The sequence below is a fragment of the Microbacterium oryzae genome, from assembly GCF_009735645.1.
GTDB classification, from domain to species: domain Bacteria; phylum Actinomycetota; class Actinomycetes; order Actinomycetales; family Microbacteriaceae; genus Microbacterium; species Microbacterium oryzae.
Window position 1 is genome coordinate 1,640,436 of sequence record NZ_CP032550.1, and the last position, 113,104, is coordinate 1,753,539.

The window sequence follows — 113,104 nt, forward strand, 5'->3', positions numbered from 1 at the left end:
GACGTCGATGTGGGCGGGGGTCTGGACTGCCATCACTGCTCCTTGCGTGGGGAAAAGCGCCGAATACAAAAAAGCGCCGCCGAAGCGACGCACTGCTGGCCCGGAGGAACCCGTATCGGCCTCTCGTGCTCCCACCATAGCGAGCCGTGCAGAAAAGGCAAGTTTCCGCCGTTATAAGGAAATACCACCTCACGGCGGCCGGCCCGGTTGCTTTAAATCCGCTGCTCGCTATGGTGAAGGCATGGCAACCGTTTCAATTCCTCGTGTCGACGTCTCGGCGCTTTCGGTTGCCCGATTCCTGTCGGCTGTGGTATTTCCACCCGGACCGGGTCTGCGATTTCTTCATATTCGACGAGCTCCCCCGTGAAACGGGAGTGCCCTGCTCGGGAGAACGCGTCGCATACCTGTGCGGCGCGTTCTTTTTCGTATCCGGAGAAAGGATGGAAGACCATGGACGATTTCCCTGCAGCGCGTGTGGGCGAGGCAGCAGACGCCCGAATCGCTGCCCTGCGAGATGAGTTGCAGAAGTACCGACGGCAGCACGAGGACGCTCTGACCGCGCTGCCGCCCCGATCAGAGGATCCCGTCTTGCACGCTCTGGCGGCGCCGTCGCGCGAGGTCCTCCACCAGGTCAACGCGGCGCTCAGGAGGCTCGCGGAGGGGCGCTACGGGCGGTGCATCTCCTGCCAGCGCCCGATCCCCGCGAAGCAGCTGAAGCCGCGACCCTACCTCCTCGAGTGCCTCGCCTGTTCCATACCGCCTGGGCCGCTGGCGAAGGGCAGTTGAGATGGCCACCACAGAGAGGATGGCCAGCACACCCGGCAGCATCGCCGTCCACGGCGATCCGCTGCGCACCCTCGACGGCATCTGCCACGCAGACCCGCTGCAGTTGCGGGGCGTGGATCTCCTGGTCATCGGCGTGGATGCGCGCAGGGCCCGCACCAAGGCGGACTTCGTGGCGGAGCTGGACGAATTGGGGCGAACCGCTCGCGACTTCCCCGTGTCGGTGCCGCAGATCATCGCGGTGATCGAGCACGCCGGTCGCCGCGAACCGTGGACGTACACGATGCTGCGACGTTGGGCATTGTCGATTCATCGCCGCTTCCAGCAAGTGCGCGGAACCGACACCGTCGTCACGGTCCTTCTCGTGGACTCGAGCACGAGCCCCGCGCTCGTCGCGAAGAGGATCGGAGAGCTCGCTCAGCGGCCGCCCGGAGTGAACGTCGCGGCGGTGCTTTCTGCGCAGGAGATACACAATCAGACCATCACGGAGGCATCGACCAACGACTTCATCTGAAATTCCGACACCGTAATCGATCTGTTCGCATTCGATGGAAGGGCTCACAATGGGAACTCTGCACTATGGCCTCGAAGGCGCACCTATTCACATGCCGGATCGCACGCTCGCGCATCTGCGCACGGTGATCGCCACGAAATTGCGCCGACATGAGAGCTTCACGATCACATGGCGGCATCGCACCGATCAGGAACAAGGGCGGAGCACGATATGGATGCATGAATCCATTCCGCTGCGGTTCGTCTTCAGCAGCCCGACACCCGTCGAGATGGATCCCCGGTGGCTCGGCGACCTCGCCGATGCAGCCGGCTCCAGCACCGGCATCATCCTCTCCGACGCGGACACTGCTCCTGCTGCTGCCCTGACGCCGGTGCCCGTGCGCCGAGCTGCTTGACGACATCGGGCAGCTGCGCGACAGGCCCATCATCGACGGGCTGCCCGGAGCTCACCGGCCGCGGCGTCGCTACCGCAGCAGCGCGCGCCTGACCGGCCCCGGCAGCTCGAACACCACGCGCGCGGGTGTGCGCACGACCAGCTCGAACACGCCGATGCTCAGGAAGGCGATGGCCGCGGTGACGAGGAGCGGCGCGACGCTGCGCACGCCGGCCCGGTCGATGACGCTCCCCCAGTGCGGCACGTACGCCAGCGTCTCGAGCAGCAGCCCATGCAGCACGTAGATCGGCAGGGTGCGCCGACCGACCCATCCCAGCACCGCGCCGATCGCGCGCACCCGGCACAGCACCGACATGAGCAGAAGCAGCAGGATGGCCGCGGCCGCGTCGCGAGGGACGGACAGCACCACGTACACATGCGGATTTCCCTGGGCGATGATCCCGCCGGCGCCGAGGTACACGGCGAGCGCGGCTACGGCGAACGGCGCGTGGCGCGCATGCACCCGCTCGCGCAGCCAACTCGACCCGTAGACGCCGATCGCGAAGAACACGGCGTAGCGCATGAGGTTGCGGTACTGATCGTTGTTGTCCGCCACCGGCACGTAGTGGCTGCAGATCGACAGGATGGCGAGCGCCACCAGGATGAGCGCAGGGTCGACGCGGCGGAGTGTGGCGAGGAGCGCAGACCACACCGCGAGCGCGAAGACGTACCAGAGGATGGTCCGCGGCAGGACGAGCTGGTCGAGGTAGGCGTCCAGGCGGAATCCCTCCCCCATGCCGATGGGTCCCGTCCACACGTACGAGCCGATGAGGCCGGCGAAGAGGGCGAACGCGAGCAGCCAGACGGCGTAGAGCCAGGACGACGAGGCGACGGAGACGCGAACGGTGCGATCCGACCATCCGGTGCGGACGCGCCTCGCGAGCAGGAGGCCGGAGAGCATGGCGAGCCCGGGCATCCGGAACGGCGTCATCGCGTCGATGAACCACGACCAGAAGCCGGTGGATGTGCCGGGCTGCAGGTAGCCGAGGTACGCGGAGAGGGTCGTGTGCATGAGCACGACCGCAAGGACGCAGACGCCGCGGGCGGCGTCGATCCAGACGATCCGCTCGGTTTGTGGCACGCGCTCGATCCTACGAGGCCCGGTCGCCGCGGCCGGACGTTGAGCGAGGGAGCGCCAGCGACCGAGACGAAACGCGGTGAGCCGATGTCGAGAGCCGGGTTGCGGCGTTTCGTCTCGCTTCGCTCGCTCAACGTCCAAACAGCTCTACTTTCTCGCGCTCCCGCTGACCGCTTCCGTCGTGGTGTCCGTCTCCGGGATCAGCACCCGGTACGTCTGACCGGCACCGCTCTTGTGCGTGAACGAGGCCGAGCCGTTCACGAGCTTGCTCGTCTCGACCGACTTCCAGCCCTTGTCGCCCTTCACCTGCAGCACGGCCTTGTCCGCCGAGAAGGTCACGTGCTCGGGCTCCGCGTAGGGTTTGAAGCGGGTCGCGGTCGCCCGCACCGTCGCGTACTCGCCGGAGCGCGTGATGGACGAGATGCTCGCCTTCGCCTCGGCTCGCGCGTAGAACGACCCCTTCGTCGTATCCACTCCGCTCCGGAACGACGAGGGGTAGTCGACCCACCACTCGGTGGAGCCGAGCGTGAACTCGCCCAGGCCATCCGAGGGGCAGTACTGGAGCCGCTTCTCGTCCGGATTGCGGTCGGAGTAGAACGCCACCCACGTGACGAGGCGCGACCCGCGCGCAACGTCGACCCGCGCGTGCCAGCTCTCCACGCCCTCGCCGATCTCGCTCTCGAGGGCGACCGTGACGTACCGGCAGCCGTCCTCATCCGGCCCGACGACGACGTCCTTCGCCGACAGCCCGGTCGCATCGAAGTGCGGAGACTGAGCGGATGCCGCGGGCTCGATGTCGACGATGACGGCGTCATCCGTGTCGGCCGCGGCGGGCAGAGCGAGGCCGAGCGCCAGGGCGGCGCCGGCGACGAGGCCGGCCACTCGCGTGGTCAGGGTGCGCATGGATGTCTTCCGTTCGGGTGAAAGAGCATCCGGATGGCCCCCCTTTCGGATACCCGCCGACTCTAGCGGGACGTTGATCGCCGGATCAACACGCGTGGCGCGCGACGAACCTCTCGATCTCGCGCGCGAACACGTCTTCCCCGAAGTCCGCCGCCCGCACGCGGCACGCGTCTGACGACGACCCGAGCGCCTTCGAGACCGCCGCCTCCAGCTCCGCTGGGGACTCCCAGTCGTGCACGTGCGCGCCGGTGACGCCGTCGAGCACCGACTCCACCGCTCCCCCGACGGCGTTGGCCAGCACAGGGGTCCCCGCCGCCATTGCCTCGACCGGGATGATCCCGAAGTCCTCGATCGGCGCGAACACCAGCGCGGATGCCCGCTGCAGGATGGCTGTGAGCAGCGGCGTCGACGGATGGTGCACGAACGTCACCGCGCCCGGGTACGTCTCCTCGGCGATGGCGCGCAGGCGCTCCTCGTCCGGGCCGGATCCCGCGAGTACGACCGGCAGCCCTGACGCGCGGCCCGCCGCGATCGCCGCGTCGAGCCGCTTGTACGGCACGAAGCGCGAGAACCCCAGGATGAACGACTCCGGCAGCGCGTCGAGCCGATCCTGCTCGGCGGCGGTGAGCTCCGGCTCCTGGCCGAACCCGGCGACGGCGACCGGCGGGTAGATGACCTCGGCCTTGCGCTCCCATGCGTCCGCGACGCGCTCGGCGATGAACCGGCTGTTCGCGGCGATCGCGACGGGCTCCTGGGCCCGCTTGCGGTCGAGGGGTTTCAGGGCCATCGAGAGCGCACGGGCCGGCAGGCTGTCGCCACGGCCATCCAGCTCGGGAACCCAGATGTACCGGGCCGGCGTGTGCGTGTAGACGACCTTCGGCGCATCCCGCGCCGGACCCGCGAAGCGCGCGTGATGCGCGAACAGGTGCGAGCTCGTCAGAACCCAGTCGGCATCGCGCTCGGGCAGGTGCCGCCAAACCGTCGGCATGAACGGCAGCGCGACGGCCTTCCGCCCCCGGAGCGGCGTTTGCGCGAGCAGCGTCTCGTGCACGGGCTGGAAGCGCTCGCCGGCCTCGTTCCAGAGGCACCAGCGCTCGGCGTCGGGGAAGACCCGCGCGATCGCCTCGAACACGTTCTCGGAACCGCCGGCGGGCGAGAGCCACTCGTGCACGATCAGACCGCTCAACGCCATCTCCTCCGGTGAAGCTGTGCCTCGATCCTATGGCGGCGTTTCTGAGAGATCGGGCGGCTCCTACTCCTCGTACGCCTTCGCGGGAACCTGCGTCGCGAGCTTCCCGCCGCTCACATCGAGAAGGGTCCCTGTGATGTACCGGGACGCGTCACTCGCGAGGAACAGCAGCAGGTCGGCGACCTCATCCGCCGAGCCCCAGCGACGCAGCGTGAGCGTGTCGAGCAGCCGATCCTGCGCGGGCTGCGGCATCTCCGCGAAGCCGTTCATCGCGGTCGGGATCATCCCCGGCGCGTAGGCGTTAACGGTGACGCCGTGCGGACCCAGCTCCCCCGCGAGCACGCGTGTGAGCTGCACGACCGCCGCCTTCGAGGCCGCATACGCCGCGCTGCCAACGCTTGGCACGATCGCCGCGAACGACGCCGCATTGATGATCCGCCCGTATTGGCTCTCGGTCACGTACGGGATGGCTGCCTGACAGACCCGGAAGACGCCCGCCACGTTCACATCGAAGCAGCGCTGCCACGCCTCCTCCTCGAGGTCGGCGACGCGCCCCTCGACGTTGATGCCGGCGTTGTTCACCACGACATCGATCCCACCGAAGCGCTCGGCGACGCCTGCGAGCGCCGTCCGCACCGAAGCCGTGTCGGTGACGTCAGCGACGAGCCCGAGAGCGCTCTGCCCTCGGCCGTCTGCAGTCGAGGCGAACTCCTCCACGCCCTCCGCGACGACATCCAGCGCCGCCACGTGGGCTCCCGCCTGCGCGAAGGCCTCTGCGATCGCCCGACCGATCCCTCGTCCGGCGCCGGTGACGACGACCACGCGTCCTGCGATCCCGAAGTCCATGCGTACCTCTCTCCCGTCGTCGTAGCTCGCGCCATCCGCTGTGCCTAGTCTGGGCTCATCCGCCGACATCGCCGATCACGAAGGAGCCCCGTCATGACGAAGCGCAGAGTCCTGTGGGTGACCGGGGCCGGCAGCGGCATGGGCCGTGCGGCAGCGATTGCGGCCGGCACGAGCGGATGGCGCGTGGCCGTGAGCGGACGCCGTGCGGATGCGCTCGCCGAGACCGCCGCGCAGGTGCGCGCCGCCGGCGGGGAAGCGTTCGAGGTGCCCGTCGATGTACGGGACGCCGCGGCGCTCGCGGACGCGCACGCGCGGATCGCGCAGTCGTGCGGACCGGTGGACGCGCTCGTGCTCGCGGCGGGCCTCAACGCTCCGCGCCGCAACTGGGCGAATCAGTCGCTGGAGGAGTTCGCCGCCATCGTCGACACCAACCTCACGAGCATCGCGCGCGCGGTCGACCTCGTGCTGCCTGGGATGCGCCAGCGCGAGCGCGGAGACATCGTCGTCATCTCCTCTCGGGCAGGATGGCGCTTCTCACCCGACTCGGGCGTCGCCTACTCCGCGAGCAAGACCGCGCTCTCGCCGCTCGTCTCCTCGATCAACGATCAGGAGGGCCGGCACGACATCGAGGCCTGCCATCTCTGCCCCGGCGAGGTCGACACGGACTTCCTCGACCTGCGCCCGAACGTGCCGGGTGCCGAGCAGCGCGCGACGATGCTCACCGCCGACGACGTCGGGCGGGCCGTGCAGTTCGTGCTGGAGTCTCCCCCACACGTCCGCATCGACGAGCTCGTGATCTCACCCGCGAGCCAGCGGTAGCGCCGGGCGCTCAGCCGCAATCCGGCTGAGTCACCTCCGTCGGCACCTTCTTGACGAGCGGGGTGTGCACCACGTCGAGGGGCCCGTACTCCTCCCCCGCGACGCCCGCGAAGGTCACCTTGAACGTGTGCGACGTCGACGGCTCGTTGAACACGCGGATGCGCACCGCAGGTCGCCCTTCGTCGGTCGTTCCGACGTCGGGCTGCTCAGCCTCGCCGTCGACCTCCGCAGAGACGTAGGTACCGCCGACAGGTCCGTAGAACACCATGTCGGTGGCCTTATTGCCCTTCGCGAAGTGGTTTGCAGTCGAGATGTAGTACGGCAGCGTTGCGACGTCAGCAGGGTCGAGCGTGTAGTTGTAGGTCGCCTCAGTCGTGAATGTCGGGGCCTCGTCCGCCTGGCAGGCGTTGCTCGTAGCCGACACGCTCATATCTGCGTAGTAGTCGAGCTTTCCCTCGGTGGTGTCGTTCACGAACACACCGAGAGCCGTCTCCTTCTGGTTGTCCTCGGGAAGCGGACCGGCCAGCGACGTTCCCTCGACCGCGCGCGCTTCAATCGGATCCGTCGAGGAGAAGAGGATGCGGCCTTCGCCAGAGGCCTTACCGATGGCCTGCGCGAGCTTGACTATGTCAGCGGAGCCACCAGTGATCTTCTCGAAGACACCGCCGGCGGCCGCCGCGAAGAACGCGTCCTGGGCTTTCTTCTCGGATTCAGTGTCGCCGGGATACTTGAAGTAGACCCCGTTCAGCAGCAGATCGACCGCATTGGAGGAATTCAGCTCCTGCCCGCTGGGCAGGCCGACGCCTCCCGTCGCTTCGAGCATGTAACCGAGCGCGACGGGGTCGAGCGACAAAACTCCCGCGCCAGGATCTCCATACGTCTCCTGCCAGAAAGCCCGGACGAGGTTGGCTGTCTCGCTGAACTTCGGGGTCATCGTAGAGTCCTGGATCCAACGCCCGACACGGTCGCCGTACAGGGTCTCTGTGCCTTCGTCGAGCGGGATGATCGGCGTCTCTCGCGCGTTGTTGAAGTCAGTCGAAGCAGCCTGCTTGGTAATGGCGATGCGACCCTGATCAGCAGTGAGCATCATGATCGAGGCTGGATTCCCACCAGTGGTTCGCGCTTCGGCGTTGTTCTGCACAATTGTGATGTAGTTACGCGGCCCGTCCGCACCGAGCATCGACGGCAGGTGAGGCATGAGCTCGTCAAGGCGCACGAGTGAGGGCCAGAGGTCGCTCACCGTGCCAGTGAGCTGTCCGACCGCGTCGCCGACGGGTGCGACGAGCGTCGAGGTGTCGATCGCGGAGAGATCGATCTGCACCTCCTCTGTCGCGATGGCAGCCTGCGAAACGGGCTCGGCCATAGAGCGCACGACATCGAGGTTGATGGCGCCGTCCGTCGGCCCCAAAGCCTTGATTTCCACACCAGCGAAGGGCTTGAGCGCATCGCGCACGAGATCGTCTGCGGCCGCGGTCGCCAGCCGCACCGATTGAACGTCGTCGCCAATGAATGGCAGCCACTCAACGCCGCGCCAGAGAACGTGACCAGTCGCCATGCGAGCAGTGCGGGTCTTGTCGGCCGCCTCATCGACGGATGCCTGAGCACCGGCGGAGTCGCCCGAAGCGATCTGTTCCTGGACATCGCCGGCGACAGGAACCACGTCACGCAGGGCGCTGTAGGCAATGAAGGCGCTCACCCCGAGCACGGCGACCCAGGCGAGCAGGAGGATCGGAATCCCCCAGCCGAGCCAGCGACGCAGCTTCCTACGCCGTGTGCTGGCACTGTCAGAGGGTGCACCGTTCCTGTGCCCCGCTGCTCCCTCTCCGGTCATGTCGCCAACTCCCGCAGTCCAGCCGCCATGCGTAGCCCTTCGAGTAACGTCCGGCCGGCGTCACGGCCAACCTACTTGCGATCCCGTCAATCATAGGCGGGCGGTCAAAGCGCCCCTGCTGAGCGTCGTCTGCCCTCGAATGTGGATCCCGAAGGGCATTCAGAGCAGTTCGATAGCATGTGCCGACCCGCAGCCGATCGGCCTGTGGCAACTCGGAGCAACGCCAGATGATGAACCACAGGCAAGCAGCAGCACTGCGATCCGGAAGGAATTCCATCCCGGACGCCCTCCGGGGTATCTCCTGGAGTGCACGGTTCTTGTGGCTCGCGATCGCGGTCTTGCCATTCCAGCAGGCCCTGACCTTGGATCTGGGATTTCCGCTCAAGGCGACCGAAGTACTCGCTTTCGTCGGGATCATCCTCTTCGTCGTTGAGAGGCGAACGGACTTCTTCAAGAGAACAGGACCGTTGTTCTCGACGTGGGCGGCACGCCTCGTTGTCGCCCTCGCGCTGGTGGTCATCGTCTCGAGCTGCTGGGCGCTGGTCGCGAAGGCGCCCGCGCCGCGAGCCGAAGCCTACCCGCGCGGCATTGTCTTTGATCTCGGGCTCTATACCTGTTACGCCGGGTTCGCCCTCGCCCTGTTCATCGCGCTCATCAACTCCATGGATTGGTCCCTGCTGGCGCGTGCCGTAGGTGTCGCGGTGCGGCTGGCCGCGGTCTATAGCGTGATCCAGATCGTCACCTGGGCGTTGGATTCGGGCTGGCTCGAAGCCGTCAACGGCAACATCCAGATCGGAACTCTGTACGGTACGGGTCTGCCCAGGAATGGTCCATTCCTGGAGGGCAACTACCTCGGATTCTTCGCAGCCTGCGCGCTCCTCCTGCTCGCCCGCTCGCGTGATGTGGTGGGCGTCGTCGTCGCAGTGACGCTCATCGCTTACTCGGCATCGACGGGCGCGATCGTGGCGATTGCTGTGGGTGTGCTCTTGATGATCATCCTGCGACCGTCGCGTCGCTCTGTGCTAGCCACCCTCGGAGTCGTGGCTGCGGCAGCGACCCTCTTCATGGTCGTGCCCCCACTCAATCGCTTCGCGACGGCCCAGCTGACGAAGTTGGGCCTGGTCGAGAACCGCTTGGGCGACTCCTACGGATACTCCTTGCGGTCGCGAACTGCCAACGCCGACACCGGCTTCTCGATTGCCCTAGACAATCCGCTGCTCGGGGTCGGCCAGGGCCGATACGCGCTCCATTATTGGGATCATCTCGATCGCACGGGTCTCGCGCGTCGCTTCGGCGAGGGAACCGCGCGTCCGATCGCGAACAACGTGTACGCACAGTTGGCTGCGGAGACGGGACTGATCGCGCTCGCGATCTTCGCCTCCTTGCTCGTCCTGCTCCTGATCACTGGGCGACGCGAGGCGCGAAGCGTGGTGGGCCTCGTGGGCGCTATCGGGGTAGGCCTTGTTGCCTATCCTGCTTGGACAAGCCTTGTCGTGTGGGTGATGCTTGCGGCCGCAGCGGCACCATCCGTGGCATCAGCGAGCGTCGAGAGCAGCGCTCTGCTTCGAAGCGACCAACGACGGGAGCCTTGGGTCCTCTCCGCCTGGGGATGACCACCGTCCCTCCCGCGCCGCTCACGAGCGGCCTCGGCACCGCAGTGTCATGCACCCTCCGCAGGCCAACAGGAAGAATCAGCAGTGGTTGATATCGGTCGGATCTCACGAGCGCTGCGACGTCGCGCCCGGCGCGTAGTCGTCTGGTTCTGGGTCAGGAAGCTCGGCGTCCTTTCACGCGCGTCGCACGAGCCGCTCACACACCCGGGCGTCGGGCCCGTCGTCTCCCTCACCTCGTACGGCACGCGCATCCAGACCACGCACCTTATAATCGAGAGCATCGGACGAGGTCGATTGAAGCCCTCTCGCCTCATCCTCTGGCTCGATGAGGAGGAAGCTCTGGCGAACTTGCCGAAGTCTCTTCAGCGGCAGAGGAAACGCGGGCTCGAGGTGCTGCGTACCGAGAACTACGGTCCGCACAAGAAGTACTTCCCCTACGTGAGCTCACTGTCGGAACACTCGGATCCGCTAGTGACCGCCGACGACGACGTGCTGTACCCGACCGACTGGTTGGAGGTTCTCGAGCGACGAGCGCAGAGCAACCCACAGGACGTCACTGCGTACCGGGCCAGGCGCGTGAGCTTCGATGAGAGCGGTCTGGCGCCTTACGAAGCGTGGCCCTTCAGCTCGGACGGTTCGCCGTCTGTGCTCAATTTCGCGACCGGCCATTCAGGTGTCCACTACCCGCCTTCGATGTTGGACCGATTGCGCGAACTCGGCACAGACTTCCTGAACAAGTGCCCGCGCGCCGACGATATCTGGCTCCATTGGACCGCGCTTCGCACCGGACGGCGCGTGCAATTGGTGCACGAGCAGTCGTCCGAGTTCGACACGTTGGCGGGCACCCAGGCCGGGGGTCTTCGGCACCTCAACATTACGGACGGCGAGAACGACCGACAGATCCGAGCGACCTACTCGGCTGAGGATCTGAGGGACCTTGCCGCCGCGCACCTAGCATCGGGCACCGATGGCCAGCGGTAGGGGCAGCTCACGCAACATCGCCGTCGTCACGCTGGGGAATCTGTCAGCGCCAGCGGTTGCTCTCATCACCGCACCGATCCTTGCCAACGGGCTCGGCGCTGTCGGGCGCGGAGAGGTCGCTGCGGCGACGGCGCCGCTGATGCTCTGTGTCGCTGGCCTGACCGTCGGCATGCCGGAAGCTCTGACCTACTTCGTGGCTCGTATGCGGGCGATATCGACGGGAACAGTAATCCGCGCTCTGATCGTGAGTGCGGTCGCCGGCGGCTTCGGTTCCCTAGCCATTGCGCTACTCGCGATGGTGCTGGCCGACGGCGACAGGCAGCTAGCGACATTGATCTCGCTGTGCGCTCTCGGTGTCGTTCCCGCGCTGATTACTGGGTGCTGCAGAGGCATCGCGCGAGGTCGCCAGAAGTGGCGGCTCGTGGTCGCCGAGCAACTGGTGGGCGCGGCTACCCGCCTCATCGGTCTCGCCGGGCTGCTCACTCTCGACATGCTCACGCCCGCCACAGCCGCGGCCGTGCTGACGCTCGGCACCTTCACCGGCGTGCTCCCATACTTGGCGCTGCTCAAGAGGGAGAATACAGAGCCGACGCGGGTACCCTCGGGTGAACTGGTGCGATTCGGTCTCACGATCTGGCCTGGTGCTGTGGCAGGCGTGCTCCTCTCGCGCATAGATCAGGCGCTGTTTCTACCTTTGTCCACAGCAGCGGCACTGGGCGTGTACGCCGTCGCCGTCAGCCTTTCGGACGTCTCACGTGTCTTCAACGCCGCGGTCCGAGACGTCATCTTCGCGCGCGAGTCTGCCGCGACCGACGACACGAGCCTTGGAACGGCATCGCGATTGTCCACGTTGATCACGGCATTCATGTCGATAGTGGTCGCGATCGGAGTGGCGGTCTTGGCGGTGCCCCTTTTCGGTCAGGACTTCGCCGAGGTGCCGCTCGTCGTCGTGATCCTCCTAGCGGGAGTCATCGTCGGTAACCCCGGGTCGGTGGTCGGAGCCGGGGTGGCTGCGCGCGGACGGGCGTTGCTTCGCAGCCTTGCCATATGCATCGGCGTCGTGCTCAACGTCGTCCTCCTCTTGATCCTGGCTCCTCCTTATGGAGCGGTGGGTGCAGCCTGCGCAGCCGCGATAGCGAACGCGGTAACCGGTCAGACTGTGCTGTTGCTCTCTCGCCGCGTGATCCGAGTGCCCGCGCGCGATCTCCTCTTTCCGCGCCGGGGAGACCTCAGTCTCCTGGTGACCATGGCAAGAGGGCTACTGAGACGAGGGCGCTAGGTCTGGGCGCTCGATCTCGTTCATAGCCTCCGGTTCCAGGGCCAGCGGATTCCCATCGTTCTCGAACGCACGTCGTCTGGCTCCCTTGTAGGCTCGGCCGATGCCTACGAAAGCCCGATTAGCCTGGGTCGACGCTGCGCGTGCGTTCTCGATCGTGGCCATAGTGCTTGTCCATATCCATCTCTGGCTGCTTCCTCCCATCGAAGCCGCTTACCCCGAGACCGGAATCTGGGGACGACTGATATCCATCACCGGAGCTTTTCGTCTTCCGGTGCTGTTTGCTCTGTCCGGTTTCCTCGTCGCGGAGAGGGTCCGCTCCGGCTGGCGCGAGCGCCGCAACCTCACGAGGATCTTGAACTCCGCGTACCTGTACGTCATCTGGCTGGCCATCTACGCGCTCTTGTCGACGAAGATGCCGGGTAGCCAGCCGGTCGGGGTGCCGTGGGAGGCTTTCCTTCAGCAGCTCACCCTCCCACAGACGCCGCTGTGGTTCGTAATGTTCCTGGCGATTCACATGGCGGTGATAACCACATGCGCACGGCTCCATCCGGCCGTCGTGCTGACTGCCACGGCAATTCTCGCCTGGTTCTCGATCGTGGCGACGTTCCCTCCATATTTCGAAATGGTTCAGCGCGGTCTCTACTACCTCTTCTTCTTCGCGCTGGGCGTCTACAGCAAGGAGCTGCTCACCAAGTTCGCATCTCGCCGCGGGCTGCTCATGCGCCTCGTTTTCGCGATGACGACAAACGTGCTGACGACGGTCGCGATGGAGGGGCTGGCGATCGGTCCTGCATATCTGTTCCTGATTCTCCTGAGGGACGTCAGCGCGGTTCTGAGCATCGCTGCCGTGATGTCCCTCGTGTGCCAGTTCACACCGGCCTCACGAGTCCTCGGATTCATCGGTAAGCGCACCCTTCCGGTCTACGTCATGCACGTTCCCATGATCTGGGCCCTCATGACGCTCCGAGACCCAGTAACTCCTGCTCTTGAGGCGCCGCTCTTCAGGATGGCTGCGCCACTCATCGCGCTCGCCTTGATCCTCGGGACGAGCATCGCCCTGCACGCCGCTCTAAGACGACTGCCACTCGGCAGCATCTTCTTCGAGCTACCACGTGCCCTAACCACGCGAATTGCTCCAAGGGAGCCCGCTCCTCGGGCGTAGCTGTGGCGGGTCGACCTCCTCCGCGTACTCACGGTTACGGTCCTCGTCTTGTGGCACACGTGGCCGGTGCCGAAGGGGGAACCGCAGCTGTTGCTCGCAACGGGTCACGATCCCCTTTTTTTCCCGACCGGATGACTCTGGCGAACGAAGAAGCGCTCGATCGCAAAGGAGCTCCGTTCACGTTCGTTAATCCTCAACGGGCCCTAAGTCGCTTGCCTCGCTGTGATCTACTTCGGGTATGCCGGCTGGAAGCTGGCCGTTCAGGGAACGCATGTCTCCCTCGAGACCCTCGCTCGACCTCTGCTCGGTGGAAGCTGGGCCGGCCGTCCGTTCTCCGCAGTCCCCCACCCGCTAGGGAGACCTCGGCGCCGATCTCAGTGCTCTTCGTGCGGCAGCGGGCAAGTCGGGACAAGGACGCGCGAGGTCTGCAGCGCCGCACCCTCGGCATGGTTGGGCGGGGCTGCCTCCCTTCAGTCGAGAAGCTCAGCGAGCTGCGAGCCGAGTGGAATGAATACCAAGCCCGCCTAAACGCCTTCGTCGAACCCTGCACCGAGGGGCGGCGACCTCAGAGCGTGAAGCGCAGCACGTTGCGCGCGATCATTTTCCAGCTGTGCTCGGAGGCTACTGCGCGACCTCCCACATTTCGGCCTGATCTCGCGCTGTCCAGCGCTATCGAAACCGATTCGAGCGCCTCGTTCGAATCCTCGTAGAGCCAAACCCCGGGGGCATCTCGCGCGCGTAGGGTAGGAGACGCCCTCGCGACGACATAGAGCCCCGCGGCCAGGTACTCGTAGTACTTCATCGGGCTGCGCCCTTGATTACCTGGGTCGTTGGAGAACGGCAATAGACCGATCGAGACGCCCGCGAGCGCCGCTGGCACCTGCTCGTACGGAACAGCCCCGAGGAGATCGACGTTGTCAGGAAGCGAAAGCGGAACCGAGGCGTTCTCCGGACCGAGGATGCGGACGCGCGACCGAGGAAAGCGAGCGGCGATCTGCGCGATCAGTTCCCAGTCGAGACGCTTGTCCAGAGCCCCGAGGTAAACCATGTCCTCGTTCGGCGGGACGTTCACCGAAGCCGAGAACCGCTCGAAGTCCACCCCGTTCTCGAAGTGAGTAGTGCGCGGCACCGACTTAACCCCGCTCAGCACCTCCTCCAGCACTCGAGGGGACATCGCGATGACGGCGTCGGAACGGGCGATAAGGTGCAACTCCGCTGAGCGGGAAGCAGAGTCGTAGTGCGCGTCGGTGGGTCGATAGATCAGTCTGCTCGGGTGAAGGACGGAGGCCATGGGCTCCAAGAGCGGCTGATCGACGAAGACGATGTCGGGGTGACTCCATCGCTTCCGGAGGCTGTTCTTCAACCAGCCTGAGGCCAACCAGAGAGCGATACGGCGCGCTGATTCGCCCATCCGGGGCAGCGGAAAGAGAACGAGCGGCACGACATGCGTGACGCCGTCAGCGTCAGGACGACGGCGAGAGAACGCGGTGCGCAGTCGAGCGCGAGTGTCCTGGTCCCGCCTGAGGATCGCGTGAAGCAGGCTCACGGGGGTCGAGACGTGACAGACGTCCGCTCCCATCCGCGCCATTTCCCTCGAGAGGTGGTGGCTGCCCACTCGGAAGACGCTCGAGGCGGCGGTATGACTGAGGAAAACGATCTTCAGTCGGCGCGCTTCGTCCTCGACCGAAGCGTCCTCAGACAACACTCGCCCGCAGCCGTTCTACGAGGTTCTGACGAGCATTCGATATTCGAACGGCCGCTTCGGAGATGCGCTCGTCATATGCTGCACGGACCTCGGCATCGTTCAGGAGCAGCCGCGCCTGGTCCGCCACCTCCGCCGGGTCGAATGAGTTGACGGAGTGCACCCACGGCCTGATCCCCAGGTCATCGAAGGCGCCGAATCCCTTGCGCTCATATGCGAGATGGACGACATAATGTCCAGCGGCGAGTGCCATCAGCGCCGCATGCAGACGCACTGCGACGACCACCCGCGGAGCGCCTCCGGGGGTCATCAGCTCCGCGCGCGGCACGGTCCGCCGCGGATGCAACGTCTGAGCTGCGGGACGATCGTCATTCCCGCCGACCGTGCTCTGTATGTAACCGTCATACGGCCGGAGCGTTTCGGCCAGAACGTAGATGTCCGGATTGATCTTGCCGTGCACCTTGCGGATAGAGAGCACCGGAACGGCATCTACGTCCGCCCCCGGTCGACGGCCTCCAGCCACGGCCGCTGTAGCAAGGTCAGGCTGACGCTCAACAGTCGGGCCTCCAATCTCCGCGATGGTCCTGTCATCGCGCGCCATCACAACATCCACTCGGCTCAGCGCCCGTTGCGTCCACCGCCGCGTGCCGAACCGGGCGGGGCCGATGCTCTGCGGAAGGTAGAGGGTGGGGGTCGTCGCTCGTGCAGCGGCACGCAGCTGTGGCACATGGACGAGAGCCGTCTTGAGAGTCTCAAGGGGCGTTCCGGCTCGAAGGTATCCGCCGCCCACGGCGACGACGAGGTCGAAATCGTCGATTCCCCTGAGGACAGCGCGTGTCTGCCGGTCCCAGCCTCGACGCGACGGAACCGTCGGCAGTGCACGCACGCCGAGGTCTGCGAACGTATCCGGGCGGGACGCGAGCAGCGTGACGTCGGCGTTCTCGCCGACTGCCTCGCGAATCAGATCGAGGGTTTCGCGTACGAGGAGTCCGTCTCCAGCGTTGTCGGCCGAGTAGCCGTGCAGCACGAGGACCTTCGTCATCAGCTTGACACCTTCCGATACACCTCGATGTGGCGCTCTACGCTCGCGTCCCAGGTGTAGCGTGACGCCCACGCCCGCCCCTGCTCGCGACACTGCTTGCGCGCGGATTCGTCCTCGAAAGCTCGTGCGAGACCGTGTGCGATGGCCTCTTCGTCGACTGACTCTAGGCGCAGTGCCGGCCCGGCAACCTCCTCAAGGGAGCCCTTGTTGGAAGTGAGCACCACGGCGCCAGCAGCGAGAGCCTCGAGAACAGGGAATCCAAAGCCCTCGTAGAGGCTGGGGAAGACAAACACATCGCAGTTCTGCATGAGAGCGGTTCTGTCGTCGTCGGAGACGAAGCCCAGCCGGATCACATCGGGTGAACGATCCATGACCGCGAGCGACTCCTCAGCATTCCAGGCCGGTTTCCCGGCGACCACGAGCTTCACGCCCAGGGCTCTGACCTCAGGTGCCGCAAAGGCTTTGACAAGCGCCACGAGGTTCTTCCGGGGCTCGATGTTCCCGAGATAGAGTGCGAAACGCTCGGGCAGCTGAGCCCGCACCTCCTTAGACAACTCGGTTGCAGTGGTGAAGCGCTGCACGTCTATACCGTGCTCGATGGTGGTGAGCCGCTCCGGTTCGACGCCGAAGATCTCTTGCACGTCGTTCGCGCTGGAGTTCGAAACGGTAACGACATGAGTGGTCGAATCGATCGCGCGCTGAACACGAGTGCGCCAGACTTTCTCCTGCCGCGCCGTGCGCGCCGAGGAAATCCACCGGCTCGCTACGCCATGGACGGTGATGACGGACGGCCGACGAGTGCGCATGAGCGGCCCCGTATCGGCTACGTAGTGCAGGACGTCACCTGCCTGCCCCCTAGCAAGACCTGTCAAAGTCTCCTGAAGCATGGTGATCGACGGGTGGCGGCCCGCAGGAATCCGCGCCACTTCGATCCCTCGTTGCGAGAGGCCGGTGGCCACGTGCCTGGCGTAGGTCGTGTTTCCGCCCGTATGCCTGTCAAGGATCCGGCTCGGCATGAGTACGCGCATAAGGTCTCCTAAACCGAGGTGTACAGCTGACGCAGAGCCGTACGCTGCGCGTCACGGTTCATGGTCATGTTCAAGTGCTCCGCCGCTGCTACTGCGCGGGCGCGAGCGGGGCCGCCGTCAAGGATCTCGAGAACGAGCCTGGCTGCCTGTGCCGGCGTTCGAGCGTCCGGGAGGTCGAGGCCGTCGAAGGTGGGAATCTGTCTGACAGCGAGTGGGTGCTCGAAGGCGGCTGCGTCGAGGAGGCTCAACGGAAAGCCCTCGTAATGGGCGGAGTGGAAGTACAGTCCGGGCCGCGCCAATTCTGCCGCGAGCGCATCACCGTTCAGCCACCCGAGAACCCGCACCCCCGCGGTCTCCAACTGCTGTTGCATTCGAGCACCGCGACCGTCGTCCTCGCCGTCGATGCCACCGATCCAACGAAAGCTGATGGACGGGTCGATGGCGTGGACTTCCTCAGCCACGGCCGCAAAGTAGCGCGGATCCTTCTGCCCAGTGAGACGGCCGATCATGAACACGTCGCGCGGGAGTTGGAACCCCGTGGCGGGGTGTTCCAGGCTCGGCGCGATGGTCGCGACGTTCGGCAGGAGATAGGTGCTTGCCTCCGCGTCCAGAGATTTCGCCAGACGCTCCTCATGGGGTGACAGCACCACGGTCGCCTTCGACCGCTTCGCGAGCCCCTTCTCCACAAGACGGTAGATCCCTCGTAGAACAACAGGTTGCTGGCCGTCGTCGAACTTGTAGCAGTGGGGCTCGTAGAAGACAGGAGCCTCGATCCGAGCCAGGCGAGCGTAGACCCCTCCAAAGCTTGAGTGAGCGTGGACGATATCCGGCCGCACAAGCGCCGCCACTTCCTGAACTCGCCGCACCGACGCCGCCATCCGGCGGGGAGACTGCGGCATCGAATGCACAGTCGCGAAAGGCAGCGAGTCGTCCGGCTCTTCATTACCAGCCCAGAGGAGGTGATGCTCGACTTCAGGAGTCAGTTCGACGAGAGAGCGGATGGCGCGACTGATGCCGCCCGCGTACACCTGCGTTACGTGTAGAACACGCTTCGCTGTCATTTCCGACCAATCCAAGATTCCCGGCGCGCAACGGAACTGCGGCAACCTCTTTGAAGGTTAGCAAACCCGGCATCGGCGCCTCTCGTGGCCTCGCCCGTCGCGACGCGACCGCGCAGTGAAAGGTGAACGCGCGCCAGTGAGAGGGCGACCGAGTGCGAGCATCCGACCCCGGCGGCCCCTGGTCCCGACATTCCCTCTCACGGTCGAGCGCCTCATTCTCCACCGGCACGAGCTCAAGGACACAGGCCCGGCCTAAGGCGGCGAGAAGGGTCCGCTAGCTTCCCTGGCACGTACGCGGCCGCGAGGGGATCCGCGCGGCGCTGAAGAAGAAAGCTCGACCAGTGCCAGGACCGCCGGCCGAGACTGGATCGTTCTCGCAATCGAGGAACGAGCCGACCGCGGGGGACGTCCGCCGATACCTGCGCCGGGCGCGGATTTGCGGCGGAGCTCCTTCGAACGAATGACTTACGTCGCGGTGCGCCCCTGCCGACCTGACGACGCCGCGGCCAGCCTCAAGATCTTGTGACCGCCATCCTCGGGGGCGCGGGAGCGGTACAAAGAAAGGAGGCTCGCCGATGAGCCGCTCGCGCCGCGCTGGCACGAGGGGCGGACGGAGGCCCGTACCGCGGTTGCCGAGATCGCCGACGTCGTCGTCGGTCCTCGGACCTCCGCCCCCAACCTCTACGTCGACGGCCTGTTCGCTCATCACAGGGCGACGCGTCACGGAGTGCGCCTCACTGCTGCGCCGCGTCACTGCTCTCGCGACGGCCGAGGGCATTCCCTGCTCCGCGCACACCAGCGCGGTCGCGCGGCCAGTTCTCGAGCGGGCGAGATTCGTCGTCGACCACACTCCGAGACGCGCGGAGCGGGCCGGCGTCATGCCGGAGCGCTTCGCGATACACCGCGTTACGGAGCCACCTGACAGCGCCCGTCAATGGAGGTCATTTCGTGCAAACTCCGCGGACGACTGATATCCCTTGGAACGTCAAATCGTGTCTCTGAGCATCCCTGGTGCGGGATCTCCGCAACTCGGGACGCACCGGGGCCCCATGGGACACGAGCAAGTTGGTGAGTGAACGATGGGGCCGCGGAGCGGCCTTCACGGAAGCGAAGATCCCCCACGCGCCACGGTGGAGGATCCGGGATCAGCGCCCGCAGTTGCGCCGGGGACACGCACGTGCGCTTCCGCAGGAAGGGCAACGTCGCGTCCTGATACGTCTAATCACGCAGCTCGTCCGCGCGAGAACGTGTCGCGTCTGGCCCATGGCCCCAACCCCACGACACCGTGCTCTCAAGCCACCGTCGGAACACCAGCTCGTCATAGAGGACAGAGCGATCGCTGCACACCCACGTCGGCGGGCTCGCATCGTTTCATCTGTCCGCCATACGTCTGCACCGGCAGGGTCACCGCCCGAAGCTGCGCGAGCGCCTTCTCGATCGACGAGTCCGACGGCGGTCTGCTGCTACCCACCCGGGGAGGCTACGGGCAACCCCCGACATGCGGTTCGCCTATAGACCGTGCCGGTCGCAGAACTCACCCTCACCCATCGACCACATGTCGTCCGCGATCATCTGCTCCGTCGCGATGTCCTTCGACTTCCGCGCGAATCCCACCCATTCGGCAGTCAGGGGCGGCTCCTCGTGCTGTCCGGAGACAACGCCAGAGCCTCCCCGGTCGCACGATACCCATCCGGCACCTCGTCGAATACCCGTCCGTCGTACGGCCCGCCCTGCATCCGGTAATCAGTCATGCCGAGGATGGTAAACCCGAACGCCGTTGCAGCGGGTTCACCGACCGAGGTACCGGGTGCGAAAGGCTTCTACGCGATCTCGATACGCGGCCCAATCCGAGTCAAGCTGCGCGGCTTCCTCGTTGGCTGATTTCGCCCCGTGCGGGAATCGCAGAGACCTGGTCCGTGAGGCGAGATCGTCGGCTGTGGAACGGAGGAGAGTCAACTGGGCCTCGAGGTCAGTTGGCTTCACATCGACGACGTCGCGCGGTTTGTCCGCTGCCTTCTTCTGGTCCTGTCCGAGGAACCAGGGAGCCAGCGGGGAGCGCTGAAGGATGAGGGCGAGCGCCCACGTGCCGACGAGCGCAGCGGGGAAGATCCACCACGCGGCGTTCTCGGTGGGCGCGCGGAGCACCCGCAGTACGGCCGTGTGCGTGAGAACGACCACGATAGCGACCGATGCGAGGGAGGCGAGTGTGGGTGCGACCGCGTGGGAAAGGGCAGGGAGGGCGACGAACAGCCGATCGAGGAGCACGATCGCGGACCAGATCAGCGCCACGGAGACGGCCATGCTCAGGAAGGGTGTGCCGAAGATGCCCGCCTTCACGTCAAGCCACCCGAGCGGCGACACCGACGCGACGAAAGACAGCACGAACACGACGGCGACCACGCCAAGGGTGCTCTCTAGATGCGGCCCATTGGCGGAGCAGGTAGCCAGCGACAGCGAATGCCAGGCACGGGATCGCGAGTCCGATGCTCAGCGGGATGCGGTCGAGCTTCTGGCCGAGGAGCGCACCGACACCGGCGAGGAGGACCGCGAGCGCCACCAGGTGAGGCCGGGGTAGCTTCTCGACCGCGCGCATCATGATCGCGACGAAGAAGAGTGCCGAGATGAACCAGAACGTGGAGAACGGCCGGCCGGCGTAGCTGCCGCCGAGCAGAGGCCGGATGAGCGTTTCGATCGTGTCTCGGGTGATGTCCCCCTTGATGGTGGATGCCGCGAACTCGATGAAGATGAGCGCCAGCCAGGTGACGTACGGCCTGCCGAGGGTCAGCCAGCGCATCTTCGTCTCGTCGCGGATGGTGCGCTTCCCGGTGCGCCACAGCCAGCCGGTCAGGAAGAAGAAGAACGGGACGGTGATCGTCGCGAGCAGCATCTGCGGCTCGCCCTTGGGGACCGGCCACGTGTGCCGCCAGACGATCACAATGACCGTAAGCACGCGGAGGAGGTCGATGGAAGGGAGTCTGGCCACCAAGGAACTGTAGCCGTTGGCTCGCGGGCAGCCTTCATATCGGCATCTCCCGAACTTGCGGTCAACCTGGCCGCTGGCAGACTATGCAGGTGACGACAACCCTGCGCCCGGCCACACGCACGCGCCTCGACACCCTCACTTCGCTGCGATTCTTCGCCGCGCTGTACGTAGTGTTGCATCACACGTTCGGCCCCGACGACATCCCGCTCCTCCACTTCGGGTACCTCGGCGTGACGTTCTTTTTCGTCCTGTCCGGGTTCGTCCTCACCTGGTCGAACAGCACCCGCGATGGAGCCGTCGCCTTCTACCGGAACAGGTGGGCGAGAGTCTGGCCGCTGCAGATCGTCACCCTGATCATCGCCGCGCTCCTTCCGTACGCGAAAAACGACAACCTAGTCACGTTCATGCAAAACGTCACCCTGACCCAGGCATGGACGCACGAGGCAGTGCGCTCCTTCAACTGGGTCAGCTGGTCGATCTCGAACGAGGCGTTCTTCTACCTGCTGTTTCCGATCGCTCTCGCGGTCATCGCGCGGCTTCACGGGCCCACACTCGTGATGACGGGAGTGGCCACTGCCATGGCGCAGGTGGTTTTCGTCGGGCTCGTGCAACGCTCCGGTATCGAGCACGTCCTGTTTCTGACGTACGACTTCCCGGCCTACCGGCTCGGCGAGTTCATCATCGGCATCTGCCTAGCCCGGTGGATGCAGACCAGGGGTGACCAGCCGGATCGTGGTGCTCACATGTTCTGGGTGCTCGCTCTGTTCTGCACGGCAGCGATCCTCGCGCTCGGTGAGTACGAGGACCAGGGGCGCGCGCTGACCTCCGTCGCCATCCTCCCCGGAGCCGTCGCCCTCATCCACTGGGCCGTGACGCTCGAGAAGAACGGTGGATTGGAGTGGCTTCGCGCCCGCCCGCTCGTGAAGCTCGGCGAATGGTCCTTCGCGCTCTACCTCGTGCACATGCTCGTGCTGCGACCCATCGCCGCAGCGATCGGACTCGAACGTGCCGCTTACTTCCCCGTCGCCTGGGGGATCGTAGCTGTCGTCCTGTGCGTCGCGGCGTCCGCGCTCGCATCCGAACTCGTCGAGAAGCCACTCGAGCGCGTGCTCCGCAGCCCTCGGCGGCCGATCGAACCGCGCGCTGTCACCGCTGATCCCATGTAGCAGGGACGACGAAACGCTCATCTCGAGGAGCCGACAAAGGCTCGCCCAGAGGGGCGGTGTCAGGGGCAGGCGTCAGCCCTTGCGTATGTTGAGGTTGTCGACTCCTAGACCGAAGCCCGACCGGAAGATGGCTCAGCCCGCGAGCGCGGGAACCGTCAACGGGGAGATGTTGAACAGCTCCGAAGCGCCGTCGATGGCCGTGGCCGCAGCGAGGAGCAGTGTGCCGACGTCCAGCACCGTCTCGCCTTCCGCGAAGAGCTTGCGTCGGTCACGGGAACGGCGCTCGTGTCGGGCGATGTCACCGAGACAGCTTAGTCAGCAGGCATCGCCGGCTTCACGCGCGCTGCCGCCTCGCGAACTCGACCACTCCGCGTCGTGCCTCCCCTCCCCCGCGTAGCGCCCCCAACGCGAGTCCGCGACCGTAAGCCCCGGGCAGCCGCACCTCCACCGTGAGGCCCCGTCGGCCATCCGCCCGCTTCGCGCGACGCACCAGGTCGACGAGACGCTCGTCCCTCGGGCCGACGAGATCCGTCACGCGTCCGCTCGGCCCCGCTTCCGCCGTGTCGACCAGCGCCGCGGCCACCTCGCGCGCGGCGACAGGACGCATCAGTATCTTCGGCACGGTCGTGAGCGACCCGAACGACAGGCGTTCGATCATCTGCTCGGCGAACTCGTGGAACTGAGCGGCGCGCAGCAGCGACCACGGCACATCCCCCGCCGCGACCTCGCGCTCCTGCGCGAGCTTGCCCGCGTAATAGGAAGCGTCGATGCCGTCGATCCCCACGATCGAGAGCGCGGCGTGATGCCCCACCCCGACGCGCTTCTCCGCGGCCAGCAGGTTGCGGGTCGCGGTCTGGAAGAACGCGACCGCCTTGCGTGCGGACATCGTGGTCACGTTCGAGACGTCGATGACGGCGTCCACCGCGGCGAGCGCCTCGTCGAGCCCCGTGCCGGTCACCACGTCCTGACCCGTGGCGCGCGACAGCGGGACGACCTCGTGCCCGCGCTCCTTCGCGACGGCGACGATGTGCCGGCCGACGACTCCCGTGGCTCCTGCGACGGCGATTCTCATGTGCGGTCCCTCCTCCACTTCGAGCGCGGTGTCGCGCCTCTCTTCATAGACGACGCAACAACCGGGAATGTGAGGTGTCGACCGTCGACGAGTGCCAAGCTGATCGCATGACGGACACCGCGGCCGACGTCGCCGCCGAGCACCCCCGCCTCGTCTCCCTCGCGTACCGCCTGCTCGGCACGCTCGCCGACGCGGAGGATGCGGCGCAGGAGGCGTTCACCCGCTGGTATCGACTGACAGAGAGCGAGCGCGCGGCCGTCCGCAATCCGCAGGCGTGGCTCACCCGCGTCGTCGGACGCGTCGGGCTCGACATGCTCGGGTCGGCTCGCGCCCGCCGCGAGCAGTACGTCGGCGAGTGGCTCCCCGAGCCGCTGCCATCCGATCATCTCGTCGTGGCCAGCGCCGACCCGGCAGGCGACGCGGAGCAGGGCGAGGCCGTCAGCACCGCTCTCCTCCTCATGCTCGAACGGCTGACGCCGGCCGAACGCGTGGCCTTCGTCCTCCACGACGTCTTCGCCGTGCCGTTCGACGAGATCGCGACCCTGCTCGATCGCACACCGGCCGCGGCACGACAGCTCGCGGCATCCGCTCGACGTCGGGCCAAGGGCGAGACGGGGCATCCCGTTGCGCGCGCCGACCACGATGCCGTCGTGACGGCGTTCGGCCGCGCCTGCCGCGACGGCGACATGCACGCGCTTCTCGAGGTGCTCGGGCGCGACGTCGTGCTGCGCTCGGATGGCGGCGGAGTCGTCAGCGCCGCGCGCCGGCCGGTGCAGGGAGCCGACAACGTCGCGCGCTTCCTCCTCGGAATCCTCGGGAAGTACCCGACGGCGACCGTCGAAGACGTGCAGACGACGGATGGCGCGGGCTTCCTCGTCAGGGATGGCGGCGCCGTTCTCGGGGTTGTCAACCTCGGCGTGACGGAAGGGGTCGCAAGCGACGTGTGGGTCGTGATGAACCCGGCGAAGCTCGGGGCGTGGCAGTAGGGCGCCGCCCGCTCAGCTCTTCCTGGCGGCGAGCCACGCCTCCACGCGCTCGGCGAACCACTCCGGCCGCTGCAGGGGGAGGCCATGGCCGGCACGCTCCACCACCTCGAGCTCGCTGCCCGGCAGCGCGCGGTGGATCAGCTCAGCGGAGTCGCGCATCACGCGACGCTCGCGACTGCCCACCAGGACCAGCGCGGGGCCGCGGTACTCGGACCATCCGCTCGGCAGCTCGAACGCGAGGTTGCCCCCGACCGTCGCCAGCAGCACGTCTTCGGTGATGCCGGCGCTCGTCTGCACGTACGCGTCGCGGAGATGCCGAGGGATGAAGAGCGCCCTCGCCTGCAGACGCGCGAACCACGGCTTGCGTACGAGACCGGCGGTCGCCTTCACCAGCCGCAGCGCGAGATCGCTCCGCGGCATCGCCGTGGCCTGCGCACTAACGACCACGACCCCGGCGACCATGTGGGGGAACGTCGCGGCGAACTGGATCGCGAGCTGCGCGCCGAGCGAGAAGCCGACGAGATCCACGCGGCGCCCGGGGAACCGCGCGGCCAGCTGCGCCGCGAGCTTGCGCACGGTCTCCTCATGAGAGACCCATGGCTCATCCAAGCTCTGCCCGTGCCCGGGCAGGTCGACGGCGTACACGCGACGAGTGGCCTCGAGACGCGCACGGAGATCGGTCCACATCCATCCGGCCACTCCCCCGCCGTGGAGGAGGACGACGGGACCGCCCGTCGCGGGCCCGGAGAAGGATGCGCGCACAGGAGCCAGAGTAGGGCTGTGAGCACTCGGGTCCTACCCTCGGAAGATGACTTCCTCTGACGACGGCCTGCGTCCCTCCCTCGACCATGCGGAGGATCAGATGCAGGCGGCCATGCTCGCCGGCGACGTCGACGCACTCGACCGGCTGATCGCGGACGATCTGCAGTTCATCGCGCCTGACGGGGCGACAGTCTCCAAGGCGCAGGACCTGGAATCGCACCGGACCGGACAGACCCGCTTCGACAGCATCGCGGAGGTCAGCCGGCGCACCGCCGTCTCCGGCGATATCGGCACGACGGATGTCGTCTGTGACGTCGTCATCCTCGACGGAGGCCAGCGCACGGAGGCGACGGTGGCCTGGTCTCGCCGGTGGCTGCTGCAGAGCGGGCGCTGGCAGGTGACCCACGGGTCGGCGACCCTGCTCGCCCCGCACGAATAGCACGCGTCCGATCCGCCGAGAAGCGGCCAGCGCTTCGGCAGCTTGCGAAGCGACGGGTCTTCATGAACTCCGCGGTCGCAACTGCAAGCGCTGCTCTGTCGCTCTCCTCAGCTCCCGACTCCGACGGTTGTCGGCCCACGTTCGGGCCGCCCGTCTCCTGGATGGGCGGCCCGAGCGCCGTGAGACGGCCCTACGCGAGGAGCGCTACCGCCGCGTAGGCGGCGAGCGCGAGAAGGCCCGCGCCCGTGACGATCTGCACCCGTCGGTCCACGACGCACATCGCCGAGAGGAATCCGGGCATCGTGCCCCCCGCTCGAGTGTGGATGATCGCCGCGAGGCTGGGCAGGCAGCGGCCGAGGGCGACGACGCCGAACAGGGCCGCGCCGAGCACCGGGTTACCCTGCAGCGCGAGTCCGAGCACGAGCAGGTAGTACGCGCTCGAGCGGATGAAGATGAGGAAGCCGGGGCCGATGATCGCGCCGAAGAGAAACGACACGCGTCGCGGCGCCATGGTGCGACGCAGGTGGCGAGGAAGCTGTCGGCGTCGCATCGGCGTCCACATCCTGATGACGCCGAGCTCGTGAAGCCCGTACAGCGCCGCGAGCACGGCCCACACGCCGAGCGCCCACGCGAGCCCGACTGTGGAGCCGATGAGCGAGCCGACCGCGCCGATGAGCGCGCCGGTGGGCAGCGCAGTGAGCAGTGAGCCCGCCGCGTGCCACCCGAGCCGCCGTGCCGGCGTGGAAGCGCCCCGACGACCCGGCTGCTTCGGCGCCGCCACGACGGCGGCGACCGACATCCCGCAGGTCGACCAGTTGGCGGCGAGCGCCGTGAGCAGCCCCGCGCCGATCACGGCCGTCGTCAGGGGAGCATCTCCGGCGGGAGCGGCCAATCCGGCGGCGGCTCCGACGAGGAGCGCGCCGGTCGTGAGCCCCGCGCGAACACGCGAGGATGAGGTCTGCCCGACCTCCGGGCGCAGCTGCGGAGCGTCTGCCTCGAGGGGCGGATGCGCGAGATGCGTGCGGATGGGGGCGTCGATCGCTGTCATGGTTCCTCCAATGCTTCTGACCTCGGCGAGGTCTTGTGTGCGGATGGTCTCGCTCAGCCTTCGACCGTGACGGTGCCGACCATCATCGGGTGGGGCGTGCAGTGATAGGTGAAGGTGCCGGCTTCGTCGAAGGTGAAGGTGTAGCTGCCCTCGGTCATGAGCTCGCTCTGCAGCTCGCCTTCGAGAGCTCCCTCTCCGGTGACGTCGTGCGGCAGGCCGCCGTCGTCGAACACCCACTCCACGGTGTCGCCGGGCTGGATGGTGACGTCGGCCGGCTGGTACGACATGTCGGTCACGGTGATCGTCACGTCGGGCTCGCCGTCGGCTGCCGCCGCGGTGGTCTCGCCGGGGCTGCACGCGGCGAGCGCGACTGAGGCGCCGAGAAGGGCGAGTACGGCGACGCTCTTGAGGGTCTTCATGGTCGGTCCTCTCAACGGATGTACCGCAGGTTCGCGGTCATCCCGGCTTCGAAGTGATAGGCGTTGTGGCAGTGGAACATCCACTCGCCGGGGTTGTCGGCGTCGAACTCGATCGCGAGCTCGCTGCCGGGCAGGGAGATGACGGTGTCGCGCCGGAGCCCGCCGTAGGACGGGACGGCGAACGTGTGCCCGTGCGTATGCATCGGGTGCCACATGCTGGTCGTGTTGGCCATCGTGATGCGCACCCGCTCTCCCTGCTTCATCACAAGCCGCCCCACGTCATCCCCGGACATGCCCCAGACGTAGCGGTCGCCGGCCTGGATGAGCTCGATGCGGTAGTCGCGGTCGGGTTCGCGGGTATCGAGCACCACCGAGTCGGCGGGCCGCATCTCGCTTTCGAGCAGAACCCGGCCGTCGAGTTCGGCGATCGTCGCCGGTAGCTCGCGCAGGGGCCGGGCGTCGGGAGTGCGAAGCACGGTCGCGACCGACTCCGACCTTCCCTCCACACGCGCGACGACGGGCCACGCACCCGAGCGCACCGTGACGAGCACATCGGCGCGCTGGGCCATCCCGAGGATGATCGCGTCGGCGGTCTGCGGCTGCACGTCGAAGCCGTCGAGTGCGACCACGGTGAGCTCGTGACCGGCGACGGCGAACCGGTACGGTGTCTCGGCGGCCGCGTTGACGATGCGCAGCCGCAGCCGCTGCCCCACGGCGGCTTCGACGACGGCCGGGTCCGCCGTGGGGCGGCCGTTGATGAGGTGCATCGGATACGACACGTGCTGCGTCATGCCACCGAGAGGGACCGAGTCCCCGTGCCCACCGGCGACCATAGCCGCGGCCGTGGCGGAGGGCGTCGGCGCGGCGGCGGGTGTCGCAGCGGGGGTCTCCGCTCCGTGCCCGTGGTGACCGCCCGCGAGGGCGGGATTCAGCGCCGCGAGCACCTCATCGGGAGTCGCTCCGAGGCCATCCACCCAGTCGTCGATCACGAGGACCGCGTCCGCGTCAGCACCCGTCGTGTCGTCGGGGTCCTCGACGACGAGCGCGCCGAAGAGTCCGCGGTCCGCCTGGAGTCCGCTGTGGGAGTGGTACCAGTGCGTGCCCGGATCGGGCGCGACGAAGGAGTAGTCGAACGTGCCGTCGACACCGATCGCCTCCTGCGTGACGGGAGCGGCGCCATCCATGTCGTTGCGGATGCGGACGCCGTGCCAGTGCACGGTCGTCGCCTCGGGCAGGGCGTTGGCCACACGCGCCTGGACGCGGTCGCCCTTGCCGAGCCGCAGGGTGGGTGCGACCGCCTCGCCGCCGTACGTCCAGGTGCGCACGACGCGTCCGGCGAGATCGACGTCGGCCACCCCGGCCTGCAGCGCGAAGCTCGCCTCGCGCCCGCTCCAGGCTCGTGCCGCCTCGGCCGCCGCGACCTCGGGGTCGGATGGCCGGATGTAGTCGAGCGCGACGGCCGACGGCGAGGCCGCGGTCGGCGAGCCTGCCGCGCAACCCGCGGAGAGACCCGCTGCGCCGAGCCCCACGGCGCCCGCCCCGTAGGCGCTGAAGCGGAGGAAGGCGCGCCGGTCCAGGAGCCGCGCCCTCCCGCGGCGGGTCTCGTCCCCGGTCACTCCAGCACCTGCGGTGTCAGCATGTGGCCCGCGTCGCCGACGAAGTCCGGCACCTCGACCCGGGAGACCTCGTCGCCGCTGGCCGCGTCGTATCCGATGAGCGTCAGGGGCTCGTCCTCGCCCGATCCCGGTCCCTGCACATAGAGCGTCGCGCCATCCACCGAGTAGGCGAGCCCGCCGATCGACCTCAGCTGCAGAGCTTCCGCGTCGAGGTCGGCGATCGGGGCGAGATCCCTCGGGTCGGACATGATGAGGCGCACCTCGTCGCCGCCGTTCGCGGAGTGCGGGTGGATCTCGCTGTCGGTGTATGTCACCGCGAGACTCGTCGCGGTGTTGTTGATGACGGATGAGGCGAAGCGGCCGCTGTCCTGGCCCGCGTTCCCGATCGGCGTCACGGGCTCCGTCGGAAGACCCTCGGAGAAGTCGAAGACGAACACGTCGCCGTTGGCGGAGAGCAGGAGCGCCTTGTCGGCGTCCATCGCATAGGTGACGTGCCGGTTGCTCACGAAGTCGTCCGGCAGCACCTCCGCACGCTCCACTTCCTCGATGGACCCGTCGTTCTGGATGGAGAGGTGCACGAGCTCGCGCGTCTCCTCGCAGACGGAGTAGACGTCGTGGCCGTTCACCCAGGTGAAGGGCCCGCAGCCAAGCATCTCCATGGCGCCCGTCTCGACGCCCTCCTCGAGGTCGAAGACGCGGGGCCCGTACAGCCCGTCGTCCCAGAACACGAAGTACTGCTTGTCGTCCGTGACCGCGCTCGATCCCCACCGCGAGTGCGTGCGCACATAGTCGGGCATGACGATCTCGTCCGGCTCAAGCAGCGTTCCCGAGTAGGTGCTGATCGTGAAGTCGGCGGCGCCGCGCGATCCGCGCGGCCTCCAGACCTCGGCGGCGAGGACGGCCGGGTCGTCGGGCGATTCCCCCACGAAGGGGTGCACGACCGGATCCCAGATGCCCGGGCCGACGGTGAAGTTCGCCGTGACCTCGCCGGTCGCCGGATCGACCGCCTGCGCGCTGAGCTCGAGCCCGCCGCCGGCCATGATCACGACCTGGTCCGAGCCGATGGGGTCGATCTCGCCGACGTGCAGCTGCTGCGGGATCTCGTCCTCCGACGGGATCTCCTCGTCGGAGTCGCCGAGCGTCGTGGTCTCGTCGGTCTCGAACCACTCCTGCTCGGGGTGATCCACGACACCGGCGGCGACTCCCGTGGGCTCCGGCTCCGGGGACTCGGCGGCATTCGTCGCGGTGCAGCCGGCGAGCGCGACGCCCGCGACGAGAGTGAACGAGACGGCGCCGAGGGCGCGCGCGGCGCTCATCGGGATCCCGCCCCGACCTTGGGCCGGGCGGCGGGGGCCGCCTGGCAGTCCGTGCCGATGATCGGAGCCATGGTGCAGGTATACGACTGCGACTCGTCCGAGACGCACCAGATGATCTCCTGGTCGTACGAGCCGGCCACGGGGTTGTACATCTGCGCCATCACATCGGGCTCGCCGCAGAAGGTGTTCGAGCAGCCCGGGGCGCCGCAGCAGTCGTAGTACGCGATGAGGTAGGTCTTGCCGTCGTCGGGGTTCGTGCAGCAGCCGACCCAGAACTCGGCGCCGGGCTTCGATCCCGGCGAGCAGGTCGTCATCCCGCCACCCGCGCATGATGTGCACGGAACTCCGTCCATGTTGCACCAGCGCCAGTACTCGCACGTCGAGGAGTCGCCGGTCTCGTCGAACGCCGGGTACAGCGGGCTGTCCTCCGCAGTGCGGGCGGCGGGAGCAGCCTCGGCTCCGAACGCCGCGCGGCTGACCGGCAGCGAGCTGATCGCCGCGACGCCGGCGACGCCGATGCCCCAGCGCCCGAGCTGACTGAGCATCGAGCGTCGAGAGGTCTTCTCCGACATGCTGCGTCCGAGCCGGCTGAACAGGGTTCCGCCGCGTCCGGCCATCCACTCGGCCTGCTCCCGCATGGTCTCGTCGTCCACGGGATATCTGTTCTCTGTCATGTGCTGCCCTTCCTTTCCGTGTCGGGTCAGTGCGTGTGCTGGATCTCGCGCTGCTTCGACGCCTCATGGAGGTGCTGCAGCGAGGGGGTGCCGGTCTCCAGCGCGTTGAGGAGGCTCTCGACGTGCGCCATCTGGTTGCACAGGCCCTTGGCCCGGATCTTCCCGTGCTCGTCGAGCACGACGCCGTAGGGCGTGGTGCCCACCTGATAGGCGATGCCGACCTCGCGGGCGTCCACGTACGCGAATTCGTCGGTGATGCCGGCTCCGGCGAGGAACTCGGCGTGCTCCTCGGCGGTGCCGTCGGAGATCATCACGACCTCGAGGTCCTTGCGCTCCGCCTTGGCGAGCGCCTTGATTCCTGGCAGCAGGCTCTTGCACGTCGAGCACTTCGGCCCGGTGAACATGAGGAGCTGAGCGCGGTCGCGGTGACCGCCGACGCTCGCCGGGCGACCCCGGTGATCGGCCAGTCCCTGGAAGGAGGGGCCCGTCTCGGCGATCTTCGGGCCGCTGTCCATCATCCGGGCGCCGAGAGGGCCGAGGCGCACCTGGACGCGGCCGATCTCGCGGGCGAGGGCGAGGTTCATGACGAAGAGGAAGGCGACGGCCAGGATGAGCACGATCGTCGCGATGAGCAGGAATGTGATCACGGGGGTCCTTTCGGAACGTCAGGGGTGGAGGGCGGCGGCCGCGACGAGCTCGTCGCGTGCACGGGCGAGATGGGTGTCGACGGGTCGGCGCCCGGGATGGATGACCTTCGCGGCGAAGACCGCGGCCCAGATGGCCGAGAGCACGAGCGCGGCGAGACTCCACCCCAGGAGGTACTCCACGACCGAGGTGGCGCCGAACCCGTGGGCAAGCAGCACCGCTCCGGCACCGCCGGCGGCGAGCGCGAGCGCGCGGACGACGTGCGGCCAGCCGATGCGCGGCGCCTGCCCCGTCTCAGCGAAGGCGAAGCAGCCGCAATCGAGGTCGCGGCGTCCACGCAGCAGGTTGATGCCGAGAGCGACAGCGAACACGGTGAAGAGCGCTGCGGCGAGCAGCCCGGTCACGCGGGGCTCGACGCCGAGAATGAGGAGTGCGCCCAGCAGGACCTCGCTCCACGGGAGGCCGCGCGCGACCGCCCGCTCGAGCACAGGAGGCAGCAGCCGATACCCCTGCACCGCCGCCAGCATTCCGCGCCGGTCCCGAAGCTTGGGCACGCCGGCGATGAGCAGCAGGCCGCCGAGCAGGGACGTGAGAGCGATGAGGATCACGGGTCGAGTCCTTTCGGGTCGATCGGTCGATGACCTCAGCGTGGCGAGCGATGGTTTCGGCCATACGCGCAGGCCGTGAAGATCTCCGCACTCACCGTGAGACAGCTGCTCACGCGCCGGCATCACCGCGACCGCGCCGACGCACGGCCGGTTCGGCCGAAACACGACTCGGAACTGGTCTTTTCCGTGTTACGGGCGGATGAAGCGTCGGCAGACACTACGCGTCGAGAACCGCGCCGATCGCGGCCGCACCCTCGCGCAGCAGCACGAGGTGCCGTGCGGCAGTGCTCACGCGGCCGAGACCGGTGGCGAGAGCGAGCGCGCCGATCTCTCGCCCGTTCGTCATGACGGGCACGGCGATGCAGCCGACGGCGGGAAGGACCGAGCCGAACTGCTCAGCATGGCCGCGCACGCTCACCGCCGCCACGACCTGCTCGCGCACGGGAGCCGAGGGCACCTCCGGCCACCCCCCGGGCCCGTCGTGTGAGGCCAGCCACAGGTGGCCCGCCGCCGAGCTCTCCGGGTTTCGGAACAGCGCGTCACTGTCCGCGATCGGAATGGACGCGTCCTCCGCGACCAACTCCATCCCGTCATCGGTGAAGGCGAACAGATGCACCGCCTCCCCCGTCTCCCGTCGCAGATCGTCGACGATCGGCTCCACGGGCGATCGCCGATGCGCTTCGACGATCGAGGCGAGCTCCAGCACGCGGCGACCGAGCAGGAAGCCCGTGAGATCCGGACGCCGGACGAGGTAGCCCTCGCGAGTGAGCGTGCCGACGGCGCGGTAGACGCTCGCTCGAGGCGCGCCCACCCGCTTCACGAGCTCCGACGCGGTCACCCCATCGCGGCAGCGCGCCACATGCTCGAGGATGGCCAGCGCCAGTTCGAGCCCCTTCTCGGGGATCGAAGGCTCCGGCGTCACCGGGCGCCGCCCGCGATCGCGTCGGCGGACTCCACCCAGTCGTACACCCCAACCCGCGCCCGGAGCCGCGGCGTGCGAGCGACGAGGACGACGGCGGAGACGACGACGATCAGACAGACAGACAGACCCACGGCGACCGCCACCGGCTCTCGCGCCCACATCGCGCACGCCCACGCCACCAGCAGCGCCGCCTGCGCGGCTCCCGTCGATGACGCGAGCACGACCATCCTCGGGGTCGCCTCGCCGATGCGCACCAGGAACGCGACGGATGCCGCGCACAGCAGCACGTACGCCGCGAGGAACCCGAGCGGTCCGAGGATGTTCGCTCCGGATTCGAACTCCGTCTCGACCGACGCGAGCACCGCGGCGCAGGGGATCGTCACGACCGGCACGACGAGCACGAGCGAGGCCGACCACGGCACGCCGCGCCGGCTCACCCTGCCGAGCGCAGCGGGAAGCACCCCCTCGCGGCTCATGGCGAGGACCAGCCGGGCCGACGCCGTCGTCATGGCCAGCGCGCAGGCGAGGAAGGAGACCCCGATGATGGCCTGCAGGACGGCACGCGTCGCCGGGGCGTCGGCGAGCGAACCCGGAGAGCGCAGAGCGAGATGACCGACGCTTCCGGCGAGGAGGACGGCGGCGATCGCCACGATGCTGATCATCACCCCGCGCGGCACCGTGGCGTGCGGACGGCGAGACTCGGCTCCGAGCGCGGCACCGCTCTCGAAGCCGACGAATCCCAGCACCACAGACACGACCGCCGAGGCGGCCTCCGGCTCCCCTAGCCAGTGCGGCTGCACGACACCGGATGGCGACTGAGCGACGGCGATCGCGGTCACCGCGAGCACCGTGGCGACCGCGCCCACCTCGAAGACCAGCAGCATGCGCGTCGTCATGCGCAGGCCCCCGATGCTGAGCGCCGCGATGCCGCATCCGGTCAGCACGATGATCACGACCGCGGCGACATCCGGTCGATCGGATGCGACGAGGTCGGCCAGCCGCCGACCGCCGATGAGCAGCGTCGAGGAGCCGACCGCGAGGTAGCCGATCGCGAGGAGCGCGCCCGCGGCGATCCCGGCGCGCGCGCCGAGGCCGCGCGCGACGAAGGTGTAGACCGCGCCGGTGCTCGCGAGCCGTCTGGTGAAGACGCCGAGCACCACCCCGACCGCGAGCATGAGGGGAACGGCGACGGCGAGCTCGACGAGGCCGTACGGCCCGTCTCCCATGGCGCCGGTGTGAAACGCGAGCACCCCGGCGGGCGCCGCCGCTGCGACGGACTGCGCGACGACGTCGATCGTCCTCGCCCGCGTGCGCCGCAACGCGCGGAACGGCGAGTCCTCGAGTCCGGCCAGAGGTTCTGCCTGCCGGATCGCCTTGCTGAGAGCTCTCATCGCGCCCCTCCTGCCCGAAACCTAGGCAACGCGCATTGCGCGAGGCGCTCCGGATTGTTTCCGGCACGTGACAGCAGCCGAGACAGCGTCGACCGACGCAAGACGCGGCCGTCTCATCGGATGGCACACGCTCCTCACACCGCTGTCACCCTGAGGATCGGACCTGCTGCGACGATCGCATCGACCGCGAGGAGGACCATGACCCGCATGATCGCCGCCGGCGGGGTTGTCGCATCAGTGCTGACCGCCGCCGCCTTCGTCGCCGTAGCCGCCGCAGCAGCCGTCAGCGGAGCTTCCTCGCCCGACACGCCGCCGTCGCGGGAGAGTCACCATCACACAGAGGCGCAGAGCGCCTCGCGCTGAACCAGGGAGCGGTGCGGCGTCAGCGCTTCGGCAGCTTGCGAAGCGCCTTCCTGTGGTGTGCGGCCTCCGCGCCCGTCGACTCCGACTTCACGACGAAGACCGGGTCGTCCTCCGATGCGCGGAAGGTCTGATCCGCGAAGGTGAAGTCCGACTCCTGCTTGCGCACCACCTCACCGCGCGTGCGACCCTGCGACGTGTTCCAGCTCACCCGGTCGCCCGGCGACAGCTCCTGAGCCACGCTCAGCTCCGACCGTGGAACCCCGCCGTCGGCGCTCCCGCAACTCGTGACATCCCGGCCGCGACGAGCGACTGCAGGGTCACGCGTGGGACGAGTGAGACGCCCGCCTCCCCCACGCCGATCGCGGCGGCCGCCGGCTTCGCGGCCACGGACACTCCGGCGCTCATGTCAGGCCGCCTTCGCGAGGGAAGCCGTGCGCGGCGTGGCCTGCGCGTCGATGTCGGAGAGGGCGGCCGGCGACAGGTCGAGCCCGTGGTTCGAGTTCGCCGCCTCGACAAGACGCACGAGCACCTCGCGATTCAGCGGAACCTGGTCCACCTCGTCGAGAACGATGCGGAAGGGGATGGACGAGTGCACCCAGACGGTCTCACGCGCGCCGCCGGGGTGCTGCCACGAGAGGGAGAAGGACTCGCCGCGGCGCAGCTTGGTGAGAACCACCGATTGCACGTGGGCGAGGAGGCGATCCTCGATCTCGATCGCCTGGTCACTCATGCCGTAGAACATCTTGCCCACGCGTTCCTCCTCGATTTTGGCCGACACCTGCCGACGTCTCGAACTTTACTTGGCAAACTAATCATTTGGCAAGCGAGTAATCAGGGGTGCAGACTTTCGCTACCATGACGACATGAAACGTTCAGGCCCCGGCGAGGTGTCGTCGTACTGGTACGGCACCGGCGTCGACGAACAGGCCGCCGCATCCGTCCTCCAGGCACTGCGCACGTACCGCGCCGCGGAGATGGATCTGCGCCGCCGCACCCGCACCTCGATGCGGATGACCGACAACGAGATGCTCGTCATCGGCCTGGCCACGCGTCGCGCCCGCTCCGGCCAGGAGCTCCAGCCTCGCGACGTCGCGCTGGCACTGGGACTCACCCCCGCCTCCGTCACCGGCCTGCTCGACAAGCTGGAGCGCTCGGGCCACATCGAGCGCCTTCCCCACCCCACGGATCGACGGCGCCAACGGATCCTGCCCACACGGCTCGCAGACGTGGATGTGCGCGCGACCCTCGGCAGCGTGCACGAGGGCATGATGAGCGTCGCGCGGTCGCTCAGCAGCAGCCAGGCGGCCGTCATCTCCACGTTCCTGCAGCAGATGACCGAGGCCGTCACCGCGCACGCGCAGGAGATCGACCCGCCGAGCGAGCCGTCAGCCGCGTGAGAGCTCCGGCTGCAGAGCCGCGTCGATCTCCTCGGTGACCCGACGCAGGAACCGGGACACGACCATCCGCTCGCCTTCGGTGAGATCGACCGCTGCGCGCGTGACACTGTCCGCGACGGGGTCATTCAGCGACCGGCCCACGTCGGTGGCGACGACGAACTTCGAACGGCGATCGGCAGGGTTCGCGCGGAGCTCCGCGAAGCCTGCGTCTTCGAGGCGCCGCAGCACCGCCGTGATCGAGGCGCTGCTCACCTGCAGTGTCTCCGCGATCTCGGTCGGCGTCAGCTCACGGCCCTCGTTCGCGACATCGACGACGATGCGGACGGCCGAGAGGTCCAGTTCGCTGAGAGATCGGCTCGCCTGCCGCCGGCGCGCCAGCCGCGCCTCCGCCTGCCGGAGATCCGCGATGGCCCGGACGAGGCCATCCTTGCGCTCGTGATTCACGTGCTGACCGTCGCCCGTCACGCGCTCTTCTCGCTCACGAGAAGCAACCTTACTAGACGACCTTGATACACGGGCGTCGAACCATATTCGGATCTGGACTTTTCTCGTCGCGGAAGGTGAGAAGCTGGATGGACGCCGACGCGAGAGGAAGGGCGATGACGACGAGCTTTGCACCTGACGAAGCGGGATACGTCCTGTATCAGGAGATGGTCACGCGCCTCGCGAACCGCTTCCCCGCCGTGCCCCTGTGGCGCATCGAGGAGATCGCCTACTCCGAGAACGAGGCGATGACCGGCGGGCTCCTGCGCGTCGTCCCGTCCGGCGTCGAGGACGGCACCGCAGAACGACTTGCGCGTGAAGCGCTCGCCAAGGAGGCGAAGTAGAACGCATGGCGATGTCCACCGAACCCACGGCATCCGGCTACTGGTACCCCGACACCGATGGCGGCGCGACGACCGTCGACGTTCTGAACCTCCTGCGCCGCTACCGCGCGGCCGAGACCGCGATGCGCGCCCGCACCCGGGCCTCGATGCGGATGAACGAGACCGACCTCCTGGCGCTGCGCCACCTGCTGCGCGAGCAGCGCGCCGGACGCGTCGTGCGCGCCGTCGACCTCGCCCGCACGCTCGACATCTCCACCGCCTCGGTCACCGCTCTCATCGACCGGCTCGAGCGCGACGGCCACGCCAAGCGCGAGGCGCACCCCACCGACCGCCGTGCAGGCATCGTCGTGCCGACCGCGAGCAGCGACGCGGAGGTGCGCGAGACTCTCGGCCCCATGCACCAGCGCATGCTCGCGCTCGTGGACAGCATGGACGAGCAGGAGCGCGGCGTCGTCGCCCGCTTCCTCAGCGGGATGGCCGACGCCGTCGGGGAGGCGGCCGCTTCGGACGCGGACGCGGAGCCCGACGCCGACTGATCCAGTGCGCGGGGGTTTCGCCGGCGTGCGCTGATCAGAAGGGCAGGCGCTCCGTGGGGGCGTCTCGCGGGTCCTGCCAGGTCGGGCGCTGCTCGAAGACGCGCGTGGCGGCATCCGGCTCGTGCCAGGTCTGCTGCTGCACCGGGCGACCGGGCTGCTGCACGCGCCCGGGCTGCTGAGGCAGCGGGTGCTCGCGTGCGCGGAGGATCTCCGCGTCGCGCTCCCAGATCGCTCGGGCGATGATGCGGCGGTCGCGCGCGTAGATCATCGCGCGCATGGTCATGGCGAGCAGGATGCCGATGTAGCCGCCGGCGGTGTTCGCGAACACGTCGAGCATGCTCGAGACGCGCGACTCCAGGCTCGTCGCCTGCGTCCACTCGATGAAGCCGGAGTATCCGGGCACGAGGAACAGCGCGAGCCACCAGGCGCGACGCGGCAGGGCGAGGCCGAGGAAGAAGCCGAGGGGGATGAACATCCCGATGTTCGCGGTGAACTCAATCTCGTCGAAGCCGAACCACTCCGGCACGCCGAATCGGTACAGCACCTTGAGCACGCGGTCGGAGATGCCGCCGAACTCCAGGTCGTTCGGGTTGGGCCACAGGGTCACGACGGCGACGAATCCGGCGTAGATGGCGAGCAGCAGGGTCGCGACCCAGAGGCGGGCGCGGCTGCGGGGCGGCTTGGGGCCGAGTGCGTCGGTCATCAGGACCTCCTCATGGCGCGGACGTTGACCTCGACCCTAGACGCCCGTCCTGGCAACCACCCCGGACGTTGACGGGGCACGACCCGCCCCGTTCCGTCTCGGTCGCCGCGCTCCCTCGCTCACCGTCCGAGAGGGGGCCGCGACCACCCCCGACGTTGAGCGAGCGAAGCGAGACGAAACGCCGCAACCCAACCTCGACAACGATCCACCCCGTTTCGTCTCGGTCGCTGCGCTCCCTCGCTCAACGTCCGAGAGGGGGCCGCGACCATCCCGGACGTTGAGCGAGCGAAGCGAGACGAAACGCCGTGAGCCGGCCTCGGAAGCCCTCACCCCGTTGCCTCTCCCTCGATGTCGGAGGCCGCGCCATCCGCTCGCTTCGCCGCGCGCTGACGCCTACTCCAGCCACGCACGGCCTCGAAGCCCTCCTCCATCAGCAGCGTGCGCTTCGCGTGGCTCCAGCCCTGGATCTGCTTCTCCCAGAGGAACGCGTCGTCCATCCGCTCGAACTCGGCGTGCCAGCGCAGGGTGACAGGGCGCCGGCCGGTGCGCCGGGTGTATGCGGCTCCCTGTCCGAGCTGGTGCTGCGCGAGCCGCAGGTCGAGGTCACGGGTGCTGCCGACGTAGTACGTGCCGTCGGCGCACTCGAGGATGTAGACGTACGGCATGCGGAGAATGTAGCCGAATGCGGACATCCGGCGCGTGAGTTCTCCACAGGGGGCGTCGTCGAGGGCGGGTTGCGGCGTTTCGACTCGCTTCGCTCGCTCAACGTCCGAGAAGAGACGTATCCACCGCGTTCCGGTTCGCTTCGCTCGCTCAACGTCCGAGACGTGCGGGCCTTAGAACTCCTCGTACTCGGCGGGATCCTGATCCGCCAGACGGCCATCCGGACGACCCAGCGCGGTGATCGCGGCGATCTCCTCCTCGACCAGCTCCACCTCGAGCGCCCCGAGGTTCTCGAGCTGACGCTTGTCGCTCGCTGCCTTCGGGATGGGGATGGCGCCGCGCGCGATCGCCCACGCCAGCACCGTCTGCCCGGGCGTGACGTCGTGCTTGCGCGCGATGTCGACGATGACCTCGTCTTCGAGGATGCCGGTCTCGCGACCGAGCGGGCTCCACGCCTCGGTGAGGATGCCGTGTTCGGCGTTGAAGCGGATGCACTCCTCCTGCGGGAAGTGCGGGTGCATCTCGATCTGGTTCACCTGCGGCAGCTCGCCGGTCTCGCGCACGAGGCGCTCGAGGTGCTCCGGCAGGAAGTTGCAGACGCCGATCGCCTTTACGATGCCGGCGTCGCGCGCCTCGATGAGCGCCTGCCACGCCTCCACGTACTTGTCGGTCTTCGGGTTCGGCCAGTGGATGAGCAGCAGATCGAGGTGGCCGAGGCCCGTCCGGTAGACGCTCTCCTCGATCGAGGGGATGGCCGCATCGCGCTCCTGATGACGTCCCTCGAGCTTCGACGTGACGATGAGCTCGTCGCGGTCGATGCCGGAGCGGCGCACGCCCTCCCCCACGGTCCCCTCGTTCTCGTAGTTGAACGCGGAGTCGATCAGCCGGTAGCCCTTGTCGACGGCGCGAGCGACGGCATCCGCGCCGTCCGCCCCCTTCAGTCCGTAGGTGCCGAAGCCGAGAACCGGCAGCTCGAGTCCGCCGTGTGCAGTCCAGGTGGGGATCGTCATGCTCCCTTCCTAGAGGCGAGGGGCGGATGGCCTCAAAGGGTTGACAGCGGATGGTCCCTGCCGAACATTGAGCGACCGAGCGCCAGCGAGCGAGACGAAACGCCGCACCCGATCAGCCGACCTGCATCTCCGCGAGCCGAGGCGGGTCCGCACCATCCTTCGACACGGTCAGAGCCGCCGATCTCTGAGCGACCTCGAGGAGCGCGACCCACTCGTCGCGAGGCAGCGTGCTCTCCCGGATGGCGGCGGCGGCACCACGCGCGGCTATCGCGTACAGAAGGCCGGACATGAACGCGTCGCCGGCCCCGATGGTGTCCACTACCTGCACCGGCTCGCCGAGCGAGCGGCTCCACCGCTCCGCACCGGCAGCCGCGGCGTAGCCCTCGCCGCCGCGAGTCACGACGACCAGCCGCGGCCCGAGTGCAGTCACACGCTCGAGCACCTGCTCGATCGTGGCGGACGGGTAGAGCCAGGCCGCGTCCTCGTCACTCAGCTTCACGACGTGACTCGCCGATATGAGCTCCTCGGTGCGCTGCACCGCTCGAAGGCGGTCCGTGAGCAGAGCGGGGCGGATGTTCGGATCGAAGCTCACGAGAGAGCCGAGCGCCGCTCGGCGCACGGCCTCTGCGACGCTCTCACTCCCGGGTTCGAGGTACGCGCCCAGGGAGCCGGCGTGGACGAGGCCGTACCCGTCGACATCCACCGGCCCGAGATCCCACCGCAGGGAGAAGTCGTACTCCGCCGCGCCGGTCTCCGACGAGATCGTCGCGATCGCCGACGACGTCGCCCCATCCGCACGGGTGCCATCCGCCAATGCGACGTTCGAGCCCTGCAGGTGCCGCGTGATGAGCGCGCCGTGTGCATCGCTGCCGATGCACGTCGCGAGCTCCACCTCGATGCCGAGCCGCCCCAGGCCCACGGCGACGTTCATAGGTGAGCCGCCCGGGAACGCCTCACCCGAGACGACGTCGACCAGGGCCTCGCCGAGTACCAGCGCGCGCATCATCCCGCTGCTCCATCGGTCAAGTCGCTCACCTGCAGCAGAGTGACGTTCCCGCCCTCGACGTGCTTCAGTGTTATGTGCCGCTCCTCCCCGAGGAACACCACCTCGGTGAGAGTACGCAGCCCGTCGGCGGCGAAGACCTCGATGGACCCGTGGTCGAGAACGAAGGTGACGCGGGCAGCTGCGCCGTCAGGCAGCGTCAGTCGCTCGACGCTCGCGAACGAGCTGACGTCACCATCGAACCCGGCGTCGCGTCGGTCCAGATGAATGCTCCCCGCTGCGCCGTCGATCCGCACGGACACCGAGTTGTCGCCGTCGCCGAACTCGAGGTCGGCGACGGCCCCCTCGCTGATCTCGACGTCCAGGCGCGCGAGCGCGGGCAGCGCGACGGCCGCCCCGCGGGCAAGATCGACATGATCCTCGACGGCCACGGCCGGCGGCAGCACAGGTGAGGACCGCAACTGCGGGCGGCCCTCGGCGGAGACGAGGGAGAGCTTGCGCGCCAGGGTCATCGCACCACGCCACGGTCGCGTCGGCATGTGATGGGCGTAGTCCCAGTTGCTCATCCACGCGATCAGCGTGCGGTCCGCCTCCGGCAGGCCGCTGAAGGTGACACCCGCATAGCAGTCCCTTCCCCAGTCCAGCCAGTCGAGATCGGCGAGCCCGGGGTCGTCCGCGCCTCGAAGAGGCCAATCCCGGTCGGCCGTGAAGGTGTGTCCGTCGAAATCGCCGACCACATACTGCGTGCCGGACCCGCCCGCGACCCCGCCCGGATTGAGCGAGACCAGCATGACCCACTTGCGCGACGACGCGTCGCCATCCACCGGCAGCGGGAAGAGATCCGGGCACTCCCACACGCCGCCCATCGCACCCGCCGGCCCGTAGGACGACATGTATGTCCACCGCTTCAGGTCGTCTGACCGGTAGAGAAGCACGCGATGCTCGGCTGCCTCGACGGCCACCATGACCCAGTGCTCGCCATCCTCACCGCTGTAGCGGAACACCTTGGGGTCGCGGAAGTCCGCGGACCCGCGGTCGAGCACGGGATTGCCGGCGTACTTCTGCCAGGTCTGGCCCTCGTCGAGGCTGTACGCGAGGGCCTGCGCCTGCGTGCCGTCCCGGGTCGCCGAGGTGTAGATCGCCACCATGGCGACGCTGCCGTCGTCTGCGAAGCCCGAGGAATTCGTGTGGTCGACGACGGCGGACCCGGAGAAGATCTGCTCGTTCTCGTCGTACGGGATCGCGAGCGGCTGCTCCTCCCACGAGACGAGGTCTGCGCTCGTCGCATGGCCCCAGCTGATGTCGCCGTGTCCGAGCCCGTTCGGGTTGTGCTGGAAGAACAGATGGTAAGTCCCCCGGTGGTAGACGAGCCCATTGGGGTCGTTCATCCAGTTCCGAGCCGGAGTGAAGTGAGCTCGCGGGCGCGCGTGGAGGCGCGCGGACGGCACGGTGCCCGCCGCGGTCATCCCTTCACTCCCGACGCGGCGATCGAGTTGACGAAAGAGCGCTGGAACGCGACGAACAGCGCCAGCACCGGCACTGTGATGATGCTGGCGTACGCCATGATCTGCCCCCACGACACGTTGAGCTGCTTGAAGTAGTCGATGCCGACCATCACCGGACGAACGGATTCGCTCTGAGTCACCATCAGCGGCCACAGGTACTGGTTCCACGCCGGCAAGAAGGTCAGGATGGCGGCGGTCGCCACTGCCGGGCCGGCGAGCGGCATCACGATGCTGCGGTAGATGCGGAACCACCCCGCCCCATCGACGCGCGCCGCTTCGTCCAGCTCCCGCGGGATGGAATCGAAGTACTGATAGAAGAGGAAGATCGAGAAGGCGTTGGCGATGAATGGCACGATCTGCACGGCGTACGTGTCAAGCCATCCCTGAAGGAACTCGGCCCCGTCGAAGTACGGCAGCTGGTTGACCCACCAGAGCATCGGCACGGCCATCACCTCGAACGGCACAATGAGCGTCGCCAGAACGATGCCGAGCAGCACCTTGCGGCCCGGGAGGCGCATCCGCGCCAGCGCGAAGGCGGCCATCGAGTTGACGACGAGGCCGAGCAGCACCGTCAGAGCCGAGATCATGACCGAGTTCATCAGGAACTGCGCGAACGGCACGCGTTCGAACACGCCGACGTAGTTGTCGAGCGAGAGCTCTCCGACGGGCAGGAAGGCACGGAGCCCGCCGAGATCGGCGAAGATCTGGAGGTCGGGCTTGAAACTCGACACGATCATGAACACCAGCGGAAGCCCGAAGACGAGCGCCAGCAGGATCTTCGCGACGAGCAGCAGCGCAGCGCTCCAGCGGCCAGCGGGCGCCTTCCTTCCGGGGTTGGCGACGTCGCCGATGTCCTTCAGCAGTGGCCGGTTGGCGAGTGCGCTCATCGGCTTGCCTCCTTATCCCGGGTGAGGAAGTTCTGGATGAGCGTGACGACGAGCACGAGCACGAAGAACACGAGCGAGATCGCCGCGGCGTAACCGGTCTGCTGCTGCTGGAAGCCGGAGCGGACCGTCATGTACACGAGCGTCGACGTGGAGTCGAGTGGGCCGCCCTGGGTCATGATGTTCACCTGCGAGAACAGGCCGAACGCGGCGATGGTGATGGTGATCAGGATGAACACCCGCGTTGCGCGCAGACCGGGCCACGTGACATTGGTGAACTGCTGCCACTTGGAGGCACCATCGAGTGCGGCTGCCTCGTAGAGCTCCTCGGGAATCGTCTGCAGTCCGGACAGCCAGATGATCATGTGGAAGCCCATCGCCTGCCAGATCGACATGACGATGATCGCGAAGAGCGACCAGCGCGGGTCGGCCAGCCAGTCCGGGCCCTCGATGCCGATGCGGGCGAGGAGCAGGTTGATCAGCCCGTCCTTCTGATACATGAACAACCAGAGCATCGACACGACGACGATGGAGGTGACCACCGGCAGGAAGTAGATCGTGCGGAAGAACGTGGTGCCGCGCGTCTTGCTGTTGACGAGAACGGCCATCACCAGCGCGACTGCCGACTGCACGGGCACGATGACGACCGTGAAGACGATGGTGTTGCGCAGCGATGCCCAGAAGGTCTCGTCCGTGAACAGGTTGCTGAAGTTCTGCAGCCCGATGAACTGGCCGGGTACGGGTGAGATGAGTCGCGTGTTGGTGAACGCCAGGATGAACGTCAGCGCGATCGGGATGATCAAGAACATGATGATCAGCACCGCCGCCGGCAGGAGCATCGCGAGAGCGGTGACCTGCTCCTTGCCCTGACCCTGGATGCGTCCCGCGCGGGGGCTGGTTGCGACCTCTGCCCGGGGAGGGCGGTGCAGCGTTGTGGACATGGGGCTCCTCCGAGTCGATCCGGGCGACCCTTCGTCGGGTCGCCCGGATCACGCGCTACTGGTTGTAGTTGTTCTGCTTCTGGTTGGCGTCGATCTCCTTGACGGCCTTGTCGAGCGCCTGCTTCGGGTCCGCGCCGTTGAGGATGTCCTGCGTCGTCTTGGTGAACGTGGTGGCGATGAACGGGTACCCGGGCGTGACCGGGCGCACCTGCGCGTAGTCCTTCGCGAAATCGCGGAAGATCTCGTTCTCGCCGCCGTCTCCGTACCCGGGCACGATGGCCGCGGCTCCGTCGGTGGCGGGGATGGTCGCAGCGGCTTCGGCGACCGCAGCGACATTCTCGTCCTGCGCCGCGAATTCGAGATAGGCCAGCGCCCCCTCGGGGTCGTCGCACGAAGCGGACATCCCCCACTGCCACGAGCCACCGCCGATGGTCGGCCCGTTCCCGAAGTCGACCGCCGGGAGGAAGAGCGCGTCGTCGCCCAGCTGCTCCCGGACCGGCGCCGCCGCCCAGCTTCCGGCGTAGATCAGTCCGGTCTTGCCGTTGAGGAAGTCGGCAGTCTGGTCGGTCGCGGACTTCGCCGCGATCAGGCCATCCTGCACCAGGCCCTGGAACCACGTCGCCCACTCGATCGCGGCGTCTCCGTTGAGCACACCGTCGGCGCTCTCGTAGCCGTCGCGCTCGATGAGGTCGCCGCCGAAGCTCTGCAGCATCGGCGAGTACGCGTACGGGTACCACTCGCCCACATCGGCGGTGTTGAAGTTCGCCGCGTAGTCGAACTGTCCGCTCTCCTTCAGCTTGGCCAGGGCTGAGTCAAGCTCCTCCCGAGTCCACGGCTCGTCCGCGTTCGGGATGCGGATGCCGTTCGACTCGAGGATGGTCTTGCTCGAGATCATCGTGAGCGCGACGTCGTAGAAGCCGTAGGAGTAGATCTCGTCGTTATAGGTGCCGATCGTCGACGGCAGGAAGGGCTCGAGCGCGTCTTCCATTCCGCTCAGCGGGGCGAGGTATCCAGCCCACGCCCAGTTCGGAACGTTCGGACCATCGATGTCGAGAATGCAGGGCAGCTTCTTCGAAGAGGCTGCCGCCGTGACGGACTGGTTGTACGACTCCTGCGGGAACGCCTGCACCTCGACGGTGTAGTCGTCCTGGCTCGCGTTGAAATCGTCGACGATCCCCTGGATCGCGCCGAGCTCCGCCTCGTTCCCCGCGTTGTGGGTCCAGAGTGCGATGGTCCCCTCCTCGCCGGAGGAGGACCCGCCGCGAGCGCAGCCGGCGAAGCCGACCGTCATCCCGGCGACCAGCGTCACGCCGAGGATCTTGATTGCTGTCTTCTTCATCGAAGTTCTCCCTGTGAGGCAGAAGAGTGCTGAATGGATTTAGCGGTAACGGTAACAGCGCGTGAGAGGAGTTGCAAGCCGCCTGCTGAATTGATTCAGCACCGCATGGGCTAGCGTGTATCGCAGGAGGAGCGGATGACTCAGAAGCGACCGACTCTCGCTGATGTGGCGAAGCTGTCCGGCATGTCGAAGACGGCGGTCAGCCTGATTCTGAACGACCGCCCCGGATCGCGTCTCTCCCCGGAAGCAGCGGAGCGCATCCGGGCGGCCGCGGCTCAGCTCGGATACAAGCCCAATCCCGCGGCTCAGAGTCTCCGTCTCGGGAAGACCCGCTCCGTCGGGTTCATCTCGGATGAGGTCACACTCACCCGCTACGCCTCGGGCATGATCAAAGGCGTCCTCCATGCCGCGCGCGATCTCGACCACACCGTTCTCATCGCCGAGACGGAAGGCGACCTCGACAACGTGGGTCTCGCCATGGAGTCGATGCTCGACCGCCGCGTGGATGGCCTCATCGTCGGCCTGATGGGCGCGCGCGTCGTCGACCTGCCCCGGCCATCGCAGGACATCCCGCTCGTGATCGTCAACGGCCGCACCCCCACGGGCGTGCCGAGCATCTTGCCAGACGAGCGCGCAGCGGGGCGCGAGGTCGCGTCCGAGCTGATCGAGGCGGGGCACCGTCGCATCGGGATCATCGGCGAACTCCCCGAGATCGCCGCGAACCCTCGCAAGAGCGTCTCGATCGGTGCTCGCTTCGTCGGCATTGACGAGGCGTTCGCTGCCGCCGGCATACGACCGGAGCGTATGCAACTCTCCGAGTGGAGCCCGGCGATCGGACACGACGCCGCGCTGGAGATGCTCGCGGCTTATCCCGACCTCACCGCCCTGTTAGCAGGCAACGACAACGTCGCCTTCGGCATCTTCCAGGCCCTGAGCTCTCTCGGCCTCCGCGTGCCGGAAGACGTCTCGGTGATCTCCTTCGACGACGAGGAACTCGCCGGTTACCTGAGGCCGGGCCTGACCACCGCTCGGCTGCCCTACGAGGAGATGGCCCGCCTCGGCGTCGAGATGATCCTCGGACGCCGCGAACTCGCCGACGCCAGGATCACGATGCCTCTCATGCGCCGACAGTCGGTCGCCCGGATCTGATACTGCGGCTCCCTCCGCTCGCTCAGCGCACCGTATGGGAGCTCTCCACCCCAGGACGTTGGTCGAACGGTCTCACGAACGGCTCACCCCGTCTCGTCTCGCTCCGCTCGCTGCCGGACGTTGAGCGACGGAGCGCCAGCGAGGGAGACGAAACGCCGTGACCCGGTCCCGACAACGGCCCGCCCCGTTTCGTCTCGCTCCGCTCGCTCAACGTCCGAGAGGGGAGGCACCCCACCCCCCGGACGTTGAGCGACGGAGCGCCAGCGAGGGAGACGAAACGCGGCGACCCGGTCCTGAGAACACCTCGCCCCGTTTCGTCTCGCTCCGCTCGCCCAACGTCCGAGAGAGGAGACACCCCAACCCCCCCCGGACGTTGAGCGACCGAGCGCCAGCGAGGGAGACGAAACGCGGCGACCCGGTCCCGAGAACACCTCGCCCCGTTTCGTCTCGCTCCGCTCGCCCAACGTCCGAGAGAGGAGACACCCCAACCTCCCCCCCCCCCCCCCCGGACGTTGAGCGACCGAGCGCCAGCGAGGGAGACGAAACGCGGCGACCCGGTCCTGAGAACACCTCGCCCCGTTTCGTCTCGCTCCGCTCGCTCAACTGTCACTGTGTATAGCGGCTGGCGGTGCTGGCTGGCAGGCTCGGTTCCGGTTGCTGGCTCGTGGTGTGACTCCTCGCTCAACTGGCCTCTCCCTCGGGGGAGTGCCTTGCACTCGATTCGTCCGCTGCGAGTTGGTGCCGGGACCGGCCTGGCCCATCGCGGTGACTTGATAGAAGCAAGCCTTCGTGGCTCCTGACAGTGTTGTCCCGCGGTGACTTCACCCCAGAACCGGTCCCGGCGTTCACGACCGTCCCGTTCGCTCGAAGTGGAGAGATCGCAATGACAATCGTCGCAGAGCATTACCAGTTCGTCACGGGCGTGGACACCCACGCCCGCCGCCACCAGTTCGCGGTCCTCAACGCCGCCGGCCACGTCCTCGAGGAGCGCTCGTACCCGACCGATCCGGCCGGCATCGCCCGCAGCGTGGAATGGGCCCGGTCCCGAACTGCGGGAGGTGCCCTGCTGGTCTCGATCGACGGGGCCGGGTCGTACGGGCGGCTGCTGACGGACGCGTTCCTGCGCGCCGGGATCGATGTGACCCAGGCGCCCGTCATCCGGTACCGGCCCGACGGGAAAGACGACCGCATCGACGCCCGCCTGGCGGCATCGTCGGTGCTCCCGCTGGAGCAGGACGCCCTCGCCCGCCCGCGCACCGGAGCGGAGCAGGAGGCGCTGCAGATCCTCCTCACCGCACGCACGAGCATGACCCGGGAACGCACCGCGACGATCAACGCCCTCACCGGGCTGCTGCGCCGCCACGACCTCGGCATCGACGCGCGCCGGCCGCTGCGGACCGGGCAGATCGCGCAGATCGCCGCATGGCGATCCCACCCCACTGACCCCCTCGACGCCGCCATCGCACGGCGAGAAGCGACCCGCCTGGCCCGCCGGATCCGGGAGCTCGCCGAGCAGCTCGTGGAGAACAACACCACCCTGCGGGACCTCGTCACCGCCGTCGCCCCGCGACTGCTCGACGAGCCCGGCGTCGGCCCCGTCAGCGCCGCGACGGTCTACGTCGCCTGGTCCCACCCCGGCCGGGTCCGCTGCGAGGCCGCGTTCGCGCGCCTGGCGGGCGTCGCCCCGAAACCCGTCTCCACCGGCAACCATCACCGCCACCGCCTCGACCGCACCGGCGACAGACGCCTCAACGCCGCCCTCCACCGCGTCGTCATCACCCGCTGGCGCGCACACCCGCAAACCCTCGAATACACCGCCCGCCGCCGAGCCGAAGGACGCACCGACCGCGACATCCGACGCGCCCTCAAACGCATCGTCGCCCGTCAACTCTTCCGACTCCTCCAAGCCAGTTGACACACATAGAAGCTTCGTCCGAGAGAGGAGACACCCCAACCCCCCCCGGACGTTGAGCGACCGAGCGCCAGCGAGGGAGACGAAACGCGGCGACCCGGTCCCGAGAACACCTCGCCCCGTTTCGTCTCGCTTCGCTCGCTCAACGTCCGAGAGGAAAGGACCCACCCCACCCCGTTTCGTCTCGCTTCGCTCGCTCCACGCCCGAGAAGGGACCACGGCCATCCCCGGGGTACGCGAAAGCGGGGCCGCCCCGAAGGGCGACCCCGCTGACGAAGCGAGTTCGAAGAACTTACTTGATGATCTTGGTCACCGTGCCGGCGCCGACGGTGCGGCCACCCTCACGGATCGCGAAGCCGAGGCCCTCTTCCATGGCGATGGGCTGGATGAGCTCCACCGTCATGTCCGTGGTGTCGCCGGGCATGACCATCTCGGTGCCCTCAGGCAGCGAGATGACGCCGGTGACGTCCGTGGTGCGGAAGTAGAACTGCGGGCGGTAGTTCGTGTAGAAGGGGTTGTGACGCCCACCCTCGTCCTTGGACAGGATGTACGCGGTGCCCTCGAAGTTGGTGTGAGGGGTAACCGAACCCGGCTTCACGACGACCTGGCCGCGCTCGACGTCCTCGCGCTTGAGGCCACGGAGCAGGAGACCGCAGTTCTCGCCGGCCCATGCCTCGTCGAGCTGCTTGTGGAACATCTCGATACCGGTGACCGTGGTCTTCTGCGTCGGGCGGATGCCGACGATCTCGACCTCGGAGTTGATCGCGAGGGTGCCACGCTCGGCGCGGCCCGTGACGACGGTTCCACGACCGGTGATCGTGAAGACGTCCTCGATGGGCATGAGGAACGGCTTGTCCTTGTCACGCACCGGGTCGGGGATCGACTCGTCGACGGCGTTCATGAGCTCGACGATGGACTCGGTCCACTGAGCGTCGCCCTCGAGAGCCTTGAGGCCCGAGACGCGGACGACAGGAGCGTTGTCGCCGTCGAAGTCCTGCGACGAGAGGAGCTCGCGAACCTCGAGCTCGACGAGCTCCAGGATCTCCTCGTCGTCGACCATGTCCGACTTGTTCAGCGCGACGAGCAGGTAGGGAACGCCGACCTGCTTGGCGAGCAGCACGTGCTCACGCGTCTGAGCCATGGGACCATCGGTCGCGGCGACCACGAGGATCGCGCCGTCCATCTGGGCGGCACCGGTGATCATGTTCTTGATGTAGTCAGCGTGACCAGGGGCGTCGACGTGAGCGTAGTGACGCTTGGGCGTCTCGTACTCGACGTGCGAGATGTTGATCGTGATGCCGCGCTGGCGCTCCTCGGGAGCGGAGTCGATCGACGAGAAGTCGCGCTGGACGTTGGTGGCCGACGGGAACTTGTCGGCGAGCACCTTCGAGATCGCCGCGGTGAGCGTCGTCTTGCCGTGGTCGACGTGACCGATCGTTCCGATGTTCACGTGCGGCTTGGTGCGCTCGAACTTGGCCTTAGCCACTGGGTCCTCCTCAGGACGGTCATGTGAAGAGCACGGTCGCTGGATTGCGACCGGGGCTCTCCGGGGATGTTTTTCAGTCTAGTAGAGACTCGTTATGAAGTTTTGATCAGTGCCGGGGCCGACTTCGCAGCCGACCCCGGCGAGCCTAGACGACTCAGGCGACTACTCGCCCTTGCCCTTCTGGACGATTTCCTCGGCCACAGCCTTCGGGACCTCGGCGTAGCTGTCGAACTCCATGGAGTAGACGGCACGGCCGGAGGTCTTCGAACGCAGGTCGCCGATGTAGCCGAACATGCTCGAGAGCGGGACGAGGGCCTTGACGACCTTCACACCCTGAGCGTCCTCCATCGACTGCACCTGGCCACGACGCGAGTTCAGGTCGCCGATGACGTCGCCCATGTACTCCTCGGGAGTACGCACCTCGACGGCCATGAGCGGCTCGAGGATGACGGGGCTCGCCTTGCGGATGGCCTCCTTGAAGCCCATCGAGCCGGCGATCTTGAACGCCATCTCCGAGGAGTCGACGTCGTGCGACGCGCCATCGATGAGGATCGCCTTCACGCCGACCATCGGGTAGCCCGCGACGACGCCGACGTTCATGGCGTCCTGGAAGCCCTGGTTGGTGGGCTCGATGTACTCGCGCGGGATACGGCCACCGGTGACCTTGTTCTCGAACTCGTACGTCTTGTCCGCCGTGACCTCGAGCGGCTCGATCGCGAACTGGATCTTCGCGAACTGACCCGAACCACCGGTCTGCTTCTTGTGCGTGTAGTCGTGACGCTCGACGGCCTTGCGGATCGTCTCGCGGTACGCCACCTGCGGCTTGCCCACGTTGGCCTCGACCTTGAACTCGCGCTTCATGCGGTCCACGAGGATGTCGAGGTGCAGCTCGCCCATGCCCTTGACGACCGTCTGGCCGGTCTCGGCGTTGTTCTCGACGCGGAACGTCGGGTCCTCTTCGGCGAGCTTCTGGATGGCCAGGCCGAGCTTCTCCTGGTCGGCCTTCGTCTTCGGCTCGATCGCGACCTCGATGACCGGCTCCGGGAACGTCATCGACTCGAGGACGACCTGGTTCGCCGGGTCGGAGAGGGTGTCACCGGTGGTGGTGTCCTTCAGACCGATGACCGCGTAGATGTGGCCCGCGGTGACCGAGTCGACCGGGTTCTCCTTGTTGGCGTGCATCTGGAAGATCTTCCCGATGCGCTCCTTCTTGCCCTTGGTCGAGTTGACGACCTGCGCACCGGAGTCGAGGTGACCCGAGTAGACGCGGATGTAGGTCAGACGACCGAAGAAGGGGTGCGTGACGACCTTGAACGCGAGAGCAGCGAACGGCTCCTCGCGGTCGGCGTGACGCTCGATGATCGTCTCTTCGTTCTTCGGGTCGTGGGCCTCGATGGCCGGCACGTCGAGGGGCGAAGGGAGGTAGTCGACGACCGCGTCGAGCATCGGCTGCACGCCGCGGTTCTTGAAGGCCGAACCACAGAGAACCGGGTAGACCTCGGAGGCGATCGTCATCTTGCGGATGGCGCCCTTGACCTCTTCGATCGACAGCTCCTCGCCGCCGAAGTACTTCTCGAGGAGCACGTCGTCGGACTCGGCGACGGTCTCGAGGAGCTTCTCGCGGTACTCGGCAGCCTTGTCGGCGAGCTCGGCGGGGATGTCGCCGGTCTCGTACTTGGCGCCCATGGTCACGTCACCCTTGGCGTCGCCGGGCCACGTGAGGGCACGCATCTCGACGAGGTCGATGACGCCGACGAAGTCGTTCTCCGCACCGATGGGAAGCTGCAGCACGAGCGGCTTCGCCTTCAGGCGGTTGATGATCGTGTCGACCGTGAAGTAGAAGTCCGCGCCGAGCTTGTCCATCTTGTTGACGAAGCAGATGCGGGGGACGTTGTACTTGTCAGCCTGACGCCACACGGTCTCGGACTGGGGCTCGACGCCCTCCTTGCCGTCGAAGACGGCGACAGCGCCATCGAGGACGCGGAGCGAGCGCTCCACCTCGACGGTGAAGTCCACGTGACCGGGGGTGTCGATGATGTTGATCTGGTTCTTGTCCCAGAAGCACGTCACGGCGGCGGAGGTGATGGTGATACCACGCTCCTGCTCCTGCTCCATCCAGTCGGTGGTCGCACCGCCGTCGTGGGTCTCGCCGATCTTGTGGTTGACGCCCGTGTAGAACAGGATGCGCTCGGTCGTCGTGGTCTTACCAGCATCGATGTGCGCCATGATGCCGATGTTGCGGACCTTCTTGAGGTCGGTGAGCACGTCTTGTGCCACTAGCGTTCTTCCTTACGTGTGGAGAGAGAAAAGCAGGAGGCCGGTCCCGGATGGCCCGGGGCCATCCGGGACCGGCTCGGGGCGCTTCCTACCAGCGGTAGTGCGCGAAGGCGCGGTTCGACTCGGCCATCTTGTGGGTGTCCTCGCGGCGCTTGACCGCTGCACCCAGACCGTTCGACGCGTCGAGGATCTCGTTCATGAGACGCTCGGTCATCGTCTTCTCACGACGGCCCTTCGCGTAGCTCACCAGCCAGCGGAGAGCGAGCGTGTTGGCACGGTGAGGCTTGACCTCGACCGGAACCTGGTAGGTCGAACCGCCGACGCGGCGGCTGCGGACCTCGAGCGTCGGGCGCACGTTGTCGAGCGCCTTCTTCAGCGTGGCGACAGCGTCCTGGCCATTCTTCGCGGCCACACCCTCGAGAGCGGTGTAGACGATGTTCTCGGCGATGGACTTCTTGCCATCCACGAGGATCTTGTTGACCAGCTGCGTGACGATCGGAGCGCCGTAAACCGGATCGTTGACGACGGGGCGCTTGGGGGCCGGACCCTTACGAGGCATCTAACTCAACCCTTCTTCGCGCCGTAGCGGCTGCGAGCCTGCTTACGGTTCTTGACAGCCTGGGTGTCGAGCGCACCGCGGACGATCTTGTAGCGCACACCGGGGAGGTCCTTCACACGACCGCCGCGGACGAGCACGAGCGAGTGCTCCTGGAGGTTGTGGCCCTCACCGGGGATGTAGGCCGTGACCTCGGTGCCGTTGCGCAGCTTGACACGAGCGACCTTCCGCATAGCCGAGTTCGGCTTCTTGGGGGTGGTCGTGTAGACGCGGGTGCAGACACCCGCCTGCTGCGGGTTCGCCTTCAGGGCGGGCGCCTTGGTCTTCGAGACCTTCGGCGAACGGCCCTTGCGAACCAACTGCTGAATAGTTGGCACGTTTCTCCTTGTTCGTTGCTGCACGGTGACAGCGCGTGATGTTTCACGAAACCCACCCCCGCGCCGAAAGGCGAGAGACTTCAGGTGGATATGCCGTGGGGGTGACCTGTTCGCAGGCCCGTCCCGTAAGTGCGCACGCACGCAGACGCGTGCACGCACACTGCTTCCATGATAGGGCCTTCTACGACACCCGGTCAAACGACGACCTGCACCTGCCGCGAGCGCACAAAAGGGCGCCCCTTCCGGGACGCCCTTTCGATGCGAGCTCTCAGCTCAGGAGCGGGATCAGCGCTCCGACTTCAGCTGACGGCGACGCGCGGCCACGAGCAGACCGCCGGCTGCAGCGACGAGGCCGAAGCCGATCGCGAGCGGTGCGGCCGGGTTGAACTCGGCACCGGTCGGCTCGAGCTGACCCTCACGCTGCGGCTGCTGCGGCTGGTCCTGCTCGTCCTGGGGCTGCTGGTCCTCGGGAGCCTCCTGCGGCTCCTCCGGCTGCGGGTCCTGCGGGCCCGCAGCGGCCGTGATCGTCACCGTGATCGCGGCGTCGGCGCTCGCGACGCCGTCGACGATCTGACGGATGGCGAGCGTGTGCTCGCCGACGGGCAGGGCGCCCACCTGGATGCTCCAAACGTTGGCCTCGACCGTGGCGGAGCCAGCGAGCTCGTCGTTCACGCGCAGCTCGACGGTGGCGCCGTTGACGCCCGCACCGGTGATGGTGGTCGGAGCCTGGCCTTCGACGTACGAGCCGCCGTCGACGGGGTTGATGAACTCAGGAGCCTCGGGCGCAGCGGGCTGCTCGGGCTCGGGTGCCGGGCTCGGAGCAGCGGCGCCGACCGTGAACTCGACGGTGGTCGCGTTGGAGGTCTTCCCGTTGATCGTCTGCTTGGCGCTGACGGAGTAGCTGCCCTCGCCGAGCTCGACCGGGTGAGACCAGTTGCCGTCGGCGTCGGAGGTGACCTTCCCGGTGACGTCGCCGGACAGCGTGACCTCGGTGTTCGGCGCCGCGCTGCCGGCGATCTCCGTGACGGCCTCCGTGAAGGCCTGGCCGTTCTCCGGCGAGGTGATGCCGGGCGCGCTCGGCACGACCTGCACGTCGAACTTGGTGACGTCGGAGACGTTGTAGCCGCTCTTCGCGCGCAGGGCGACGGTGTAGTCGCCGGGGGTCTCCGGGCCGTTGAAGGTCCAGTTGCCGTTCGCGTCGGCGGTGGTCTTCGCGCTGCTCTCGAACGAGGCCTTGGCGCCCTTCGGCAGGAAGGCGTACTCGACCTCGGCGCCCGCGCCGGCGGTGCCGGTGATCGCCGCGTTCCACTCGATTGCGTCGCCGGACTTCAGCGAGGTGACCTGGGCCTCGGGGATGTCGAGCATGACGCTGTAGCCGCCGGTGGCGGCGAGGTTCGTCTGCAGGTCCGCGCCCCACATGTGCTCGACGCCGTCGAACTGGAACGTCGCCGAGACGATGCCGACAGCCGCGCTCCCCTGCAGGATGGTCCCGCCCGAGTCACCGGGGATGACCTTCGTCGCCGCGGAGAAGCCCTGCACGAGGCGACCGTCGACCTCGAGGTAGCCCTCGTAGTCGACGTAGGGGTTGATCTGATCGGTGTCCACCGGACCGGTGGAGTAGCCGGTCGTGCGACCGGACCGCTGAACCGTCGCGCCGATCTCCGCCGTGCCGACGCTCGTGATGTTCGACGCGAGCGACGCCGACAGGTCGTCGGTGTTCTTCCAGTCGGTCATCGCGGGGATCAGCGACAGGTCGTCGTTGGTGACGTCGACCGCCGTGATGTCGAGCGCGTCACCGGGGGTGCCGTCGGTGTCGCCGGCGCCGCCGAACTGGGTGAAGGCGACCGTGCCAAGCTCGTGTGCGAGGGCGATCGTGTCGTCGTTGCCGCCGCCGGCCTGGTCGCCCTTGGGGTCGGTCAGGAAGACGTCGGTCGCACCGCCGAGGGTGCAGTGACCGGCGGTCAGCACGGCCGGCTCACCCTGGGGGCTCCACGCGGGGAAGCCGACGGAGCAGGTTCCGCCCGAGCCCTCACCGTTGAGCAGCGCGATGCCGTAGCCGCCCACGACGTCGGTCGAGGCCGTGGGCTTCGCCAGCTCGTCCTCGGTGACCGTGACGATCTTCACGTTGCCGTAGGCGTTGGCGACCTCGGCAGCGCTCGCCGACGCCTGGATGCGCTTGGCCGCGGCACCCGCGCCCTCGCCGTCCAGCTGCTGAACGATGATCTGGCCGTTGCCGTCGTGCAGGACGCCCGTGACGGACTCATCCTGGAACAGCTCGAGTGCGAGCGTCTTGAACGCCTCGCCCTCGGTCGGCGCCACCGGCGCCTCTGCCGCGGATGCGGACGTAGCGGCCACACCGCCGAACGCCAGCGCCGACGCGACACCCAGCGCTCCCAGACGCGCTGCGCGCGTGATTGAAGGCTTCAAACTCGGTTCCCCCGGTTCTTCGTTGCGTGCACTTCTTCACACGGGGGCGAATCACTGCTGACCCAGGCCCCCGGAAGCTCTGATCTCTCTCGGGAGAGACTCAGCGTTTACAGACTAGACGCACACCTACGATGGAAGGCAAGTCCGCATTCGCCGACATGAACGGGGGAAGACATGTCCAGGGAACGGATCTGGAGGGTCGGCGCGCTCATCGCTGCCGGTCTCGCGCTGGCAGGATGCGCATCGAACGCGGGAGGAGCGGACGTGGCATCGGTCGTCGGAAAGTGGCAGAGCAGCGAGGACAGCGAGCCGTACCTCACCTTCTCCGACGATGGGAAGTTCCGCGGGAACGACGGCTGCAACGGGATGTCGGGCCGCTATGAGCAGGACGGCGACACGGTGTCCGTGACCTTCGTCGCGGCGAACGTGCGCGGTTGCCCGGGCGTCGACACTTGGCTGTCGAAGCTGAAATCGATCACGGTCGGCGAGTCGACCCTCGAGGTCTACGACGCCTCGGGAGAGCTGCTCGGATCGCTCGCACGCGAGAGCTGATCTCGGATGGTCGCTGCGGCCATCCGCTCGCATCCCCGCCTCATCGAGGCGGGGATGTCTGGTTTCAGGGGGTCGCGCCCGGCCCCGACAGGAAGTCCCCGGGGCCGAAGGGAGTGTCGAGCGACTGCGTGAGCTCAGCGAGCATGGCCTCGACCTGCGGTTCCACGAACTCCACGATGGCGGCCTGGATGCGCAGGCGGTGCCCGAGGAGCACCGAGCAGATCTCGCGACCGACGAGGTTCGCGTACTCGTCGGCGAGGGAGACCTCGCGGCGCAGGGCCGCCTTCGCCTCCGCGGACAGCGGCGGGAGGCTCGGCACGTCGGCCTCGGCCTCGTTCGCCAGCTGCTCGATCGTGAAGAGGAACGGGGCGCCGGGCACGGGATCGGGGTCGAGCGGCAGTCCCTCGTACTCCGGCGCGAGGTCCTCCCCCGGCCGGTAGGAGCGCGCGCGATTGCGGGCCGCCTGCTGGTCGAGCTCGGCCTGCAGCAACGGCAGGTTGCGTGCGGTGTACTCGGCGACCGCGTGGTCGACGATGGTCTTCATGCGCGTGGAGAGTCCGTGCTGCACGCCGTGCGGCACGTCCGCGCCGAGGCCGGCAGCCGAGAGCAGCGGTGACCCGAAGCAGCGGCGGCACGGAGCGGCACGACCGCGATGCGTGGCGGGCTGCCAGCGCGGCAGCCAGCGCAGCCAGGCGTCCACCGCCTGAGCCACCTGCGCGTCGAGCGTCCGCTCCATGACTTACAGGGTAGGGGGCGCGGGCGCCTGCGGCAGGGTGCCGAGCGGACTATCGCGCATCGGGGCGCTCCCACGGCCACAGCGGCCGCTGCGCGCGCGTGCGGCGGACGGCGATCGCGCACCACGACGCGATCGCGGCGGCTCCGGCGAGAACCGGCACCGGCCATCCGATCACCACCTCGACGACAGCGCCCGTCGCGGTACCGAGGCCCGCACCGAAGACGAGCGCGAGCAGCCACAGCGCCAGCGCGTAGATCGCGGCGGTGGCGAAGACCACGCCGATCACCGAGGTGAAGCGCGGGTGATCGGGGCGGATCGCCGGCCACAGCGCGAGCGCGAAGGCGCCCACGCTCACGACGACGGCGAGAGCGGCGGGCACGATGCCGACGCCCGGGGTCTCGATGACGTCGGACTCGGTGAACAGGCTGCCGAAGCCGAGCCCGCATACGGCGAGGGCGCCGTACCCCGCGACGGCGAAGGCGAGGAGCATCCCTGCGGGAAGCCCCTCGCCTTCGCGTCGTGGTGCTGTGGTCACTGCGCCAGCTGCGGACCGGCCTCGAGCGTGCGCTCGTACTCGGCCTGGGCCTCTGCGTTGCGCTCGGAGACGCGTGCGCCGCGGCGAGCGGCCCAGGCTCCGAACCAGATGGTGATCTCGCGGCCGAGGATGAACGCCACGATCGCGAGCGGGTGCAGGAGGCTGTCGGCGACGAGGCCGCCGCCCTCGGAGGCGGTGAGCATCCAGAACGGGGCCTCGAAGAGCTGGCCGAGGATGTACCCGCCGTAGGAGATCACGCCGACGAGCAGGCCGAAGACGACCCACTTGCCCCAGCGTGCGCGGTTGACGAACACGCCGAGCAGCCAGAAGCCGAGCCAGAAGACGACGACCGGCACCCAGAACGCGAAGCTCGTCGCGATCTGGAGGGCCTGGTCGGCGATGTTCGCGAAGTCCGCGTCGCCCGCGATCAGGCGCGAGCCGAGCGTCGCGGCGAAGAACAGCACGGCGAACAGCACCGCGGCGACGAGGCCGATGAGCCCCGCGGCGCCGCGGTTGCCGCGCATCTTCGGCCGCTCGGGAGCCCGCACGAAGATCGGCTGCGGCGCGGCGGTCGTCTCCGGCGCGGCGGTCGTGTGCGGGGCGGGCTCCGACGCCGTGACCGCCGCCGGGCGGTCCTGCTCGGGCTCGGGCTGGGGCTGCGGCTGCGGCTCGGACGAGGTGAACGTGTCGGTCTTCGCGGGCTCGAACCACGGGGAGGTGCGGTCGTCGTCATCACGCGTGTGCGCGGGAGCGGCGAGCGAGTCGCTCGGGTCGGCGGAGCGACGCTCGAACTCCTCGAGCTCGGCCGCCAGGGCGGCGAAGTCGGGCTCGCCGTCACGGTCGTTGTCGATCGGCGGCACGCGCCCGGCCGACGCGTCTGCCTCCTCCGACGCGCGCGTCAGCGACGGCGCATCCGGGTCGAACGCCACGGCCGCGGGGCGGGCGTGGGGGTCGGCGTTCGCGTCGTCGGCGTCGCCGGCGTCGGCGTTCGCGGCGTCGGTCGCGGATGCGTCGGCGTTGTTCGCGTCGTGGGCCGCGTTCACGTCGTCGGCGTCGCGGCGGTCCTCCGCGTCCGCATCTGCCGGAGCGAAGGAGGGCATGTCGGCAACGGGCTCGTCGTCTGCGCCCGCCGTGGCACGCTCTGCCGCGTCGGCGCCGGGCGCGAAGGCGACGGCAGCAGGGCGCTCGTCGTGCTGCGAGTCGGACGCATCAGCGGATTCGCCGTCGACGTCGTCGCTGCGGCCGAACGGCTCGAAGGCCACCGCGGCCGGGCGCTCCTCCGCGACCTCGGGCATGGCGCGCGTGGCGGTGTCGTCGTCGGCCGTCGTCGCGCTGTCGAAGCCGGCGGCGTCGCGCTCGTCGGCATCGGCGAAGAGGCTGCGGCTGCCCGACGTGAAGATCTCGGGCTCGCCGTGCGTGAAGGGGTCGCGGTCGTCGTCGTGGAAGACCTCGCGGTCGGCCGTGGCGAAGGGGTCGCGGTCGCCGGCGGCGAAGCCGTCTCCCCCGGTCGCGGGAGATCCGTCGTGCTCGTCGGTGCCGAGACCGTCGTGACCATCCGTCGATGCCGGGCTCTGGCCATCCGTCGCGTTCTCGTCGCCGGCGGCGTAGCCGTTCTGGCCATCCCGGTCGGCGTCATCGCGGGCGTCGGTCACGCGTCCGCCCTGTGCGTCAGCGGCGGCCGAGTCGTCGGGGTCGCCGTTCAGCGGTCCGCCGGTCGAACTGCGGGGGTCGCTCATCAGAAGTGCTCCTCACGACGGGGACTCTCCCCTGCCGCGAGAATACCTGCGGCAGAAGGCGCGCGGCCGGAGCCTCGCCGCGGAATGTCGCGGCTACGCGCGTGTCGGCGTGATGGAGCGGAGCCAGTCGAAGAAGAAGTTCACGACGCCGACGACCCAGTCGCCGACGACCGGCAGGAACGGGAGCGCGGCCCATCCGATGCCCGCGACGACGGCGAGGATGACGACGCCGCCGATCCACGTCGCCGCGAGGTTGCGTCCGCCGATCGCCATGTCTCCAGGGTACGTGGGCGCGCTCGGGTTCCCCTGGCCGCCAGACGATGTCGTCTCACCGAGGCGACACCGTATTCGGCGTCTTTCCGTGTCGCGTCGGCGAGGCGACATCGTCTGGCGGAGGTGGACGCCGGCGCTGCCACCGCGGCACCCCGCGCCACCCCGCGCCCGGCACCGCCCGCCGCCACCCGCGCCCGGCGCCGCCCGCGGGCTGCGCCGCCCGCCGCCGGGGACGGAGAGAGGCCCCGGGGCGAACCCCGAGGCCTCTCTCACTTCTTCACAGCCGGATCAGTTGTACGTCCCGGGCGTGAAGTCGTCGGTCGTGAACGCGTCGAAGTCGACGAACGAGTAGTCGCCCTCCGCGTACGCGCCGTCGGACGCGAAGATGCGGTTGGGGTACCGCTCGGTCTTCGCCTCCTCCGTCGCCTCGACCACGACATCGCGGTACTTCGACAGGCCGGTGCCCGCGGGGATGAGCTTTCCGATGATGACGTTCTCCTTGAGACCGATCAGCGGATCGCGCTTGCCCTGCATGGCGGCCTCGGTGAGGACGCGCGTCGTCTCCTGGAACGACGCGGCCGACAGCCACGACTCCGTCGCGAGCGACGCCTTCGTGATACCCATCAGCTCCGGACGACCCGACGCAGGACGCTTCCCCTCGGCGATCGCCGCGCGGTTGATGTCCTGGTAACGGCGCATGTCGACCATCTCGCCAGGCAGCAGGTCGGTCTCGCCGTGGTCGACCACGGTGACCTTCCGCAGCATCTGGCGCACGATGACCTCGATGTGCTTGTCGTGGATCGGCACACCCTGCGAGCGGTACACGCCCTGCACGCCGCCGACGAGGTACTTCTGCACCTCGCGGGCGCCCTGCACGCGCATGATCTCCTTCGGGTCGAGCGTTCCGACCTGGATGGAGTCACCCACCTTGACGTGCTGGCCGTCCTCGACGAGAAGCGTCGCACGCTTCAGCACCGGGTACACGACCTGCTCGTCGCCGCTGTCGGGCGTGAGGATGACCTTCTTCTGCTTCTCGGTCTCCTCGATGGTGATGCGACCGTCCGCCTCGGCGATGGGCGACGCGCCCTTCGGGGTGCGGGCCTCGAACAGCTCCTGCACGCGGGGAAGACCCTGCGTGATGTCGTCTGCCGAAGCGGAACCACCGGTGTGGAAGGTGCGCATCGTCAGCTGCGTGCCGGGCTCACCGATCGACTGGGCCGCGATGATGCCGACGGCCTCGCCGATGTCGACGAGGTTGCCCGTCGCCAGCGAGCGACCGTAGCAGCGGGCGCAGACGCCGACCGCCGAGTCGCACGTGAGGACCGAGCGCACCTTGATGGAGGTGACGCCCGCCTCGACGAGCGAGTCGATGAGCACGTCGCCGACGTCCTGACCGGCCTGCGCGAGGACGGTGCCGTCCTCCGCCACCACGTCGACGGCCAGGCTGCGGGCGAACACCGAGTTCTCGACGTTCGCGTCGCGCACCAGCACGCCGTTGGCGTCGGCCTCGGCGATCGGGTACTCGAGGCCCTTCGACGTGCCGCAGTCCTCCTCGCGGATGATGACATCCTGCGAGACGTCCACGAGACGACGGGTGAGGTAACCCGAGTCGGCCGTACGCAGAGCCGTGTCGGCGAGGCCCTTGCGGGCACCGTGCGTGGCGATGAAGTACTCCGCCACCGACAGACCCTCGCGGTACGAGGAGATGATCGGGCGAGGGATGATCTCACCCTTCGGGTTGTTCACCAGACCGCGGATACCCGCGATGTTCCGGATCTGCAGCCAGTTACCACGGGCACCGGACGACACCATGCGGTTGATGGTGTTGTCCTCCGGGAAGTTGGCGCGCATCTCCTTCTGGATCTCGTCCGTGGCCTCGGTCCAGATGCGGACGAGCTCGGTACGACGCTCGTCGTCAGTGGTGAGGCCCTTCTCGTACTGAGCGGTGACCTTGGCGGCCTGCTGCTCGTAGCGAGCGACGATCTCGCCCTTGTTCGGGGGCGTGAGCACGTCGGACAGGGCGACCGTGACACCCGAGCGGGTGGCCCAGTGGAAGCCGGCGTCCTTGATCTTGTCGAGCGTCTCCGCCACGACGACCTTGGGGTACTCCTCGGCCAGCTTGTTCACGATCTGCGAGAGCTTGCCCTTGTCGGCCTGCTCGCGCACGAAGGGGTAGCCCTTCGGCAGCTGGTCGTTGAAGATCGCCTGGCCGAGCGAGGTGTCGACGAGGCCGTGCTTCTCGTAGCCCTCGGGCGCCTGGCCCTCGAGGAACGTGAGGCCGGGAACGCGGATGCGGACCTTCGCCTGCAGGTCGAGGGTGCCCTCTTCCTTGGCGAGCTGCGCCTCCCACACCGAGCCGAACACGCGGCCCTCACCCTTGGCGCCGTCCTTCAGCGTCGTGATGTGGTGCAGACCGATGATCATGTCCTGCGAGGGCAGGGTCACCGGACGGCCGTCCGACGGCTTCAGGATGTTGTTCGACGCGAGCATGAGCACGCGCGCCTCAGCCTGAGCCTCGACCGACAGCGGAAGGTGCACGGCCATCTGGTCACCGTCGAAGTCGGCGTTGAACGCCGCGCAGACGAGCGGGTGGAGCTGGATGGCCTTGCCCTCGACGAGCTGCGGCTCGAACGCCTGGATGCCCAGACGGTGCAGCGTGGGCGCACGGTTCAGCAGAACCGGACGCTCGCGGATGATCTCCTCGAGCACGTCCCACACCTCGGGACGCGTGCGCTCGACGGAGCGCTTCGCGGCCTTGATGTTCTGCGAGTGACCGAGGTCGATCAGGCGCTTGATGACGAACGGCTTGAACAGCTCCAGCGCCATCTGCTTGGGCAGACCGCACTGGTGCAGCTTGAGCTGCGGACCTACGACGATGACCGAACGGCCCGAGTAGTCCACGCGCTTGCCGAGCAGGTTCTGGCGGAAGCGACCCTGCTTTCCCTTGAGCATGTCGCTCAGGGACTTCAGGGCGCGGTTGCCGGTGCCCGTGACGGGACGACCGCGGCGGCCGTTGTCGAACAGCGCGTCGACGGCCTCCTGCAGCATGCGCTTCTCGTTGTTCACGATGATCTCGGGAGCCCCGAGGTCGAGAAGGCGGCGCAGACGGTTGTTGCGGTTGATCACACGACGGTAGAGGTCGTTCAGGTCGCTCGTTGCGAAGCGGCCACCGTCGAGCTGCACCATCGGGCGCAGCTCCGGCGGGATGACCGGGACGACGTCGAGCACCATCGCGGCCGGCGACATGCCGGTCGTGATGAAGGACTGGACGACCTTCAGGCGCTTGATCGCACGGATCTTGCGCTGGCCCTTGCCCTCGGCGATCTGGTTGCGCAGCGACTCGGCCTCCGCGGGGAGGTCGAACTCCGCCAGACGGCGCTGGATGGCCTCGGCGCCCATGTGCGCGTCGAAGTACTGGCCGAAGCGGTCCTGGAGCTCCTGGAAGACGTCGTCCTCCGCCTTGAGCTCGCCGACCTTGAGGGAGCGGAACTCCTCCCACATGCGCTCGAGCTTGGCGATGGACTCATCCGCACGCTTGCGGATGGTCGCCATCTCCTTCTCGGCGGCGTCGCGGACCTTCTTCTTCTGGTCTGCCTTGGCGTCCTCGGCCTCGAGAGCGGCGAGCTCCTCCTCCAGCTTCTGGAGGCGAGCCGCGATGCGCGAGTCACGACGGTCGTTCAGGTTCTTGATCTCGAGACGCAGGTTGTTCTCGTGAGTCGGCATGTCGCGGTGACGCGCCTCCTCGTCGACCGAGATGACCATGTAGGCGGCGAAGTAGATGACCTTCTCGAGGTCCTTCGGCGCCATGTCGAGCAGGTACCCGAGGCGCGAGGGCACGCCCTTGAAGTACCAGATGTGCGTCACGGGGGCGGCGAGCTCGATGTGGCCCATGCGCTCGCGGCGGACGGAGCTCTTGGTGACCTCCACGCCGCAGCGCTCGCAGACGATGCCCTTGAAGCGGACGCGCTTGTACTTGCCGCAGGCGCACTCCCAGTCCCGGCTGGGACCGAAGATCTGCTCGCCGAAGAGGCCGTCCTTCTCCGGCTTCAGCGTGCGGTAGTTGATGGTCTCGGGCTTCTTGACCTCACCGAAGGACCAACGACGGATGTCGTCGGCGGTGGCCAGGCCGATGCGAAGCTCATCGAAAGTTGTTGCGTCGAGCACTAGTTCTCCTGTATTCGGAAATCTCTAAATCGGCTGGCCGGATCAGATCTCGTCGATCGAGGCGGACTCGAATCGGCTGGAGATGTTGATGCCGAGCTCCTCCGCTGCGCGGAAGGCCTCGTCGTCGGTGTCGCGGAGGTTGACCGCCGTGCCGTCGGACGAGAGGACCTCGACGTTCAGGCAGAGCGACTGCATCTCCTTCATGAGCACCTTGAAGGACTCGGGGATGCCGGGCTCGGGGATGTTCTCGCCCTTGACGATGGCCTCGTACACCTTCACGCGGCCGAGGATGTCGTCCGACTTGACGGTGAGGAGCTCCTGGAGCGCGTAGGCGGCACCGTAAGCCTCGAGCGCCCACACCTCCATCTCGCCGAAGCGCTGTCCACCGAACTGCGCCTTACCACCGAGCGGCTGCTGGGTGATCATCGAGTAGGGACCCGTGGAACGTGCGTGGATCTTGTCGTCGACGAGGTGGTGCAGCTTCAGGATGTACATGTAGCCGACCGAGATCGGAGCCGGGTAGGGCTCGCCGGTGCGGCCGTCGAACAGCTGGGCCTTGCCCGAGGCGCCGATGAGGCGCTCGCCGTCGCGCGTCGGGTTGGTGGACTCGAGCAGGCCCGAGATCTCCGACTCGTACGCGCCGTCGAACACCGGCGTGGCGACCTTGGTGCCGGGAGCGACCTCGCGGGCGTCCTCCGGGATGTGCAGAGCCCACTCGGGCTCGCCCTCGATCTTCCAGCCCTGCTTGGCGATCCAGCCGAGGTGCGTCTCGAGAACCTGGCCGAAGTTCATTCGACCGGGGATGCCCATCGGGTTCAGCACGACGTCGAGCGGCGTGCCGTCCGCGAGGAACGGCATGTCCTCGACGGGGAGGATCTTCGCGATGACGCCCTTGTTGCCGTGGCGACCGGCGAGCTTGTCGCCCTCGGTGATCTTGCGCTTCTGGGCGATGTAGACGACGACGCGGCGGTTGACGCCCGAGCCGAGCTCGTCGTCGCCCTCCTCGGCGTCGAACTCCTTGACGGCGATGATCGTGCCCTGCTCGCCGTGGGGAACCTTCAGCGACGTGTCGCGGACCTCGCGGCTCTTCTCGTTGAAGATCGCGCGGAGCAGGCGCTCCTCGGCCGAGAGCTCGGTCTCGCCCTTGGGCGTGACCTTGCCGACGAGGATGTCGCCGGGGCGGACCTCGGCGCCGATGCGGATGATGCCGCGCTCGTCCAGGTCCTTCAGGAGCTCGGGGCTCACGTTGGGGAGGTCGCGGGTGATCTCCTCCTTGCCGAGCTTCGTGTCGCGGGCGTCGACCTCGTACTCCTCGATGTGGATCGAGGTGAGGGTGTCGTCCTTCACGAGGTTCTGGCTGAGGATGATCGCGTCCTCGAAGTTGTGACCCTCCCACGACATGAACCCGACGAGCAGGTTCTTGCCCAGCGCGAGCTCGCCGTTCTGCGTGGCGGGGCCATCCGCGATGACCTCGCCGACCTCGACGCGCTCACCGGCGGTGACGATCGCACGCTGGTTGTAGCAGTTGCCCTGGTTCGAGCGGTCGAACTTCCGCAGGAAGTAGTCGCGGCGGCCGCCCTCGTCCAGCTGGACGGAGACGTAGTCGCTCGTGACGTCGGTGACCACACCGGCCTTGTCGGCGATGATCGAGTCGCCGGCGTCGACCGCGGCGTAGCCCTCCATGCCGGTGCCGACGAGCGGCGAGTCGGCGACGAGGAGCGGCACGGCCTGACGCTGCATGTTCGCACCCATGAGGGCGCGGTTCGCGTCGTCGTGCTCGAGGAACGGGATGAGCGACGTGCCGACCGACACCATCTGGCGGGGCGAGACGTCCATGTAGTCGATCTCGTCGGCCGAGATCAGGTCGACCTCGCCGGAGCCGCCGCGCTGACGCGCGAGGACGCGCTCATCCGCGAAGGTTCCGTCGTTCTGGAGCACCGCGTTCGCCTGGGCGACGTTGAAGCGCGTCTCCTCGGCGGCCGTGAGGTAGTCGATGTCGTTCGAGACCTTGCCGCCGGTGACGCGGCGGTAGGGCGTCTCGATGAAGCCGAACGCGTTGATGCGCGCGAACGACGCCAGCGAGCCGATCAGGCCGATGTTCGGGCCTTCCGGGGTCTCGATGGGGCACATGCGGCCGTAGTGCGAGGGGTGCACGTCGCGGACCTCGACGCCCGCGCGGTCGCGCGAGAGGCCGCCGGGGCCGAGCGCCGAGAGGCGGCGCTTGTGGGTCAGACCCGCGAGCGGGTTGTTCTGGTCCATGAACTGCGACAGCTGCGAGGTTCCGAAGAACTCCTTGATCGCGGCGACGACGGGGCGCACGTTGATCAGGGTCTGCGGCGTGATCGCCTCGATGTCCTGCGTGGTCATGCGCTCGCGGACGACGCGCTCCATGCGCGACAGCCCGGTGCGGACCTGGTTCTGGATGAGCTCGCCCACCGCGCGGATGCGACGGTTGCCGAAGTTGTCGATGTCGTCGGTCTCGATGCGGAGGTCGACGATCTCGCCGCCCTTGCGGACGCCCTCGAACGTCTCGTCGCCGCGGTGCAGGCGGACGAGGTACTTGATGGTCGCGACGATGTCCTCGACGGTCAGCACCGAGTCGGACAGCGGCTTGTCGAGGCCGAGCTTCTGGTTCAGCTTGTAGCGGCCGACCTTGGCGAGGTCGTAGCGCTTGGCGTTGAAGTAGAAGTTGTCGAGCAGCGAGCGCGCGGCCTCGGCGGCGACCTGCTCGCCCGGACGGAGCTTGCGGTAGATGTCGCGGAGGGCCTCTTCCTGCGTGAGGATCGTGTCCTTCGCGAGGGTCTCCTCGATGGAGGCGATGCCGGCGAACTCGGAGAGGATGTCGTCGCTCGAGAGGCCGAGAGCCTTCAGGAACACCGTCACCGACTGCTTGCGCTTGCGGTCGATGCGGACGCCGACCTGGTCGCGCTTGTCGATCTCGAACTCGAGCCAGGCGCCGCGGCTGGGGATGATGCGCGACGAGACGATGTCCTTGTCGGAGGTCTTGTCGGGCGTCTTGTCGAAGTAGACGCCGGGCGAGCGGACGAGCTGGGACACGACGACACGCTCGGTGCCGTTGATGATGAACGTGCCCTTGTCGGTCTGCAGGGGGAAGTCGCCCATGAAGACGGTCTGAGTCTTGATCTCACCGGTCTGGTGGTTCATGAACTCGGCCTCGACGTAGAGCGGGGCCGCGTAGGTCTTGCCGCGGTCCTTGCACTCCTCGATCGTGTACTTCTCGGGCTCGAGGTAGGGGTTCGTGAACGAGAGCTGCATGGTCTCGCTCAGGTCCTCGATGGGAGAGATCTCCTCGAAGATCTCATCCAGACCGCTTCGCTCGGGGACGTCGGTGCGGCCGGTGGCCTTCGCGTCGGCGACGCGGGCCTTCCATGCCTCGTTGCCGACGAGCCAGTCGAACGACTCGGTCTGCAGCGCCAGCAGGTCGGGGACCGTGAGCGTGTCGGAGATCTTGGCGAACGAGAGGCGGGATGCTCCGCGTCCGTTCTTCGGGGTGGTGGTGGATGCGTTGCGCGCAGCAGCCAAGGGGAAAACCTCCATGAGCCCCGCGTGCGGGGCCGCTAGATTCCTTGTCGACAGGTGAGGTGCGCTTCGGGTCTATCCTGTGATTCACACGCCGCTATCTGCGGGGAGTCACGGGAGCCAGCCGACCACCATATGAAGGCATGGATGACCCATAAGAGCGCAAATGTCAACTATACGCGCTCTGACGCGCCAAGGCAAGCGGAATCCTTGACCTCTTTCGGCCTCTCGGGTATAAACCCGCGGGCGCGCTCCTCAGCTCGGTCATGAACGAGCGCTGCGTCTTCTGCGGCGCGCTCGAGTTCGAGCGAGCGGATGGCCGTCGCCGCTGCGCCGTGTGCGGCTGGTTCGTCGGCGATGCGCCGGATCCCGACCTGCCGCCGCCCTTCGTGGAGGTGGTCTACTACCTGCGCTATGCGGACCGGATCAAGATCGGGACATCCGCCCACCCTCGTCGCCGACTCGCGGCCATCCGCCATGAGGAGCTGCTCGCGTTCGAGCGCGGCGGCCGCGCGCTCGAGCAGGCCCGCCATGCGGAGTTCGCCGACGTGCGCGAGGGCGGCGAGTGGTTCACGGCCGTGCCGGCGCTGGTCGCGCACGCGGCTGCGCTCGCGGGCGGCGCCGACCCCTGGCGGACGTACACGCGCTGGCTCGCGGAGGCCCGCCGCCCGTCCTGACTCGACAGCCCGTCCTGACTCGCCAGTGCGGGCGACACGCTTTCGACGCCGAGAATGCGTCGCCCGCACTGGCGAACCGGAAGATGTCGGACATCCGCGAGAGGATGGCCCCATGGGACGCCAGCGGAACCACGAGCGCGAGGACCCGCAGGCCCGCCTCTCGGACGGATCGATCGCGCGCATCGCGCCGGGCGAGTTCGGCGGCGGCTGGGAGGTCGTCGTCGACGGCACCCCGCAGTCCCACGTCGACCTCGACGACCCCACGCACCTGCACTTCGAGTACGTCACGCGGATGGGCGCCGTCATCGACCAGCTCCCGGCGGGGCCGCTCACGGCCATCCATCTCGGCGCCGGCGGCCTCACCATCCCCCGCTACGTCGAGGCCACGCGCCCCGGGTCGCGCCAGCAGGTCGTCGAACTCGAGCAGGCGCTCGTCGACCTCGTGCGCGAGCACCTCCCGCTCCCCCGCGGCGCGGCCATCCGCATCCGCATCGGCGACGCGCGCGAAGGGCTCGGGCGCCTCCCCGACTCGATGACGGGCAAGGTCGACCTCCTCGTCTCCGACGTCTACTCCGGGGCGCAGACGCCCGCGCACCTCACGACCGTCGAGTTCTACCGCGAGGCGGCGAAGCTCCTCGCGCCGGGCGGGGTGCTGCTCGTCAACGTGGCGGATGGCGCGGGTCTCGCCTTCGCGCGGCGTCAGGTCGCGACGATCCGGGAAGTGCTGCCGCACGTCGTCGTCCTCGCCGAGGTGCAGGTGCTGAAGGGGCGCCGGTTCGGCAACCTCGTCGTCGCCGCCTCGGCCGCGCCCCTGCCGACCGAGTGGCTGCCGCGCCTCATGGCCGCGGGCCCCCACCCCGCGAAGGTCGCCGAGGGCGCCGAGATCGATGCGTTCATCCGCGATGCCCTCCCCGCGACCGACGGCGATGCGACCGCTTCGCCCCGGCCATCCGCGGCCATGTTCGAGCGCTGAATCGCCGCCGATCCGTCGGCGTGCGGTGTGCCTGGACGTGGGACACAGCCGGAGGTCGCAGAATAGAGAAGCGACTGCGCGGAAGGGATCGGGAATGAGCTACATCCACGGATACGACCCAGAGACCCTTCGTGAGGTTGTCGATCCCGCCGAATGCCGTTATCGGCTCGCGGAGATCGGACCGCAGCGGAGCCTGCCCGCGCTTCTCGAGCGCGTGTGGCTGCTGAAGGTCCTGGGCGAACTCGACGAGGCTCTGACCATCTCGGAGCAGGCCGTGCGCGTGGCGCGCATGGCCGGCACCCGCAAGGACCTGCTGCGTGCGCGCGTGCTCCACGCCACCGTGCAGCAGTACCGGGGCGCCTTCGCGGCGGCCGATCAGGAGCTCTCGACGTGCATCGAGGAGTCCGACGGCCAGGAGTGGACGAGCATCACCGCGTTCGCCCTGCAGCACCGCGGCAAGACCCGGTACGACGCGGGCGACTACGAGGGCGCCCGGCGCGACTTCAAGCGCCTGCTGTCGCTGCGCCAGGAGATGAACGCGCCCGACGACCAGATCGAGGCCGCCATGGCGGCCGTCGAGGCGGTCGAGCGGCGTCGTCCTCGCTCGTCCGCGGCGGTCGTCGCGGGCTGAGCCCGGATGTCCGTGGTCGCCCGTAGCGTCGAAGCGTGTCGGATCTGCAGCAGGTGACCCAGTGGGCTGAGGCGCTCATCGCCCAGCACCTAGACGACGGGTGGACCTTCGCCTACGACCACGCCAAGCGTCGCGCCGGGCAGTGCGATTACTCGCGCAAGCGCATCTCGATGTCGCGGTACCTCACCGCGCGCTACGACGACGAGACGAATCGGCAGACGCTGCTGCATGAGGTCGCGCACGCGCTGGCGGGGCGTCGCGCAGCGCATGGCGCGGCCTGGCTGCGCACGGCGCGCGGGCTCGGGTACACCGGCGGCCGCACGCACGACGGCGAGACCGCCGTGGAGCTCGCGCCGTGGGTCGGGACGTGCCCGTCGGGGCACGTGGTGTATCGGCATCGGCGGCCGTCGCGTCCGTCGTCGTGCGTGAACTGCTCCCGGACGTTCGACGCGCGGTTCCTCTTCACGTGGCAGCGGCGCGAGATCACGCCCGCGGACCGTGCCGCCGCGATGACGCCCCGCTGAGTCCCCGGAGGGTCAGGAGGCGCAAGAGGGTCAGGAGGCGGTGAAGACCCCGTCCTGCAGCACCGGCACCGCGTCGAGGTCGTCGATCACGGCAGCGGCCTTCACCTCGGCGAGGCGCGGATGACCGTCGAGCTGACGACCGGATCCGCTCGCGGTGAGGAGGTGCTTCACCGCACGACGCAGGGCGCGGAACGACTCCGCCGTCGCGACGGCCTCCGGTGAGGAGTGGTCGATGCCGAGGTCCGACAGCGCGGCGATGACGGCGCCCGCGCCGAGCAGATCCTCGACGGCGAAGCGCAGCCCGGGGCCGTCCGGCTCCCCCGCGGCGATGACGGCGATGCTCGTCCGCACGCCGCGCCGCCCCTGCTCGGCCATGACCGCCTGCGCGACGGCCGCGGCATTCCGGAACCCGCCGGCGTAGACGACCGGACCATGCTCGGCAGCGGCAGCCGCTCGCGCGACCGCGGCACCGCCATCCGCCGCGTCACCCAGCGCGAGGGACTCGCCCCGCTCCCCTGCTGCGAGCGCCTCGAAGCCGAAGCCGATCACATCGACGACGATGACGACGTCGCTGTCGGCGAGGCGTCGGAGACCGTCGACGCCCCAATCGAAGCGCACCTGGAAGAAGGACTGGTCGAGCGGAGAGGCCATCCCTCGATTCTCGCCGATGCCGGGCACAGCGCAGGAGATCCGCTCCCGGGAAAGCCGAGAAACCCCGTCCGGAGCTCGTTGCGCGTCGGATCTCCTGCGGAGTGTCCCGGCCTCGATCCCCGCCGGCCCGCGGCCCGCCCCGGTGTCCGCCCCCGCGCGTATCGTGCTGAGAGGACGACGACGCGAGGAGACGGCATGGTGGAGATCCGGCGAGCGACCCCCGCCGATGCGCGAGGGCTCGCGGAGGTGCACATCCGCACATGGCGCATCTCGTACGCGGGGCTCCTGCCCGAGGCCACCCTCGCGCGGCTCTCGGTGTCGGCCCGCGCGCGGCGCTGGGCGCAGCTCCTGCACGAGGGCACCGAGCCCACGTGGGCGGCGTTCGACGGAGCGCGCGCCATCGGCTTCACCTCCTCCGGACCCGCCCGCGACCGCGACGCGCCCGCCGGGCTCGAGCTCTACTCGCTCTACGTCGACCCCGACAAGCACGGCACCGGCGTCGGCGTCAGCCTGCTCGAGCACTCGGTCGAGAACGCTGCGGCCTACCTGTGGGTCCTCAAGGGCAACGCCCGGGCCATCCGCTTCTACGAGAAGAACGGCTTCGCCCTCGACGGCGTCGAGAAGGTCCAGCAGGCGGCCGACGGCACGCCGATGAACGAGCTGCGCATGAGCCGCCCCGTGCAGACTCCGGCGACCGCGACGGATGGCTCCGCTCGCGCACTCGGGAACGCCGCCGGATAGTCAAGGGCTGGGTCAGCTCCCGCGGGCAGGGCACGATAGGCCCATGCGGATCCTGCAGAAACTCGTCCTCGACTGCGACGTCGACGCCGCCTGGCGCGCGCTGCACTCGCCCGCCGTCCTCGCCGAGCTCTACGGACCGCTCGTGCGGATGCGCCCGCTCGGCGCCGACCCGCTCCCGCTCGAGTGGGAGTCCGGCGCGGACGCCGCGGTGCAACTCGACACCGGTTCGATCTCGCTCGGCACGCAGCTGATCGCCACCGTCGACCGCGAGAAGAACGGCGGCTCGGTCCGCATCCTGCGCGACGTCGGAATGCCGCTGACCGGCCCGCTCGCCTCGCTCGACGTCTGGGACCACCAGATGGCGGTCTCGGCGACAGCGGATGGCCGCACGCTGTGGCGAGAGCGCCTCACGATCGGCGGGCGGACGGCTCCCCTGCTCTGGCTCCCGCTCTGGGCGATGTGGCAGGCGCGCGCCGTGCGCCTGCGCCGCCTCGCGCGCTCGTGGGCCTTCGACCCCGAGCTGCGAAAGCCCGCGGATGAGACGGCCGAGGGGGCCGACGGGCACGACGCGGTGGAGCCGACGGAGCCGACCGCGCAGCCTCGCGAAGCGGACTGACGCCATTCCCTCACGCGGCATCCGGTCGCCGTGACGACGCACCGGCGGACACACCGCAGGTGATCCGAGGTACGCCGTCCGGTCGCGCCGCGGAATCGCGCGGCCGGCCGCACCCGGAGGCCGCGGATCTCCTGCGGTGTGGTCCGTGTCGCCCGCGCCCCGCCCCGGGCCCGCCCCCGCCCGCGCTCTCAGTCCGCGGCGAGCGCCTCGACCGGGGCGATGCTCGTCGCGAGGCGTGTCGGGGTGACGGCCGCGACGACCGTCAGCACCGCCATCGCCAGGGCGAGGAGCAGCACCGGCACCCACGGCACGGCGGGGAGGACGAAGGATCCCGCGCTCCCGCCCGGCTCGGTCGGCACGGATCCGAGGAGCGACTGCGCGCCCGCCCACCCGTATGCGATGCCGAGCACGAGTCCGGTGACGAGCGACGCCACGGTGATGTGCGCGGCTTCGAGCAGCACCATCCGCCGCACCTGACCGCTGGACAGTCCGAGCGCACGCAGCAGCCCGAGCTCGCGGCGCCGCTGCACCACGCCGATCGTGAGCAGGTTCACGAGCCCGACGGCGGCGATCACGGCCGAGACCGCCACGAGCGCCACCATGATCTGCGCGAAGGTGTCGAGGATCATCGCGAAGTCGTCGTTCAGCTCGCCGCCGGCGTTCGCGGTGAACACGGCCTTCGCCGTCTCGGTCGCGACGGCGAACATCGTCACGAGCGTCACGCCCATCACCACGCCGATCGACATGCGGCTCGAGCGCTCCGGGTGGCGCAGGGCGTTCTCCGCCGCGAGGCGGGCGGTCGCCGAGCGTCCGAACCAGCGCCCGACCATCCGCAGAACGGGCGGCATGAACGCGGTCGCACCGAGCACGAGTCCCGTGAACGAGACCAGGCCGCCGGCGAACGCGGGCAGGATCGCGCCCGGCGTGATGACACCGGCGACCACCCCGAGCCCCAGCAGCGCGGCGCCCACGAGGAACAGCACGAGCGCGAGGATGTTCCGCGCCGGTCGCCGTGCGACCTCGCCGTGCCCGCGCTCGACGGACCCGCCCAGCGCCTGCAGCGGCGTCACGTCCAGCACCGGGCGCGCGCCGATCCACGCGGCGGCCCACGTCGTGAGCACGACGATCGCCGCCGGCAGAAGCAGCACGGGCTGCGCCACGACGTAGCCATGCCCGCTCACGCCCAGCAGCTCATCGCCGATAGCCGTCCCGGCATATGACAGCCCCAGCCCGACGATCAGCCCGATGACCGCGCCGATCGCGCCAACCACGAGCCCCTGCCGTGCGACCTCGACCCGCTGCGAGCGGGCGGACGCGCCGATCAGCCGCAGCAGCGCGATCTGGCGCACGCGCCCGGCGACGATCGTCGAGAACGTGTTGGCGGTGACGATCGCCGCGACGTACATCGCGACGGCGGTGAGCAGCACGCTGAGGATGCTCACGACGAACGCGAGCGTCGCGGAGTCGCCGAGGTACGGATCCGCCTGCAGCACCGCCGCGATGTACCTGGTCGTCGACACGAGCGTCACCCCGAACGCGGCCGACAGCGCGGCGACGAGCACGCTCGCGCCCATCCCGCGCTCACGCAGAAACGCGAGCCGAGCGGATGGCCGGGGTGCGGGTCGAGCGGATGGCCTGCTGGCGGATGGCCGGGACGGCGCGGTCTCGAGGGCGGTCATCGCCCGACCTCCTCGACGAGGCCGCGGCCGGCGGGGTGGGTGCCGGTGTCGACCGGACCGCGGGCGGGATCGACCCGACCCGCGCCATCCGCGCGCGCGGCACCACGGCCATCCGCCCCCTCGGCCGTCAGCATGTGCGCGGAGATCTGCTCGGGCGTCTGGCGCGGCTTGTCGGCGACGAGGCGCCCGTCGCCGAGGAAGAGCACGCGGTCGGCGTAGCTCGCGGCGAACGGGTCGTGCGTGACCATGGCGATGCTCTGGCCGTGCTCGCGGCTGGCCGCCGCGAGGAGGGCGAGCACCTCGCGTCCGGTGCGCGAGTCGAGGTTGCCGGTCGGCTCGTCGGCGAAGAGGAGGTCGGGCGCGGTGGCGAGCGCGCGGGCGATGGCGACGCGCTGCTGCTGCCCGCCGCTCAGCTGGTGGGGCCGGTGCCGCAGGCGCGCGGTGAGCCCGAGGGTCTCGATGAGGCCGTCGATGCGCGAGCGCTCCGCGGGCGTCGGCGTGCGGCCATCCAGGTCGAAGGGCAGCAGGATGTTCGCCTGCACGTCGAGGGTCGGCACGAGGTTGAACGCCTGGAACACGAAGCCCACGCGCCGGCGGCGCAGCAGGGTGAGCTGCTCGTCGCGCATGCCGGTGACCTCGCTGTCGCCGATCCAGACGCGTCCGCTCGTGGGCGCGTCGAGCCCGGCCATGATGTGCATGAGCGTCGACTTGCCCGAGCCCGACGGGCCCATGATCGCGGTGAACTGCCCGCGCCGGATGCCGACGCTCACGCCGTCGAGCGCGCGGACGGTGTTCTCCCCGCCCCCGTACTGCTTGGTGAGCTGCTGCACGCGGGCGGCGAGGCCCAGATCGGTGGTCGTGATGTCCATGCTTCCGACGGTATGGATCCGGGGTGGGTGCGCGCGTCGCCCGCCGGGCTCATCCGCCTACATCGCAAGGATGATCTCGGGCGCCCCGCTCGTCTCGGTCACCTCGTTCATCGCCGCCGTGACGCCGCCTCCGGATGGCGGCGGGTTGCCGTCCATCTGCACGGACTGCGTCTCGGCATCCCACGTGAACCGCGCAACCGCCTGCCCCTGCGGGTCCGCGTTGGCGTCGCCGTCGAGCAGGTACGGGTACGTCACGCGGATGCTGTCGTCGGAGAGCCGCTCCACCGCCGGCCGGAAGCCGTACTGCTCCTCGGTGGCCGGGCCGACGTACTCGCCCTCGTGGAACAGGGCGATGGCGTTCGGCGACGAGCCGGTGCCGCCCGCGAGCGGGAAGACGATCCACGACAGCGCCGCACACGGGTCGTAGCCGGGGTCGGCGGCCGTGGCGGTCGTGTCCCACGTGAAGTAGTCGTCGCCGAGCGGCGGGGGCAGGCGCTGCGCGGCGACCGCGGCGGCCTCGTCACGGGTCAGCGTGCCGCAGGCGCCGGGGTCGGATGGCGGGGGCGGGGTGGAGGGAGCGGACGGCGCGGTCTCGGGGGTGGACGGGTCGGGCGCGACCGGGGCGGTGGACGGGTCCGGCGCGGGCGGCTCGGTGGCGGGCGCGGCCGGGTCGGTGGTCGGAGTCGGGACCGCCGTCGGCGTCGCGCTCGGGGCGGCGGACGGGGGCGCGCTGCTCGCACTCGCCTCGGGTCGCGTCTCCGCGGCACAGCCGGTGACGACCGAGAGCACCGCGGCGAGCGCCACGACCCCTCGGAGGACCTTCGAGCGTTCGGGCATCGCTCCACCTCCGTCGTGCGGATGAAGATACTCCGCGGCTCACGGCCTCGGAAGGGTCGTCACGCGAACGTGATGCGCGCCTCAGGCCAGCCCGTGCTCGAACGCGAAGACGACGAGCTGCACGCGGTCGCGCAGCGCGAGCTTCGACAGGATGCGGCTGATGTGCGTCTTCACGGTCGCCTCGCTGAGAAACTCGCGCTGCGCGATCTCGGCATTGCTGAGCCCCCGAGCGGCGAGCGCGAAGATCTCCTTCTCGCGCTCGGTGAGGTCGGCGAAGGCGGGGGGCGCGGGCTGCGGCGCCTCGGCGAAGTGCGCGAAGAGCTCGCGTGTGGCCGACGCCGCGATCACCGACGACCCCGCGTGCACGGTGCGGATGGCCGCGAGCAGGAACTCCGGATCGGCGTCCTTCAGCAGGAATCCGCTCGCCCCCTCCCGGATGGCCCGCGCTGCGGCCTCGTCGAGGTCGAAGGTGGTGAGCATGACCACCTTCGGCGGATTCGGCTCCGTGAGGATGCGCGAGGTCGCGGCGAGGCCATCCATGACCGGCATGCGGATGTCCATGAGCACGACGTCCGGACGCGTCGCGCGCACGACGGCGATGGCCTCCTGCCCGTCGCCCGCCTCGCCCACGACCTCGAGGTCGGGCTGCGAGGCCACGACCATCCGGATGCCCGCGCGGAACAGCGCCTGATCATCCACGAGCACGACCCTGATCATCCGGTCTCCTCTTCCCTCACGCTTCGCCTTCCACCCTGCCAGCCCGCCTCACACCGGGAGAGTCGCGCGCACGAGCCAGCCCTCGCCATCCGGACCCGCCTCGAGGCGACCGCCGACGAGATCGGCCCGCTCGCGCATGCCGATGAGCCCGTGCCCCGTCGTCGCGGGCGGCGCGTGCAGCACCCCCGTGCGAGCGCCGACGAGGGGCCGGGGCTCGGCGGCGGCGCGGCCGTTCCGCACCTGCAGCGCGACGTGATCGGGCAGCCACGCGAGGTTCACGTCGACGGGACCGCCGTCGCCGTGACGGAGGGCGTTCGTGGTGGCCTCCTGCAGGATCCGGTACACCGCGAGCTGCACCGACGCCGGCGGCTCCGCCGGCGGCACGGGGTCCACCGTCACGCGCAGGTCGACGCCGGCCGCCCGCACCTGCGCGTACAGCTCCTCGAGGTCGGCGATGGTCGGCTGCGGACCCTCCGCCTGACTGTGACGCATCTGCGTGAGCAGCATCCGGACATCCGACAGCGCCGAGCGCGCGGTCTGGCTGATCGTCTTCAACGCCGCGGCAGCCGCATCCGGATCGGCCGCCGCGGCATACCGCGCGCCGTCGGCCTGCGCGATGACGACCGCGAGCGAGTGCGCGACGACGTCGTGCATGTCGCGCGCGATGCGGCCGCGCTCCTCCTCCGCGGTCGCCCGCTCCTCGGCCACGAGCTGCGCGCGGCGCGTCTCGCGGTTGCGGATGACGACGCGGAACAGCGCGCCGAACGTCCACGCCAGCAGCAGGCTGAACACCGAGAACCCGAAGACGAGCGCGATCGAGAACAGGAACGCGAAGGTCGAGTCCTGCGTCCAGACATCGGGGGTGACGATGCCGACGCCCGACAGCCCCGGTGCCAGCAGGAACAGATACAGCGCGATGAGGAGCGCCCCGAGGAACGCCGACGCGAAGCCGGCCCAGAACACGAACCGGGACCCGTACGCCGCGGTCGCGAAGAGCACCACGAAGATCGCGAGATTCGCCGCCATCGGCTGCTGGCCGGTCGCCATCTGCGCGACCGCCCCGAACCATGCGACCGTGAGCGCGAGAGGCGGGGAGCAGCGGCTGAGCATGAGCGCCACGGTCATGAACGTCAACGTCATGACCCCGGTGGCGATCAGGAAGCCCTCGTAGTAGGTCGGCAGAAGGACGGCCGATCCGAGCAGGAAGAACGCCCCCACGAATCCGTCGACGATCCACTGCGCCGTCGACACGCGGCGGAAGAGTCCGCGGAAGCGGGCTCGCGGGGTGTCCGTCTGCAGCTCGTCCATCATGTCCACGTTACGAGGAGCAGCGGCGCCGGACATCCGTCTGCGGATGTATCCCGCCCGATACGCTCGCGGTATGCCGTCGCCGCGCACGCCCGAGCACCCCGCCGCCTTCACCCGCGGCGAGCTGCTGTTCGGAGCCCTGCGCGCGGTCCTCTGGTTCCTCGGCTCCTCGACCCTCTTCTACGCACTGACCATGCAGGCCGCCGCGGTGTTCGCGCTGATCTACTCCGTGCCGTTCTCCCTCGGCGCCGCCGTCGTCGGCACGCCGCTCGCGGCCCTCATCGGCTTCGCCCTCCGCGGGGTCCGCGCGCGCTGGATCCACCTCGCCGTCTTCGCCCTCTACGGCCTCGCGGTCGGCTTCGCCGCCGTTCGCCTGTTCGATGCTCTGAACCACGGCTTCGGTCTCACGTTCACGACGCTGGGTCTGGTGACGATCGCCCTCGCCGGCGGCTCCGTCGCCCTCGGGCGTCAGCACGCCTTCGCGCGGGCCGACCGACTCGATGCGCCTCCCACCTGGCCGGTCCGAGTCGCGCCCGGTCCGGATGGACGGGGCCACGACCACCCCGGACGTTGAGCGAGCGAAGCGAGACGAAACGCCGCAACCGGTTCTCGACAACGGCCCACCCCGTTTCGTCTCCCTCGCTGGCGCTCGGTCGCTCAACGTCCGGACGGGGGCGAGAGCACCCCTAGATGTACTTCCGTGACGGCGTGTGACGGCATGTGTCGGAACGTGTGACGGGGTGTTGCGACACCCCTCGGCCGCTCCGGACGCGCTCCCTAGGCTCGATCCACATTCAGCGAGCGGAGACGAGCATGACCCTGAGCGAGACCGAGACGCGGGCCCCGGCCGCGGCACCGGCGCGCGGTGCGCGCATCCGCCCGCCCCGGCCATCCGACAAGCCGAACGGCCAGTGGAAGGTCGACGGCACCGAGCCGCTCAACGCGAACGAGCAGTTCAAGCAGGACGACAACGGCCTGAACGTGCGCGAGCGCATCGAGAACGTGTACGCGCAGGGCGGGTTCGCCTCCATCGACCCGACGGACCTGCACGGGCGCTTCCGCTGGTGGGGCCTCTACACCCAGCGGAAGCCCGGCATCGACGGCGGGAAGACCGCCACCCTCGAGCCGCACGAGCTCGAGGACGAGTACTTCATGCTGCGGGTCCGGATCGACGGCGGGCAGCTGACGACCGAGCAGCTGCGCACGATCGGCGGCATCTCGACGGACTTCGCCCGCGACACCGCGGATCTCACCGATCGGCAGAACATCCAGCTGCACTGGGTGCGCGTCGAGGACGTGCCGGAGATCTGGCGCCGCCTCGAGGCCGTCGGGCTCTCGACCACCGAGGCCTGCGGCGACGTGCCGCGCGTCGTGCTCGGCTCCCCCGTGGCGGGCATCGCCGCCGACGAGCTCATCGACCCGACGCCGCAGATCGACGAGATCACCAGCCGCTTCATCGGCGACCCCGAGCTGGCCAACCTCCCCCGCAAGTTCAAGACCGCGATCACGGGGCACCCGAGCCAGGACGTCGTCCACGAGATCAACGACGTCGCCTTCGTCGGCGTCACGCACCCCGAGCTCGGCATCGGCTACGACGTGTGGGTGGGCGGTGCGCTCGCGGCCGTCCCGCGCCTGGGCGAGCGCCTCGGCGCGTGGGCCGCTCCCGATCAGGTCGCCGAGGTCTGGCACGGCGTCGCCAGCATCTTCCGCGACTACGGCTACCGGCGCCTGCGCAATAAGGCGCGGCTGAAGTTCCTGATCGCGGACTGGGGCATCGAGAAGTTCCGCGACGTGCTCGAGACCGAGTACCTCGGGTACCGCCTCGCCGACGGCCCCGCCGCTCCGAAGCCGCTCACAATCGGCGACCACGTCGGCGTGCATCGGCAGAAGGATGGCCGGAGGTACGTCGGCGCGACGCCGATCGTCGGGCGCACCTCGGGTGAGCAGCTGACCGCGCTCGCCGATCTGCTCGAGGCGCACGGGTCGACGCGCCTGCGCACGACCCCGCACCAGAAGTTCGTCTTCCTCGACATCGAGGAGGACCGTGTGGAGCCGCTCATCGCGGGGCTCGACGCCCTCGGGCTGAGCGTGCGACCGAGCCTCATCCGCCGCGGCACCATCGCCTGCACCGGCATCGAGTTCTGCAAGCTCGCGATCGTCGAGACCAAGGAGAACGCGCGGAAGGCCGTGCTCGAACTCGAGGAGCGCCTCGCGGACCTCGACCTCGACGCGCCGCTCAGCCTGCACGTCAACGGCTGCCCGAACTCCTGCGCGCGCATCCAGACGGCCGACATCGGGCTGAAGGGTCAGATCATCACCGACGACGAGGGCAACAAGGTGCCCGGCTACCAGGTGCACCTCGGCGGCGGGCTGGCTTCGAACGAGCGCGACGAGGCCGGCCTCGGCCGCACCGTGCGCGGCCTGAAGGTCTCGGCCACCGGCATCGCGGACTACGTCGAGCGCGTCGCGAGCCGGTTCGCCGCCGACCGCGTCGGCGAGGAGAGCTTCGCGCAGTGGGCGCACCGGGTGGACGAGGAGGTGCTGCGATGACCGTCAGCCTCGCCCCGCGCGTGCAGACGCGCCGCTCGGCCGCCGAGCTGCAGGCCATCGCGGAGGCCGGCGCCGCCGAGCTCGGCAGCCTCACCGAGCGCGAGGCCACGCCCGCCGCCGTCGTGGAGTGGGTCGCGCGCACCTTCGACACCGGGGCCGCTGCGGTCGCCTGCTCGATGGCGGATGCGGCCCTGCCGCATCTCGTCGCCGAGCATCTCCCCGGTGTCGACGTGCTGTTCCTCGACACCGGCTACCACTTCGTCGAGACCGTCGCCACGCGCGACGAGGTGGCCCGCCGCCTCGACGTGCGCATCGTAGACGTGCTGCCCGAGCAGACCATCGCGGAGCAGGAGGCGACGCTGGGCGCCGACCTCTTCGCGCGCGACGCCGCCCGCTGCTGCGCGCTGCGGAAGGTCGCCCCACTCCACGACGCCCTGCAGGGATACGAGGTGTGGTTCACGGGCGTCCGCCGCGACGAGGCCCCCACGCGCACGGGCACCCCGCTCGTCACGTGGGACGCGAAGAACGGTCTCGTCAAGGTGAACCCGGTGGCGGCCTGGTCGTGGGAGGACCTGCGCGCGTATGCGTCGCTGCACGACGTGCCCATGAACCTGCTGCTCGACTTCGGCTACCCGTCCATCGGATGCCGCCCCTGCACGAAGCCCGTCGCCCCGGGCGAAGATCCCCGCTCCGGCCGCTGGGCCGGACTCGACAAGACCGAATGCGGACTCCACACATGAGCGACATCCTGACGGCACCCCAGCCATCCGCCCGCCTGTCGACCCTCGACCTGCTCGAGGCCGAGGCCATCCACGTCATCCGCGAGGTCGTCGCGGAGTTCGAGCGCCCCGTGCTGCTCTTCTCCGGCGGCAAGGACTCGGTCGTCGTGCTGCACCTCGCGGCCAAGGCGTTCCTGCCCGGCCGCGTGCCGTTCTCGGTGCTGCACGTCGACACGGGGCACAACTTCCCCGAGGTCATCCGCTTCCGCGACGAGACCGTCGCGCGCCTCGGCCTCCACCTCGAGGTCGCGCGCGTGCAGGACTACCTCGACGACGGGCGGCTCCTCGAGCGGGCGGATGGCACGCGCAACCCGCTGCAGACGCAGCCGCTCCTCGACGCGATCGCCGCGGGCCGCCACGACGCGGTCTTCGGCGGCGCACGCCGCGACGAGGACAAGGCCCGGGCGAAGGAGCGCATCTTCTCCCTGCGCGACGAGTTCGGCCAGTGGGACCCGCGCAACCAGCGCCCCGAGCTCTGGAGCCTCTACAACGGCCGCCACACCCCAGGCCAGCACGTGCGGGTCTTCCCGATCTCGAACTGGACCGAGCTCGACATCTGGCGCTACATCGAGCGCGAGGGCATCGCCCTCCCGCCCCTCTACTTCGCGCACGAGCGCGAGGTGTATCGCCGCGACGGCATGTGGATGGCCGTGGGCCCGTTCTCGGAGCCGCGTCCCGACGAGACCGTGGAGCGTCGAACCGTCCGCTACCGCACGGTGGGCGACATGAGCTGCACGGGCGCCGTCGAATCCGCCTCCGCCGGCATCTCCGACATCGTCGCCGAGGTCGCCGTGTCCACCCTCACCGAGCGCGGCGCCACGCGCGCCGACGACCGGATCAGCGAAGCGGCCATGGAAGACCGCAAGAAGAACGGATACTTCTGATGAGCACAGCGCTCGACCCCACAGAGCTCGACACGAAAGAGCTCGCCGCGCGCACCGCGCTCGCCCCCTCGACCCTGTTCCGGTTCGCCACCGCGGGATCCGTGGATGACGGGAAGTCCACCCTCGTGGGCCGACTTCTCCACGATTCCAAGGCCATCCTCGCGGACCAGCTCGAGCAGGTCGCGCGCACCTCCCGCGAGCGCGGCTTCGCGGGCGCCGAGGGCATCGACTTCGCGCTGCTGACCGACGGCCTGCGCGCCGAGCGCGAGCAGGGCATCACGATCGACGTCGCGTACCGCTACTTCGCGACGGCCGAGCGCAGCTTCATCCTCGCGGACTGCCCCGGGCACGTGCAGTACACGCGCAACATGGTCACCGGCGCGACGACCGCCGACGCCGTCGTCGTGCTCATCGACGGCCGCAAGGGCGTGCTCGAGCAGACGCGGCGCCACCTCGCGGTGACGGCGCTCCTGCGGGTGCCGCACGTCATCGTCGCGGTGAACAAGATCGACCTCCTCGACTACGCGGAGGAGTCGTTCGCGCCCGTCGAGCGGCAGGTGCGCGAGGTGACCGCCGAGCTCGGCATCGTCGACGTGCACGTGCTGCCGGTGTCGGCGCTCGAGGGCGACAACATCGTCGAGCGCTCGCCGCGCACGCCCTGGTACACCGGTCCGTCGCTGCTGCAGCTCCTCGAGGAGCTCCCGGGAGCCGACGCGGAGGAGCGCGAGCTCGAGCCGTTCCGCCTCCCCGTGCAGCTCGTGCTGCGTCCGCAGGGCGGCCTGTCGCCCGACGTCGTCGCGGCCGACCCCGACGCGGTGGAGCGCCTGCGCGACTACCGTGCGTCGGCCGGACGGATCGCGTCCGGCGTCGTCCGTCCGGGCGACCGGGTGCGCGTGCTGCCGGCGGACATCTCGACGACCGTCACGGCCGTGGAGATCGCCGGCACCGAGGTCTTCGAGGCGTCGGCCGGACAGTCCGTGGCCATCCGCCTCGCCGACGACGTCGACGCCGCCCGCGGCAGCGTGCTCGTCGCGGAGGATGCAGCACCCGAGCTCGCCCGCGAGATCGACGCGCAGCTGTTCCTCCTCGACGAGCGCCCGCTCGTCCAGGGCGCCCGCGTGCTCGTCAAGCACGGCACGAAGACGGTTCAGGCGATCGTCGACGAGATCCTCGAGCGCCGCGACCTCGACTCGCTCGCGCACGTGCCCGCCGACCGGCTGAACGCCAACGAGATCGGCCGCGCGCGCATCCGTCTCGCCGAGGCGCTGCCGCTCGAGCCGTACCGCGTCTCGCGGCAGTCCGGCTCTTTCCTCGTCATCCGGCCGACGGATGGCCACACCATCGCCGCCGGGACCGTCGATGAGTGAGGCGGATGGCCGCGAGGGCATCGTCACCCTCGTCGGCGCCGGCCCCGGTGATGCGGGCCTGCTCACGCTGCGCGGCCTCCGTGCGATCGAGAGCGCCGACGTCATCGTCGCCGACCGGCTGGGCGCGCGCGGCGTGCTCGACGGCCTCGTCGCCGACGGCGTGACCATCCGCGCGGAGATCATCGACGTCGGAAAGACCCCCGGTCACCACCCGGTCCCGCAGGACGCGATCTCGGAGCTGCTCGTGGAGCTCGCCCTCGCCGGGCGCGACGTCGTGCGGCTGAAGGGCGGCGACCCGTTCATCTTCGGGCGCGGCGGCGAGGAGCTCCTCCGCTGCCGAGCCGCCGGTCTGCAGGTGGAGGTCGTCCCCGGGGTGACGAGCGCGACATCCGTGCCCGCCATCGCGAGCATCCCGCTCACACAGCGCGGGCTCGCCGCGTCGTTCACGGTCGTCTCCGGACACGACCAGATCGCCGACGTCGGCGGCGGCCGCGACCACACCGTCGTGCTGCTCATGGGCGTGGGCACCCTCGCGCATTCCGCGCATGTCCTGGGAGCCGGCCGCCGCGGCGGCGACTGCCCCGTGGCGATCGTGGAGGATGGTTATGGGCCCCGTCAGCGCGTCACCTTCGGCACCCTGCAGACCATCGCGTACCAGGCGGCGGAGCGCAAGGTGCGCAACCCGGCCGTCGTCGTGATCGGCGACGTGGTGACCGTGAGCCCCTATGCACCAGCCGAGCTCGTCGACGCCCTGCACGACGACTCCGAACGAAAGGCAGCCCTGTGAGCCTCGACAACCTGCGCGTCGCGATCGTCGGCGCCGGCCCCGCCGGGATCTACGCCGGCAACCTCCTCGCGAACGCCGTGGAGGAGGCCGGAGGATCGGTCTCGATCGACCTGCTCGAGTCGCTCCCCGCGCCCTACGGGCTCATCCGCTACGGAGTCGCCCCCGACCATCCGCGCATCAAGGGCATCGTCAACTCGCTGCACGAGATGCTCGACTCGGGCCGCATCCGCTTCATCGGCAACGTCGAGGTCGGCCGCGACGTGTCGCTCGACGAGCTGCAGGAGCGGTACCACGCCGTCATCCTGGCGACCGGGGCCATCCGGGACGCGGCCCTGGCCATCCCGGGGATCGAGAAGGCGGGCTCGTACGGCGCGGCCGACTTCGTGGCCTGGTTCGACGGGCACCCCGACGTGCCGCGCACGTGGCCGCTCGATGCGCAGCAGGTCGCCGTGATCGGCAACGGCAACGTCGCGCTCGACGTCGCCCGCGTGCTCGCGAAGCTACCCGAGGACCTCCGCTCGACCGAGGTGCCCGACAACGTGCTCGAGGGCCTCGAGGGCTCGGCCGTCACCGACGTGCACGTCTTCGGACGCCGCGGCCCCGCCGACATCAAGTTCACGCCCATCGAGCTGCGCGAGCTCGGCGAGGTGCGCGGCGTCGACATCGTGCTCGACGAGGCCGACTTCGAGGGCGTCGACCCCGCGGCCGCGCCGAACAACCAGATGAAGATCATGCTGCGGACCATGACGTCGTGGCTCGGCCGCGAGTCGACCGGAGCCTTCCGCCGGCTGCACCTGCACTTCTGGCACGCGCCGGTGGAGGTGCTCGGCGACGAGCACGTCGAGGGGATGCGCTTCGAGCGCACGCGCCTCGAAGACGGCCGCGTCGTGGGCACCGGGGAGTTCGCGGACTACCCGCTGCAGGCGGTCTACCGCGCGGTCGGGTACTACGGCACGCGCGTCGAGGGCGCGCCGTTCGACGCCGCCCGCGGCGTGATCCCGAACGTGGAGGGACGCGTGCAGCCGGGCCTCTACGCGACCGGGTGGATCAAGCGCGGACCCGTCGGGCTCATCGGGCACACCAAGTCCGACGCGATGGAGACCGTGCAGCACCTCGTCGAGGACGCTGCCGCCGGCGCGCTGCCGACCCCTGCGACCGCGGACGTCGTCGCGCTGCTCGATGAGCGCGATGTGGCGTACACGACCTGGGATGGCTGGCTCGCTCTCGACGCGCACGAGCGCGGCCTCGGCGAGACGCACCGGCACCAGCGCGAGCGCGTGAAGGTCGTGCCGCGCGAGGACCAGGTCGAGATCTCGCGCGCCGACGCGCTCGCCCGCTCGTGACGTACGTCATCGCGCTCCCGTGCGTGGACGTCAAGGACCGCGCCTGCATCGATGAGTGCCCGGTGGACTGCATCTACGAGGGCGAGCGGTCGCTGTACATCCACCCCGACGAGTGCGTGGACTGCGGCGCCTGCGAGCCGGTGTGCCCGGTCGAGGCGATCTACTACGAAGACGACCTGCCCGACGAGTGGCAGGACTACTACAAGGCGAACGTGGAGTTCTTCGACGACATCGGATCCCCCGGCGGCGCGTCGAAGGTCGGCGTGATCGCTAAGGACCACCCGGTGGTGGCGTCGCTGCCCCCGCAGGGCGAGTAGGCGCGGGGGTCTTTCCTTCGCCCGCTTCCCGCGAGACCTCATCCCCGGCGCGAGACCTCGGGGTGTGGCCGAGGTCTCGCGCACGGGGTGAGGTCTCGCGAAGCACGACGTAGGCCCCGGGCTCTCCAGCCCGGGGCCTTCGTCGTGCCCGGGGGTGCCGGGCGCGGCGCGGGGGGCACGGCGCGGGGCGTGCCCGGGGCGGGGGCACGAGCGCCGGGCGGAGGCACGAGGGCCGGGCGGGGGCGGGGGTTCGGTTTCCTCCGCCCTCTCGCAGCCGGAACCCCACGGAGCGGCGTGCTCCGGCCATCCGGACTAGCGCTCGGAGCGCTAGCCCTAGCGCTCGGCGTCGAGACTAGCGCTCCCCGCACTAGCCTCGACGACGAGCACTAGCCTCACGCGGAACGAGCGCTCCGAACGCTAGCCTCACCGCGCTCCACCACCTACGGCAGGGGTGTCCGTCCGCTGCCGCGAGACCGGAGCGAACGGGAGCGGCGTGCTCCGGCCATCCGGACCAGCGCTCGGAGCACTAGCCCTAGCGTTCCGAGCACTAGCCCTAGCGCCGGTCGGCGAGACTAGCGCTCCCGGCACTAGCGTCGACGACGAACGCTAGCCCCGCGCCGCCCCCGCACCGCGAGACCTCATCCCCGCCGCGACACCGCGTCCGACGACGGAGGTCTCGCACCCGGCGCGAGGTCTCGCGGGATGCGGCGGGCGCACTCGACGGGCCCGCACCCCGCGGCCGGGGCCCGGCCCGCCCTACTCCCCCACGAGCGCGGGCTGCACGGCCGGCGCCGCGGACGCGCGACGCTCCGCGCGGTGCGCCCGCAGCGACCATCCGACCGCGGCGATCCACACCAGGGCGATCGCGACGAGCGACCAGCCGACGACCACGGCGTCGACATCCGTCGCGCGCAGCAGCGTCCGCGTGTTGGTGAGCACGATGAGGCCGCCCACCAGCGAGCCGAGGATGCGGGCGGGGAGCTTCCGCACGAGCCAGGCCGCGAGCGGCGCCGCCGCCACCCCGCCGATCAGCAGCGTCAGCACCCAGCCGAGGTCGAAGCCGCCCGTGCCGAGCCCCACGAGGAACCCGGCCGACGCCGCGATCGCGACGAGGAACTCGCTCGTGTCGATCGTCCCGATGACCTTCCGTGGCTCCAGGCGCCCGCTCGAGAGGAGCGCCGGCGTGCCGACCGGGCCCCATCCGCCGCCGCCCGACGCATCGAGGAAGCCGCCGACCAGGCCCAGCGGCGCGAGGAACGCCAGCGGCAGCGGCTTGTCCCCGCGCCGACGCGGCAGTCCGCGCACCGTGAACCGCACGAGGATGTACGACCCCAGCGCGAGGAGGATCCCCGACGTGATCGGCGCCGCCGCCTCCGTCGACAGCCCCGACAGGAACGTCGCGCCGGCGAACGCCCCGACTGCCCCGGGCACCCCGATCTTCAGCACCGTGCGCCAGTCGACATTGCCGAATCGCCAGTGCGCGATGCCCGACGCGAGCGTGGTCCCGATCTCCGCGAGATGCACGGACGCGCTGGCCGCCGCGGGCGCGGCGCCCACCGTCAGCAGCAGCGTCGTCGACGTCACGCCGTACGCCATCCCCAGCGCCCCGTCGACGAGCTGCGCTGCGAAGCCGATCAGGGCGAGGAGGACGAGTGTCTGCATGCCGACGACGCTAGGGGCGGATGGCCCCGCCGCGGTAAGACGTTACGTCCTGTCCGTCATCGCGCGACACGCGACGAAACACCTTGTCACGCGAGGAAACACTCGCCGCGTGCAACCGCCCCGAAACCGCCCCGCGGACGCCCGAAGCCGACCGCGAAGCCCGCGCGGCCCCCGCTACCGCAGCGCGCCGACCGAGGCCAGCGCCATCCGGATGAGGGAGCCACGGCCGCCCTCCATCTCGGCGGCGAGCGTGTCGGATGCGGCCTCCTCGGGCGGCATCCACGTCACCTCGAGCGCGTCCTGACGCGGCTCGCACGTGCCGGTCACCGGCACGACGAACGCGAGTGACACCGCGTGCTGCCGGTCGTCGTGGAACGCCGTCACACCCGGGATCGGGAAGTACTCCGCGACCGTGAACGGCGTGGGCTGCGGCGGCAGCAGCGGGAACGCCATCGGCCCGAGGTCGTTCTCGAGGTGGCGGAAGAGCGCATCTCGCACGGTCTCGCCGTACCGCACCCGGCCGGAGACGATCGTGCGCTTGAGGTCGCCCATGCTCGTCGAGCGCAGCAGGATGCCGACGTCGGTCACCTGACCCACGCCATCCGTGCGCACCGGAACCGCCTCGACGTACAGCATCGGCAGCCGGCGGCGGACGGACTCGAGCTCGAACTCGCTGAGCCATCCGGGGTTCGACGACCCGCCGGGCACCGCTCCGATGCCGCTGGCACCCAGGTCGGATGGCAGCCGCGGCTCGTCGGGGAGCTCTTCGGGATCGGGGTCAGGCGTGCGGACCGGCATGCGTCCTTTCTACCCCCTCCCCCGCGGAATCCCCGCACGGCGGGGCTGGCCGAGGCGGATGTCCGTGGTGTGCGCCACGATGGAGGCATGGAAGCGACGCCTCCCCTGGACGATGCCGCCGTGCGCTGGACCGGCCCCCGCGACGGGCGCCCGGTCGTCGTGCTGCTGCACGGATACGGCTCCGACGAGCGCGACCTCTTCGCCCTCGCGCGGCAGCTGCCCGACGCCTTCCTCTACGCCGCGGTGCGCGCGCCGCTCGGCATGCCATGGCCGCAGCCGGGGTACGCCTGGTATCCCATCGAGGGGCTCGAGAGCCGCGATGCCGCGAGAACGACGGATGGCGCGCGCCGGTTCCTGGAGTGGCTCGCGCAGGCGGTCGGCGAGGACCAGACCGTGGGCCTCATCGGATTCTCGCAGGGCGGGGCCGTCGCGCTGCAGGCCATGCGGCTCGAACCCGAGCGGTTCGCGTTCTGCGCCAACCTCTCCGGGTACGCGACGCCGGGCGAGCTCGAGGGCGACGCGTCGCTCGCCGAGCGGCGCCCGTCCGTGTTCTGGGGGCGCGGCACGGTCGACACCGTGATCCCCGAGGCGCTCGTCGTGCACACGACCGACTGGCTGCCCCGCCATGCCGACCTCGTGGGGCGGATCTACCCGGGGCTCGGGCACGCCGTGTCGCCCGGCGAGCTCGACGACCTGTCGATGTTCCTGACGAAGCAGGCGGAGGAGAAGAGCGCGCCAGGTGCTCTCCAGGACGCGCCTCGATCGGCGCCCCGGATCGGTAGCGTGGAGTCATGAGGATTCGCGGAGTGCTGGCACAGCTGAACGACGTGAACAGCGTCGCGAACGGACTCGTGTCGACGGCGGCGACCGCAGGACTCACGCTCATCGACCCGCGAAAGCTCACGGCGGGGCGGCGTGCCGCCTACCGGGGTGCGATCGCCGCTCTGACGGCATGGGTCGCCTGGACCGCGCTTCGTGAGGACGATGTCGCTGTCTCGCCCGGCGCACGCGTGGGGATCACCACCGGTGCGGCGGGCGCCGTGCTCGGGTTCGCAGAACTCGGCGAGGCGCTGGACGCCCGCATGCACGACGGCCTCGTCCGGGCGGGGGCGGCTCGCCCTCGTCTCTGGCTCGCTGCCGCCGCCGCCGTGCTGTCGCTCGTGTCGTGGTGGGGCGGCCGCACCGCGGGGCGGCGGCAGGCAGGCACTCGCGACGAGGCCTGACAGCCACCCCTTCCCGGATCCGGGAATCGGCCATCCGGCCGTGCCGGCCATCCCCCTTCCCCGGCCACGGCCATCCGGGTACAGTGGTCGACGTCCTGTTCCCGAGGTCTGGAGAAGCCGTTGAAGCTGATCGACGCTCACGCGCTCACGCGCTGAACCGTCGACGCTCGCCGCTTCCCCTCGGAGCAGTCCGGCCGGTCTGATCGCAGACCCGCCACGAGCCGCCCGCCGTAACCGGCGAGCGTCCGGTGTCAGTGCATCCCCACTCGCACACCGGAGGCACCATGCCCGCGCTCACTTTCGATCACCTCTCCTTCACCTGGCCGGATGGCTCCGCCGCGCTGTCCGGCGTCAGCGGCACGTTCGGCGCCGGTCGCACCGGGCTCGTCGGCCGCAACGGATCGGGCAAGTCCACGCTGATGCGCCTGGCGGCCGGCGAACTCGCGCCGACCGCCGGGCACATCGCGCGCGACGGCGATGTCGCGTACCTGCCGCAGCGGCTCACGCTGGACGTCGACCGTCCCGTCGCCGATCTGCTCGGCGTCGGCCGCGCGCTCACGGCGCTGCGGGCCATCGAATCCGGCGACGTCGACCCCGCGCACTTCGACGCCGTCGGCGACGGCTGGGACGTCGAGGCCCGGGCGCACGTCGCCCTCGCCGAGGCCGGCCTTCCGCCCGACGCGCTCGACCGCACCGTCGGCACGCTCTCCGGCGGCGAGGCGGTGCTCGTGGCGGTCGCGGGCATCCGGCTGCGCGCGGCGGCGATCACCCTGCTCGACGAGCCGACGAACAACCTCGACCGCGACGCCCGGCTGAGCCTGCACGAGATGGTGCGGGCGTGGCGCGGTGCGCTCGTCGTCGTCTCGCACGACCTCGCGCTGCTGGAGCTCATGGACGACACCGCCGAGCTCTACGGCAGCGAGCTCACGGTGTTCGGCGGGCCGTACTCGCAGTGGCGGGCATGGCTCGACGGCGAGCAGGAGGCCGCCGCGCAGGCCGAGCGCGACGCGGACAGGGCGCTGAAGAAGGAGAAGCGCCAGCGCGTGGAGGCCGAGGTGAAGCTCGCTCGGCGCGCCCGCACGGCACGCAAGGCCGAGGCCGAGAAACGCGTGCCGAAGATCGTCGCGCACGGCCGGCGGATGGCCGCGGAGGTGTCCGCGGGCCGCCTCAGCACCGAGATGCGCGAGAAGGAGGCTGCGGCCCGTGAGGCTCGGGAGACTGCCGGGAGCCGCCTCCGCGACGACGACGCGGTGCGGATTGATCTGCCGGACCCGGGCGTCTCGTCCGGGCGGCGGATCGCGACGCTCCGCAGCGGCGAGCGCGCGTGGGTGATCCAGGGCGCGGAGCGCGTGGCCCTCACCGGCCCGAACGGAGCCGGCAAGTCGACGCTGCTGCGCGCGCTGCTCGGGATGGGGGACGGACGCGGGCATGGGCCGGGGGACGTGCCCGGGCAGGAGCCCGCCGCGGAGCTGCACGTCGAGCACGTCGGCTACCTGCCGCAGCGGGTGGACGGACTCGACGAGGACGCCACCGTGCTCGAGGTCGTGCGGGCCGCCGCGCCGCACACGCCGGATCGCGAGCTCCGCAACCGGCTCGCGCGGTTCCTGCTGCGCGGCGCGACGGTCGACCGACCGGTGCGCACGCTCTCCGGAGGTGAGCGCTTCCGCGTCGCCCTGGCCCGCCTGCTGCTCGCCGACCCGCCGCCGCAGCTGCTCATCCTCGACGAGCCGACGAACAACCTCGACATCGACACCGCCGAGCAGCTGCTCGAGGCACTGCGGGCCTACCGCGGTGCCGTGCTCGTCGTGAGTCACGACGAGGCGTTCCTCGCTCGGCTCGCGCCGGACCTCGAGCTCGAGCTGCGCGACGGCGCCCTGTCGGAGCGCGTGCCCGCGCACTGAGCTGGGCACCCGCCCTGCCCGGCTGTGCGTCCGTGCGCTCGGGAGGAGATGTGCCCTCGGGAGGGAGGAATCTCCGTGCCTCTCCTCCCGAATGCACATCTCCTCCCCCCTGTCGGCCGATGCCGGCCGAACCCAGCCGCGAACCCGCCCGCAGCCGAGCCGGGTGTCGGCGGTGCGGATGGCGCGCCCCCTCCCCGAGGGGGCGGCCGTCACCGAGTGCTCACCACCAGAACCCGCCGTCGGTGATCGTCACCTCGTCGCCGTCGATCGTGATTCCTCCCGAGAACGAGATGTTCTGCTCGTCCGTCACCTCCTCGTCATCCGAGAAGAAGCCGGTGTCGACATAGGTCGCCTCGGCGGTGCCGCCGTCGGCTTGGAAGTACTGCCCATCGTCGGCGATCTCCACTTTCGGGTACGCCGTGACCTTCCATGCGACCGAGGTGTCGTCGGGGTAGACGTACACGCCGAACGGGCAGTCCTCGGGCTGTCCGACCGTCTGCTCCGCGCAGCCGTCGATGAGCGTCTTCACCTGCTCCTCGACCTCCGCCTGGAGCGCATCGGTGGGGCGGTACTCGAGCTGCGCCATCCCGCTGTCGACCGACGGTGAAGTGGACGCCACGAGGCGCGCAGGGTCAGCCTCGAAGAACTCCGACTCCGCTCCCTCGACCTCGTACACCGCCGGATAGAGGTGCACGTACGCCTGCCCGCCCTGCTCGAACGGCAGCTCGGTCTCTCCGATGCGGGCGCCACGGTTATCCGGGGCGAACACCGCAGCCTCGGCGACCAGCGGCGTGGCGACGCGCCACCGCTCGAGGAACAGCCACTCGTTGTCGAGGCGCTCGACCTCGAGCGACGCGGTCTGCGTGACCCCATCGAGACGGTACTCGACGTTCACGAGCCGGGTGTCGCCATCCCCCGTGCCCTCGGAGACGCGCACGTCTTCGATTCGCTCCGTCGCCGCGCCCAGCACGTCGTCCGTGAGGAGTCCGCGCTCGGCGTTCGCGACGTTCGGGTCGACGAGCTCGCTCGCGGCCTCGGCACGACCATCCGCGATGAGCGCGACATACTCCTCCGCCGCGGCCACCGGGCCTCGCGCCCCGTTCAGCGCCGACAGCACGATCGCGCCGCCGATCCCGAGGATCGCCAGGACTCCCACTCCGGCGCCCGTCCACAGGAGGGTGCGCTTGGCGCGCGGGCTGAGCGGGCGAGCCGGAGCCGCAGCGTACGCCGCGGTGTCGCCGTCGACCGGTGCGGCCCTTCCCGGTCCGGTCGCGCCAGGTCCGCCCCAGCCGGGAGCACCCGCGACCGACCCACCCGCCGGCACCGAGCCATCCGCCGCCAACGGCGCCGCCGGACGCGGTCCCGCGACCCACTCCGTCGCAGCGTCGCGCCCCGCGAGGCGCTCCAGCGCCCTCGGCGAGACGCCGTACACGAGGGCGGGCAGGGTCTGCGCGCCCAGCTCGATCACGGCGGCCCAGAGCAGCAGCACGAGCGGCGACCACAGCGCCATCGAGATGCTCGCGTGGACGTCGCCGGAGAACAGCACGACGTTGCCGGACGCCGCCGTGGACGCGCCGAAGAGGAGCAGCGCGAACAGAATCCATCCCACCAGCACCGCGAGCGGCAGCCGCCAGGCGCGGGTCAGGTCGAGGCCCGTGCGTCGGGGTCGACGCGTTCCGATCCAGACCGCCGCGAACGCCGCCGTCAGGAGCGCGACGAGAACGGCCAGCCACAGCCACCACTGTCCGGCCGAGAAGACGGTGGTCAGCTCGTCGACGCCGCTGAAGCCGGTCGTGCCGGCGCTCACCTGCACGCCCCCGAACTGCGCGAGCACGACGACCAGGGCGACGATGTTGAGCGAGAGCAGGATGAGCAGAGGGCTGGCCGAGGCCGCGTCCTCGCGGATGAGCGCGACGGTGCCGCCCACGATCACGAGCGGTGCGAAGACCGCCGTGAAGATCGCGGCGAGCGCGAGCAGCTCCCGGATGAAGGACGGGAGGGCGCGGCGGCTCCGGCGGAACCCGATGCGCAGACCCTCGCCCGGGGCGGTGCGCCGCGCGATCTCACGGCCGGCGAGACTCGCCGCCGCGATGAGCAGCGTGCCGACCGCCGCGAGCCGGAAGCCCGCACTCGTCACGGCGAAACCGCCGGTCTCCTCCTCCGTGCGCGGAGCGAGCAGGACGATGAGCAGGAGCAGCACGAGCGACGCGACGAGGCCCGCTGCGACGCTCGCGATGAGTCGATGCCACACCGACGCCTGCGGCGCGCGCCGCTCGCTGCGCCACGACCACCACGCGGTCAGCGCGAGGACGATCGCAACCGGCAGCAGCGGAAGGAGCCACAGCGCGCCGCTGCCCGCGATGGAGAAGAATCCCGACGACCCGCTCGCGGCAACGGAGACCTCCCCGCCCAGCACCATCCCCGCGAAGACGAGCACGATGCCGAGGAGGGCGCCGACGTCTGCGCCTTCGGACGGGAGGCCCGAGCCGGCACCGTACTCCGAGCCCAGCGACTCCATCGCCTGCGCGAGCGGCGCTGCCGCCGCGAGCGCGAGGATCAGGCCCATGACGACGGTCGCCGCGAGCGCGACGCCGGCGGTCGTAAGCGCGCCGAGGATGAGCGCGCGCGGCAGCTGCACCGGGCGCGGGGCAGGCGGCATGGGCGCGCCCGCTGCGAACGCGGGTGCGTCGGGCAGCGGCATGGTCGCACCGGGCAGCGGCACCGTGGCGCCGGGCGCGGCTCCCTGGCCGGGCGGCGGCGGCACCGTGTACTCCCTCGCAGCATCAGGGGTTGGGGCGGGCGGACGCTGTCCGGCGGTGTCGCCGCGCGTTCCGTCGTCTTCGGTGGTCATGCTGGCCTCTTCTCGTGCATGGGTGCTCTTCACTCATAGCCGTCACCACCGACAGCCGCAATTCCGGTTGCACCGGTTATTCGGGAGGAGATGTGCCCTCAGGAGGGAGGAATCTCCGACCCTCTCCTCCCGAATGCACATCTCCTCCCCCCTGCCGGCCGGCCGACACCACCCTCGAACCCAGCCGCGAACCCGCCCACAGCCGAGCCGGATGTCGGTGGTGCGGGAGAGGATGGTCACGTGGATGTCCTGGACCGATTCGGAGAGGCGACGCGGGAGTGGTTCCGCGGCGCGTTCGCCGCACCCACCGACGCGCAGCGCGGCGCGTGGGACGCGATCTCGAAGGGGCGGCACGCGCTCGTCGTGGCGCCCACCGGATCCGGCAAGACCCTGTCGGCGTTCCTCTGGGCCATCGACCAGGTGTTCCGCGAGAAGGCGCAGGAGGAGGGCGAGCGCACGCGCATCCTCTACATCTCGCCGCTCAAGGCTCTCGGCGTCGACGTCGAGCGCAACCTCCGCTCGCCCCTCGTCGGCATCAACCAGGCCGCGCGCCGCCTCGGCGTCGCCGCACCGGATGTCAGCGTCGGGGTCCGCTCGGGCGACACCCCCTCGTCCGACCGGCAGCGCCTCGTCCGCCATCCGCCGGACGTGCTCATCACGACGCCCGAGTCGCTCTACCTCATGCTCACGAGCCAGGCCCGCGAGACGCTGCGCGGCGTGCGCACCGTCATCGTCGACGAGGTGCACGCGGTGGCCGCCACCAAACGCGGCGCGCACCTCGCCGTCAGTCTCGAGCGTCTCGACGACCTCCTCGACGAGCCCGCGCAGCGCATCGGGCTCTCCGCGACCGTCCGCCCCATCGACGAGGTCGCGCGTTTCCTCGGCGGCTCCGCGCCCGTCGAGATCGTGGCGCCCAAGGCCTCGAAGACGTTCGAGCTCACCGTCACGGTGCCGATCGACGACATGCAGAACCCGCCTCCCGTCGGCCCCGCGGCTCCCCCGCCGCCCGGAGACGACGAGGATGGCGAGGGCTGGTTCCTTCCCGAGACGACCGAGATCACGGGATCGATCTGGCCGCACGTCGAAGAGGCCATCGTCGACCGCGTCCTCGAGCGCCGCTCCACGATCGTCTTCGCGAACTCGCGTCGCCTCGCCGAGCGCCTCACCGGCCGCCTCAACGAGATCTACGCCGAGCGACTGGGGATGGCCCCTCCTGAGCCGTCCATCCCCGCCGCGATGATGGCGCAGGCCGGGCAGACGTCGGGCACGGAGCCCGTGCTCGCCAAGGCGCACCACGGCTCGGTCTCGAAGGACCAGCGCGCCATCGTCGAGGAGGAGCTGAAGTCCGGCGTCCTCCGCTGCGTGGTCGCGACGAGCAGCCTCGAGCTCGGCATCGACATGGGCGCGGTCGACCTGGTCATCCAGGTCGAGGCGCCGCCGAGCGCCGCCAGCGGCCTGCAGCGCGTAGGCCGCGCGGGGCACCAGGTCGGCGAGATCAGCCGCGCCGCGCTCTTCCCCAAGCACCGCGGCGACGTGCTGCACACCGCCATCGTCACCGAGCGGATGCTGCACGGCCAGATCGAGGCAATCGCCGTGCCGCAGAACCCGCTCGACATCCTCGCCCAGCAGACGGTCGCGGCGTCCGCACTCGGCGAGATCGAGGTCGAGCGCTGGTACGAGACGGTGCGCCGCAGCGCGCCCTTCCGCACCCTCCCCCGCAGCGCGTTCGAGGCCACACTCGACCTGCTCGCCGGCCGCTACCCCTCGGACGAGTTCGCCGAGCTCCGCCCGCGCCTCGTGTGGGACCGCGACGCCGGCACCCTCACCGGCCGCCCCGGCTCGCAGCGCCTCGCCGTGACGAGCGGAGGGACCATCCCCGACCGCGGCCTCTTCGGCGTCTTCGTGGCCGGCGAGACCTCCAACGCGCGCGTCGGCGAGCTCGACGAGGAGATGGTCTACGAGTCGCGCGTCAACGACGTCTTCACCCTCGGCACGACGAGCTGGCGCATCGTCGAGATCACCCACGACCGCGTCAACGTGCTGCCCGCCTTCGGGCAGCCCGGCAAGGTGCCGTTCTGGCACGGGGATGGCCTGGGTCGCCCCGCCGAGCTCGGCGAGGCGCTGGGCAGGTTCTCGCGCGAGCTCACGAGCGGCGCCCCTGAGAAGGCCGAGCAGCGGCTGATCGACGCCGGCCTCGACGACAAGGCCCGCGCGAACCTCGTCGCGTACCTCTCCGAGCAGCGCGAGTCCACCGGCACGCTGCCGACCGACCGGACCCTCACCGTCGAGCGCGGGCGCGACGAGGTCGGCGACTGGCGCATCATCCTGCATTCCCCCTACGGCATGCACGTGCACTCGCCGTGGGCGCTGGCGGTCAACGCGCGCATCCGCGAGCGTCTGGGCGTCGAGGGGTCGGCGGTCGCTAGCGACGACGGCATCATCGCGCGCATCCCCGACACCGAGGCCGAGCCGCCGGGCGCCGAGCTGTTCGTCTTCGACCCCGACGAGCTCGAGCAGATCGTCACCGACGAGGTCGGCGGGTCGGCCCTGTTCGCCTCGCGCTTCCGCGAGTGCGCCGCGCGGGCCCTCCTCATGCCGCGCCTCAACCCCGGCAAGCGCATGCCCCTGTGGCAGCAGCGCCAGCGATCGGCAGCCCTCCTCGAGGTGGCCAAGCGCCATCCGACCTTCCCGATCATCCTCGAGACGCTGCGCGAGGTCCTCCAGGACGTCTACGACCTCCCCGCCCTCCTCCGCGTCGCGCGCGGCATCGGCGAGCGCCGCATCCGCCTCATCGAGACCGAGCCGTCGCAGCCGTCGCCCTTCGCCCGCGAGCTGCTCTTCGGCTACGTCGGCGCGTTCATGTACGAGGGCGACTCGCCCCTCGCCGAGCGTCGCGCGGCCGCGCTCTCCGTCGACCCCGCGCTCCTCAGCGAGCTGCTGGGCAAGGTCGAGATGCGCGAGCTCCTCGATCCGGATGTCCTCGCCCAGTACGAGCGCGAGGTCCAGCGACTCGATCCCGAGCGCCACGCACGCGGGCTCGAGGGCGTCGCCGACCTCCTCCGCGTCCTCGGACCGCTCAGCGTCGCCGAGGTCGCCGAGCGCCTCGAGGCACCGGATGGCGCGAGCGACGATGCCGTTCGAGACTCCGCGGCTCTGGAGGCGGCCGCCTCCGGTCACCTGGCGGCCCTCGTCGACGCGCGCCGCGCCATCCGCGTCTCGTTCGCGGGAGCCGATCGGTTCGCCGCGATCGAGGATGCCGGACGCCTGCGCGATGCGCTCGGCACGGCGCTTCCCGTCGGCGTGCCGGTGGCGTTCCTCGAGCCGCTCGCCGACCCGCTCGCCGACCTCGTCTCGCGCTACGCCCGCACGCACGGCCCCTTCACCACCGACGCCGTCGCGACACGGCTCGGCATCGGCGCGGCCGTCGCCCGGCACACGCTGCAGCGGCTCGAGGCGCAGGGGCGGCTCTCGAGCGGCTTCTTCCTCCCCGAGCGCGACGGCGTGCCGCTGTCCGACGAGGTGGAGTGGTGCGACGCGGAGGCGCTGCGCCGCATCCGCATGCGCTCGCTCGCCGCGCTCCGCGGCAGCGTCGAGCCGGTGCCACCCGACGCGTTCGCGCGCTTCCTGCCCGATTGGCAGCACGTGACGCGTCCGCTCGAGGGCATCGACGGCGTCGCCGCGGTCATCGACCAGCTCGCCGGCGTGCCGATCCCCGCGAGCGCGTGGGAGTCGCTCGTCCTCCCCTCCCGCGTGCGCGATTACACGCCGGCGATGCTCGACGAGCTGACGGCGACGGGCGAGGTCGTGTGGTCCGGTCACGGCTCGCTGCCGGGGCGCGACGGCTGGGTCGCGCTGCATCCGGCAGACGCCGTGCCGTTCACCGCACCCGACCCCGAGGGCGAGCTCGCCGAGGGGTCGCTCGAGGCGCAGCTGGTCGCGGCGCTGACCGGCGGCGGCGCGTACTTCGCCAGCCAGCTGCGGGAGGCCACCGGCGCCGAGAACGAGCAGGCCGTCGTCGCGGCGCTGTGGAATCTCGTCTGGTCGGGGCGCGTGACGAACGACACGTTCGCGCCGCTGCGGACGCTGCTCGGCGGCGGCTCGCAGAGCCACAAGGTCGCACGGCGCACCCCGCGCGCGCGGATGTACCGCGGCGTGGCCCTGCGGCCGACGGCCATGGCCGCGCCGCCTCGTCCGCCCGCGCTCGGCGGACGGTGGTCCCTCCTCCCGGCGCCCGAACCCGACGCGTCGGTCCGCGCGACAGCGAGCGCATCGCTCCTCCTCGACCGGTACGGCGTCGTCACGCGGGGCTCCGTGCAGAGCGAGCAGGTGCCAGGCGGGTTCGCGCAGGTGTACCGGATCCTCGCCGGCTTCGAGCAGGCCGGGCACTGCCGACGCGGCTACCTCATCGAGCAGCTGGGCGCCGCGCAGTTCGCCGCCTCGGCCACGATCGACCGCCTGCGGCAGTTCGCGTCCGTGCCGGACCCCGCGCCCCTGCGCCCCCTCACCCTGGCCGCGACCGACCCCGCCAACCCCTACGGGGCGGCTCTCGGATGGCCGGCACTCGAGCAGGTCAAGCATCGCCCGGGACGCAAGGCGGGCGGCCTGGTCGTGCTCATCGACGGCGAGCTCATCCTGTATCTCGAGCGCGGCGGCCGGACCGTGCTGCAGTTCGTCGACGACGAGGAGCGCCTCGCCGCCGCCTGCGCGGACCTCGTCGCCACCGCCCGCGCTCGACGCCTGGAGACGCTGACGGTGGAGCAGGTCAACGGCGAGTTCGTCTTCGGCACCGCCCTCGGGCGCGCGCTGCGGGTGGCGGGCTTCGTGGAGACGACGAAGGGCCTCACGCTGCGCAAGGAACGGAGCTGACGTGCCCGAGGGCGATACCGTCCACCGCGCCGCACGCCGGCTGAACACCGCGCTCGCCGGTCGGGTCGTCACGCGCTTCGACCTGCGGGTGCCGCAGGCGGCGACGGCCGACCTCCGCGGCGAGACCGTGCATGACGTCGTCGCGCGCGGCAAGCACCTCCTGCACCGCATCGGCGAGTACACCCTCCACACGCACCTGCGCATGGAGGGCGAGTGGCACGTGTACGTCGACGGCGCGCGCTGGCGCCGTCCCGCGTACCAGGCGCGCGCGATCGTCGCGGTCGAGCGCGTGGAGGCGGTGGGCTTCGAGCTCGGCGTCGTCGAGCTGCTGCGCACGCGCGACGAGGAGCAGGCCGTGGGCTACCTCGGCCCCGATCCCCTCGGGCCCGACTGGGACCCGGACGAGGCCGCGCGGCGCCTGGCCGCCGACACCCGCGCCGCGCACGTGGCGCTGCTCGATCAGCGGAACGTCGCGGGATTCGGCACGGTCTTCGTGAACGAGATCCTGTTCCTCCGCGGCGTGCTGCCCACGCGCCCGATGGCGGAGGTGGACACGGCGGCGCTCGTCGCCCTGGGCGCGCGGACCATCCGCCGCAATGTGGAGGAGCGCAAGCGCACCTTCACGGGCGACGCGCGCCCCGGCCAGGGGATGTGGGTCTACGGACGCGAGCGGAAGCCCTGCCGGCGCTGCGGCACGCCGATCCGGATGACGCATCTGGGCGCGGACCCCACGAAGGAGCGGCTCGCCTTCTGGTGTCCGGTCTGCCAGAGCTGAGCCGGAGCACGCCCTGAGGCGCTCAGGCTCTCACGCGCTCGCCCACCCGAGACAGAACGACGGCCCCGGCGGTGCCGGGGCCGTCGAGGCTTCACGCTGCGAGCAGGAAGCCCTTGCGGTCGGTGGTGACAGCCATGCCCTCGCGGATGGTCTCGTCGTCGCCGATGCGGGATCCGGGTGCGACGCGCGCGCCCTCCCCCACGTTGGTGCGGACTCCGATGTGAGCGCTCGCGCCGATCATGGCGCCGGGGCCGATGTGGGCCCCCGCTTCGATCGTCGCCTTCGGCCCGATGAGCGCGTTGGAGTCGATCCACGCGCCGCTCGCGACGCGCGCTCCCGCGGAGATCCGCGCCCCCGGTTCGACATAAGCGCCCGCTTCCACACGCGCGTCGGGATGGACCTTCGCACCGGTGGCGATCAGTCCACGTCCGTTCACATGCTTGCGATAGCGCAGCTGTTCGCCGTGGTCATTCTCGATGTCGATGTAGTTCTTACCCACGATGCCCTTCTGCGGCCCCGGGCGAGGCCGGACACCTGAGACAACGCGTCACCCGCGGAAGGTATTCCCGTGAATGAACAATCTCGCTGCTGCTCGGTGTCCCCGTCTCGACGGGGGCGTTCTGGTTGTTATCGGCGGTTTCGGTTGGGCGGATCACCCGCGGGCGCCCGCGCGCGTAGGCTGACGGGATGGCGCACCGCAAGGCATCTGCACCCCGCGGTGGGGGCGCGCGGCAGCCGCGGAAGACGACGCGCAGCGCGACGCCGAGACGCGCGGACGTCCAGCGCCCCGCTCCCGCACCCGTCGAGGATCCGCGCACCTTCCGTCTGGGCGTGATCCCGGGCGCGACGCCGGGCCGCTGGGTGGATCGATGGCACGAGCGGAAGCCGCACGTGCATCTCGAGCTCGTGCCGCTCGCCGTCGCCGAGCAGCGCTCCGCTCTCGACGAGGGCCGCGTCGACGCCGCGATCGTGCGCCGTCCGCTCGAGGAGGACGGCCTCCACGTCATCGCGATGTACGACGAGCTGCCCGTCGTGGTCGTCGCGAGCGATTCCGACCTCACGGTCGTCGACGAGCTCGAGGCGTCCGACCTCGCGGGATCGGTGCTCATCGTCCCGAAGGACGACGTCCTCGGGCCGCTCGACCTGGCCGGCACCATCCCGCCGGTCTTCGAGGCGCCGGGCACCACCGAGGACGCGATCGCGACGGTCGCCACCGGCGTCGGCGTGACCGTCGTTCCCATGTCGCTCGCCCGGCTGCATCACCGGCGCGACGTCACGTACCGTCCGCTCGTCGGCGGGCCGGTCTCCGCGGTCGCCTTCGCCTGGCTGCGCGACCGCGACTCCGACGACGTGCAGGACTTCGTGGGCATCCTCCGCGGTCGGACGGCGAACTCCTCGCGCTGAGGCGTTCATGCGCGCCGCGCTCCCCGGCTCAGACGGAACACCACGGCCGCGACGAGCACGATGACGGCCACCGTGACCGCGGTGACGCCGATGGCCGCGCTCGCGGGCTCGTCCGACAGCCGCCCCACCGCGAGCCACGAGAGCCCCCACGCGAGCGCGAGAGCGGGCGCCAGTCGGCCGCGCCCCCGCCATCCGAGGGCCACGCCGATCAGCGCGACCACCGCGAGCACGGCGATGCCGAACACGGCGGCGGCGTCGGCCCAGTCAGCGGGCGCCGTCTGGGTGAGCCAGGCGGCGGTGTTCGCCACCGTCGCGAGCGTCACCCAGCCGAGGTGCAGACCGGTGACACCGTCGACGAGCACCGCCGAGACGACGCCGTCGCCCGGCGCGCGGACGGCGACCCGGAAGGTGACGGCGAGCACGGCGGCGAGCGCGAAGATGACCGCCACGGTGGCGGGGAGGTTCAGGAACTGCGCGGCGAGCAGCCAGCAGCCGTTGAGCACCTCGGAGGCGGCGATCCACCATCCGATCGCACGCTGCCGGGGGTTGACGCGCTGCCCCGGCAGCGCCTGCCAGACCGCGTACAGCACGAGGCCGATGTAGATCGGGGTCCAGATGGAGAAGGCGGGACGAGCGGGAGCGAGATACGAGGCGTCGGCGTCGAGCGCGCCGCCCTGCAGGTCCTGCACGGCCGTGCCGCCGAAGAGGCCCACGCCGACCATGGCCGCGACGAGCATGAAGCAGGTGGCCGAGATCACGGCGACCTGCCGCAGGATGTCCCGCCCTCCCGCCTTCCGCGTCGTGTCCATGCGCCCACGCTAACTTCGGCGCGGGCCTGGAATCCGGGGGTTGACAGAGGCCCCCGGCGAGATCGCTAGCCGCCCAGGAGCTCGATCTGCTCCGCGAGGTAGGGCGCGAGCGGCCGCAGGAAACCGGCCGACGACCACCTCACCATCAGGGCGCCGTCCTGCCAGGAGAGCGGGCCATCCGCCGCGCCGCGGGCGACCGCATCGACATCGACGGGCGTCCAGTCGACGTGCAGCGTCTCGCCCTCCGCGAAGCCGCCGCGGAACGCCGCTGCCCGCACCTCGGCCCGCTGCCGCTGCGACTCCGCCGCGTAGCCGCGGCGCACCTCCTCGGCCGCGCGCAGGATGGTCCCGGTCGCGAGGAGCGCGTCGTCCGTCAGCAGGAGCACGCCCAGGTGCCACGCCTCCCCGACCCGGACGATGCGGGGCCGCCCGCCGAGCGCGCTGCGCAGGCGCCCGGGGCGACGCAGCTCGCCGAGCCCCTCGCGCGGTCGAGCGACCAGGCGCGAGCGCGCGTCGGCCAGCAGCCCGTGCAGATCGTCCACGGGCCCACCCTACGACGCGGCGCTACGCCGGGGTCGGGCTGTCGTCGTCTGTGCGCGCCAGCAGCTGCAGCGGAGCGATCGGCGCGGGGCGCTCGCCGTGCAGCTCCCGGTGGAGCCGCTCCATCCGGTCATCGAGCTCGGCCGCGGTGAGCGCGGCGTCACGCAGGCTGTCGGTGAGCCGAGCGGGCACCTGGCTGGCGTACTTGTAGTAGATCTTGTGCTCGAGGCTGGCCCAGAAGTCCATGGCGATGGTGCGGAACTGCACCTCCACGGGCACCGGCACCGTTCCCGTGGAGAGGAACACCGGCACCTCGACGATCGCGTGCAGGCTCTTGTAGCCGTTCGGCTTCGGGTGCGCGATGTAGTCCTTCACCTGGACGACGGTCACGTCGTCCTGACCGGCGAGCAGATGGAACAGCCGGTAGGCGTCGGTGACGAAGCTGCACGTGACGCGGACGCCGGCGATGTCGAGCAGCTGCGAGCGGATGGCCTCGATCGTCGGCTCGATGCCCTTGCGATCCGCCTTCTCGGCGATGCTGTCGAGCGTCTTCAGCCGGCTGGAGACGTGCTCGATCGGGTTGTAGGAGTGCTGCTGCTCGAAGTCCTCGCGCAGGATGGAGAGCTTCGTCTCGATCTCGCGCATGCCGAAGCGGTATTCGTTGAGGAATCGCTGCATCTCGTCGCGCATCGCCCGCGCCTGCTCGAGCATGTCGTCGTCGACGGGGATCGAGCTCATGCCCCTCACGCTAGGAGAAGGCGCTATGGGGCTCCTGTGAGAGCGGCGCTTCCGGGCTACTGTGAGCGCCATGGGCACTCTCCACTACGGCGCGGCTGCCACGGCGGTACACATCGAGGACCGCGCGCTGGCGCACCTGAAGGTCGTCATCATCAGCAAGCTCCGCCGCGGCGAGAGCTTCTCCGTCTCGTGGTGCCATGCGCACGGGCGCACCACCCTGTGGGTGCATCCGGCGATCCCGCTGCGGTTCGTCTTCGAGACCGAGGAGGCGCCTGCCCTCAACCGCGCGTGGCTCGAGGAGCTGGCTCAGTCTGCCAACGCCCTCGGCGGGATCACGCTCGTGAAGGAGCAGGTGGAGGACGACGAGACGGCGTGATTCTTCCGACGATCGTCGGAGACGGGCCTCGAATCGCCCGCGTGTCGGGTCAGACCGGGTCGGCCGCGGGCGCCTCGACGGGCTCCGTCGGCTCGGGCATGATCGTCAGGCCGGAGGGTCCGCTGGCCGCCTTCATGAGCTCGTCGAGCCACAGGCGGTTGAGGCGCGGCGAGCGCCCGCCGGAGAACTGGAACTGGAGCGGCACGGCCGGGTGCAGCCAGAAGCTGCGGCGTCCGGTGCCCTCGCCGAGCGAAGCGTCGAACATGAAGGGCTCAGACCGGCGGAGCTTGTTCATGACGACGATGCGCAGATGCGCAAGCGTGCGATCGTCGAGTTCGACCGAGTCGCCGCCGAGTCCGTAGATGAATTTGCCCACGGGCCGAGCTTAGCCGCAATGCCCGCCGAACAGGTGTAGCGCAGTGGCCGTCTCGTCACGTCACCGACGAGCGCCGCGCCTCCATGAACTGCTTGAACCGCTGGAGGTCCTGCTCGGCCTGCCGAGGGTCCACTCCCACCGACGCGCCGAACGACTCGAGCATCCCCTCCGGCTCCCACTCCATCCGCAGGGTGACGCGCGTGCTGTCCCCCGACTCCGCGAGCTCGACGAGCCCGCGATGGAAGACGCCGTCGGTGCTCTGCCATTCGATGCGACGTTCGGGAGTCTGCTCGACGATGTCGGCGTAGAACTCCTCGGTGAAGCCGTCGAGATTCACCGCCCAGCGGGATCGGACGCGATCGATCGGAAGCACCGACCACACCGCGCCGAGGTACTCGGGGAAGCTCTCCACCTGCGTCCACTGCTGATAGACCTCGGCGATGGGCGCGTCGACCTCGATCTCGGCAACGAGCGACGTGACCATGGCGATTTCCCTCCTGCGGGTCTCGACGAGTCGACCCCGCCTGCGGCTACGGTAGGCAAGCCTTCCTCCGGAGTACACGGGTTGACGGACGGAACGTCACCCTGTAACCGCATGGGTGCGTGACACCTACTCTTCGGGACGGCGATGCGTCAAGACCTCGGCGCCGACAGCAGGGTCCGACCTAGCCTGGCGGCATGTCCGCGAAGCCCCGCTCCGCATCCGACGACGACGAGACCGTCGGCATGAGCGTGATGTTCTGGTCCTGGACCGCGCTCGTCGGCATCGGCCTCGCGGTGATGATCGTCCTGCCGCTCACGGGACGCTGAGGCGGGCAGATCCTCATGCGCACGTTCCTCCGAGACAACGCCCTCTCGCTGGTCTTCCTCGGCATCTTCCTCGCCACCCTCGTCGCGCAGGCCTTCGTCGGGCATGCCGACAACAACGAGGAGCTGCGGCGTCACGACCAGGCCGTCATCTCGCTCGGCGAGTTCGTGACGTCGTCCGCGTTCGTGGTGGACGTCGCGGAGAACTGGCAGAGCGAGTTCCTGCAGTTCTTCGTCTTCATCCTCGCCACGGTGTGGCTCGTGCAGCGGGGATCGCCCGAGTCCAAGCAGCCCGGCGACGAGGGACGCGGTGACGACGAGGATCAGCTCGTCGGCGCCTACGCCCGCCCCGATTCGCCGCGCTGGGCGCGGGCGAGCGGATGGCGGCGCTCGCTCTACGGGAACTCCCTCCTCATCTGGATGGGTGCGATCTTCGTCCTGTCGTGGTTCGCGCAGTCCCTGGCCGGGCTCGTGGTCGCGAACGACGAGGCCGCACAGCACGGGGAGGCGGCGGAGACGTGGCTCGGATACGTCGCGAGCCCGGAGTTCTGGAATCGCACGCTGCAGAACTGGCAGTCGGAGTTCCTCGCGGTGGGCTGCATGGTCGCGTTCTCCATCTATCTGCGCCAGCGCGGATCGGCGGAGTCGAAGCCGGTGGGGCTCCCGCACGCGGAGACCGCGGTCGAGTCCGACTGAGCACCCCTCCCCGGCTCCGCTCGGACGCGGTCTGAGAGGATGTCGGGATGACCGCGACCCTCGTGGCCGGCGGTCTCGCCGGCGGATACGGCCACCGCACGCTCTTCTCATCGGTGGACCTCACCGTCTCCCCCGGCGACGTCGTGGGCGTCGTCGGCGCGAACGGCGCCGGCAAGTCCACCCTCCTGCGCATCCTCGGCGGCGTGCTCGACCCGCAGGATGGCACGGTCTCGCTCGCGCCATCCGATGCGTTCGTCGGCTACCTGCCGCAGGAGCACGAGCGCGTCGCCGGCGAGAGCGTCGCCGCCTACATCGCACGGCGGACCGGGTGCGTCGCGGCGAGCGCCGACCTCGACGTCGCGGCGGCCGCGCTCGCGGACCCCTCCCTCGCTCCCGAGGGAGTGGGCGCCGACGACCTCTACGCGCGGGCTCTCGACCGGTGGCTCGCCAGCGGAGCAGCCGACCTCGAGGAGCGCATCCCGGCGGTGCTCGCCGACCTCGGTCTCGATCTCGACACCGCGGGCGCCGAGCAGACGATGATGACGTCGCTGTCGGGCGGGCAGGCGGCGCGCGTGGGCCTCGCGGCGCTGCTGCTGTCGCGCTTCGACATCGCGCTCCTCGATGAGCCGACCAACGACCTGGACCTCGACGGGCTCGAGCGCCTGGAGGCGTTCGTCCGCGGCGTGCGCGGCGGCGTCGTGCTCGTGAGCCACGACCGCGAGTTCCTCGCACGCTGCGTCACGCGCGTGCTGGAGCTCGACCTCGCGCAGTCGTCCAACCGCGTCTACGGCGGCGGCTACGAGGCGTACCTCGAGGAGCGCGCGACCGCACGACGGCACGCGCGCGAGGCGTACGACGAGTTCGCCGACAAGAAGGCCGACCTCGTGTCCCGCGCCCGCACCCAGCGCGAGTGGTCGAGTCAGGGTGTGCGCAACGCGATGCGGAAGTCCCCCGACAGCGACAAGATCCGACGGAAGGCCGCGACCGAGTCGTCGGAGAAGCAGGCGCAGAAGGTGCGTCAGATGGAGAGCCGCATCGCGCGCCTCGACGAGGTCGAGGAGCCCCGCAAGGAGTGGCAGCTGCAGTTCACGATCGGCGCCGCCCCGCGCTCGAGCACGGTCGTGTCCACGCTGTCGGGCGCCGTCATCCGGCAGGGCGGCTTCACCCTCGGGCCGGTCTCGCTGCAGGTGAACGTCGGCGACCGCATCGGGATCACCGGGCCGAACGGCGCCGGCAAGTCCACCCTGCTCGCCGCTCTCCTCGGGCGTCGCGCCCCCGACGAGGGCATCGCGAGCCTCGGCGCCAGCGTGCGCATCGGCGAGATCGACCAGGCGCGCTCGCTGCTCGTGGGCGACGAGCCGCTCGCGAGACGCTTCGAGGAGATCGTGCCCGACCTGCCGCCGGCCGAGGTGCGCACGCTGCTGGCGAAGTTCGGGCTCAAGGCCGAGCACGTCGGGCGGCCCGTCGGCGAGCTCTCGCCCGGAGAGCGCACGCGCGCGGGCCTCGCGGTGCTGCAGGCCACGGGCGTGAACCTCCTCGTGCTCGACGAGCCGACGAATCACCTCGACGTCGTCGCGATCGAGCAGCTCGAGCAGGCGCTCGAGAGCTACGAGGGCACGCTGCTTCTCGTCACGCACGACCGCCGCATGCTGGAGAACGTGCGCACCGAGCGGCGCTGGAGCGTCGAGGCGGGAAGCGTCCGCGAGCTCTGACGGCGACGGAGAAGCGCTTCTGTCAAGCGCCTCCCGAGCAGTGCCGCGCAGTCCTACCTTCGGCCCCATCAGGCCGTCGGGAGGACCTCCCGGTGACCCTCTCGAAAGGAGCAGGTCATGCGCACACCAGGGCACCACCATCCGCTCGCCATCTCGACCGCCGTCGGCGCGGCGTCGCTGCTGGCCCTCACGGGCTGCGCGGTCGGCACCGGGGGCGGCGACGACTCCGGCGCCGAGTACTCCTCCGACACGACGCTCGAGGGCGAGCTGTCGGTCATGGGGTTCTCGGGCGTCGACGAGGTCGCGACCACCCGGATGGACTTCGCGAAGCAGGAGCTCGGCGACGGCGTCGAGGTGAAGCTCACCGAGGGCGAGCTCGACCTCCAGCAGTTCCTGTCGGCCGCCGCGACCGGCGATCCGCCCGACCTCATCTACGCCAACCGCGACCAGATCGGCTCACTCGCCGCGCGCGGGGCCATCCTGCCGCTCGACCGCTGCTACGAGGGCGAGGGCATCGACGACGACGCGTTCGTGGAGCCCGCGCTCGCGCAGGTGACGCTGAACGACGAGATCTACGGGGTGCCGGAGTTCAACACCGTGCAGATCACGATGGCGAACGCCGACCTGCTGGATGGCGCCGGCCTGTCCATCGAGGACGTCAACGGATCGGACTGGGACGCGATGGCGGCCGCGAACGAGGCCCTCACCCGCAGCGACGGCGGCTCGCTCGCCGTCATCGGCGTGGACAGCAAGCTGCCGGAGTTCTTCCCGCTGTGGGCGCGCGCGAACGGCGCCGACCTCCTCAGCGAGGACGGGCGCGAGGCGCACCTCGACGACCCCGCCGCGGTGGCGGCGCTCGAATGGGCGGTCGGCATCTACGACGCCCAGGGCGGGTTCGGCGACGTGAAGGCGCTGCGCGACTCGGCCGACTTCTTCGGCGAGGGCAACCAGTTCGCCAGCGGCGTCCTCGGCGCGATGCCGATGGAGCAGTGGTACGTGAACGTCCTCAACGACGTCTCCCCCGACGCGCCGCTCGCGTTCGACACCGTCCGCGACCATGACGGGGAGCCGATCGCGTACGCGTCCGGCTCGGCCTGGGCCATCCCCTCGGGCGCCGAGAACCCGCAGGCCGCGTGCCGCTGGGCGCGCGCGATGACCTCGGTCGACGCCTGGCTGGCCGCGGCTCAGGCGCGCCTCGACCTGCGCGAGGAGGAGGGCAAGCCGTTCACGGGCATCCTCACCGGCAATGCGGAGGCCGACGAGCAGATCCACGACATGACCACCTCGGGCGGAGAGCCGTGGGACAGCGGCGTCGCCGCCGTGTACGAGGTCAACGAGCACACGTTCTCGCTGCCCGCGAACCCCGCCGATGCGGAGTTCGAGGCCGCCCTGAACGACGCGATCAACGACGTGCTGTCGGGCGACGCCGAGGCCGCCGATGCGCTCGCGCGGGCGCAGGAGACCGCACAGCAGGCGCTCGACGACGCGTGGGCCAAGGTCGAGGAGGGGTCGTGAAGCGGCGCGACACGCGCGCGGCCCTCCTCTTCCTCAGCCCCTGGATCGTCGGCTTCGCCGTCTTCACCGCCTGGCCCATCCTCTACAGCGGATACCTCTCGCTGACGGACTACGACGTCATCAACGACCCCGCGTTCATCGGCTTCGAGAACTACGCGCGGCTGTTCTCGGACCCGAAGGTGGCGCTCGCGCTCGGCAACACCCTGTTCTTCACCGCGGTGCAGGTGCCGGCGTACGTCATCGTGTCGCTCGCGCTGGCGGTGCTGCTGCAGCAAGCGGGGCGGGCCTCGGGGTTCTTCCGGACCGTCTTCTTCCTGCCGAAGATGACCCCGCCGGTCGCCGTGGGCATCCTCTTCCTGCTCCTGTTCAACGGTCAGAGCGGGCTCTTCAACGCCGCCCTCGGGGTCGTCGGCATCGACGGCCCCTCGTGGACCACCGACGGGTCGTGGGTGAAGCCCGGCCTCGTCATCATGAGCCTGTGGACCGTGGGCTCGTCGGTGCTCATCCTCCTCGCCGCTCTCCGCGGCGTGCCGGAGGAGCTGTACGACTCGGCGAAGATCGACGGCGCAGGATCCTGGCGGCGTCTGACGAGCGTGACGCTGCCGATGATCAGCCCCGCGCTGTTCTTCGTCGTCGTCGTGAACACCATCGCGGGCCTGCAGACCTTCGACGAGGCGTACACGGCGTTCTTCGGCGCGGGCAACACGACGTACGCGAACGACGCCGCGCTGTTCTACGTCATCTACCTCTTCCAGCAGGCGTTCGAGTTCCTGCACATGGGATACGCCTCGGCGATGGCGTGGCTGCTCTTCCTCATCGTGATGATCGTCACCGCCATCCAGATGGTCGTCTCGCGCCGGCTGGTGCATTACGAGGGGGCGTCGCGATGAGCGCCGACGTGGATGTCGTCCCCGCGGCGGCTCCCCGGCCGCAGCCGCCCGTCGCCCGCCCGGCGCGCCGGCGCGCGACGTCACCCCGCCGCCGCGTCGTGCGCTGGGTGGTCGGCATCGCGCTCGTCGCCGCCGGCATCGTGTTCGCGTACCCGTTCGTGTGGCTCATCAGCGCCTCGTTCAAGCCGCGCGGCGAGGTGTTCGACAACCGGCTCATCCCGAAGACCTTCACGTGGGACAACTACGTCCAGGTCTGGCAGGAGGCGCCGCTCGCGCTCTGGCTGCTCAACACCGCGATCGTCACGGTGCTCGCCGCCGGCGCGGTGACGATCTCCAGCGCGATGGTGGCATGGGGCTTCTCGTACTACCGGTTCCGGGGCCGCGGCGTGCTGTTCGCGCTCGTGCTGGGTTCGATGATGCTGCCGGGTGCGGTCACGATGATCCCCACGTTCCTCATCTGGAACGCGCTCGGGCAGGTCGGCTCGCTGACCCCGATGTGGGCGCACAACCTCTTCGGCAGCGCGTTCTACATCTTCCTGCTGCGGCAGTTCATGCTGGCGCTGCCGCGTGATCTGTTCGACGCCGCCCGCGTCGACGGCGCGAACGCCTGGCAGCTGTTCTGGCGCATCGCGCTGCCGCTGTCGCGCCCCGCGATCGCCGTGACGCTGGTGTTCGAGGTGCAGGCGGTGTGGACCGATCTCATGCGCTCGCTCATCTACCTCCGCGATGCGTCGACCTTCACCATCCCCCGCGGTCTCAAGGCCCTCGTCGACGCGTTCGGCTTCGGCGGCGAGTGGCACTGGGAGATCCTCGTGACCGCCAGCGTCATCACGACGCTGCCGATGATCGTGCTGTTCTTCGTCGCGCAGCGCCACATCGTCGAGGGGGTGGTCGCCGGCGGCGTGAAGGGCTGACGGCGCATCCCTTCCCGATGTCGGATGGCCCGGGTAGCGTCGGGAGGAGAGCGCCGGCAGGCGCGGACGGGAGGGACGATGGACGTCTCCGGCGGATCGGCGATCGTCACCGGCGGCGCGTCGGGGCTCGGCCTCGCCACCGCCCGCGAGCTGGCCGGCGCGGGCGCGCACGTCGTCATCGTGGACCTCCCCCACGCGCCGGGCGAGGTGGCGGCCGGGCACATCCACGGGTCGTTCGCCCCGGCCGACGTGACGGATGGCCCCGCCATCGAGCGCGCGCTGGACGTCGCGGAGCAGCACGGGCCGCTGCGGGCGGTGGTGCACTGCGCGGGCCGGATCTCGCCCGTCCGCCTCGTGGAGCGCGACGGCTCCCCCGGGTCGCTCGAGACCTTCGAGCAGGTCGTGCGCGTGAACCTCGTCGGCACGTTCAACGTGCTGCGCCTCGCGGCCGCGCGGATGGCGAGGAACGCCCCGCAGGACGGCGAGCGCGGCGTCTGCGTGCTCACCGCGTCGGTCGCCGCCTTCGAGGGGCAGATCGGCCAGATCCCCTACACCGCGTCGAAGGCGGGCGTCGTCGGGATGACCCTCGTCGCGGCCCGCGACCTCGCCTCGAAGCTCATCCGCGTCGTGACGATCGCGCCCGGCACATTCGAGACCCCGATGCTGGCGACGCTGCCCGAAGACGTCCGCGCGTCGCTCGCGGCGGCCGTCCCGCACCCCGCCCGCCTCGGCCATCCGGAGGAATTCGCCGCGCTCGCCGCGCACATCGTGGCGAACCCCATGCTCAACGGCGAGACCATCCGATTGGACGGAGCCATCCGCATGCCGCCGCGCTGAGGGCAGTGCCTACACTGACGAGATCCCCATCCCCTTCGGAAGGCCCGCGATGACCGTCGTCCACCCCGTCCGCATGTATCGCAGCGATGAGCCGCTTCCCCGTGAGGAGCAGCTGGCGTGGAAGATCGCGGAGGTGGCCGCCGATCCGGTCGCGGTGGAGCAGGACGTCGTGGACATGGTGATCAACCGCGTCATCGACAACGCGGCGGTGGCGGCCGCATCGCTCACGCGCGGACCGGTGGTCTCGGCGCGTGCGCAGGCGCTGGATCACCCGGTCTCTCGCGGCGGGGCGGGTGGGACGGTGTTCGGCTGCGCGCTCGAGGCGCGCACGAGTCCGGAGTGGGCGGCGTGGGCGAATGGCGTGGCGGTGCGGGAGCTGGACTACCACGACACGTTCCTCGCGGCGGAGTACTCGCACCCGGGTGACAACATCCCTCCGATCCTCGCGGTGGCGCAGCATGTCGGGGCGGATGGTGCGGCCCTGGTCCGCGGGATCGCGACCGGGTACGAGATCCAGATGGATCTCGTCCGGGCGATCAGCCTGCACAAGCACAAGATCGATCACGTGGCGCATCTCGGGCCGTCCGCTGCGGCGGGCATCGGCACGCTCCTCGGGCTGGACCCGGAGGTGATCTACCAGGCCGTCTCGCAGGCGCTGCACACGACGACCGCGACGCGGCAGTCCCGCAAGGGCGAGATCTCGACGTGGAAGGCGCACGCCCCGGCGTTCGCGGGGAAGATGGCCGTCGAGGCCGTCGACCGGGCGCTGCGCGGGCAGACGTCGCCGTCGCCGATCTACGAGGGCGAGGACGGCGTCATCGCCTGGCTGCTGGATGGCCCGGAGGGCCGCTACGAGGTGCCGCTGCCCGCGCCCGGGGAGCCCAAGCGCGCCATCCTCGACTCGTACACGAAGGAGCACTCGGCGGAGTACCAGGCGCAGGCGTGGATCGACCTCGCCCGCCGGCTGGGGGCTGCGCACCCGGAGCTGCGCGACCCGGCCAACGTCCGCTCGATCGTGCTGCACACCTCGCACCACACGCACGTCGTGATCGGATCGGGCTCGGGCGACCCGCAGAAGTACGACCCCACCGCGTCGCGGGAGACCCTCGACCATTCGATCCCGTACATCTTCACCGTCGCGCTGCAGGACGGCGGCTGGCACCACGTCCACTCGTACGCCCCCGACCGCGCCGCGCGTGCGGACACCGTCGCGCTGTGGCAGAAGGTCACCACCGCGCTCGATGAGGAGTGGACGCGCCGATACCACTCGGAGGACCCGGACGAGAAGGCCTTCGGCGGGCGGGTGGAGATCACCCTCGCCGACGGGTCGACCCTCGTCGACGAGATCGCCGTCGCCGACGCGCACCCGCTCGGCGCGCGCCCGTTCACCCGGCCGGACTACATCGCGAAGTTCCGGCTCCTGGCCGAGCCCGTGCTCTCGCCGGAGGAGATCGACCGCTTCCTCGACCTCGCCGAGCGCCTGCCCACGCTGACGGCGGCGGAGGTCGCGGAGCTGTCGATCGTCGCGCGCCCCGGCGTGCTGGATGCGACCCCGCTCCCGAAGGGCCTGTTCTGATGCTGTACGCCACCACACCCGCGCATGAGAAGCGCCGCCTGCTCCGCGAGCGGCTGGCATCGGGCGAGCTCCTCCGCTTCCCCGGCGCGTTCAACCCCCTCTCGGCCCGCCTCATCGAGCGCAAGGGCTTCGACGGCGTCTACATCTCCGGCGCCGTCCTCTCCGCCGACCTCGGCCTCCCCGACATCGGCCTCACGACGCTCACCGAGGTCGCACAGCGCGCCGCCCAGATCGCGCGGATGACGGAGCTCCCCGCCATCGTCGACGCCGACACGGGGTTCGGCGAGCCGATGAACGTCGCCCGCACCGTGCAGACGCTGGAGGACGCGGGACTCGCCGGCATGCACGTGGAGGACCAGGTCAACCCGAAGCGCTGCGGACACCTCG

The 113,104-nt window shown here is 69.6% G+C and carries 108 protein-coding genes (2 of these 108 only partly in view); 47 read left to right on the forward strand and 61 right to left on the reverse strand.

The genetic code is table 11. The features are described 5' to 3' along the window. Window positions 1-33 carry the 5' portion of a TraR/DksA family transcriptional regulator gene (locus tag D7D94_RS07650; RefSeq protein ID WP_156242045.1) on the reverse strand. The gene continues 291 nt to the left of window position 1, outside the view, so only the first 33 of its 324 coding nucleotides appear in the window; the start codon lies at window positions 31-33; its stop codon lies off the left edge, out of view. 754 nt (window positions 34-787) lie between these two features. Between D7D94_RS07650 and D7D94_RS07655 the strand changes: the two genes are divergently transcribed. Together D7D94_RS07655 and D7D94_RS07660 are read left to right on the forward strand one after the other, a co-directional pair. Next, entirely contained in the window at window positions 788-1,297 is a 510-nt protein-coding gene (locus D7D94_RS07655) for a hypothetical protein (RefSeq protein ID WP_156242046.1), read from the forward strand. A gap of 49 nt (window positions 1,298-1,346) precedes the next feature. Continuing rightward, window positions 1,347-1,691: a DUF7882 family protein gene (locus D7D94_RS07660; protein WP_156242047.1), complete on the forward strand. Its 345-nt coding sequence runs from the start codon at window positions 1,347-1,349 to the stop codon at window positions 1,689-1,691. A gap of 69 nt (window positions 1,692-1,760) precedes the next feature. Here the strand turns inward: D7D94_RS07660 and D7D94_RS07665 are convergent, their stop codons facing one another. The 4 genes from D7D94_RS07665 to D7D94_RS07680 form a co-directional block, all read right to left on the reverse strand. Then, a complete protein-coding gene (locus tag D7D94_RS07665; protein WP_173024252.1) occupies window positions 1,761-2,810 on the reverse strand; it encodes an acyltransferase family protein in 1,050 nt (349 codons plus the stop codon). A gap of 144 nt (window positions 2,811-2,954) precedes the next feature. After that, window positions 2,955-3,710 carry a hypothetical protein gene (locus tag D7D94_RS07670; protein ID WP_156242049.1) on the reverse strand — a complete coding sequence of 252 codons (756 nt, stop codon included), beginning with the start codon at window positions 3,708-3,710 and terminating at the stop codon, window positions 2,955-2,957. Between the two features lie 85 nt (window positions 3,711-3,795). After that, window positions 3,796-4,902, reverse strand: coding sequence for a glycosyltransferase (locus D7D94_RS07675; protein WP_425486967.1), 1,107 nt, complete (start codon window positions 4,900-4,902; stop codon window positions 3,796-3,798). Between the two features lie 60 nt (window positions 4,903-4,962). Then, complete coding sequence (locus tag D7D94_RS07680) at window positions 4,963-5,745, reverse strand: SDR family NAD(P)-dependent oxidoreductase (RefSeq protein ID WP_156242051.1); 783 nt, start codon at window positions 5,743-5,745, stop codon at window positions 4,963-4,965. Window positions 5,746-5,838: 93 nt separating this feature from the next. Between D7D94_RS07680 and D7D94_RS07685 the strand changes: the two genes are divergently transcribed. After that, window positions 5,839-6,564 carry an SDR family oxidoreductase gene (locus D7D94_RS07685; protein ID WP_156242052.1) on the forward strand — a complete coding sequence of 242 codons (726 nt, stop codon included), beginning with the start codon at window positions 5,839-5,841 and terminating at the stop codon, window positions 6,562-6,564. Between the two features lie 10 nt (window positions 6,565-6,574). Here the strand turns inward: D7D94_RS07685 and D7D94_RS07690 are convergent, their stop codons facing one another. Beyond that, window positions 6,575-8,395, reverse strand: coding sequence for a DUF4012 domain-containing protein (locus D7D94_RS07690; protein WP_156242053.1), 1,821 nt, complete (start codon window positions 8,393-8,395; stop codon window positions 6,575-6,577). A gap of 227 nt (window positions 8,396-8,622) precedes the next feature. Between D7D94_RS07690 and D7D94_RS07695 the strand changes: the two genes are divergently transcribed. The 4 genes from D7D94_RS07695 (at window position 8,623) to D7D94_RS07710 (ending at window position 13,430) form a co-directional block, all read left to right on the forward strand. Continuing rightward, window positions 8,623-10,008 (forward strand): O-antigen ligase family protein, encoded by a 1,386-nt coding sequence (locus tag D7D94_RS07695; RefSeq protein WP_156242054.1) that lies wholly within the window; start codon window positions 8,623-8,625, stop codon window positions 10,006-10,008. Between the two features lie 84 nt (window positions 10,009-10,092). Then, window positions 10,093-10,989 (forward strand): glycosyltransferase family 2 protein, encoded by an 897-nt coding sequence (locus tag D7D94_RS07700; RefSeq protein WP_156242055.1) that lies wholly within the window; start codon window positions 10,093-10,095, stop codon window positions 10,987-10,989. Beyond that, a complete protein-coding gene (locus tag D7D94_RS07705; protein WP_156242056.1) occupies window positions 10,976-12,268 on the forward strand; it encodes an oligosaccharide flippase family protein in 1,293 nt (430 codons plus the stop codon). The genes D7D94_RS07700 and D7D94_RS07705 overlap by 14 nt, the downstream gene beginning before the upstream one ends. Window positions 12,269-12,368: 100 nt before the next feature. After that, window positions 12,369-13,430, forward strand: coding sequence for an acyltransferase family protein (locus tag D7D94_RS07710; RefSeq protein WP_156242057.1), 1,062 nt, complete (start codon window positions 12,369-12,371; stop codon window positions 13,428-13,430). Between the two features lie 565 nt (window positions 13,431-13,995). Here D7D94_RS07710 and D7D94_RS07715 read toward each other — a convergent pair. The 6 genes from D7D94_RS07715 to D7D94_RS07740 all read right to left on the reverse strand — a co-directional run bounded on the left by D7D94_RS07715 (window position 13,996) and on the right by D7D94_RS07740 (window position 21,246). After that, entirely contained in the window at window positions 13,996-15,135 is a 1,140-nt protein-coding gene (locus D7D94_RS07715; protein WP_156242058.1) for a glycosyltransferase family protein, read from the reverse strand. After that, the gene (locus D7D94_RS07720; RefSeq protein WP_156242059.1) at window positions 15,125-16,174 is read right to left on the reverse strand and encodes a polysaccharide pyruvyl transferase family protein; all 1,050 of its coding nucleotides are present in this window, start codon (window positions 16,172-16,174) and stop codon (window positions 15,125-15,127) included. The genes D7D94_RS07715 and D7D94_RS07720 overlap by 11 nt, the downstream gene beginning before the upstream one ends. Continuing rightward, window positions 16,174-17,202: a glycosyltransferase family 4 protein gene (locus D7D94_RS07725; protein WP_156242060.1), complete on the reverse strand. Its 1,029-nt coding sequence runs from the start codon at window positions 17,200-17,202 to the stop codon at window positions 16,174-16,176. The genes D7D94_RS07720 and D7D94_RS07725 overlap by 1 nt, the downstream gene beginning before the upstream one ends. Window positions 17,203-17,210: 8 nt before the next feature. Continuing rightward, window positions 17,211-18,263: a glycosyltransferase gene (locus tag D7D94_RS07730; RefSeq protein ID WP_156242061.1), complete on the reverse strand. Its 1,053-nt coding sequence runs from the start codon at window positions 18,261-18,263 to the stop codon at window positions 17,211-17,213. A 1,788-nt stretch (window positions 18,264-20,051) separates the two neighbouring features. After that, entirely contained in the window at window positions 20,052-20,663 is a 612-nt protein-coding gene (locus D7D94_RS07735) for a hypothetical protein (protein ID WP_156242062.1), read from the reverse strand. After that, the gene (locus D7D94_RS07740; protein WP_173024253.1) at window positions 20,602-21,246 is read right to left on the reverse strand and encodes an acyltransferase family protein; all 645 of its coding nucleotides are present in this window, start codon (window positions 21,244-21,246) and stop codon (window positions 20,602-20,604) included. The genes D7D94_RS07735 and D7D94_RS07740 overlap by 62 nt, the downstream gene beginning before the upstream one ends. Window positions 21,247-21,335: 89 nt before the next feature. Between D7D94_RS07740 and D7D94_RS07745 the strand changes: the two genes are divergently transcribed. Then, a complete protein-coding gene (locus D7D94_RS07745; RefSeq protein WP_173024254.1) occupies window positions 21,336-22,412 on the forward strand; it encodes an acyltransferase family protein in 1,077 nt (358 codons plus the stop codon). Between the two features lie 334 nt (window positions 22,413-22,746). On the opposite strand, the gene D7D94_RS07750 is transcribed toward D7D94_RS07745, so the two are convergent. Next, window positions 22,747-23,484, reverse strand: a complete 738-nt coding sequence (locus D7D94_RS07750) for an SDR family oxidoreductase (protein ID WP_156242065.1) — start codon at window positions 23,482-23,484, stop codon at window positions 22,747-22,749. 107 nt (window positions 23,485-23,591) lie between these two features. On the opposite strand from D7D94_RS07750, the gene sigJ reads away from it, so the two are divergent. Further along, the gene (gene sigJ / locus D7D94_RS07755; protein ID WP_156242066.1) at window positions 23,592-24,470 is read left to right on the forward strand and encodes an RNA polymerase sigma factor SigJ; all 879 of its coding nucleotides are present in this window, start codon (window positions 23,592-23,594) and stop codon (window positions 24,468-24,470) included. Between the two features lie 12 nt (window positions 24,471-24,482). On the opposite strand, the gene D7D94_RS07760 is transcribed toward sigJ, so the two are convergent. After that, the gene (locus D7D94_RS07760) at window positions 24,483-25,232 is read right to left on the reverse strand and encodes an alpha/beta fold hydrolase (RefSeq protein WP_246171728.1); all 750 of its coding nucleotides are present in this window, start codon (window positions 25,230-25,232) and stop codon (window positions 24,483-24,485) included. A 46-nt stretch (window positions 25,233-25,278) separates the two neighbouring features. Here D7D94_RS07760 and D7D94_RS07765 point away from each other — a divergent pair, with 46 nt between their 5' ends. Then, window positions 25,279-25,671 (forward strand): nuclear transport factor 2 family protein, encoded by a 393-nt coding sequence (locus tag D7D94_RS07765; RefSeq protein WP_156242067.1) that lies wholly within the window; start codon window positions 25,279-25,281, stop codon window positions 25,669-25,671. A gap of 190 nt (window positions 25,672-25,861) precedes the next feature. Here the strand turns inward: D7D94_RS07765 and D7D94_RS07770 are convergent, their stop codons facing one another. The 9 genes from D7D94_RS07770 to D7D94_RS07810 all read right to left on the reverse strand — a co-directional run bounded on the left by D7D94_RS07770 (window position 25,862) and on the right by D7D94_RS07810 (window position 34,310). Next, window positions 25,862-26,719 carry a methylamine utilization protein gene (locus D7D94_RS07770; protein ID WP_156242068.1) on the reverse strand — a complete coding sequence of 286 codons (858 nt, stop codon included), beginning with the start codon at window positions 26,717-26,719 and terminating at the stop codon, window positions 25,862-25,864. Between the two features lie 53 nt (window positions 26,720-26,772). Next, window positions 26,773-27,138 (reverse strand): cupredoxin domain-containing protein, encoded by a 366-nt coding sequence (locus tag D7D94_RS07775; RefSeq protein ID WP_156242069.1) that lies wholly within the window; start codon window positions 27,136-27,138, stop codon window positions 26,773-26,775. 11 nt (window positions 27,139-27,149) lie between these two features. Then, window positions 27,150-28,754: a multicopper oxidase family protein gene (locus D7D94_RS07780; RefSeq protein ID WP_156242070.1), complete on the reverse strand. Its 1,605-nt coding sequence runs from the start codon at window positions 28,752-28,754 to the stop codon at window positions 27,150-27,152. Then, a complete protein-coding gene (locus tag D7D94_RS07785) occupies window positions 28,751-30,070 on the reverse strand; it encodes a hypothetical protein (RefSeq protein WP_156242071.1) in 1,320 nt (439 codons plus the stop codon). The genes D7D94_RS07780 and D7D94_RS07785 overlap by 4 nt, the downstream gene beginning before the upstream one ends. Then, entirely contained in the window at window positions 30,067-30,744 is a 678-nt protein-coding gene (locus D7D94_RS07790) for a methylamine dehydrogenase light chain (RefSeq protein WP_156242072.1), read from the reverse strand. Before D7D94_RS07790 ends, D7D94_RS07785 begins: the two co-directional genes overlap by 4 nt. A gap of 26 nt (window positions 30,745-30,770) precedes the next feature. Then, on the reverse strand, window positions 30,771-31,391 hold the full coding sequence (locus D7D94_RS07795; RefSeq protein ID WP_156242073.1) for a redoxin domain-containing protein: 621 nt from the start codon (window positions 31,389-31,391) through the stop codon (window positions 30,771-30,773). Between the two features lie 18 nt (window positions 31,392-31,409). Further along, a complete protein-coding gene (locus D7D94_RS07800) occupies window positions 31,410-31,997 on the reverse strand; it encodes a MauE/DoxX family redox-associated membrane protein (protein ID WP_156242074.1) in 588 nt (195 codons plus the stop codon). Between the two features lie 217 nt (window positions 31,998-32,214). Next, on the reverse strand, window positions 32,215-32,919 hold the full coding sequence (locus tag D7D94_RS14255) for an IclR family transcriptional regulator (RefSeq protein ID WP_173024255.1): 705 nt from the start codon (window positions 32,917-32,919) through the stop codon (window positions 32,215-32,217). Then, window positions 32,916-34,310 carry an APC family permease gene (locus D7D94_RS07810; RefSeq protein ID WP_156242076.1) on the reverse strand — a complete coding sequence of 465 codons (1,395 nt, stop codon included), beginning with the start codon at window positions 34,308-34,310 and terminating at the stop codon, window positions 32,916-32,918. Before D7D94_RS07810 ends, D7D94_RS14255 begins: the two co-directional genes overlap by 4 nt. A 198-nt stretch (window positions 34,311-34,508) precedes the next feature. Between D7D94_RS07810 and D7D94_RS07815 the strand changes: the two genes are divergently transcribed. Further along, window positions 34,509-34,673: a hypothetical protein gene (locus tag D7D94_RS07815; protein ID WP_156242077.1), complete on the forward strand. Its 165-nt coding sequence runs from the start codon at window positions 34,509-34,511 to the stop codon at window positions 34,671-34,673. A gap of 19 nt (window positions 34,674-34,692) precedes the next feature. Here the strand turns inward: D7D94_RS07815 and D7D94_RS07820 are convergent, their stop codons facing one another. From D7D94_RS07820 to D7D94_RS07830, 3 genes are read right to left on the reverse strand one after another with little or no spacing between them, the layout of a single operon-like run. Next, on the reverse strand, window positions 34,693-34,911 hold the full coding sequence (locus D7D94_RS07820; RefSeq protein ID WP_156242078.1) for a hypervirulence associated TUDOR domain-containing protein: 219 nt from the start codon (window positions 34,909-34,911) through the stop codon (window positions 34,693-34,695). 2 nt (window positions 34,912-34,913) lie between these two features. Next, entirely contained in the window at window positions 34,914-35,078 is a 165-nt protein-coding gene (locus D7D94_RS07825) for a hypothetical protein (RefSeq protein ID WP_156242079.1), read from the reverse strand. A 1-nt stretch (window position 35,079) separates the two neighbouring features. Beyond that, window positions 35,080-35,415, reverse strand: a complete 336-nt coding sequence (locus tag D7D94_RS07830) for a DUF7882 family protein (RefSeq protein ID WP_246171924.1) — start codon at window positions 35,413-35,415, stop codon at window positions 35,080-35,082. A 121-nt stretch (window positions 35,416-35,536) separates the two neighbouring features. Here D7D94_RS07830 and D7D94_RS07835 point away from each other — a divergent pair, with 121 nt between their 5' ends. Continuing rightward, window positions 35,537-36,070, forward strand: coding sequence for a MarR family winged helix-turn-helix transcriptional regulator (locus tag D7D94_RS07835; protein WP_156242081.1), 534 nt, complete (start codon window positions 35,537-35,539; stop codon window positions 36,068-36,070). Here D7D94_RS07835 and D7D94_RS07840 read toward each other — a convergent pair. After that, window positions 36,059-36,535, reverse strand: coding sequence for a MarR family winged helix-turn-helix transcriptional regulator (locus D7D94_RS07840; protein WP_173024256.1), 477 nt, complete (start codon window positions 36,533-36,535; stop codon window positions 36,059-36,061). The two genes, D7D94_RS07835 and D7D94_RS07840, sit on opposite strands and share 12 nt — an antisense overlap. Before the next feature lie 134 nt (window positions 36,536-36,669). On the opposite strand from D7D94_RS07840, the gene D7D94_RS07845 reads away from it, so the two are divergent. Both D7D94_RS07845 and D7D94_RS07850 read left to right on the forward strand, forming a co-directional pair. Further along, a complete protein-coding gene (locus D7D94_RS07845) occupies window positions 36,670-36,897 on the forward strand; it encodes a hypothetical protein (RefSeq protein WP_156242083.1) in 228 nt (75 codons plus the stop codon). A gap of 11 nt (window positions 36,898-36,908) precedes the next feature. Next, window positions 36,909-37,433, forward strand: coding sequence for a MarR family winged helix-turn-helix transcriptional regulator (locus tag D7D94_RS07850; protein ID WP_156242084.1), 525 nt, complete (start codon window positions 36,909-36,911; stop codon window positions 37,431-37,433). A gap of 34 nt (window positions 37,434-37,467) precedes the next feature. Here D7D94_RS07850 and D7D94_RS07855 read toward each other — a convergent pair whose 3' ends face one another. From D7D94_RS07855 to D7D94_RS07890, 8 genes are all read right to left on the reverse strand, one after another. Further along, a complete protein-coding gene (locus D7D94_RS07855; protein WP_156242085.1) occupies window positions 37,468-38,136 on the reverse strand; it encodes a VanZ family protein in 669 nt (222 codons plus the stop codon). Between the two features lie 326 nt (window positions 38,137-38,462). Continuing rightward, complete coding sequence (locus D7D94_RS07860; RefSeq protein WP_156242086.1) at window positions 38,463-38,801, reverse strand: GIY-YIG nuclease family protein; 339 nt, start codon at window positions 38,799-38,801, stop codon at window positions 38,463-38,465. Window positions 38,802-38,972: 171 nt separating this feature from the next. Further along, window positions 38,973-39,809, reverse strand: a complete 837-nt coding sequence (locus tag D7D94_RS07865; RefSeq protein WP_156242087.1) for an aldo/keto reductase — start codon at window positions 39,807-39,809, stop codon at window positions 38,973-38,975. A 112-nt stretch (window positions 39,810-39,921) separates the two neighbouring features. Continuing rightward, window positions 39,922-40,812, reverse strand: a complete 891-nt coding sequence (locus tag D7D94_RS07870; RefSeq protein ID WP_216648644.1) for a PfkB family carbohydrate kinase — start codon at window positions 40,810-40,812, stop codon at window positions 39,922-39,924. Continuing rightward, window positions 40,812-42,278, reverse strand: coding sequence for a glycoside hydrolase family 32 protein (locus D7D94_RS07875; RefSeq protein WP_156242089.1), 1,467 nt, complete (start codon window positions 42,276-42,278; stop codon window positions 40,812-40,814). Before D7D94_RS07875 ends, D7D94_RS07870 begins: the two co-directional genes overlap by 1 nt. Next, window positions 42,275-43,204, reverse strand: a complete 930-nt coding sequence (locus D7D94_RS07880) for a carbohydrate ABC transporter permease (RefSeq protein ID WP_156242090.1) — start codon at window positions 43,202-43,204, stop codon at window positions 42,275-42,277. The genes D7D94_RS07875 and D7D94_RS07880 overlap by 4 nt, the downstream gene beginning before the upstream one ends. Further along, window positions 43,201-44,142, reverse strand: a complete 942-nt coding sequence (locus D7D94_RS07885; RefSeq protein WP_246171730.1) for a carbohydrate ABC transporter permease — start codon at window positions 44,140-44,142, stop codon at window positions 43,201-43,203. The genes D7D94_RS07880 and D7D94_RS07885 overlap by 4 nt, the downstream gene beginning before the upstream one ends. 55 nt (window positions 44,143-44,197) lie before the next feature. Then, window positions 44,198-45,481 carry an ABC transporter substrate-binding protein gene (locus D7D94_RS07890; RefSeq protein ID WP_156242091.1) on the reverse strand — a complete coding sequence of 428 codons (1,284 nt, stop codon included), beginning with the start codon at window positions 45,479-45,481 and terminating at the stop codon, window positions 44,198-44,200. A 135-nt stretch (window positions 45,482-45,616) separates the two neighbouring features. On the opposite strand from D7D94_RS07890, the gene D7D94_RS07895 reads away from it, so the two are divergent. Together D7D94_RS07895 and D7D94_RS07900 are read left to right on the forward strand one after the other, a co-directional pair. Next, window positions 45,617-46,630: a LacI family DNA-binding transcriptional regulator gene (locus D7D94_RS07895; protein ID WP_156242092.1), complete on the forward strand. Its 1,014-nt coding sequence runs from the start codon at window positions 45,617-45,619 to the stop codon at window positions 46,628-46,630. 883 nt (window positions 46,631-47,513) lie between these two features. Continuing rightward, complete coding sequence (locus D7D94_RS07900) at window positions 47,514-48,545, forward strand: IS110 family RNA-guided transposase (protein WP_156242093.1); 1,032 nt, start codon at window positions 47,514-47,516, stop codon at window positions 48,543-48,545. Between the two features lie 289 nt (window positions 48,546-48,834). Here the strand turns inward: D7D94_RS07900 and tuf are convergent, their stop codons facing one another. The 5 genes from tuf to D7D94_RS07925 all read right to left on the reverse strand — a co-directional run bounded on the left by tuf (window position 48,835) and on the right by D7D94_RS07925 (window position 55,665). Then, on the reverse strand, window positions 48,835-50,028 hold the full coding sequence (tuf, locus tag D7D94_RS07905) for an elongation factor Tu (protein ID WP_156242094.1): 1,194 nt from the start codon (window positions 50,026-50,028) through the stop codon (window positions 48,835-48,837). Between the two features lie 162 nt (window positions 50,029-50,190). Next, a complete protein-coding gene (gene fusA, locus D7D94_RS07910) occupies window positions 50,191-52,305 on the reverse strand; it encodes an elongation factor G (RefSeq protein ID WP_156242095.1) in 2,115 nt (704 codons plus the stop codon). Between the two features lie 88 nt (window positions 52,306-52,393). Further along, on the reverse strand, window positions 52,394-52,864 hold the full coding sequence (rpsG, locus tag D7D94_RS07915; RefSeq protein WP_156242096.1) for a 30S ribosomal protein S7: 471 nt from the start codon (window positions 52,862-52,864) through the stop codon (window positions 52,394-52,396). 5 nt (window positions 52,865-52,869) lie between these two features. Further along, window positions 52,870-53,238 (reverse strand): 30S ribosomal protein S12, encoded by a 369-nt coding sequence (rpsL, locus tag D7D94_RS07920; RefSeq protein WP_018171438.1) that lies wholly within the window; start codon window positions 53,236-53,238, stop codon window positions 52,870-52,872. A gap of 285 nt (window positions 53,239-53,523) precedes the next feature. Beyond that, window positions 53,524-55,665, reverse strand: coding sequence for a hypothetical protein (locus tag D7D94_RS07925; RefSeq protein ID WP_156242097.1), 2,142 nt, complete (start codon window positions 55,663-55,665; stop codon window positions 53,524-53,526). Between the two features lie 264 nt (window positions 55,666-55,929). Here D7D94_RS07925 and D7D94_RS07930 point away from each other — a divergent pair, with 264 nt between their 5' ends. Then, entirely contained in the window at window positions 55,930-56,217 is a 288-nt protein-coding gene (locus D7D94_RS07930; RefSeq protein ID WP_173024257.1) for an META domain-containing protein, read from the forward strand. A 64-nt stretch (window positions 56,218-56,281) separates the two neighbouring features. Here the strand turns inward: D7D94_RS07930 and D7D94_RS07935 are convergent, their stop codons facing one another. The 6 genes from D7D94_RS07935 to rpoB form a co-directional block, all read right to left on the reverse strand. Beyond that, window positions 56,282-56,953 (reverse strand): spermidine/putrescine ABC transporter substrate-binding protein, encoded by a 672-nt coding sequence (locus D7D94_RS07935; RefSeq protein ID WP_156242099.1) that lies wholly within the window; start codon window positions 56,951-56,953, stop codon window positions 56,282-56,284. A gap of 49 nt (window positions 56,954-57,002) precedes the next feature. Next, window positions 57,003-57,488 (reverse strand): hypothetical protein, encoded by a 486-nt coding sequence (locus D7D94_RS07940; protein ID WP_156242100.1) that lies wholly within the window; start codon window positions 57,486-57,488, stop codon window positions 57,003-57,005. Next, window positions 57,485-59,224, reverse strand: coding sequence for a CvpA family protein (locus D7D94_RS07945; RefSeq protein ID WP_156242101.1), 1,740 nt, complete (start codon window positions 59,222-59,224; stop codon window positions 57,485-57,487). The genes D7D94_RS07940 and D7D94_RS07945 overlap by 4 nt, the downstream gene beginning before the upstream one ends. A gap of 93 nt (window positions 59,225-59,317) precedes the next feature. Continuing rightward, window positions 59,318-59,497 carry a hypothetical protein gene (locus D7D94_RS07950; RefSeq protein ID WP_156242102.1) on the reverse strand — a complete coding sequence of 60 codons (180 nt, stop codon included), beginning with the start codon at window positions 59,495-59,497 and terminating at the stop codon, window positions 59,318-59,320. Between the two features lie 288 nt (window positions 59,498-59,785). Further along, entirely contained in the window at window positions 59,786-63,661 is a 3,876-nt protein-coding gene (gene rpoC, locus D7D94_RS07955; protein ID WP_156242103.1) for a DNA-directed RNA polymerase subunit beta', read from the reverse strand. Between the two features lie 42 nt (window positions 63,662-63,703). After that, the gene (gene rpoB, locus D7D94_RS07960; RefSeq protein WP_156242104.1) at window positions 63,704-67,204 is read right to left on the reverse strand and encodes a DNA-directed RNA polymerase subunit beta; all 3,501 of its coding nucleotides are present in this window, start codon (window positions 67,202-67,204) and stop codon (window positions 63,704-63,706) included. A 263-nt stretch (window positions 67,205-67,467) separates the two neighbouring features. Between rpoB and D7D94_RS07965 the strand changes: the two genes are divergently transcribed. The 4 genes from D7D94_RS07965 to D7D94_RS07980 all read left to right on the forward strand — a co-directional run bounded on the left by D7D94_RS07965 (window position 67,468) and on the right by D7D94_RS07980 (window position 70,006). Continuing rightward, window positions 67,468-67,878 carry a GIY-YIG nuclease family protein gene (locus tag D7D94_RS07965; protein ID WP_156242105.1) on the forward strand — a complete coding sequence of 137 codons (411 nt, stop codon included), beginning with the start codon at window positions 67,468-67,470 and terminating at the stop codon, window positions 67,876-67,878. 112 nt (window positions 67,879-67,990) lie between these two features. Then, window positions 67,991-68,851 carry a spermidine synthase gene (locus D7D94_RS07970; protein ID WP_156242106.1) on the forward strand — a complete coding sequence of 287 codons (861 nt, stop codon included), beginning with the start codon at window positions 67,991-67,993 and terminating at the stop codon, window positions 68,849-68,851. Window positions 68,852-68,945: 94 nt separating this feature from the next. Then, a complete protein-coding gene (locus D7D94_RS07975; RefSeq protein ID WP_156242107.1) occupies window positions 68,946-69,482 on the forward strand; it encodes a hypothetical protein in 537 nt (178 codons plus the stop codon). A gap of 35 nt (window positions 69,483-69,517) precedes the next feature. Continuing rightward, a complete protein-coding gene (locus tag D7D94_RS07980) occupies window positions 69,518-70,006 on the forward strand; it encodes a SprT-like domain-containing protein (protein ID WP_156242108.1) in 489 nt (162 codons plus the stop codon). A 30-nt stretch (window positions 70,007-70,036) separates the two neighbouring features. On the opposite strand, the gene D7D94_RS07985 is transcribed toward D7D94_RS07980, so the two are convergent. After that, the gene (locus D7D94_RS07985; protein ID WP_156242109.1) at window positions 70,037-70,657 is read right to left on the reverse strand and encodes a 2-phosphosulfolactate phosphatase; all 621 of its coding nucleotides are present in this window, start codon (window positions 70,655-70,657) and stop codon (window positions 70,037-70,039) included. Between the two features lie 195 nt (window positions 70,658-70,852). Between D7D94_RS07985 and D7D94_RS07990 the strand changes: the two genes are divergently transcribed. Further along, on the forward strand, window positions 70,853-71,398 hold the full coding sequence (locus tag D7D94_RS07990; protein ID WP_156242110.1) for a GNAT family N-acetyltransferase: 546 nt from the start codon (window positions 70,853-70,855) through the stop codon (window positions 71,396-71,398). Window positions 71,399-71,441: 43 nt separating this feature from the next. Next, window positions 71,442-72,014, forward strand: a complete 573-nt coding sequence (locus D7D94_RS07995) for a hypothetical protein (protein ID WP_246171731.1) — start codon at window positions 71,442-71,444, stop codon at window positions 72,012-72,014. Window positions 72,015-72,202: 188 nt separating this feature from the next. Here D7D94_RS07995 and D7D94_RS08000 read toward each other — a convergent pair whose 3' ends face one another. The 5 genes from D7D94_RS08000 to D7D94_RS08020 form a co-directional block, all read right to left on the reverse strand. Next, window positions 72,203-73,693, reverse strand: a complete 1,491-nt coding sequence (locus D7D94_RS08000; RefSeq protein WP_156242111.1) for an ABC transporter permease — start codon at window positions 73,691-73,693, stop codon at window positions 72,203-72,205. Continuing rightward, window positions 73,690-74,562 (reverse strand): ABC transporter ATP-binding protein, encoded by an 873-nt coding sequence (locus D7D94_RS08005; RefSeq protein ID WP_156242112.1) that lies wholly within the window; start codon window positions 74,560-74,562, stop codon window positions 73,690-73,692. The genes D7D94_RS08000 and D7D94_RS08005 overlap by 4 nt, the downstream gene beginning before the upstream one ends. Before the next feature lie 57 nt (window positions 74,563-74,619). After that, window positions 74,620-75,399: an LppP/LprE family lipoprotein gene (locus tag D7D94_RS08010; RefSeq protein WP_156242113.1), complete on the reverse strand. Its 780-nt coding sequence runs from the start codon at window positions 75,397-75,399 to the stop codon at window positions 74,620-74,622. 81 nt (window positions 75,400-75,480) lie between these two features. Further along, window positions 75,481-76,116, reverse strand: coding sequence for a response regulator (locus D7D94_RS08015; protein WP_156242114.1), 636 nt, complete (start codon window positions 76,114-76,116; stop codon window positions 75,481-75,483). A gap of 48 nt (window positions 76,117-76,164) precedes the next feature. After that, window positions 76,165-77,424 (reverse strand): sensor histidine kinase, encoded by a 1,260-nt coding sequence (locus tag D7D94_RS08020; protein WP_156242115.1) that lies wholly within the window; start codon window positions 77,422-77,424, stop codon window positions 76,165-76,167. A 73-nt stretch (window positions 77,425-77,497) separates the two neighbouring features. Here D7D94_RS08020 and D7D94_RS08025 point away from each other — a divergent pair, with 73 nt between their 5' ends. The 8 genes from D7D94_RS08025 to fdxA all read left to right on the forward strand — a co-directional run bounded on the left by D7D94_RS08025 (window position 77,498) and on the right by fdxA (window position 85,451). After that, window positions 77,498-77,998: a hypothetical protein gene (locus D7D94_RS08025; protein WP_156242116.1), complete on the forward strand. Its 501-nt coding sequence runs from the start codon at window positions 77,498-77,500 to the stop codon at window positions 77,996-77,998. 239 nt (window positions 77,999-78,237) lie between these two features. Beyond that, entirely contained in the window at window positions 78,238-79,974 is a 1,737-nt protein-coding gene (locus tag D7D94_RS08030; protein ID WP_156242117.1) for a nitrite/sulfite reductase, read from the forward strand. Next, window positions 79,971-80,714 (forward strand): phosphoadenylyl-sulfate reductase, encoded by a 744-nt coding sequence (locus tag D7D94_RS08035; RefSeq protein ID WP_156242118.1) that lies wholly within the window; start codon window positions 79,971-79,973, stop codon window positions 80,712-80,714. The genes D7D94_RS08030 and D7D94_RS08035 overlap by 4 nt, the downstream gene beginning before the upstream one ends. Next, window positions 80,711-81,637, forward strand: coding sequence for a sulfate adenylyltransferase subunit CysD (gene cysD / locus D7D94_RS08040; RefSeq protein ID WP_173024258.1), 927 nt, complete (start codon window positions 80,711-80,713; stop codon window positions 81,635-81,637). Before D7D94_RS08035 ends, cysD begins: the two co-directional genes overlap by 4 nt. After that, window positions 81,637-83,004, forward strand: a complete 1,368-nt coding sequence (locus D7D94_RS08045) for a sulfate adenylyltransferase subunit 1 (protein WP_156242120.1) — start codon at window positions 81,637-81,639, stop codon at window positions 83,002-83,004. Before cysD ends, D7D94_RS08045 begins: the two co-directional genes overlap by 1 nt. Further along, a complete protein-coding gene (gene cobA, locus D7D94_RS08050) occupies window positions 82,997-83,791 on the forward strand; it encodes a uroporphyrinogen-III C-methyltransferase (RefSeq protein WP_343032130.1) in 795 nt (264 codons plus the stop codon). The genes D7D94_RS08045 and cobA overlap by 8 nt, the downstream gene beginning before the upstream one ends. Further along, entirely contained in the window at window positions 83,788-85,134 is a 1,347-nt protein-coding gene (locus D7D94_RS08055; RefSeq protein ID WP_156242122.1) for an FAD-dependent oxidoreductase, read from the forward strand. The genes cobA and D7D94_RS08055 overlap by 4 nt, the downstream gene beginning before the upstream one ends. Continuing rightward, window positions 85,131-85,451 carry a ferredoxin gene (gene fdxA / locus D7D94_RS08060; protein ID WP_156242123.1) on the forward strand — a complete coding sequence of 107 codons (321 nt, stop codon included), beginning with the start codon at window positions 85,131-85,133 and terminating at the stop codon, window positions 85,449-85,451. The genes D7D94_RS08055 and fdxA overlap by 4 nt, the downstream gene beginning before the upstream one ends. Window positions 85,452-86,207: 756 nt before the next feature. Here fdxA and D7D94_RS08065 read toward each other — a convergent pair. Beyond that, complete coding sequence (locus D7D94_RS08065; protein ID WP_156242124.1) at window positions 86,208-87,113, reverse strand: sulfite exporter TauE/SafE family protein; 906 nt, start codon at window positions 87,111-87,113, stop codon at window positions 86,208-86,210. Window positions 87,114-87,287: 174 nt separating this feature from the next. After that, the gene (locus tag D7D94_RS08070; RefSeq protein ID WP_156242125.1) at window positions 87,288-87,911 is read right to left on the reverse strand and encodes an NUDIX hydrolase family protein; all 624 of its coding nucleotides are present in this window, start codon (window positions 87,909-87,911) and stop codon (window positions 87,288-87,290) included. A gap of 87 nt (window positions 87,912-87,998) precedes the next feature. On the opposite strand from D7D94_RS08070, the gene D7D94_RS08075 reads away from it, so the two are divergent. From D7D94_RS08075 to D7D94_RS08085, 3 genes are all read left to right on the forward strand, one after another. Beyond that, complete coding sequence (locus D7D94_RS08075; RefSeq protein ID WP_156242126.1) at window positions 87,999-88,706, forward strand: alpha/beta hydrolase; 708 nt, start codon at window positions 87,999-88,001, stop codon at window positions 88,704-88,706. Then, on the forward strand, window positions 88,703-89,134 hold the full coding sequence (locus D7D94_RS08080) for a hypothetical protein (protein ID WP_156242127.1): 432 nt from the start codon (window positions 88,703-88,705) through the stop codon (window positions 89,132-89,134). The genes D7D94_RS08075 and D7D94_RS08080 overlap by 4 nt, the downstream gene beginning before the upstream one ends. A 284-nt stretch (window positions 89,135-89,418) precedes the next feature. Further along, complete coding sequence (locus D7D94_RS08085; RefSeq protein WP_156242128.1) at window positions 89,419-91,035, forward strand: ABC-F family ATP-binding cassette domain-containing protein; 1,617 nt, start codon at window positions 89,419-89,421, stop codon at window positions 91,033-91,035. Between the two features lie 220 nt (window positions 91,036-91,255). Here the strand turns inward: D7D94_RS08085 and D7D94_RS08090 are convergent, their stop codons facing one another. Continuing rightward, the gene (locus tag D7D94_RS08090) at window positions 91,256-93,886 is read right to left on the reverse strand and encodes a hypothetical protein (protein WP_156242129.1); all 2,631 of its coding nucleotides are present in this window, start codon (window positions 93,884-93,886) and stop codon (window positions 91,256-91,258) included. 240 nt (window positions 93,887-94,126) lie between these two features. Here D7D94_RS08090 and D7D94_RS08095 point away from each other — a divergent pair, with 240 nt between their 5' ends. Together D7D94_RS08095 and D7D94_RS08100 are read left to right on the forward strand one after the other, a co-directional pair. Next, the gene (locus D7D94_RS08095) at window positions 94,127-98,752 is read left to right on the forward strand and encodes an ATP-dependent helicase (protein ID WP_246171732.1); all 4,626 of its coding nucleotides are present in this window, start codon (window positions 94,127-94,129) and stop codon (window positions 98,750-98,752) included. A gap of 1 nt (window position 98,753) precedes the next feature. Beyond that, window positions 98,754-99,527 carry a DNA-formamidopyrimidine glycosylase family protein gene (locus D7D94_RS08100; protein ID WP_156242131.1) on the forward strand — a complete coding sequence of 258 codons (774 nt, stop codon included), beginning with the start codon at window positions 98,754-98,756 and terminating at the stop codon, window positions 99,525-99,527. 91 nt (window positions 99,528-99,618) lie between these two features. Here the strand turns inward: D7D94_RS08100 and D7D94_RS08105 are convergent, their stop codons facing one another. Next, window positions 99,619-100,026 (reverse strand): LbetaH domain-containing protein, encoded by a 408-nt coding sequence (locus tag D7D94_RS08105; protein ID WP_156242132.1) that lies wholly within the window; start codon window positions 100,024-100,026, stop codon window positions 99,619-99,621. Window positions 100,027-100,214: 188 nt separating this feature from the next. Between D7D94_RS08105 and D7D94_RS08110 the strand changes: the two genes are divergently transcribed. Then, window positions 100,215-100,931 (forward strand): LysR substrate-binding domain-containing protein, encoded by a 717-nt coding sequence (locus tag D7D94_RS08110; RefSeq protein ID WP_156242133.1) that lies wholly within the window; start codon window positions 100,215-100,217, stop codon window positions 100,929-100,931. A gap of 5 nt (window positions 100,932-100,936) precedes the next feature. Here the strand turns inward: D7D94_RS08110 and D7D94_RS08115 are convergent, their stop codons facing one another. The 3 genes from D7D94_RS08115 to D7D94_RS08125 form a co-directional block, all read right to left on the reverse strand. Next, entirely contained in the window at window positions 100,937-101,740 is an 804-nt protein-coding gene (locus D7D94_RS08115; protein ID WP_156242134.1) for a tryptophan-rich sensory protein, read from the reverse strand. Window positions 101,741-101,805: 65 nt separating this feature from the next. Continuing rightward, complete coding sequence (locus tag D7D94_RS08120; protein WP_156242135.1) at window positions 101,806-102,282, reverse strand: glutaminase; 477 nt, start codon at window positions 102,280-102,282, stop codon at window positions 101,806-101,808. 22 nt (window positions 102,283-102,304) lie between these two features. Then, window positions 102,305-103,018 (reverse strand): GTP pyrophosphokinase, encoded by a 714-nt coding sequence (locus D7D94_RS08125; protein WP_156242136.1) that lies wholly within the window; start codon window positions 103,016-103,018, stop codon window positions 102,305-102,307. Window positions 103,019-103,088: 70 nt separating this feature from the next. Here D7D94_RS08125 and D7D94_RS08130 point away from each other — a divergent pair, with 70 nt between their 5' ends. After that, on the forward strand, window positions 103,089-103,394 hold the full coding sequence (locus tag D7D94_RS08130; RefSeq protein WP_156242137.1) for a DUF7882 family protein: 306 nt from the start codon (window positions 103,089-103,091) through the stop codon (window positions 103,392-103,394). A gap of 49 nt (window positions 103,395-103,443) precedes the next feature. Here D7D94_RS08130 and D7D94_RS08135 read toward each other — a convergent pair whose 3' ends face one another. After that, window positions 103,444-103,770: a DUF7882 family protein gene (locus D7D94_RS08135; protein WP_156242138.1), complete on the reverse strand. Its 327-nt coding sequence runs from the start codon at window positions 103,768-103,770 to the stop codon at window positions 103,444-103,446. 55 nt (window positions 103,771-103,825) lie between these two features. Continuing rightward, window positions 103,826-104,254, reverse strand: coding sequence for an SRPBCC family protein (locus D7D94_RS08140; RefSeq protein ID WP_156242139.1), 429 nt, complete (start codon window positions 104,252-104,254; stop codon window positions 103,826-103,828). Between the two features lie 194 nt (window positions 104,255-104,448). Here D7D94_RS08140 and D7D94_RS14520 point away from each other — a divergent pair, with 194 nt between their 5' ends. The 9 genes from D7D94_RS14520 to prpB form a co-directional block, all read left to right on the forward strand. Then, complete coding sequence (locus tag D7D94_RS14520; protein ID WP_281349278.1) at window positions 104,449-104,580, forward strand: hypothetical protein; 132 nt, start codon at window positions 104,449-104,451, stop codon at window positions 104,578-104,580. Between the two features lie 15 nt (window positions 104,581-104,595). Continuing rightward, entirely contained in the window at window positions 104,596-105,273 is a 678-nt protein-coding gene (locus D7D94_RS08145) for a DUF6766 family protein (protein WP_156242140.1), read from the forward strand. Between the two features lie 47 nt (window positions 105,274-105,320). Beyond that, window positions 105,321-106,985, forward strand: a complete 1,665-nt coding sequence (locus D7D94_RS08150; RefSeq protein WP_156242141.1) for an ABC-F family ATP-binding cassette domain-containing protein — start codon at window positions 105,321-105,323, stop codon at window positions 106,983-106,985. A 117-nt stretch (window positions 106,986-107,102) separates the two neighbouring features. Beyond that, window positions 107,103-108,500, forward strand: coding sequence for an ABC transporter substrate-binding protein (locus D7D94_RS08155; RefSeq protein WP_156242142.1), 1,398 nt, complete (start codon window positions 107,103-107,105; stop codon window positions 108,498-108,500). After that, window positions 108,497-109,390 carry a carbohydrate ABC transporter permease gene (locus D7D94_RS08160; protein WP_156242143.1) on the forward strand — a complete coding sequence of 298 codons (894 nt, stop codon included), beginning with the start codon at window positions 108,497-108,499 and terminating at the stop codon, window positions 109,388-109,390. The genes D7D94_RS08155 and D7D94_RS08160 overlap by 4 nt, the downstream gene beginning before the upstream one ends. After that, window positions 109,387-110,304, forward strand: a complete 918-nt coding sequence (locus D7D94_RS08165) for a carbohydrate ABC transporter permease (protein ID WP_156242144.1) — start codon at window positions 109,387-109,389, stop codon at window positions 110,302-110,304. The genes D7D94_RS08160 and D7D94_RS08165 overlap by 4 nt, the downstream gene beginning before the upstream one ends. Before the next feature lie 78 nt (window positions 110,305-110,382). Next, window positions 110,383-111,141 (forward strand): SDR family NAD(P)-dependent oxidoreductase, encoded by a 759-nt coding sequence (locus tag D7D94_RS08170; RefSeq protein WP_156242145.1) that lies wholly within the window; start codon window positions 110,383-110,385, stop codon window positions 111,139-111,141. Between the two features lie 49 nt (window positions 111,142-111,190). Next, window positions 111,191-112,717, forward strand: a complete 1,527-nt coding sequence (locus D7D94_RS08175; RefSeq protein WP_156242146.1) for an MmgE/PrpD family protein — start codon at window positions 111,191-111,193, stop codon at window positions 112,715-112,717. Further along, window positions 112,717-113,104: the 5' end (the start) of a methylisocitrate lyase gene (prpB, locus tag D7D94_RS08180; protein ID WP_156242147.1), read on the forward strand. Its footprint extends 515 nt past the window's final position; only the first 388 of its 903 coding nucleotides appear in the window; the start codon lies at window positions 112,717-112,719; its stop codon lies beyond the right edge, outside the window. Before D7D94_RS08175 ends, prpB begins: the two co-directional genes overlap by 1 nt.

Bases quoted from the DNA above. Each gene is read 5' to 3' on its own strand.
- D7D94_RS07860 (WP_156242086.1), bottom strand. From the start codon at position 38,801: ATGCCGTACGTCTACATCCTCGAGTGCGCCGACGGCACGTACTACGTC.
- D7D94_RS08025 (WP_156242116.1), top strand. From the start codon at position 77,498: ATGCCGTCGCCGCGCACGCCCGAGCACCCCGCCGCCTTCACCCGCGGC.
- D7D94_RS07710 (WP_156242057.1), top strand. From the start codon at position 12,369: ATGCCTACGAAAGCCCGATTAGCCTGGGTCGACGCTGCGCGTGCGTTC.
- cysD (WP_173024258.1), top strand. From the start codon at position 80,711: ATGAGCGACATCCTGACGGCACCCCAGCCATCCGCCCGCCTGTCGACC.
- rpsG (WP_156242096.1), bottom strand. From the start codon at position 52,864: ATGCCTCGTAAGGGTCCGGCCCCCAAGCGCCCCGTCGTCAACGATCCG.
- D7D94_RS08000 (WP_156242111.1), bottom strand. From the start codon at position 73,693: ATGACCGCCCTCGAGACCGCGCCGTCCCGGCCATCCGCCAGCAGGCCA.
- D7D94_RS07845 (WP_156242083.1), top strand. From the start codon at position 36,670: ATGACGACGAGCTTTGCACCTGACGAAGCGGGATACGTCCTGTATCAG.
- D7D94_RS07885 (WP_246171730.1), bottom strand. From the start codon at position 44,142: ATGTCCACAACGCTGCACCGCCCTCCCCGGGCAGAGGTCGCAACCAGC.
- D7D94_RS07675 (WP_425486967.1), bottom strand. From the start codon at position 4,902: ATGGCGTTGAGCGGTCTGATCGTGCACGAGTGGCTCTCGCCCGCCGGC.
- D7D94_RS08075 (WP_156242126.1), top strand. From the start codon at position 87,999: ATGGAAGCGACGCCTCCCCTGGACGATGCCGCCGTGCGCTGGACCGGC.
- D7D94_RS07865 (WP_156242087.1), bottom strand. From the start codon at position 39,809: ATGACGATCCCCACCTGGACTGCACACGGCGGACTCGAGCTGCCGGTT.
- D7D94_RS07775 (WP_156242069.1), bottom strand. From the start codon at position 27,138: ATGAAGACCCTCAAGAGCGTCGCCGTACTCGCCCTTCTCGGCGCCTCA.
- D7D94_RS08030 (WP_156242117.1), top strand. From the start codon at position 78,238: ATGACCCTGAGCGAGACCGAGACGCGGGCCCCGGCCGCGGCACCGGCG.
- D7D94_RS08035 (WP_156242118.1), top strand. From the start codon at position 79,971: ATGACCGTCAGCCTCGCCCCGCGCGTGCAGACGCGCCGCTCGGCCGCC.
- D7D94_RS07900 (WP_156242093.1), top strand. From the start codon at position 47,514: ATGACAATCGTCGCAGAGCATTACCAGTTCGTCACGGGCGTGGACACC.
- D7D94_RS07725 (WP_156242060.1), bottom strand. From the start codon at position 17,202: ATGCGCGTACTCATGCCGAGCCGGATCCTTGACAGGCATACGGGCGGA.
- D7D94_RS08020 (WP_156242115.1), bottom strand. From the start codon at position 77,424: ATGGACGAGCTGCAGACGGACACCCCGCGAGCCCGCTTCCGCGGACTC.
- D7D94_RS07750 (WP_156242065.1), bottom strand. From the start codon at position 23,484: ATGAGAATCGCCGTCGCAGGAGCCACGGGAGTCGTCGGCCGGCACATC.
- D7D94_RS07695 (WP_156242054.1), top strand. From the start codon at position 8,623: ATGATGAACCACAGGCAAGCAGCAGCACTGCGATCCGGAAGGAATTCC.
- D7D94_RS07690 (WP_156242053.1), bottom strand. From the start codon at position 8,395: ATGACCGGAGAGGGAGCAGCGGGGCACAGGAACGGTGCACCCTCTGAC.
- cobA (WP_343032130.1), top strand. From the start codon at position 82,997: ATGAGTGAGGCGGATGGCCGCGAGGGCATCGTCACCCTCGTCGGCGCC.
- D7D94_RS07765 (WP_156242067.1), top strand. From the start codon at position 25,279: ATGACTTCCTCTGACGACGGCCTGCGTCCCTCCCTCGACCATGCGGAG.
- D7D94_RS07685 (WP_156242052.1), top strand. From the start codon at position 5,839: ATGACGAAGCGCAGAGTCCTGTGGGTGACCGGGGCCGGCAGCGGCATG.
- D7D94_RS07810 (WP_156242076.1), bottom strand. From the start codon at position 34,310: ATGAGAGCTCTCAGCAAGGCGATCCGGCAGGCAGAACCTCTGGCCGGA.
- D7D94_RS08110 (WP_156242133.1), top strand. From the start codon at position 100,215: ATGGCGCACCGCAAGGCATCTGCACCCCGCGGTGGGGGCGCGCGGCAG.
- D7D94_RS07830 (WP_246171924.1), bottom strand. From the start codon at position 35,415: ATGTTCTACGGCATGAGTGACCAGGCGATCGAGATCGAGGATCGCCTC.
- D7D94_RS07950 (WP_156242102.1), bottom strand. From the start codon at position 59,497: ATGGCGATCGGCGGACGCAACCTCGCGGCGACGTGGATCGGCGGCGTC.
- D7D94_RS08005 (WP_156242112.1), bottom strand. From the start codon at position 74,562: ATGGACATCACGACCACCGATCTGGGCCTCGCCGCCCGCGTGCAGCAG.
- D7D94_RS07985 (WP_156242109.1), bottom strand. From the start codon at position 70,657: ATGGCCTCTCCGCTCGACCAGTCCTTCTTCCAGGTGCGCTTCGATTGG.
- D7D94_RS08010 (WP_156242113.1), bottom strand. From the start codon at position 75,399: ATGCCCGAACGCTCGAAGGTCCTCCGAGGGGTCGTGGCGCTCGCCGCG.
- D7D94_RS07890 (WP_156242091.1), bottom strand. From the start codon at position 45,481: ATGAAGAAGACAGCAATCAAGATCCTCGGCGTGACGCTGGTCGCCGGG.
- D7D94_RS07875 (WP_156242089.1), bottom strand. From the start codon at position 42,278: ATGACCGCGGCGGGCACCGTGCCGTCCGCGCGCCTCCACGCGCGCCCG.
- D7D94_RS07825 (WP_156242079.1), bottom strand. From the start codon at position 35,078: ATGAGCGCCGGAGTGTCCGTGGCCGCGAAGCCGGCGGCCGCCGCGATC.
- D7D94_RS07895 (WP_156242092.1), top strand. From the start codon at position 45,617: ATGACTCAGAAGCGACCGACTCTCGCTGATGTGGCGAAGCTGTCCGGC.
- D7D94_RS07970 (WP_156242106.1), top strand. From the start codon at position 67,991: ATGGGACGCCAGCGGAACCACGAGCGCGAGGACCCGCAGGCCCGCCTC.
- D7D94_RS07680 (WP_156242051.1), bottom strand. From the start codon at position 5,745: ATGGACTTCGGGATCGCAGGACGCGTGGTCGTCGTCACCGGCGCCGGA.
- D7D94_RS07670 (WP_156242049.1), bottom strand. From the start codon at position 3,710: ATGCGCACCCTGACCACGCGAGTGGCCGGCCTCGTCGCCGGCGCCGCC.
- D7D94_RS07705 (WP_156242056.1), top strand. From the start codon at position 10,976: ATGGCCAGCGGTAGGGGCAGCTCACGCAACATCGCCGTCGTCACGCTG.
- D7D94_RS07730 (WP_156242061.1), bottom strand. From the start codon at position 18,263: ATGACAGCGAAGCGTGTTCTACACGTAACGCAGGTGTACGCGGGCGGC.
- D7D94_RS08125 (WP_156242136.1), bottom strand. From the start codon at position 103,018: ATGAGCTCGATCCCCGTCGACGACGACATGCTCGAGCAGGCGCGGGCG.
- D7D94_RS07870 (WP_216648644.1), bottom strand. From the start codon at position 40,812: ATGCGCGCGCTGGTACTCGGCGAGGCCCTGGTCGACGTCGTCTCGGGT.
- D7D94_RS08145 (WP_156242140.1), top strand. From the start codon at position 104,596: ATGCGCACGTTCCTCCGAGACAACGCCCTCTCGCTGGTCTTCCTCGGC.
- D7D94_RS08165 (WP_156242144.1), top strand. From the start codon at position 109,387: ATGAGCGCCGACGTGGATGTCGTCCCCGCGGCGGCTCCCCGGCCGCAG.
- D7D94_RS07785 (WP_156242071.1), bottom strand. From the start codon at position 30,070: ATGAGCGCCGCGCGCGCCCTCGGCGCCGTCTCGTTCACTCTCGTCGCG.
- D7D94_RS14520 (WP_281349278.1), top strand. From the start codon at position 104,449: ATGTCCGCGAAGCCCCGCTCCGCATCCGACGACGACGAGACCGTCGGC.
- D7D94_RS07655 (WP_156242046.1), top strand. From the start codon at position 788: ATGGCCACCACAGAGAGGATGGCCAGCACACCCGGCAGCATCGCCGTC.
- D7D94_RS07770 (WP_156242068.1), bottom strand. From the start codon at position 26,719: ATGACAGCGATCGACGCCCCCATCCGCACGCATCTCGCGCATCCGCCC.
- D7D94_RS07945 (WP_156242101.1), bottom strand. From the start codon at position 59,224: ATGAGCGACCCCCGCAGTTCGACCGGCGGACCGCTGAACGGCGACCCC.
- D7D94_RS07790 (WP_156242072.1), bottom strand. From the start codon at position 30,744: ATGACAGAGAACAGATATCCCGTGGACGACGAGACCATGCGGGAGCAG.
- D7D94_RS08170 (WP_156242145.1), top strand. From the start codon at position 110,383: ATGGACGTCTCCGGCGGATCGGCGATCGTCACCGGCGGCGCGTCGGGG.
- D7D94_RS07850 (WP_156242084.1), top strand. From the start codon at position 36,909: ATGTCCACCGAACCCACGGCATCCGGCTACTGGTACCCCGACACCGAT.
- D7D94_RS08080 (WP_156242127.1), top strand. From the start codon at position 88,703: ATGAGGATTCGCGGAGTGCTGGCACAGCTGAACGACGTGAACAGCGTC.
- D7D94_RS08065 (WP_156242124.1), bottom strand. From the start codon at position 87,113: ATGCAGACACTCGTCCTCCTCGCCCTGATCGGCTTCGCAGCGCAGCTC.
- D7D94_RS08115 (WP_156242134.1), bottom strand. From the start codon at position 101,740: ATGGACACGACGCGGAAGGCGGGAGGGCGGGACATCCTGCGGCAGGTC.
- D7D94_RS08045 (WP_156242120.1), top strand. From the start codon at position 81,637: ATGAGCACAGCGCTCGACCCCACAGAGCTCGACACGAAAGAGCTCGCC.
- D7D94_RS08130 (WP_156242137.1), top strand. From the start codon at position 103,089: ATGGGCACTCTCCACTACGGCGCGGCTGCCACGGCGGTACACATCGAG.
- D7D94_RS08155 (WP_156242142.1), top strand. From the start codon at position 107,103: ATGCGCACACCAGGGCACCACCATCCGCTCGCCATCTCGACCGCCGTC.
- D7D94_RS08015 (WP_156242114.1), bottom strand. From the start codon at position 76,116: ATGATCAGGGTCGTGCTCGTGGATGATCAGGCGCTGTTCCGCGCGGGC.
- D7D94_RS07835 (WP_156242081.1), top strand. From the start codon at position 35,537: ATGAAACGTTCAGGCCCCGGCGAGGTGTCGTCGTACTGGTACGGCACC.
- D7D94_RS07965 (WP_156242105.1), top strand. From the start codon at position 67,468: ATGAACGAGCGCTGCGTCTTCTGCGGCGCGCTCGAGTTCGAGCGAGCG.
- D7D94_RS08085 (WP_156242128.1), top strand. From the start codon at position 89,419: ATGCCCGCGCTCACTTTCGATCACCTCTCCTTCACCTGGCCGGATGGC.
- D7D94_RS08070 (WP_156242125.1), bottom strand. From the start codon at position 87,911: ATGCCGGTCCGCACGCCTGACCCCGATCCCGAAGAGCTCCCCGACGAG.
- D7D94_RS08175 (WP_156242146.1), top strand. From the start codon at position 111,191: ATGACCGTCGTCCACCCCGTCCGCATGTATCGCAGCGATGAGCCGCTT.
- D7D94_RS07990 (WP_156242110.1), top strand. From the start codon at position 70,853: ATGGTGGAGATCCGGCGAGCGACCCCCGCCGATGCGCGAGGGCTCGCG.
- D7D94_RS07975 (WP_156242107.1), top strand. From the start codon at position 68,946: ATGAGCTACATCCACGGATACGACCCAGAGACCCTTCGTGAGGTTGTC.
- D7D94_RS08150 (WP_156242141.1), top strand. From the start codon at position 105,321: ATGACCGCGACCCTCGTGGCCGGCGGTCTCGCCGGCGGATACGGCCAC.
- D7D94_RS07880 (WP_156242090.1), bottom strand. From the start codon at position 43,204: ATGAGCGCACTCGCCAACCGGCCACTGCTGAAGGACATCGGCGACGTC.
- D7D94_RS08140 (WP_156242139.1), bottom strand. From the start codon at position 104,254: ATGGTCACGTCGCTCGTTGCCGAGATCGAGGTCGACGCGCCCATCGCC.
- D7D94_RS07660 (WP_156242047.1), top strand. From the start codon at position 1,347: ATGGGAACTCTGCACTATGGCCTCGAAGGCGCACCTATTCACATGCCG.
- sigJ (WP_156242066.1), top strand. From the start codon at position 23,592: ATGACGGACACCGCGGCCGACGTCGCCGCCGAGCACCCCCGCCTCGTC.
- D7D94_RS08090 (WP_156242129.1), bottom strand. From the start codon at position 93,886: ATGACCACCGAAGACGACGGAACGCGCGGCGACACCGCCGGACAGCGT.
- D7D94_RS07935 (WP_156242099.1), bottom strand. From the start codon at position 56,953: ATGGAGCGGACGCTCGACGCGCAGGTGGCTCAGGCGGTGGACGCCTGG.
- D7D94_RS07720 (WP_156242059.1), bottom strand. From the start codon at position 16,174: ATGACGAAGGTCCTCGTGCTGCACGGCTACTCGGCCGACAACGCTGGA.
- D7D94_RS07815 (WP_156242077.1), top strand. From the start codon at position 34,509: ATGACCCGCATGATCGCCGCCGGCGGGGTTGTCGCATCAGTGCTGACC.
- D7D94_RS07995 (WP_246171731.1), top strand. From the start codon at position 71,442: ATGCGGATCCTGCAGAAACTCGTCCTCGACTGCGACGTCGACGCCGCC.
- D7D94_RS07855 (WP_156242085.1), bottom strand. From the start codon at position 38,136: ATGACCGACGCACTCGGCCCCAAGCCGCCCCGCAGCCGCGCCCGCCTC.